The sequence below is a fragment of the Cryobacterium lyxosi genome, assembly GCF_004403345.1.
GTDB lineage: Bacteria > Actinomycetota > Actinomycetes > Actinomycetales > Microbacteriaceae > Cryobacterium > Cryobacterium lyxosi.
Window position 1 is genome coordinate 57,672 of record NZ_SOGT01000006.1, and the last position, 115,343, is coordinate 173,014.

General features: G+C 64.4%; 96 protein-coding genes, 1 tRNA gene and 3 pseudogenes (2 of these 100 cut by a window edge). 60 read left to right on the top strand and 40 right to left on the bottom strand.

From position 1 onward, the window contains the following. The 4 genes from E3T27_RS05210 to E3T27_RS05225 form a co-directional block, all read left to right on the top strand. Nucleotides 1–925: the end of a dipeptide ABC transporter ATP-binding protein gene (locus E3T27_RS05210; protein WP_241992129.1), read on the top strand. It extends 1,253 nt beyond the left edge of the window; the window shows 925 of its 2,178 coding nt (coding positions 1,254–2,178); its start codon lies beyond the left edge, outside the window; the stop codon is at nucleotides 923–925. Nucleotides 926–953: 28 nt separating this feature from the next. Beyond that, nucleotides 954–2,648, top strand: coding sequence for an ABC transporter family substrate-binding protein (locus E3T27_RS05215; RefSeq protein WP_134571828.1), 1,695 nt, complete (start codon nucleotides 954–956; stop codon nucleotides 2,646–2,648). A gap of 196 nt (nucleotides 2,649–2,844) precedes the next feature. Further along, nucleotides 2,845–4,755 (top strand): translational GTPase TypA, encoded by a 1,911-nt coding sequence (gene typA / locus E3T27_RS05220; RefSeq protein WP_104197525.1) that lies wholly within the window; start codon nucleotides 2,845–2,847, stop codon nucleotides 4,753–4,755. A 106-nt stretch (nucleotides 4,756–4,861) separates the two neighbouring features. Continuing rightward, nucleotides 4,862–5,326: a periplasmic substrate-binding domain-containing protein gene (locus E3T27_RS05225; protein WP_134571829.1), complete on the top strand. Its 465-nt coding sequence runs from the start codon at nucleotides 4,862–4,864 to the stop codon at nucleotides 5,324–5,326. A 27-nt stretch (nucleotides 5,327–5,353) separates the two neighbouring features. Here E3T27_RS05225 and E3T27_RS05230 read toward each other — a convergent pair whose 3' ends face one another. From E3T27_RS05230 to efeU, 3 genes are all read right to left on the bottom strand, one after another. Further along, the gene (locus E3T27_RS05230; RefSeq protein ID WP_241992130.1) at nucleotides 5,354–5,596 is read right to left on the bottom strand and encodes a Dyp-type peroxidase; all 243 of its coding nucleotides are present in this window, start codon (nucleotides 5,594–5,596) and stop codon (nucleotides 5,354–5,356) included. A 107-nt stretch (nucleotides 5,597–5,703) separates the two neighbouring features. After that, on the bottom strand, nucleotides 5,704–6,171 hold the full coding sequence (locus E3T27_RS05235; protein ID WP_134571830.1) for a hypothetical protein: 468 nt from the start codon (nucleotides 6,169–6,171) through the stop codon (nucleotides 5,704–5,706). A 28-nt stretch (nucleotides 6,172–6,199) separates the two neighbouring features. Then, on the bottom strand, nucleotides 6,200–7,069 hold the full coding sequence (gene efeU, locus E3T27_RS05240; RefSeq protein ID WP_134571831.1) for an iron uptake transporter permease EfeU: 870 nt from the start codon (nucleotides 7,067–7,069) through the stop codon (nucleotides 6,200–6,202). Between the two features lie 161 nt (nucleotides 7,070–7,230). Here efeU and E3T27_RS05245 point away from each other — a divergent pair, with 161 nt between their 5' ends. The 5 genes from E3T27_RS05245 to E3T27_RS05265 all read left to right on the top strand — a co-directional run bounded on the left by E3T27_RS05245 (nucleotide 7,231) and on the right by E3T27_RS05265 (nucleotide 13,167). Beyond that, entirely contained in the window at nucleotides 7,231–8,199 is a 969-nt protein-coding gene (locus E3T27_RS05245) for a PIG-L deacetylase family protein (protein ID WP_134571832.1), read from the top strand. A gap of 81 nt (nucleotides 8,200–8,280) precedes the next feature. After that, nucleotides 8,281–8,556, top strand: a complete 276-nt coding sequence (fdxA, locus tag E3T27_RS05250) for a ferredoxin (RefSeq protein ID WP_134571833.1) — start codon at nucleotides 8,281–8,283, stop codon at nucleotides 8,554–8,556. Next, nucleotides 8,550–9,650 carry a succinyldiaminopimelate transaminase gene (gene dapC, locus E3T27_RS05255; RefSeq protein ID WP_277612390.1) on the top strand — a complete coding sequence of 367 codons (1,101 nt, stop codon included), beginning with the start codon at nucleotides 8,550–8,552 and terminating at the stop codon, nucleotides 9,648–9,650. Before fdxA (E3T27_RS05250) ends, dapC begins: the two co-directional genes overlap by 7 nt. A gap of 232 nt (nucleotides 9,651–9,882) precedes the next feature. Further along, nucleotides 9,883–11,169: a citrate synthase gene (locus E3T27_RS05260; protein ID WP_104197753.1), complete on the top strand. Its 1,287-nt coding sequence runs from the start codon at nucleotides 9,883–9,885 to the stop codon at nucleotides 11,167–11,169. A 495-nt stretch (nucleotides 11,170–11,664) separates the two neighbouring features. After that, nucleotides 11,665–13,167: a nitronate monooxygenase gene (locus tag E3T27_RS05265; protein ID WP_241992131.1), complete on the top strand. Its 1,503-nt coding sequence runs from the start codon at nucleotides 11,665–11,667 to the stop codon at nucleotides 13,165–13,167. A 188-nt stretch (nucleotides 13,168–13,355) separates the two neighbouring features. Here the strand turns inward: E3T27_RS05265 and E3T27_RS05270 are convergent, their stop codons facing one another. The 4 genes from E3T27_RS05270 to dapD form a co-directional block, all read right to left on the bottom strand. Then, nucleotides 13,356–13,835 carry a hypothetical protein gene (locus E3T27_RS05270; protein WP_134571834.1) on the bottom strand — a complete coding sequence of 160 codons (480 nt, stop codon included), beginning with the start codon at nucleotides 13,833–13,835 and terminating at the stop codon, nucleotides 13,356–13,358. A 377-nt stretch (nucleotides 13,836–14,212) separates the two neighbouring features. Next, nucleotides 14,213–14,725 carry a hypothetical protein gene (locus tag E3T27_RS05275; RefSeq protein WP_166786108.1) on the bottom strand — a complete coding sequence of 171 codons (513 nt, stop codon included), beginning with the start codon at nucleotides 14,723–14,725 and terminating at the stop codon, nucleotides 14,213–14,215. A gap of 230 nt (nucleotides 14,726–14,955) precedes the next feature. Then, the gene (locus E3T27_RS05280; protein WP_134571836.1) at nucleotides 14,956–17,664 is read right to left on the bottom strand and encodes a penicillin acylase family protein; all 2,709 of its coding nucleotides are present in this window, start codon (nucleotides 17,662–17,664) and stop codon (nucleotides 14,956–14,958) included. Between the two features lie 94 nt (nucleotides 17,665–17,758). Then, entirely contained in the window at nucleotides 17,759–18,742 is a 984-nt protein-coding gene (dapD, locus tag E3T27_RS05285; protein ID WP_134571837.1) for a 2,3,4,5-tetrahydropyridine-2,6-dicarboxylate N-succinyltransferase, read from the bottom strand. 26 nt (nucleotides 18,743–18,768) lie between these two features. Between dapD and dapE the strand changes: the two genes are divergently transcribed. The 3 genes from dapE to E3T27_RS05300 all read left to right on the top strand — a co-directional run bounded on the left by dapE (nucleotide 18,769) and on the right by E3T27_RS05300 (nucleotide 21,462). Next, entirely contained in the window at nucleotides 18,769–19,902 is a 1,134-nt protein-coding gene (gene dapE, locus E3T27_RS05290) for a succinyl-diaminopimelate desuccinylase (protein ID WP_174722185.1), read from the top strand. A 15-nt stretch (nucleotides 19,903–19,917) separates the two neighbouring features. Then, nucleotides 19,918–21,180, top strand: coding sequence for a hypothetical protein (locus E3T27_RS05295; RefSeq protein WP_241992132.1), 1,263 nt, complete (start codon nucleotides 19,918–19,920; stop codon nucleotides 21,178–21,180). 105 nt (nucleotides 21,181–21,285) lie between these two features. Further along, nucleotides 21,286–21,462, top strand: coding sequence for a DUF3117 domain-containing protein (locus E3T27_RS05300; RefSeq protein ID WP_092108645.1), 177 nt, complete (start codon nucleotides 21,286–21,288; stop codon nucleotides 21,460–21,462). A 76-nt stretch (nucleotides 21,463–21,538) separates the two neighbouring features. On the opposite strand, the gene E3T27_RS05305 is transcribed toward E3T27_RS05300, so the two are convergent. Then, nucleotides 21,539–22,171, bottom strand: coding sequence for an O-methyltransferase (locus tag E3T27_RS05305; protein WP_104192976.1), 633 nt, complete (start codon nucleotides 22,169–22,171; stop codon nucleotides 21,539–21,541). 86 nt (nucleotides 22,172–22,257) lie between these two features. Here E3T27_RS05305 and E3T27_RS05310 point away from each other — a divergent pair, with 86 nt between their 5' ends. Continuing rightward, nucleotides 22,258–22,647, top strand: a complete 390-nt coding sequence (locus E3T27_RS05310; protein ID WP_104197535.1) for a twin-arginine translocase TatA/TatE family subunit — start codon at nucleotides 22,258–22,260, stop codon at nucleotides 22,645–22,647. A 43-nt stretch (nucleotides 22,648–22,690) separates the two neighbouring features. Next, nucleotides 22,691–23,512 (top strand): polyphosphate kinase 2, encoded by an 822-nt coding sequence (ppk2, locus tag E3T27_RS05315; protein ID WP_104197536.1) that lies wholly within the window; start codon nucleotides 22,691–22,693, stop codon nucleotides 23,510–23,512. Nucleotides 23,513–23,515: 3 nt separating this feature from the next. Here ppk2 and E3T27_RS05320 read toward each other — a convergent pair whose 3' ends face one another. From E3T27_RS05320 to E3T27_RS05330, 3 genes are read right to left on the bottom strand one after another with little or no spacing between them, the layout of a single operon-like run. Continuing rightward, nucleotides 23,516–24,667, bottom strand: a complete 1,152-nt coding sequence (locus tag E3T27_RS05320; RefSeq protein WP_104197537.1) for an Mrp/NBP35 family ATP-binding protein — start codon at nucleotides 24,665–24,667, stop codon at nucleotides 23,516–23,518. Beyond that, complete coding sequence (locus E3T27_RS05325; RefSeq protein WP_104197538.1) at nucleotides 24,664–25,239, bottom strand: DUF1003 domain-containing protein; 576 nt, start codon at nucleotides 25,237–25,239, stop codon at nucleotides 24,664–24,666. Before E3T27_RS05325 ends, E3T27_RS05320 begins: the two co-directional genes overlap by 4 nt. After that, entirely contained in the window at nucleotides 25,226–26,557 is a 1,332-nt protein-coding gene (locus tag E3T27_RS05330) for a magnesium transporter MgtE N-terminal domain-containing protein (RefSeq protein ID WP_104197539.1), read from the bottom strand. The genes E3T27_RS05325 and E3T27_RS05330 overlap by 14 nt, the downstream gene beginning before the upstream one ends. A 135-nt stretch (nucleotides 26,558–26,692) precedes the next feature. Here E3T27_RS05330 and E3T27_RS05335 point away from each other — a divergent pair, with 135 nt between their 5' ends. Further along, nucleotides 26,693–27,250 (top strand): YflT domain-containing protein, encoded by a 558-nt coding sequence (locus E3T27_RS05335; protein ID WP_241992133.1) that lies wholly within the window; start codon nucleotides 26,693–26,695, stop codon nucleotides 27,248–27,250. Between the two features lie 73 nt (nucleotides 27,251–27,323). Here E3T27_RS05335 and E3T27_RS05340 read toward each other — a convergent pair whose 3' ends face one another. Both E3T27_RS05340 and E3T27_RS05345 read right to left on the bottom strand, forming a co-directional pair. Further along, nucleotides 27,324–28,868 (bottom strand): aminopeptidase P family protein, encoded by a 1,545-nt coding sequence (locus tag E3T27_RS05340; protein ID WP_134571838.1) that lies wholly within the window; start codon nucleotides 28,866–28,868, stop codon nucleotides 27,324–27,326. A gap of 86 nt (nucleotides 28,869–28,954) precedes the next feature. Further along, nucleotides 28,955–30,007, bottom strand: coding sequence for an endonuclease/exonuclease/phosphatase family protein (locus tag E3T27_RS05345; RefSeq protein WP_134571839.1), 1,053 nt, complete (start codon nucleotides 30,005–30,007; stop codon nucleotides 28,955–28,957). Between the two features lie 86 nt (nucleotides 30,008–30,093). On the opposite strand from E3T27_RS05345, the gene E3T27_RS05350 reads away from it, so the two are divergent. Then, nucleotides 30,094–30,963 (top strand): PHP domain-containing protein, encoded by an 870-nt coding sequence (locus E3T27_RS05350; protein WP_134571840.1) that lies wholly within the window; start codon nucleotides 30,094–30,096, stop codon nucleotides 30,961–30,963. Nucleotides 30,964–31,071: 108 nt separating this feature from the next. On the opposite strand, the gene E3T27_RS05355 is transcribed toward E3T27_RS05350, so the two are convergent. Then, on the bottom strand, nucleotides 31,072–32,697 hold the full coding sequence (locus E3T27_RS05355; RefSeq protein ID WP_134571841.1) for a DEAD/DEAH box helicase: 1,626 nt from the start codon (nucleotides 32,695–32,697) through the stop codon (nucleotides 31,072–31,074). Nucleotides 32,698–32,842: 145 nt separating this feature from the next. Here E3T27_RS05355 and E3T27_RS05360 point away from each other — a divergent pair, with 145 nt between their 5' ends. Beyond that, nucleotides 32,843–33,583, top strand: a complete 741-nt coding sequence (locus tag E3T27_RS05360; protein ID WP_134571842.1) for a ferritin-like fold-containing protein — start codon at nucleotides 32,843–32,845, stop codon at nucleotides 33,581–33,583. 127 nt (nucleotides 33,584–33,710) lie between these two features. On the opposite strand, the gene E3T27_RS05365 is transcribed toward E3T27_RS05360, so the two are convergent. Together E3T27_RS05365 and E3T27_RS05370 are read right to left on the bottom strand one after the other, a co-directional pair. Further along, entirely contained in the window at nucleotides 33,711–34,019 is a 309-nt protein-coding gene (locus tag E3T27_RS05365) for a hypothetical protein (RefSeq protein ID WP_104197545.1), read from the bottom strand. Between the two features lie 6 nt (nucleotides 34,020–34,025). Next, nucleotides 34,026–34,250 (bottom strand): DUF3107 domain-containing protein, encoded by a 225-nt coding sequence (locus E3T27_RS05370; protein ID WP_092108379.1) that lies wholly within the window; start codon nucleotides 34,248–34,250, stop codon nucleotides 34,026–34,028. 95 nt (nucleotides 34,251–34,345) lie between these two features. On the opposite strand from E3T27_RS05370, the gene E3T27_RS05375 reads away from it, so the two are divergent. Both E3T27_RS05375 and E3T27_RS05380 read left to right on the top strand, forming a co-directional pair. Beyond that, nucleotides 34,346–37,522, top strand: coding sequence for an ATP-dependent helicase (locus E3T27_RS05375; RefSeq protein ID WP_134571843.1), 3,177 nt, complete (start codon nucleotides 34,346–34,348; stop codon nucleotides 37,520–37,522). After that, entirely contained in the window at nucleotides 37,519–40,977 is a 3,459-nt protein-coding gene (locus tag E3T27_RS05380; RefSeq protein WP_134571844.1) for an ATP-dependent DNA helicase, read from the top strand. The genes E3T27_RS05375 and E3T27_RS05380 overlap by 4 nt, the downstream gene beginning before the upstream one ends. Nucleotides 40,978–41,300: 323 nt before the next feature. Here the strand turns inward: E3T27_RS05380 and E3T27_RS05385 are convergent. Further along, nucleotides 41,301–42,008 (bottom strand): annotated as a pseudogene (locus E3T27_RS05385) (phosphotransferase); the annotation flags it as partial. 84 nt (nucleotides 42,009–42,092) lie between these two features. Here E3T27_RS05385 and nudC point away from each other — a divergent pair. Together nudC and E3T27_RS05395 are read left to right on the top strand one after the other, a co-directional pair. Then, a complete protein-coding gene (gene nudC, locus E3T27_RS05390; RefSeq protein WP_134571953.1) occupies nucleotides 42,093–43,076 on the top strand; it encodes an NAD(+) diphosphatase in 984 nt (327 codons plus the stop codon). A gap of 2 nt (nucleotides 43,077–43,078) precedes the next feature. Beyond that, on the top strand, nucleotides 43,079–44,788 hold the full coding sequence (locus E3T27_RS05395) for an ATP-dependent helicase (RefSeq protein ID WP_134571954.1): 1,710 nt from the start codon (nucleotides 43,079–43,081) through the stop codon (nucleotides 44,786–44,788). Here E3T27_RS05395 and E3T27_RS05400 read toward each other — a convergent pair. From E3T27_RS05400 to E3T27_RS05410, 3 genes are all read right to left on the bottom strand, one after another. Next, nucleotides 44,673–45,524: a hypothetical protein gene (locus tag E3T27_RS05400; RefSeq protein WP_134571845.1), complete on the bottom strand. Its 852-nt coding sequence runs from the start codon at nucleotides 45,522–45,524 to the stop codon at nucleotides 44,673–44,675. The genes E3T27_RS05395 and E3T27_RS05400 overlap by 116 nt on opposite strands. Before the next feature lie 121 nt (nucleotides 45,525–45,645). Continuing rightward, complete coding sequence (locus tag E3T27_RS16925; protein ID WP_241992134.1) at nucleotides 45,646–46,116, bottom strand: zinc-binding dehydrogenase; 471 nt, start codon at nucleotides 46,114–46,116, stop codon at nucleotides 45,646–45,648. Further along, complete coding sequence (locus E3T27_RS05410) at nucleotides 46,085–47,386, bottom strand: zinc-dependent metalloprotease (protein ID WP_134571955.1); 1,302 nt, start codon at nucleotides 47,384–47,386, stop codon at nucleotides 46,085–46,087. The genes E3T27_RS16925 and E3T27_RS05410 overlap by 32 nt, the downstream gene beginning before the upstream one ends. Before the next feature lie 225 nt (nucleotides 47,387–47,611). Here E3T27_RS05410 and E3T27_RS05415 point away from each other — a divergent pair, with 225 nt between their 5' ends. The 3 genes from E3T27_RS05415 (at nucleotide 47,612) to E3T27_RS05425 (ending at nucleotide 52,015) form a co-directional block, all read left to right on the top strand. Then, nucleotides 47,612–48,715: a YlbL family protein gene (locus tag E3T27_RS05415; protein WP_134571846.1), complete on the top strand. Its 1,104-nt coding sequence runs from the start codon at nucleotides 47,612–47,614 to the stop codon at nucleotides 48,713–48,715. A 133-nt stretch (nucleotides 48,716–48,848) separates the two neighbouring features. Then, a complete protein-coding gene (locus E3T27_RS05420) occupies nucleotides 48,849–51,773 on the top strand; it encodes a UPF0182 family membrane protein (RefSeq protein WP_233200856.1) in 2,925 nt (974 codons plus the stop codon). Between the two features lie 168 nt (nucleotides 51,774–51,941). Next, nucleotides 51,942–52,015, top strand: a tRNA-Met gene (locus E3T27_RS05425). Nucleotides 52,016–52,118: 103 nt separating this feature from the next. On the opposite strand, the gene E3T27_RS05430 is transcribed toward E3T27_RS05425, so the two are convergent. Further along, nucleotides 52,119–53,501 carry a short-chain fatty acid transporter gene (locus E3T27_RS05430; RefSeq protein ID WP_233200857.1) on the bottom strand — a complete coding sequence of 461 codons (1,383 nt, stop codon included), beginning with the start codon at nucleotides 53,499–53,501 and terminating at the stop codon, nucleotides 52,119–52,121. Nucleotides 53,502–53,835: 334 nt separating this feature from the next. Between E3T27_RS05430 and iolC the strand changes: the two genes are divergently transcribed. The 10 genes and pseudogenes from iolC to E3T27_RS05480 all read left to right on the top strand — a co-directional run bounded on the left by iolC (nucleotide 53,836) and on the right by E3T27_RS05480 (nucleotide 64,983). Further along, nucleotides 53,836–54,798, top strand: a complete 963-nt coding sequence (iolC, locus tag E3T27_RS05435; RefSeq protein WP_104197553.1) for a 5-dehydro-2-deoxygluconokinase — start codon at nucleotides 53,836–53,838, stop codon at nucleotides 54,796–54,798. Next, nucleotides 54,795–55,676, top strand: coding sequence for a class I fructose-bisphosphate aldolase (locus E3T27_RS05440; protein ID WP_134571847.1), 882 nt, complete (start codon nucleotides 54,795–54,797; stop codon nucleotides 55,674–55,676). The genes iolC and E3T27_RS05440 overlap by 4 nt, the downstream gene beginning before the upstream one ends. A gap of 36 nt (nucleotides 55,677–55,712) precedes the next feature. After that, entirely contained in the window at nucleotides 55,713–57,224 is a 1,512-nt protein-coding gene (locus E3T27_RS05445; protein WP_104197555.1) for a CoA-acylating methylmalonate-semialdehyde dehydrogenase, read from the top strand. Between the two features lie 2 nt (nucleotides 57,225–57,226). Further along, nucleotides 57,227–58,131 (top strand): annotated as a pseudogene (gene iolB / locus E3T27_RS05450) (5-deoxy-glucuronate isomerase). A 63-nt stretch (nucleotides 58,132–58,194) separates the two neighbouring features. After that, nucleotides 58,195–60,081 (top strand): 3D-(3,5/4)-trihydroxycyclohexane-1,2-dione acylhydrolase (decyclizing), encoded by a 1,887-nt coding sequence (gene iolD, locus E3T27_RS05455; RefSeq protein WP_134571956.1) that lies wholly within the window; start codon nucleotides 58,195–58,197, stop codon nucleotides 60,079–60,081. A 124-nt stretch (nucleotides 60,082–60,205) separates the two neighbouring features. Continuing rightward, the gene (locus tag E3T27_RS05460; protein WP_134571848.1) at nucleotides 60,206–61,204 is read left to right on the top strand and encodes a Gfo/Idh/MocA family protein; all 999 of its coding nucleotides are present in this window, start codon (nucleotides 60,206–60,208) and stop codon (nucleotides 61,202–61,204) included. 2 nt (nucleotides 61,205–61,206) lie between these two features. After that, a complete protein-coding gene (locus E3T27_RS05465) occupies nucleotides 61,207–62,100 on the top strand; it encodes a TIM barrel protein (protein ID WP_174722182.1) in 894 nt (297 codons plus the stop codon). A 74-nt stretch (nucleotides 62,101–62,174) separates the two neighbouring features. Continuing rightward, a complete protein-coding gene (locus E3T27_RS05470; RefSeq protein ID WP_134571849.1) occupies nucleotides 62,175–63,152 on the top strand; it encodes a sugar ABC transporter substrate-binding protein in 978 nt (325 codons plus the stop codon). Continuing rightward, on the top strand, nucleotides 63,149–64,189 hold the full coding sequence (locus E3T27_RS05475; protein ID WP_134571850.1) for an ABC transporter permease: 1,041 nt from the start codon (nucleotides 63,149–63,151) through the stop codon (nucleotides 64,187–64,189). The genes E3T27_RS05470 and E3T27_RS05475 overlap by 4 nt, the downstream gene beginning before the upstream one ends. Further along, complete coding sequence (locus tag E3T27_RS05480; protein ID WP_104197561.1) at nucleotides 64,186–64,983, top strand: ATP-binding cassette domain-containing protein; 798 nt, start codon at nucleotides 64,186–64,188, stop codon at nucleotides 64,981–64,983. Before E3T27_RS05475 ends, E3T27_RS05480 begins: the two co-directional genes overlap by 4 nt. A 65-nt stretch (nucleotides 64,984–65,048) precedes the next feature. On the opposite strand, the gene E3T27_RS05485 is transcribed toward E3T27_RS05480, so the two are convergent. From E3T27_RS05485 to E3T27_RS05520, 8 genes are all read right to left on the bottom strand, one after another. After that, nucleotides 65,049–65,813 carry a GntR family transcriptional regulator gene (locus tag E3T27_RS05485; RefSeq protein WP_134571851.1) on the bottom strand — a complete coding sequence of 255 codons (765 nt, stop codon included), beginning with the start codon at nucleotides 65,811–65,813 and terminating at the stop codon, nucleotides 65,049–65,051. 86 nt (nucleotides 65,814–65,899) lie between these two features. Then, nucleotides 65,900–67,042, bottom strand: coding sequence for a cysteine desulfurase family protein (locus tag E3T27_RS05490; protein WP_134571852.1), 1,143 nt, complete (start codon nucleotides 67,040–67,042; stop codon nucleotides 65,900–65,902). A 4-nt stretch (nucleotides 67,043–67,046) separates the two neighbouring features. Continuing rightward, nucleotides 67,047–67,925 carry a carboxylating nicotinate-nucleotide diphosphorylase gene (gene nadC, locus E3T27_RS05495; protein WP_104197564.1) on the bottom strand — a complete coding sequence of 293 codons (879 nt, stop codon included), beginning with the start codon at nucleotides 67,923–67,925 and terminating at the stop codon, nucleotides 67,047–67,049. Continuing rightward, nucleotides 67,919–69,538 carry an L-aspartate oxidase gene (gene nadB, locus E3T27_RS05500; RefSeq protein WP_134571853.1) on the bottom strand — a complete coding sequence of 540 codons (1,620 nt, stop codon included), beginning with the start codon at nucleotides 69,536–69,538 and terminating at the stop codon, nucleotides 67,919–67,921. Before nadB ends, nadC begins: the two co-directional genes overlap by 7 nt. Nucleotide 69,539: 1 nt before the next feature. Beyond that, complete coding sequence (gene nadA, locus E3T27_RS05505) at nucleotides 69,540–70,850, bottom strand: quinolinate synthase NadA (RefSeq protein WP_134571854.1); 1,311 nt, start codon at nucleotides 70,848–70,850, stop codon at nucleotides 69,540–69,542. Between the two features lie 47 nt (nucleotides 70,851–70,897). Next, entirely contained in the window at nucleotides 70,898–71,617 is a 720-nt protein-coding gene (locus E3T27_RS05510) for an NUDIX hydrolase (protein WP_241992136.1), read from the bottom strand. Between the two features lie 87 nt (nucleotides 71,618–71,704). Then, a complete protein-coding gene (locus E3T27_RS05515; RefSeq protein ID WP_104197567.1) occupies nucleotides 71,705–72,475 on the bottom strand; it encodes a polyprenol monophosphomannose synthase in 771 nt (256 codons plus the stop codon). Nucleotides 72,476–72,479: 4 nt separating this feature from the next. Next, complete coding sequence (locus E3T27_RS05520; RefSeq protein WP_134571855.1) at nucleotides 72,480–74,024, bottom strand: glycosyltransferase family 39 protein; 1,545 nt, start codon at nucleotides 74,022–74,024, stop codon at nucleotides 72,480–72,482. Between the two features lie 129 nt (nucleotides 74,025–74,153). Here E3T27_RS05520 and E3T27_RS05525 point away from each other — a divergent pair, with 129 nt between their 5' ends. Beyond that, complete coding sequence (locus tag E3T27_RS05525) at nucleotides 74,154–74,999, top strand: carbon-nitrogen hydrolase family protein (RefSeq protein ID WP_198416489.1); 846 nt, start codon at nucleotides 74,154–74,156, stop codon at nucleotides 74,997–74,999. Between the two features lie 4 nt (nucleotides 75,000–75,003). Here the strand turns inward: E3T27_RS05525 and E3T27_RS05530 are convergent, their stop codons facing one another. Then, complete coding sequence (locus E3T27_RS05530) at nucleotides 75,004–75,396, bottom strand: DUF7882 family protein (protein ID WP_241992137.1); 393 nt, start codon at nucleotides 75,394–75,396, stop codon at nucleotides 75,004–75,006. 169 nt (nucleotides 75,397–75,565) lie between these two features. Next, a complete protein-coding gene (locus E3T27_RS05535) occupies nucleotides 75,566–76,660 on the bottom strand; it encodes an alpha/beta fold hydrolase (protein ID WP_134571856.1) in 1,095 nt (364 codons plus the stop codon). A 195-nt stretch (nucleotides 76,661–76,855) separates the two neighbouring features. Here E3T27_RS05535 and E3T27_RS05540 point away from each other — a divergent pair, with 195 nt between their 5' ends. Next, on the top strand, nucleotides 76,856–77,929 hold the full coding sequence (locus tag E3T27_RS05540; protein ID WP_134571857.1) for an alkene reductase: 1,074 nt from the start codon (nucleotides 76,856–76,858) through the stop codon (nucleotides 77,927–77,929). Nucleotides 77,930–78,112: 183 nt separating this feature from the next. Here E3T27_RS05540 and E3T27_RS05545 read toward each other — a convergent pair whose 3' ends face one another. Next, entirely contained in the window at nucleotides 78,113–79,312 is a 1,200-nt protein-coding gene (locus E3T27_RS05545) for an aminotransferase class I/II-fold pyridoxal phosphate-dependent enzyme (RefSeq protein WP_134571858.1), read from the bottom strand. A 145-nt stretch (nucleotides 79,313–79,457) separates the two neighbouring features. Between E3T27_RS05545 and E3T27_RS05550 the strand changes: the two genes are divergently transcribed. The 5 genes from E3T27_RS05550 to E3T27_RS05570 all read left to right on the top strand — a co-directional run bounded on the left by E3T27_RS05550 (nucleotide 79,458) and on the right by E3T27_RS05570 (nucleotide 85,308). Continuing rightward, on the top strand, nucleotides 79,458–81,077 hold the full coding sequence (locus E3T27_RS05550) for a trypsin-like peptidase domain-containing protein (RefSeq protein WP_134571859.1): 1,620 nt from the start codon (nucleotides 79,458–79,460) through the stop codon (nucleotides 81,075–81,077). A gap of 154 nt (nucleotides 81,078–81,231) precedes the next feature. Continuing rightward, nucleotides 81,232–82,275 (top strand): glycosyltransferase family 2 protein, encoded by a 1,044-nt coding sequence (locus E3T27_RS05555; protein WP_134571860.1) that lies wholly within the window; start codon nucleotides 81,232–81,234, stop codon nucleotides 82,273–82,275. Nucleotides 82,276–82,279: 4 nt separating this feature from the next. After that, a complete protein-coding gene (locus tag E3T27_RS05560; protein ID WP_134571861.1) occupies nucleotides 82,280–83,104 on the top strand; it encodes a CDP-alcohol phosphatidyltransferase family protein in 825 nt (274 codons plus the stop codon). 46 nt (nucleotides 83,105–83,150) lie between these two features. Further along, a complete protein-coding gene (locus E3T27_RS05565; RefSeq protein ID WP_134571960.1) occupies nucleotides 83,151–84,014 on the top strand; it encodes a glycosyltransferase family 2 protein in 864 nt (287 codons plus the stop codon). Nucleotides 84,015–84,033: 19 nt separating this feature from the next. Next, nucleotides 84,034–85,308 carry a CDP-glycerol glycerophosphotransferase family protein gene (locus E3T27_RS05570; protein ID WP_241992138.1) on the top strand — a complete coding sequence of 425 codons (1,275 nt, stop codon included), beginning with the start codon at nucleotides 84,034–84,036 and terminating at the stop codon, nucleotides 85,306–85,308. A gap of 34 nt (nucleotides 85,309–85,342) precedes the next feature. Here the strand turns inward: E3T27_RS05570 and E3T27_RS05575 are convergent, their stop codons facing one another. Continuing rightward, the gene (locus tag E3T27_RS05575) at nucleotides 85,343–86,164 is read right to left on the bottom strand and encodes a hypothetical protein (RefSeq protein WP_420898040.1); all 822 of its coding nucleotides are present in this window, start codon (nucleotides 86,162–86,164) and stop codon (nucleotides 85,343–85,345) included. Nucleotides 86,165–86,312: 148 nt separating this feature from the next. On the opposite strand from E3T27_RS05575, the gene E3T27_RS05580 reads away from it, so the two are divergent. Continuing rightward, complete coding sequence (locus E3T27_RS05580) at nucleotides 86,313–86,654, top strand: helix-turn-helix domain-containing protein (RefSeq protein ID WP_104197575.1); 342 nt, start codon at nucleotides 86,313–86,315, stop codon at nucleotides 86,652–86,654. On the opposite strand, the gene E3T27_RS05585 is transcribed toward E3T27_RS05580, so the two are convergent. Together E3T27_RS05585 and E3T27_RS05590 are read right to left on the bottom strand one after the other, a co-directional pair. Further along, entirely contained in the window at nucleotides 86,630–87,403 is a 774-nt protein-coding gene (locus tag E3T27_RS05585; protein WP_233200866.1) for an ABC transporter ATP-binding protein, read from the bottom strand. The two genes, E3T27_RS05580 and E3T27_RS05585, sit on opposite strands and share 25 nt — an antisense overlap. Next, entirely contained in the window at nucleotides 87,403–88,203 is an 801-nt protein-coding gene (locus E3T27_RS05590) for an ABC transporter permease (RefSeq protein WP_241992139.1), read from the bottom strand. Before E3T27_RS05590 ends, E3T27_RS05585 begins: the two co-directional genes overlap by 1 nt. Nucleotides 88,204–88,380: 177 nt before the next feature. Here E3T27_RS05590 and E3T27_RS05595 point away from each other — a divergent pair, with 177 nt between their 5' ends. After that, nucleotides 88,381–90,369, top strand: coding sequence for an aconitate hydratase (locus tag E3T27_RS05595; protein ID WP_134571862.1), 1,989 nt, complete (start codon nucleotides 88,381–88,383; stop codon nucleotides 90,367–90,369). Nucleotides 90,370–90,414: 45 nt separating this feature from the next. On the opposite strand, the gene E3T27_RS05600 is transcribed toward E3T27_RS05595, so the two are convergent. After that, on the bottom strand, nucleotides 90,415–91,890 hold the full coding sequence (locus E3T27_RS05600) for a hydroxymethylglutaryl-CoA synthase family protein (RefSeq protein ID WP_134571863.1): 1,476 nt from the start codon (nucleotides 91,888–91,890) through the stop codon (nucleotides 90,415–90,417). A 163-nt stretch (nucleotides 91,891–92,053) separates the two neighbouring features. Here E3T27_RS05600 and mvaD point away from each other — a divergent pair, with 163 nt between their 5' ends. The 7 genes from mvaD (at nucleotide 92,054) to E3T27_RS05635 (ending at nucleotide 101,453) form a co-directional block, all read left to right on the top strand. Next, nucleotides 92,054–93,046, top strand: a complete 993-nt coding sequence (gene mvaD, locus E3T27_RS05605; RefSeq protein ID WP_134571864.1) for a diphosphomevalonate decarboxylase — start codon at nucleotides 92,054–92,056, stop codon at nucleotides 93,044–93,046. 1 nt (nucleotide 93,047) lies between these two features. Beyond that, nucleotides 93,048–94,046, top strand: coding sequence for a mevalonate kinase family protein (locus E3T27_RS05610; RefSeq protein ID WP_166786110.1), 999 nt, complete (start codon nucleotides 93,048–93,050; stop codon nucleotides 94,044–94,046). Then, complete coding sequence (locus E3T27_RS05615) at nucleotides 94,043–96,325, top strand: hydroxymethylglutaryl-CoA reductase, degradative (RefSeq protein WP_134571866.1); 2,283 nt, start codon at nucleotides 94,043–94,045, stop codon at nucleotides 96,323–96,325. Before E3T27_RS05610 ends, E3T27_RS05615 begins: the two co-directional genes overlap by 4 nt. Before the next feature lie 127 nt (nucleotides 96,326–96,452). Further along, a complete protein-coding gene (locus E3T27_RS05620) occupies nucleotides 96,453–98,105 on the top strand; it encodes an ABC transporter substrate-binding protein (protein WP_134571867.1) in 1,653 nt (550 codons plus the stop codon). Next, nucleotides 98,102–99,070, top strand: coding sequence for an ABC transporter permease (locus tag E3T27_RS05625; protein ID WP_241992140.1), 969 nt, complete (start codon nucleotides 98,102–98,104; stop codon nucleotides 99,068–99,070). Before E3T27_RS05620 ends, E3T27_RS05625 begins: the two co-directional genes overlap by 4 nt. Further along, nucleotides 99,067–99,927 carry an ABC transporter permease gene (locus E3T27_RS05630; RefSeq protein ID WP_241992141.1) on the top strand — a complete coding sequence of 287 codons (861 nt, stop codon included), beginning with the start codon at nucleotides 99,067–99,069 and terminating at the stop codon, nucleotides 99,925–99,927. Before E3T27_RS05625 ends, E3T27_RS05630 begins: the two co-directional genes overlap by 4 nt. Further along, nucleotides 99,924–101,453 (top strand): dipeptide ABC transporter ATP-binding protein, encoded by a 1,530-nt coding sequence (locus tag E3T27_RS05635; protein WP_134571868.1) that lies wholly within the window; start codon nucleotides 99,924–99,926, stop codon nucleotides 101,451–101,453. Before E3T27_RS05630 ends, E3T27_RS05635 begins: the two co-directional genes overlap by 4 nt. Before the next feature lie 43 nt (nucleotides 101,454–101,496). Here the strand turns inward: E3T27_RS05635 and E3T27_RS17305 are convergent, their stop codons facing one another. From E3T27_RS17305 to E3T27_RS05650, 4 genes and pseudogenes are all read right to left on the bottom strand, one after another. Next, a complete protein-coding gene (locus E3T27_RS17305) occupies nucleotides 101,497–101,598 on the bottom strand; it encodes an MFS transporter small subunit (RefSeq protein WP_420898041.1) in 102 nt (33 codons plus the stop codon). 1 nt (nucleotide 101,599) lies between these two features. Continuing rightward, nucleotides 101,600–103,003 (bottom strand): annotated as a pseudogene (locus tag E3T27_RS05640) (OFA family MFS transporter). Between the two features lie 159 nt (nucleotides 103,004–103,162). Further along, nucleotides 103,163–104,350: an NAD-dependent formate dehydrogenase gene (locus E3T27_RS05645; RefSeq protein ID WP_134571869.1), complete on the bottom strand. Its 1,188-nt coding sequence runs from the start codon at nucleotides 104,348–104,350 to the stop codon at nucleotides 103,163–103,165. 121 nt (nucleotides 104,351–104,471) lie between these two features. Next, entirely contained in the window at nucleotides 104,472–105,455 is a 984-nt protein-coding gene (locus tag E3T27_RS05650; protein ID WP_134571870.1) for a LysR family transcriptional regulator, read from the bottom strand. A gap of 117 nt (nucleotides 105,456–105,572) precedes the next feature. Between E3T27_RS05650 and E3T27_RS05655 the strand changes: the two genes are divergently transcribed. The 10 genes from E3T27_RS05655 to E3T27_RS05700 form a co-directional block, all read left to right on the top strand. Further along, a complete protein-coding gene (locus tag E3T27_RS05655; protein ID WP_134571871.1) occupies nucleotides 105,573–106,334 on the top strand; it encodes a helix-turn-helix transcriptional regulator in 762 nt (253 codons plus the stop codon). Further along, nucleotides 106,331–107,710, top strand: coding sequence for a SufS family cysteine desulfurase (locus E3T27_RS05660; protein WP_134571872.1), 1,380 nt, complete (start codon nucleotides 106,331–106,333; stop codon nucleotides 107,708–107,710). Before E3T27_RS05655 ends, E3T27_RS05660 begins: the two co-directional genes overlap by 4 nt. After that, nucleotides 107,707–108,027, top strand: a complete 321-nt coding sequence (fdxA, locus tag E3T27_RS05665; RefSeq protein WP_092341486.1) for a ferredoxin — start codon at nucleotides 107,707–107,709, stop codon at nucleotides 108,025–108,027. Before E3T27_RS05660 ends, fdxA (E3T27_RS05665) begins: the two co-directional genes overlap by 4 nt. Before the next feature lie 50 nt (nucleotides 108,028–108,077). Further along, a complete protein-coding gene (gene sufB / locus E3T27_RS05670) occupies nucleotides 108,078–109,541 on the top strand; it encodes a Fe-S cluster assembly protein SufB (RefSeq protein WP_134571873.1) in 1,464 nt (487 codons plus the stop codon). Then, nucleotides 109,541–110,317, top strand: a complete 777-nt coding sequence (sufC, locus tag E3T27_RS05675) for a Fe-S cluster assembly ATPase SufC (protein WP_134571874.1) — start codon at nucleotides 109,541–109,543, stop codon at nucleotides 110,315–110,317. The genes sufB and sufC overlap by 1 nt, the downstream gene beginning before the upstream one ends. Continuing rightward, nucleotides 110,314–111,639: a Fe-S cluster assembly protein SufD gene (gene sufD, locus E3T27_RS05680; protein ID WP_198416491.1), complete on the top strand. Its 1,326-nt coding sequence runs from the start codon at nucleotides 110,314–110,316 to the stop codon at nucleotides 111,637–111,639. Before sufC ends, sufD begins: the two co-directional genes overlap by 4 nt. Then, on the top strand, nucleotides 111,636–112,136 hold the full coding sequence (gene sufU, locus E3T27_RS05685; RefSeq protein ID WP_105036181.1) for a Fe-S cluster assembly sulfur transfer protein SufU: 501 nt from the start codon (nucleotides 111,636–111,638) through the stop codon (nucleotides 112,134–112,136). Before sufD ends, sufU begins: the two co-directional genes overlap by 4 nt. A 3-nt stretch (nucleotides 112,137–112,139) precedes the next feature. Further along, on the top strand, nucleotides 112,140–112,691 hold the full coding sequence (gene sufT / locus E3T27_RS05690) for a putative Fe-S cluster assembly protein SufT (RefSeq protein WP_134571875.1): 552 nt from the start codon (nucleotides 112,140–112,142) through the stop codon (nucleotides 112,689–112,691). A gap of 64 nt (nucleotides 112,692–112,755) precedes the next feature. Continuing rightward, entirely contained in the window at nucleotides 112,756–113,928 is a 1,173-nt protein-coding gene (gene ygfZ / locus E3T27_RS05695) for a CAF17-like 4Fe-4S cluster assembly/insertion protein YgfZ (RefSeq protein ID WP_134571966.1), read from the top strand. Nucleotides 113,929–114,021: 93 nt separating this feature from the next. Next, nucleotides 114,022–115,343, top strand: the 5' portion of a protein-coding gene (locus tag E3T27_RS05700) for an MFS transporter (RefSeq protein ID WP_241992142.1). 22 nt of this gene lie beyond the right edge of the window; 1,322 of the gene's 1,344 nt are visible here — the first part of the coding sequence; the start codon lies at nucleotides 114,022–114,024; the stop codon falls past the right edge of the window.

Genomic DNA, 115,343 nt, shown 5'->3' on the forward strand with positions numbered 1-115,343 from the left:
CTCAGTCTTACCTGGGCAAACCCTCGGTCTGGTCGGGGAGTCGGGGTGCGGTAAATCCACCACGATTCTCGAAGTTCTCGAGATGACCAAGCCCCAGGGCGGCCAGATTCTGATCGACGGAACCGACGTGGCGAACCTTAATCGCGTCGACAAGCTGCGCCTGCGTCGTGACGTGCAGATCGTCTTTCAAGACCCCATGGCGGCTATTGATCCCCGGCTTCCGATCGGCGACATCATTGGCGAACCGCTGACCGTGCACGGTGTGAAAACCGAAGCCCGGCGGAAGCGCGTGCGCGAGCTACTCGACCTCGTGGGCCTCGACCCGCTCATGGCCGACCGTTACCCACACGAATTCTCGGGGGGGCAACGCCAACGCATTGGCATCGCCCGTGCCTTGGCGACCAATCCTCGCCTGGTCGTGCTCGATGAGCCGGTATCAGCACTGGACGTGTCGATCCAGGCCGGTGTGATCAACCTGCTCGAAGATCTCAAGGAGCAGCTCGGTCTCTCCTACCTGTTCGTGGCTCATGACCTGGCCATTGTGCGACAGATCGCTGACACCGTGGCCGTCATGTACCTGGGCCGTATCGTGGAATACGGGCCGGTAGCCGATGTATTTGCGCATCCGCGGCATCCGTACACTCAGGCACTGATTTCCGCAGCCCCGATTCCTGACCCGGTCATCGAGCGTAGCCGCCAGCGTGTGCTGCTCGCGGGTGACCTGCCGAGCCCCACCGAGCAGATCGACGGGTGCAATTTTCGCAGCCGCTGCCCGCTGTTCACGATTCTCGGCCCTGCGGCGCAGTCGCTTTGCGCCGAATCCGACCCACAACTGACCCCTGACGGCACGGTTGAAGCAGCTTGCCATCACGTGGGCGTTACCAAAACTTATCTGACCGCACAGTCCAGCAATGTACAGAAATAGTCCCACCAAGAATCAAAGGAGAATCCCTATGAGACGGAAAAGTACTGCGTTCGCAGCAGTTGCCGTTCTGAGTGCGTCTGCCCTGTTCCTCACGGCATGCGCGCCCGGCAATACCGCAGAAAATGGTACCGCCGACACCCCGAGTGGTGCGGTGCCGTCTACGGCCTGGGACAGCGCCACGGCCGACCAGGTCACCGATGGGGGAACGCTCAACCTGGCCATCAACGCTATGCCGGCAAACTGGAACCTCGCCCACGTCGATGGCAACGAGGTCGACACGAAGACCACCATCTCGCCCACTGCTGGCAGCATTTACTCCATCGGCGAAGACGGAACACCAGAGCTCAACCCCGACTATGCAACGTCGGTCGAGCTCATCAGCGAAGATCCCCAGGTCGTCGAGATCAAGCTCAACCCGGACGCCGTCTGGCAAGACGGTACTCCCATCACCTACAAGGACTACGAGTCCACCTGGGGTGCCATGAGCGGTGCCGATGAGGCCTACCAGCCGGCCTCGAGCGCGATCTGGGAAGAGATCGAATCGATAGAGCCGATCGAGGGGGACTTCGACTTCACGGTGACGTTCAGCAGCGTCAACGCGGACTGGCAGTCCGTCTTTGCGGACCTGCCTGCCATTCTTCCGGTTGCTGCCACCGCCACGTCGGAGGCCTTCAACACCGGTTACATCACGTCGCCGATACCGTCCAGCGGACCGTTCATGATTTCGGACATCGACACGACCGGCCAGGTCGTCACGCTCACCCGCAACCCGGTGTGGTGGGGTCAGACGCCCAAGCTGGAGACCATTTACGTGAAGGTCGTCAGCGGCGACGCGCAGGCGGCAGCATTCGGCAACTCCGAAACGGACGTGCTCTACATTTCGTCCAACGCCGACGCCTACCAGACCGCCCAGGGACGAACGGATGCCCAGATCCAGTCCTCCGGTGGCCTCACCTGGACGCACGTGACCTTCAACGGTTCCAAGGGGCCGCTCGCCGATGTGAAGATGCGTACAGCGCTTGGTCACGCCATCAACCGGTCCGTTATTTCCGAATCAGCCAACACCCCGGTGGGCGTTCCTGCCACAACGCAGGGAAGCTACATCTTCATGCCCGGTCAGAAGGGGTTCGAAGACAACGTCGGTGACGCGATCGGCTTCGACGTCGACAAGTCCAAGGCACTCCTCGATGAACTCGGTTACACGGAAGGTGACAACGGCGTGCGTGAGAAGGATGGCACCCCTCTCGTTCTCACCATGACGATCCCAGCCGAGACGGCCACGAACAAGCAGCGTGCCGTTCAGGTGCAGGCCGACCTCAAGGATGTCGGCGTGACTGTCGAACTGAACGAGGTTCCCGCGGCTGGATTCTTCTCCGACTACGTCATCACGGGCGACTTTGAAATGACGGGCTTTTCCTGGGCCGGTACCGCCTTCCCGATTTCGTCGTCGGAGGCGTTGTTCTCCCCGGTCGGTTCCGAGTCGAACTTCACCGGGATCACCGATGACTCGCTCACCGGTCTCTTCGACGAAGCAAACACCGAGCTCGATCCCGAGAAGCGCCTGGTGATCGCCGACAAGATCGACAAGGTGCTGGCCGCCTACGTGCCCATCATTCCGATCGCACCGCTCCCCAATGTGTACGCGGTCAAGGACGGTCTCGTGAATTACGGAGCCACGCAGTTCGAAACCGTCGACTGGACCCTCGTCGGTTGGAAGAACTAACCGACTCGCAGCACTGCTACGCGGGGTGAGGCCATCCGGTCTCGCCCCGCTTGTGTCTGCCTTCGGGCTCGCGGTCCGCCGGAGCGTAAAAATCATACGGTAGGATACTACTTTGGGTCACACTATGACCCTTGGTATCCATTCTTCGTCGCGCGCGAGACTCTGCGGCACTCATTCTTCGTAAGGATTTATTTTTATGGCGATTGCTACACGCAATAACCTCCGAAATGTTGCAATCGTTGCTCACGTTGACCACGGTAAGACGACGCTGGTCGACGCGATGCTCAAGCAGACCGACTCTTTCGCGGACCACTCTCACGTTGAAGAGCGCGCGATGGACTCGAACGAGCTCGAGCGCGAAAAGGGCATCACGATTCTCGCCAAGAACACGGCGGTTTCGTACAAGGGCATCCACGCCACCGAGGGTCCCATCACGATCAACGTGATCGACACCCCGGGCCACGCCGACTTCGGTGGCGAGGTCGAGCGCGGACTGTCCATGGTCGACGGCGTCGTGCTCCTCGTCGATGCTTCAGAGGGCCCGCTGCCGCAGACCCGTTTCGTACTCCGCAAGGCGCTCGAAGCCAAGCTTCCCGTCATCCTGCTGGTCAACAAGACCGACCGTCCCGACGCGCGTATCGATGAGGTCGTGGCCGAGAGCCAGGACCTCCTGATCGGCCTCGCGAGCGACATGGCCGACGACTTTCCCGACCTCGACCTCGACGCCGTCCTCGACGTACCCGTCGTCTACGCGTCGGGCCGTAACGGTGCCGCCAGCTGGAACAAGCCCGAAGACGGCACCCTGCCGGACAACGATGACCTCGAGCCGTTGTTCGATGCGATCCTCAAGCACATCCCGGCACCGACCTACGATGACACGCACCCGCTCCAGGCGCACGTCACCAACCTTGACGCGTCGCCGTTCCTCGGCCGTCTCGCACTGCTGCGCATCTTCCAGGGCACCATCAAGAAGGGTCAGACCGTGGCCTGGGTGCAGCAGGACGGCACCGTCAGCAATGTGAAGATCACCGAGCTGCTCATCACCAAGGCTCTCGACCGCTACCCGACCGAGAGCGCTGGCCCCGGCGACATCGTCGCCGTAGCCGGTATCGAGAACATCACCATCGGTGAGACCCTCGCCGACCCCGACGACGTGCGCCCATTGCCGACCATCACGGTCGACGACCCGGCCATCTCGATGACCATCGGCACCAACACCTCGCCGCTCATGGGCAAGGTCAAGGGCCACAAGCTCACCGCCCGCATGGTCAAGGACCGCCTTGACCGCGAACTCGTCGGTAACGTCTCGCTCAAGGTCGTTGACATTGGACGCCCGGACGCGTGGGAGGTTCAGGGCCGTGGTGAACTGGCCCTCGCCATCCTGGTCGAGCAGATGCGTCGCGAAGGCTTCGAACTCACCGTTGGCAAGCCGCAGGTGGTTGTCCGGCGCGTTGACGGCAAGATCCACGAGCCGTACGAGCACCTCACCATTGATGCGCCCGAAGAATACCTCGGTGCTATCACGCAGCTGCTCGCAGCCCGCAAGGGTCGCATGGAGAACATGGCCAACCACGGCACTGGCTGGGTTCGCATGGAATTCATCGTTCCGTCACGTGGATTGATCGGCTTCCGCACCCAGTTCCTCACCGACACGCGTGGTACCGGTATCGCCAACGCGATTCTGCACGGCTACGAGCCTTGGGCCGGCACCATCAACACCCGCACAAACGGTTCCATCGTGGCCGACCGCTCCGGTGCTGTCACGCCGTTCGCGATCATCAACCTGCAGGAGCGCATGTCGTTCTTCGTGCAGCCGACCAGTGAGGTTTATGAAGGCATGGTCATCGGCGAGAACTCGCGCGCCGACGACATGGACGTGAACATCACCAAGGAAAAGAAACTGACCAACATGCGTCAGTCCAGTTCCGACACGTTCGAGTCGATGACGCCGCCCAAGGTGCTTTCGCTCGAGCAGTGCCTCGAATTCGCTCGCGAAGACGAGTGCGTCGAGGTCACCCCCGCTGCCGTGCGTATTCGCAAGGTGGAGCTGACGGCATCCGCTCGCTCACGCCAGGTTTCGCGCGTCAAGAAGATGGACGCGAACTAGCCAGTTTCGCTCCCAAGAGCGTAAAAAGTGCCGCTTTGACCAGGTCAAAGCGGCACTTTGTGCATCCTCGCGGTGTACTCATTCGCATAACGTGAAAGGTTTTTTCATGACAACCAGCAGGCCAACACGACGAGTTGTTCTCGCTCTCGTAGTCGCTGCCGCCGGGTTACCGCTCTTGGCGGGCTGCTCCGTGGGCGAGTCCGTGCGCGATAGCGTGAATGGCGCCGTCAACGGGGCTGTTCAGGATGCGACGGGCGGTGACGTCAGCCTCGGTGGGCAGCTTCCCGCCGACTGGCCGACCGAAATTCCTGTGCTCGACGGAGAGGTTCTCTTCGCGACCGGTGGCCTGGGCGAGAGTGGGGTCGGTGCCTGGGTCGTGACCGTCAGTACCACGTCGACGGCTCCCCTGGACGACGCGCGGGCCCAGCTGTTGGCGGCCGGCTTCACCGAAGTCGTGGCTGGAGTCGACGCTGAGGTGGTCACAATGGCGAATGCGACGTACGGCGTCGTCGTCGCCGGCAATTCCGATGGCGTTCTGTACACCGTCACTCCGGTGCCGGTGCTCGGTTAGGCGAACAGGGCTGCGCCGACGTAATTCTTAGTCGGAGATGCCTCCGGGAACGGCGAAAAGGGCAATGCCGACGTGCCGAATGTACTCGTTGAGCGCGTCGTGCTTGGCCAGGTTCAGCTGCACAGAAAAGAATTGGGCTGGTGAACGCCGGAAGCTGATGCAGAACAACCCGGCTTCCAGTCGCCCCAACTCATCGTTGCCATCGACGAAATTGTAGCTGCGACGCAGTAATTTGGTGCCGTTGTTCTGGGCTGGATGCGCCAGCCGCACGCGTGCCAGGCGGTCCGGTCCTGGTCCTCTTCGAGGTCGGGCTCGCGCAGGTCGAGCGTGGGGTCAAGGTCGCCGAACGATTCGGTGCCCGTGACGAACTGGTTCATCTAATTAGAGACGTACGAGGCGTGTTTGGAGTTGGCGATGTCGATCTGGGCGGCGCGGTTGACGCTGACGGTGGCGGCGGCATCCGTTTTGGTGGCGGTGAATTTGGCCTTGCCGACGCTGTCGCCGGCCATCCCCGGCTTACAAGAGGTGAAGCAGCTACCGGCGTCGAGCTGCACGACGAGGTCGCGACTAAGACCGGGGCCGATGTTCTCGGCCTCGCCGACGATGCGCAGACCGTCGGCGGCGAGCAGGTAGAACTCGGTCACCTGGTCACCGGAATTGGTGACCGAGAAGCGAATGTTGCCAGCCGGCGCCTCGTCGGCTGACACCGCACAATTCGTCGCGTTGCTGTCTACGGCGAGGGCCGTGTGCGAGGCGGCCGGGTTGTTTGCGACGCAGCCGCTGAGCAGAGTGACACCGAGAACACCGACGCCGAGCAGGCGGGCATAACGCAAGACACGAGGCATGAAGATCCTTTGGCAGAGAAATGAGAAGTCAGTGCGCGGCAACCGGAACGGGCGCCGGCGTCTGGGGTGCGGTCTGAACCGGGTGGGTGGTCGTGCGGCCGTGGCGGCTTTTTTTGATGAAGAGGCTCAGTGTCGGCACGGCGTAGGCCAGCCAGGCGAACATCTCCAGCCAGGTGGTGGCGGGGGAGAAGTTCAGGGTGCCCTTGAGCAGCGTGCCATACCAGCTGTCGGGCGGCACGGCGGCGCTCACGTTGAAGGCCAGGGCATGCAGGCCGGGCAGGAATCCGGCTTCCTGCAGGTCGTGCACGCCGTAGGAGAGTACGCCCGCAGCGACGATGATGAGAATCGCGCCGGTATAGGTGAAGAACTTAGACAGGTTGATCTTGAGCATGCCCGCGTAGATCAGTGCGCCGAGGCCGATCGCCGTCGCGATGCCGAGCGCCGCGCCGAGCAGTGGCATGGTCGTCGCCCCGGTGGCCTGCACGGTGGCCCAGAGGAACAGGGCGGTCTCGATGCCCTCACGACCGACCGCGAGAAAGGCGACGAGACCGAGGCCGAGGCCGGTGCCGACAAGGTGCTTGTCGATGTTGCCCTGCAGGTGCCCCTTGAGGTCGCGTGCGGTGCGCAGCATCCAGAACACCATCCAGGTCACCAGGCCGGTCGCGACGATCGACAACACGCCCCCGATAGTCTCCTGTGCGGTGAACGAGAGCCCATAGGTGCCATAGGTGAGCAGGGCGCCGATGCCGAGGGCGAGGAGCACGGCCAGGCTCACGCCGATCCAGATGCGCGCCAGCACGTCACGACGGTTGATTTTCACGATGTAGGCGATGAGAATCGTCACGATCAGCGCGGCCTCAAGGCCTTCGCGCAGGCCGATCAGGTAGTTTGCGAGCACAGGGTCCCTCGAATAGTTCGGGCACGTTTCGGGTGAAAGATTTGGTAAGGCTATCCTTACCGAATCCGACTCTAGTCAGAACGGCGCGAACGTGTCTAGTTATAATTTGACTCGAGCACGGGTGTTACCCAGCAAGATGAATAGCCAGCAGAACAGAAACGGTGCGTACGCCCATGGTCATGTCCGGCAGCAGCGAACGAATCCTGTTCGTGCATGCCCGGCCCGGCGACGAATCCGCACTTACCGGCGGCACGATTGCCCGGCTGCGCGCCGATGGGTCACGGGTGGTTGTGCTCTACGCCGGTGCTCTCATCGAAGCAGACGCCGTGATCTTTGCGGCGTTGGCCGAGCTGGGGGCGCGCAGCTGGCACCGCTTGCCACAGGTCTCCGCGCTCGAATTCGTCTCGACTTTTCGAGAGGCGATTGACGCACTCGGGGCAACCGCAGTGGTCGTTGGCGCCGTCGATGACGGTCTGCGTGTGGTCGCGACGACCGCAGCGCACGAGGCCGGCCTGCCGGTTTTCCTGGCCTGCACGGTGCGGCAGGCAGCCGGCCAGCGTCTCATCGCCATCGACGTCGGCGCTCACCTCGACCAGAAACTGCGCGCCCTCTCTCACTTCCCTGCGCGCTGGACGCTGACCGAGCACACCCGCGTCCTGGCGGACGGGGCTATCGATGTCATCACCGACACCGAAACGTTTCTGAGAGCGGATGCCCCGCGCACAGCGCTGCCCGCGCCCACCCGACGGCCCGCGCGCCCGACCCTGGCGAACCGTTCGTTGGGCGGTCTCGGCGGACTGCTTCTGGGCATCCTCTTCGGTGTGCTGGGAACCATCGCTCACCAGGCCACTCTGACCCTGTTCGGGATGGCGCTGCCGATCGGCCTGACAATCGCGTTCGTCGGCATCGGAGCGCTGCTGCTCGGGCTGCGCCTTGTCGTGGGGGACAGGTTCGTGGTCGGCCTCGCCGCGACGGGATTACTCCTGACCATTTTTGTGCTGTCACTGCGCGGTTCCGGGGGGTCGGTGCTTGTGCCGGCGGGCCTGCCCGGAACCCTGTGGACTGTTGTTCCGGCGCTGATCGCGGCTTTCGTGCTGGCTTGGCCGAAACTGCCGCCGCGCCGGCGCTAGCCGGCGCCGCGTAATACGGAAAGAGGCCTGACCGAGGGGGCGTACAATCAGGTGTCCGCTCTCGAAGGGAACCCCCAGCCTGTGACGTATGTGATCGCTCTTCCGTGCGTTGATGTCAAAGATCGTGCCTGCATCGATGAATGCCCGGTGGACTGCATTTATGAGGGCGAACGATCCCTCTATATCCATCCGGACGAGTGCGTCGACTGCGGCGCCTGCGAACCGGTCTGCCCGGTCGAAGCCATCTACTACGAAGATGACCTGCCCGAACAGTGGTCCGACTACTACAAAGCCAACGTCGAATTCTTCGACGACATCGGCTCCCCCGGNTTCAGCACTAAGCGATTTTCGTGCTGAAGCCGCTTCCGGACTACCCGTGGGACCAGATGGTTCCGTTCGCCGAACAGGCTCGGCAGCATCCAGGCGGGATCGTCGACCTGTCGATCGGTTCGCCGGTCGATGCCACGCCCGACGTCGTGCAGCAGGCGCTGCGCACCGCAACGGATGCCCACGCTTATCCGCAAACCGTCGGTACGCCCGCCCTGCAGCAGGCGATCATCGCCTGGTATGCCCGGCGCCGCGGTGTCACTGGGCTGGAGCCCAAGAACGTGTTGCCCACGATCGGTTCCAAGGAGCTCGTGGCGCTCATGCCGTTCATGCTCGGCCTCGGTGATGGCGACACGATCGTGCACCCGCGGGCGGCCTACCCGACCTACGCGATCGGTGCGGCTATTGCCGGTGCTGTGGCCGTGGCCTCTGATGATCCGGCCGAGTGGCCCGAATCGACCAAGCTGATCTGGCTGAACAGCCCCGGAAACCCGGACGGCCGAGTCTTGTCGGTCGACGACCTGCGCGCTGCCGTTGCCCGCGCCCGCGAACTCGACGCCGTGATCGTGAGCGACGAGTGTTATGCCGAGCTTGGCTGGGACGCCCCGTGGAATGCCGAGGCGATCCCGAGCATCCTCGACCCCCGGGTTATTGACGGCGACCGACGCAAAATCGTCGCTATCTACTCGCTCAGCAAGCAGTCCAATATGGCCGGCTATCGGGCGGCTTTCGCGGCCGGCTGTAGCGCCGTGCTCGAGCGCCTGCTGACCGTACGTAAACACGCCGGCCTCATGCTTCCGGCGCCGCTACAGGCGGCAATGATCGCCGCTCTCGGCGACGACGAGCACGTGAGCGTTCAGAAAGAGCGCTATCGCGCACGCCGCGCTGTGCTGCTTCCCGCGCTGGAGGAGGCCGGCTTTCGCATCGATCGCAGCGAGGCGGGGCTCTACCTGTGGGCGACCGAGGGACGACCGGCATGGCAATCCGTCGAACGGATGGCCGCCCTCGGCATTCTGGCCGGTCCCGGTCCGTTCTATGGTGATGTCTACCCTGAGCACGTGCGATTTTCGCTCACCGCGACCGATGAGCGTATTGCCGCCGCTGCAGCACGCCTGGTGGTTTGAAGCAGCGTTTGTCTGGGCTGAGGGCTTGTGGACTTCTGCCAACGAATCGACCGAAGTCTTAGCTGATGCAACAGCGGGTGGTCAGGCGGATTAGGCTGTAGTCGCGACGGAGTCGACCACAGCATCTTGATCACTGGCCGACTCAGTGACGCGTCGTCACATTTCATCCGGCAGTGATACCCGAGGAGGCTCCGTGACCGACGTCGCGCAGCACACAACATCCGGCGAACCGATCAGCGCTGACCCGAATAAGGTCACCATCACCTTTCCTGGCGGGAGTGCAGAGTTCCCGATCCTGACCAGTGTGGACGGCGTGTCGAGCATCGATATATCCACCCTGACCAAGAAGACCGGCCTCACGACGCTGGACTACGGTTTCGTGAATACTGCGGCAACTCGCTCCGCGATCACCTATATCGACGGTGACGCCGGTATCCTGCGCTATCGCGGGTATCCGATCGAACAGATCGCTCAGAACTCGAACTTTCTCGAGACGGCCTGGCTGTTGATCTACGGTGATCTGCCCAGCGCGAGTGAACTGGCTAACTTTGACGATCGCATCCGCCATCACACGCTGTTGCACGAAGACATGCGTCGGTTCTTTGACTCTCTGCCGCACAAGGCGCACCCGATGAGTGTGCTCGCCTCGGGCGTCTCGGCACTGTCCACGTTCTACCAGGACTCGCTCGACCCGAGGGACCCGGAACAGGTCGAGATTTCGACCATTCGCCTTCTGGCCAAGCTGCCGGTCATGGCCGCCTACGCGCACAAGAAGAGCGTCGGTCAAGCCTTCCTCTACCCCGACAACTCCCTGAGCTTCGTCGACAACTTCCTCAAGCTCAACTTCGGCAACATGGCCGAGCCCTACGAGATCAACCCGGTCGTCAGTAAGGCCCTTGAACGCCTACTCATGCTTCACGAAGATCACGAGCAGAACGCGTCGACCTCGACGGTGCGCCTGGTCGGCTCGACGGAGGCCAACCTATTCGCGTCGGTCTCCTCCGGCATCAACGCGCTGTTCGGACCGCTGCACGGCGGAGCCAATGAAGCCGTATTATCAATGCTCGGTGAGATCCAGGCATCTGGCCAGGGCGTCGAAAAGTACGTCGAACGCGTCAAGAATAAAGAGCAGGGCGTGAAGCTCATGGGCTTCGGGCACCGGGTCTACAAGAACTACGACCCGCGCGCCACCTTGGTCAAGGAGAGCGCCCATGAGGTATTGGCCGCCCTCGGCGTGCAGGACGACCTGCTCGACATTGCGCAGGAACTTGAGCACATTGCGCTCAATGACGATTACTTCAAGGAACGTCGCCTGTACCCCAATGTCGACTTCTACACTGGCGTCATCTACAAGGCGATGGGCTTTCCGACCCGCATGTTCACTGTGCTCTTCGCGATCGGTCGTCTGCCCGGCTGGGTTGCGCACTGGCGTGAGATGAACGAGGATCCGGCCACCAAGATCGGCCGCCCGCAGCAGCTCTATGTGGGCTCCCCGGCCCGCGACTACCCCCGCAGATAGCATCGCGCCTGTACTCTTCCTGCGCAAATGACCCGGTGCTGAAGACCCCGCGCACTACGAACAGGGGCGCAATCACGGGTCGATAGCGCGGGCGCGCGAGCTGCTGGTGGATGCTTGAAGAGCAATAGCTGTGATGTGCTCTGGTGACTGGTGACTGGTGACTGGTGACTGGTGACTGGTGTTTGGTGACTGGTGTCTGGTGACTGGTGTGTGGCGTGATGGGTGCTGACGCGGCGGCCTGCGTCGACGGCCGGCGCAGTAATTATTTATGGATACATCCGCACGGTCGAGCGTGCGGACCGACGCCCCAAATCACTCGGACGTCGGCTGTCCCTCGTTGATCGCGCCTTCCGCCGTCTGCCCTCCGCTTCTAGCTTTTCGCTTTTAGCCGGAGCTGGCATGGACCTGCGGAACGTATTCGTGGGACGGAATATGCACGGGAATAGTCTGTGAAAGGGCGCCCACCCGTGGTGTCCGTCACTGAAAGGTTCGCTTATGACTCTGCTCCAGATGACTGCGTCCGTGATACTTGCGACGGCCACATCCACGACTCTGCGCCCAACGCAGGCGCTGCCAACCATCATTCAGGGCGGCATGGGAGTTGCCGTGTCATCGTGGCAACTCGCCCGCGCGGTGTCCAAGGCGGGGCAGCTCGGTGTCGTCAGCGGTACCGCTCTCGACACGGTCATAGCAAGGCGCTTGCAGGACGGCGACGCGGGTGGCCACGTGCGCCGCGCGTTGGCTCATTTTCCGGTGCCGGCCCTGGCCGATCGGGTACTGCGGAGATACTTTCGGGCCGGTGGCCGTCGCTCTGGAATTCCGTACCTTCCCATCGCGAAGGTCAGCCAGCATCCGCTTGTGAAATCGCTAGAGCTGAGTGTCGTCGCGAACTTCGTCGAAGTCTGGCTGGCCAAGGAGGGCCACGAGGGTCTGGTCGGCATCAATTTTCTTGAGAAGGTGCAATTGGCCACCCCGAGCGCGGCCTACGGAGCAATGTTGGCTGGCGTCGACTATGTGCTGATGGGAGCTGGAATCCCGGCCGAGATACCCGCGCTGCTCACCGGACTTGCCCGGCACGAGACCCGGGCGCTCGACCTGCACGTCGAGAACTCCACCACCAGATACTCCGTCGAATTCGATCCGGAAGCCCTGACCGGTGGAGGACTGCCGCCGTTACACCGCCCCCGTTTTCTGGCGATCATCGCTGCCCATGTGCTCGCTGTGTACCTGACCCGGGAGGAGTCGACGCGTCCCGACGGCTTCATCATCGAAGGGCCGCGGGCCGGCGGGCACAATGCGCCTCCGCGCGGACGCGGTTCCCTCGATGACGACGGCCAACCCGTCTACGGCCCCCGGGATGACGCCGATCTGGCGAAGGTCGCAGCGGTCGGCCTGCCGTTTTGGGTCGCTGGCGGTTACGGCACCCCCGAACGGGTCAACGAAGCCCTTGCGATTGGTGCTGCTGGCGTTCAGGTGGGGACACTGTTCGCCCTCGCGGCCGAATCCGGCCTCGACGATACCCTGCGGGAGCAGCTACTCCGCCAAATCGACAGCCAGGAGCTGGAGATTCGTACCGATCCGCTGGCCTCCTCGACAGGATTCCCGTTCAAAGTCGCGACGCTTCCGGGAACTTTGTCGGACGCCACCCTGTATGAAGAGCGCCCACGCCTATGCGATCTCGGTTATCTCCGAGTGCCGTACGAACGTTCCCCCGGAGTGCTCGGCTACCGGTGCCCAGCCGAACCGGTCGCGACGTTTGTGCGCAAGGGCGGTTCCAGCGCGGAGGCCGCCGGCCGCAAATGCCTGTGCAACGCCCTCACGGCCAACGTCGGACTCAGCCAGACCCGACGAGACGGATACGAGGAGTTGCCGCTGGTCACTCTCGGTACTGACCTCGACGGGGTCACAGCCTTGCGTGCCGCGTACCCCCAGGGCTGGTCCGCCACCGAAGCCGTAGCCTATCTCGAGTCTAAATCTCGATGGCAGCCCACGGACTGAACCGGCGCAGTGCGGGTTTCAGCCGTGCGGGTACACCCGGAAAGCTGAGCAGGGGAGAGTCTTATCGGTCGGGTTATGGGCGAGGTAGCGGTAGCGGTGATTTGAGGCCGGGACGTTGTCGCCACGACGAGCGCGCACACGGAGTTGCGGTGAATCTCTCGATGTCGAGCGTGTGGTGGTTGTGTCGGTCAGCAGCCGGGTCCGCGGGGGTTGGTGTTGCAGTCTTGGGCGACGAGCACGGTTGATTCTTTGGCAGCCATAACGGTGAAGGGGGCTGACGGCACGGTGACGATGCCTTCGACGGGCCGCCAGCCTTGGTCGCCGAAGCTGTAGTCGGCGCGGTAGTCGATGGTGAGGACGACGGTGTAGGTGCCTTTTGTGGCGTACGTGTGGCTGGTGGTGGTGTTGGAGAATTCGGCGAGGTTGAGGTTTTTCCAGTTCGAGCCGCTTGTTGGGGTTGAGGTGGTGTTGCTGTCTCCGTAGTCCCAGTGGTAGCCGATTGGGGTGAACATGACGTGGGCGGGTTGGCCGAGGAGTAGTCCTTCTTGGATTTGTGCGGATGGGTCGGCCCAGAAATTTGTGGGCAGTCCGACGATGGTCCAGCCGTTGGGTTCCATGTTTGTGGGGGCGGCGTAGGCGGGGAAGTTTTGCAGGTCGGAGACGCTCACGATGGTTGAGGGGGAGCATACGGTGCAGGGAGTTGCGGGTGTGTTGGGTCGGGCGAAGGGTAAGAAGGAGCCGTTGCCGCAGGGGATGGTGTCGATGCCGGGCTTTGCCGGGTCGCCGTTTGCGCACACTCGCGGTGGCGCCAGGGTGTCTGTTCCCCCGCGTCCTCGTCGTGGGTGACTTGAGGTTCCGGTACCGCTGGAGCCCGTGGTGGTATCTGCCGTCAGATCAACGCCGCTGCCGATAGCCTTCCCGCCCGTTTCCGGAGGGTCGGGACAGGCATAGAGAGCGCCGGCTATTGCAGTGCAGGCAATAGTGCGTGCGCCAGCGAATGCGACTTCAGTGGGATAGAGCAGTGCAATCGATGTGGCTGTAACAATTAGCAGAAATTTGAGCCGGACCATGAGTCTGATTTCTCGACGAAGAGTCGGTTGGCGGAGGAATCATGAAGAAGAGAAACTTGTAGCGGGTAGCGATCGGGGCGCCCTGCCGGAATAACCGATGCCCCCGCAGCGTCGATCACGTCCGTCTGCGTAACGTCAAGGCAGACATAGGCGATGACGTCGCCTGACGACAAATCTGCACTCTGCAGCGTGAATGAATCGAACGCAAGATCACCGACGAGGTGGATTTTGTCCGTCGACATTCGTTCGTAAGTTGCCAGTTCCGATTCGAGGACTTCGCCGACTGTGTACTCGGAAATTCTCTGCGCTTCCGCTCCACCTTCATGGGCGATCTTGTTGGACATCACCTGATATTCGGAATAGGCATCTTCCGCAGCAGCCAACGCCTCGTCGTTCGAGGCGAAGACCGGGGGAGTGTCGGTCGGCGTGGCCGTTGCTTCGGCGACGGGTGCCGCCGAAGTAACGGGAGCGGAGTCGGGAGCGGCCATGCATCCACTCAGCGCGCCCATGACGAGAGTCGAGAGAACACTAAAAAGCACAGCGCTGTGCACGCGTCGTGGCCGCATCGAGTTTTGCATGGGGTCACCATAGACCGAATTGCTACAACCGCGCTTGAACTTTCCACAGGCCGGTGTTTAACCTAAAACCCCACTGAGCCAGGCCTGCCGAGCGCTCTCCGAGCGTGATCATTCAGACATGCAACCGCTTGGGAACCTACCTACGACGCGGGCTCGAGGGTCAGTGTGTTGGTCGCGTTGCCGTTGATGGCAGCGGGGGTGAACAGCCAGGGGCGGGTTTCGTGGTCGCGCCAGAGCGGCGCCTGGTCGGTGTAGTTGGGGTGGAAAGCGTGCCCGGATGCCCCGGTGAGGTTGATCCAGCTGGAGTCGTCGAAGTTCTCCAGGCTGACGACCTGTCGCATCGACGGTACCCAGTCCACTTGGTAGCCCGAGGTGGCATCCCAGCCGACCGCATTAACGACGGCTGAACCTCCGGCGAGCTCGTACGGCCCGCGGTTGAACAACCATTCCAGCGGGCCGATCCCGGACCTGCCGAAGCTCTGGTTGGTGAGCTCAAGGGTGTGGATGCTGCCCCACTGCCAGTCCGTCGGGTTCGATCCCATGAGGTCGGCAGCCTCCACTGCGGCATCCGTCATTACTCGGCGCAGCATACTGTCCTGCCCGATGGTTCCGTAGGCGGCGTTGGACCACCACGGGGAGTTCGGCTCAGCGAGGAGGCTCGTGACCACGGAGAAGGCACGATCACCGCCGGTGAGGGCAGCGCCGGCGTCGATCTTGCCGGCAAATATGTCGTGCACAAGCGTGCGCCAGATCACGTTGAAGTACGCGGCGGCGGCACTGTCGGCGTCCATTTGGTAGTCCCAGCCGTCGAGCAACTTCTGTGCTTCAATGGCGTCACCGGTGAGTCGCACCTGCTGCAGGGCCGGCACCAGTGCCGCCGCGATGGCGCTGTAGTTGTCACCCTGAATCTCGCTCATCAGCTCTGCGGTCAGCGGGGTTTTCGCGGCAACGAGTTCCTGCAGCCGGGCCGTGATCTGGTTTGCCCGATAGCCCAAATCCCAATCGGCGGTGAGTAGGTAGGGGTAGCTCTGGTCGGCGGCCGCGTTATTGGCCGTGACGATGTATCCACTCGGCGGATTGAACGTGCTGGGCAAGGCGTCAAAGGGGATGTATCCGGTCCAGCCGTACTGACTGGTATAGCCCGGCACCGGCAGGGTACCGTTGCCGCTGGCCCGAATGGGGATAAGCCCGGGCGCTTGATAGCCGATATTTCCGTCGACGTCGGCATAGGTCAGGTTCTGCGCCGGTACCTCGAACAGGGCGGCCGCGGCGCGAAAACTGGTCCAGTCGGTCGCCTGGTTCAGGGCGAAAATAGCGGATGCTGTATGCCCCGGCGTGAGCGCCGTCCACTGTAACGACAGCTCATACGTGGTTGAGTCCGCGCCGGTTGGGTCAGCGCCGGTCTGGTCAGCACCCGCCTCGGCGATCGGGGTTGGAGGCAGCCCTGCCGCCTCCGGAAAGTCACTGGCGATCTGGGGGTAGGCGGTGCCCTCGAAACCGCTCAGCAGCGGACCGTGTCCGGTCGAGCGGATCTCGATCTTGACGTCGCCACCGCCGGCGACGGAGATCTTTTCGTCGCGCAGCAGCAGGGGCCTGAGAACGCCGTCCACCTCGTAGCTGTCGCCGGTGACCTTCTCGATATAGAGATCAGCGACGTCAGGGCCGAGGTTGGTGAAGCCCCAGGCGATGCGCTCGTTGTGCCCGATGATCACGCCGGGCATTCCCGAAAAGCTGTACCCGGCAACGTCGAACGGGCAGTCGACCGTGATCGACTGGCAGCGTAACCCCACCTGGTACCAGACCGAGGGCAGCGCCGGGCCGAGGTGCGGATCGTTGGCGAGCAGGGGCTTGCCGGTGTCGGTGAGGGCCCCGGCGACGACCCAGGAATTGGAACCGATCTCCCCGCCGGCCGGTCCGAGTAATTCAGGCACCGTTCCGAGGTGCGAGCGCAACTCGGTGAGAGCCCGCGCGTACGAATCGACGGAACCGGAACCGGAACCGGCACCGGAACCGGAACCGGGTGCGTCGGTCTCGGTGCCCGGGGTGGCGCCGCGGTCGGCGGCGGGGATATCCGTCGAGTCAATGTTCGGCCGAGCGGCCAGCGCCCCGGGTGACGGCTTGGTGATGGCCTGGCTGCCGGTGATGGTGGGGTGCTGGTCGGACGGAAAGTCCGGGTGCAGTTGGCTCACCTCGGTGGGGGTGAGCGTCGTTGACAGCAAGGCGCGGTCGATCTCGTCGTCGAGGTTGGAACGCAGGTCCCAGGCCATGGCTTTCAGCCACGCGACGGAGTCGGCCGGGGTCCACGGTTCCACCTCGTATCCGGGGTTCTGGAGGCCCAAGACGGCATACTCGAGCGACAGGTCGGCTCCGTGGTGGGTGCCCAGGTAGGCATTCACGCCATCGGCGTAAGCCTGGTAGTAGCCGAGGTTGACCGGGTCGAGAAGGGCAACCTCCTGCTCGGCGACGGCTCGCCAGCCGAGCGTGCGCACGAATGTGTCGGTACCGACCTGGCTTTCTCCGAACAGTTCCGACAGTCGCCCGCTCGTGATGTGCCGGCGAAAGTCCATCTCCCAAAACCGGTCCTGCGCATGCACGTAGCCCTCGGCGAGAAACAGGTCGGCAGCGGTCTTCGCGGTGATCTGGGGAATTCCGGCGTCATCGCGGGTGACCGTGACCGTGTCGGTGAGCCCCGGAATGTCGACGGTGCCAGCCAGCGTCGGAAACGACCGCGTGACCGTCCAGACCCCGAGACCCGCGGTGACCACAACCAGGCTGACCACGATACCGAGCGCGATCAACGCACGCCGAACGCGACGGTGCCCCTTGCTGCGCGGTGCGTCGGTGCCCACATCACTCCCTCGTGAATCGAGCGATCCCCACCCGAGCGGATGCCGCTACCCGGATGGTATCGGAACCCGCCGACATCCGCTTGGCGGCCGCTGTCTAGGCGTGCAGCGCGGCGTTCAGCGTGATGCCGCTGCCACTGCGAGCGAGCACCTCGACGGCGCCGGAGATGGAGTTGCGGCGAAACAACAGGTTCGGCATGCCGGAAAGCTCGACCGCTTTCACCGTGGACGGGGCGCCGTCTGCGGTGACCGCTTCTCCGACCAGGACGACCTTGGTGCCGGCCGTGACGTAGAGCCCGGCCTCCACAACACTGTCGTCGCCGATAGCGATACCGACACCGGAGTTAGCACCGAGCAGGGCGCGGGCGCCGATCGAGATGCGCTGCGTTCCACCGCCGGACAGGGTTCCCATGATGGATGCCCCGCCACCGATGTCGGCGCCGTCACCGACCACGACACCCTGCGAGATACGGCCCTCGACCATGGAGGAGCCGAGGGTGCCGGCATTGAAATTCACAAAGCCCTCGTGCATCACGGTCGTGCCGGGTGCGAGGTGGGCGCCGAGCCGCACGCGGGAGGCATCCGCTATTCTCACGCCGACCGGCACGACGTAGTCGAGCAGCGGCGGAAATTTGTCGACGCCGCTGGCCTGGATGCCGGCGCGCTGCAGGGTAGGGCGTAACCGGGCGAAGTCGGCCGGCAGCATCGGGCCGGCATTGGTCCAGACCACCGTGGGCAGGTGCGCGAAGATGCCGTCGAGGTTGATGGTGTTCGGTCTGACGAGCAGGTGGGAGAGCAGGTGCAGCCGCAGATAGGCATCCGAGGTGCTTGCCGGCGCCGCATCGAGAGTGATTTCCACCGTGATGGCCTCGAGACGCACCGCGCGGCGAGCGTCGTCACCGGCTGCTTCGCACAGTTCGGCCGAAACGATCCAGCGGTCACGGCCGGTCGGCAATGCTCCGAGCGCCGGGGACGGAAACCAGGTGTCGAGCACGGTGCCATCCGAGGCGACGGTGGCGAGACCATACCCCCAGGCCTGAGTCGGTGCGGATGTGGCGTTTTCGGTAACAGCAGAGGGCATACCTCTAGATTAGTAGAGTGACTTCTTTGACTCCGGCCCCGGCCGCTCCCGCCAGCGCCGCCGCAAGGCCGGCACAGCTCGCCGTGCTCGACCTGACGGCGACCTCGATCGACCTGACCCGGCAAATCTGCGACATGGAGTCGGTGTCGGGCAACGAGACCGCCCTCGCTGACGCGATCGTGGCTGCCCTCGCCGGTTTCGATCACCTCGAGATCATTCGCGACGGCGACACCGTCGTCGCCCGCACCAACCTCGGCCGCGGCCAGCGCGTCGTCATCGCCGGCCACATCGATACGGTTCCGCTCAACGACAACCTGCCCACCCGTTACGAGACCATCGACGGCACCGAGTATCTCTGGGGTCGGGGCACCGTCGACATGAAAGCCGGCGTGGCCGTACAGCTCAAGCTCGCCGCCGAACTGACCGACCCCGCAGTCGACGTGACCTGGATGTGGTATGACCACGAAGAAGTCTCCGATGAGCTCAACGGCCTCGGACGCCTCGCCCGCAACCGTCCCGACCTCTTCGCCGGTGACTTCGCGATCCTTGGCGAGCCGACCCGGAGCCAGGTCGAGGGCGGCTGCAACGGCAACCTGCGCGTGGAGATTCGCACCTTCGGGCTGCGCTCGCACTCAGCGCGCAGCTGGGTCGGTGAGAACGCCATCCACAAAGCCGCTCCTATTCTCAACATTCTGGCCGGGTACGAGGCCCGTGAGGTCGAGGTGGAGGGCCTCGTCTACCGCGAAGGCCTCAACGCGGTCGGCATCACCGGCGGCGTCGCCGGCAACATCATCCCCGACGAGTGCATGGTGCATGTCAACTATCGTTTTGCGCCGAGCCGCAGCGGCGACGAAGCCGTCGCCCATCTGCGCGAGCTCTTCGCCGGCTATGATCTCATCGTCGTCGACCGGGCCGAGGGTGCCCGCCCCGGTCTCGACGCCCCGCTCGCCCGCGAGTTCCTCGCCGCCGTCGGTGGCGTGGCCACGCCGAAATATGGCTGGACCGATGTCGCTCGCTTCTCGGCCCTCGGAGTTCCGGCCGTCAACTACGGGCCCGGTGACCCGCTCAAGGCTCATGCCGACGACGAACGCGTCGCCGTGGCCGAGATCACGGCCTGCGAGAAGGGTCTGCGCGACTGGCTGAGCGCATCCGTTCGGTAGCGCAGCGACAGCACAATGACTGAACGGATGCTCGGCCCCCGCAGCTCGGCCGCCCGCAGTCAGCGCGCCCGCAGTCAGCGCGCCCGCCGGCTGCCAACCGTCTGGCACGTCCGCTACCGGCTGACCCCGTGGTGGGGCAAAGTGTTCGTGGTTTGGGCACTATCGCGACTGGTCACAACGAGCCTCATCCTCGTGCTGGCGAGCGTTCAGGGCCCCAACGCCTGGACCGGTGCCAGCCCGAAATACACCGACTTCGCGACCATGTGGGACGGGCGCTGGTACAACATCGTCGCGATGCTCGGCTACCCGAGCGTGCTGCCGATCACCGACACCGGCGAGGTGGGCGAAAATGCCTGGGCATTCATGCCTGGCTATCCGGTCGTGGCCCGGCTACTCATGGAGCTGACTAACTTTCCGTGGGCGCCCGTGGCCGTATTCGTGTCGGTGGTGTTCAGCTTGGGTACCGCCCTGCTGTTCTACCGCCTGATGGCTCGGGTGCAACCGCCGAACACGGCACTGTTCGCGGTCGTGCTGTTCTGCGCCGCCCCGCTATCGCCGATTCTGCAGTTTGCCTACGCCGAGTCGATGTACCTGTTTTTTCTGACCCTCGCCCTCTACCTGCTGCTGGAGCGCCGCTACTGGTTGCTCTACCCCGTCATCGCGGTCATGGCCCTGACCCGGCCGAGCGGGCTCGCCTTCGCCCTCGCCCTTGGCCTGCATGTCATCCATCGCTTCGTCACCCGCGCCCGCGACCCGTTTCCCCGTCACGAGTGGATGTTGGCGGCATCCGTGGCCCTGTTCAGCGCGCTGATGGGATTGGTCTGGCCGATCACGGCCTGGGCAGCCACCGGCGACCTGATGGCCTACACCGACACCGAACTGGCCTGGCGAGCGCCGTACATCGGCTACGTGGAGCTGGTCCCGTTCACCGCGTGGTTCCAGGGCGGGGTCTGGTGGCTCGGCAACCCGTGGGGCATTGTCGTGGTGACCGCCCTTATCCTGACCTTCGCCGTGCTGCTGTTCACTCCCGCCGTCCGGCATCTTGGCGTGGATTTGAGGCTCTGGCTGGCCAGTTACGGCCTCTACCTGCTCGCGGTGTTCTTTCCGCAGTCGAGCACGTTTCGGCTGCTCATGCCGATGCTTCCCCTACTCGGGGCGGCCGCGTTGCCGCGCAGCCGGGTCTACCGCGTGGCCATGGTTGCACTGTTCGTGGCCGGCCAGTGGGGGTGGCTGCTGATCTGCTGGGGCGTCGACGGGTACGACTGGACACCGCCTTGACGGGCGGCTGCAACCCTCGAATCTGACGCTGTGTCTGACCCGAATTTACGTCTCAGGCTGAGATAGTCGATAATGGAGGTACAAAGACGAATGGAAGGGGAGTTCATGGCGGCCATGAAGCCACGGACCGGAGACGGGCCAATGGAGGCTGTAAAAGAGGGACGCCTGATCATCGTGCGTGTGCCGCTCGAAGGTGGGGGGCGGCTCGTTGTGTCAGTCAACGACGCCGAGGCCAAGGAACTTCACGATGCACTCGCCGGGGTTGTCGCAGCGGCGAAGTAGCCTCGTGTTCCTGTAGGTGACACACCAGAACGGCCGCGCAGTAACTGTGCGGCCGTTCTGGTGTTTTCGGGGCGTGTCAGGCGCGCAGCTTGGTGATCTGCAGCAGGCCATCGCCGACGGGGGAGAGCGCACTGATGACAGCGCTCGACGCGGCAATCTCGGTCAGCAATGTGCGAAAGCCGGTCGCGACATCGTCGCGCTGGGCTGGGTCGGCCACCCGGCCGCGCCAGAGAGCGTGCGCGACGAGCACGGTGCCACCCGGACGAGCCAGACGCAGTCCGTGTTCGACGTATTCGATGACCGATTGCGGGTCGGCGTCAATGAACACAATGTCGTAAGAATTCTCGTTCATGCGTGGCAGGACTTCGCTGGCCTTGCCCGTGATCAGGCGCACCCGATTGGCGGGAACCTTCGCCTCGGCGAAATTCGCCTTGGCGTGCTGCAGATGGTCGACCTCGGTGTCGATCGACGTGAGAGTGGCGCCAGGAGCCCCAGTCAGCAGCCAGATGCCCGAAACTCCGGCCCCCGTGCCGACCTCGAGGATACTGCGCGCCCCGGTCGCAGCGGCCAGAACGGCCGATTGCGCCCCGACCGCAGGCGTTATCGCGTCGATTCCCAGCTCGAGGGATTGCTGGCGCGCTCGGATGATGGCTTCGGATTCCACGACACAGTCGTCGGAGAATTTCCAGTTCAGTTCAATGTCAGACACAAATAACTCCAGTAGATGATTAGGTCAAGACTAGGGCCGTGGCGCGTGTGGTCTGTGGATGCCTCGCCGGGCGCTAATCTAAGGACATGTTTGGGCTGACGTTCGAAAAGATTCTGCTGATCGGGATCATCGCTGTTTTCTTGCTCGGCCCCGATAAATTACCGCACTATGCCGCCCAGCTGGGTCGTCTCGTGCGGCAGCTGCGCGACATGGCCAACGGTGCCAAAGATCGTATGCGCGATGAAATGGGCCCGGAGTTCGACGATCTGGACTGGAAAAAACTGGACCCGCGCCAGTATGACCCGCGCCGCATCATCCGGGAAGCCCTTGCCGACGAAGACCCGTTCAAGGAACAGTCTGCGACGATTTCTCGCGCCGAGCCCAACCCTGAAGGCGCCTACCTAAAACGTAAACGTGCCAGAGATGCTGCCCGAACCGCGCTCGGGCCGGCCCCGTTCGATTCCGAATCCACGTAGACAGCATGCGTTTGCGAGTAGTGAAGAGCGGAAAGAGAGGTTGATGTCTGCTGTCAAGAAACCCAAACGCGTTACAAAGACCGTCTATGAGGCCGAGCTCGCCCGGCTGCAGGCCGAATTGGTCACGATGCAGCAATGGGTGAAGTCATCCGGCGCCCGGGTCGTGGTGATCTTCGAGGGCCGCGACGCCGCTGGCAAAGGGTCGGCGATCAAGCGCATCACCCAGTATCTCAATCCGCGTGTTGCGCGCGTGGTGGCCCTGCCGATGCCCACCGAACGCCAGCGCGGCCAGTGGTATTTTCAGCGCTACATCGAGCACCTGCCGTCGACCGGTGAGATCGTGCTGATGGACCGCTCGTGGTACAACCGGGCCGGCGTCGAGCGGGTCATGGGCTATTGCACCAGTGATGAATACCGTCGGTTTCTGCATCAGGCCCCTCTGTTCGAACGGATGCTGGTCGAAGATGGAATTTTGCTGGTCAAGTATTGGTTTTCGGTGTCTGACCTGGAGCAGGAACGACGGTTTCGTTCGCGTCTGAAAGATCCCATGCGTCGGTGGAAGTTGTCCGAGACCGATGTGCTGTCGATTACCAAGTGGGTGGATTACTCCAAGGCGAAAGACGAGATGTTCGTGCACACCGACATTGCCGAAGCGCCCTGGTGGGTGGTGGAGAGTGAAGACAAGCGAGCTAGCCGCCTGAACGCAATCAGCCATCTGCTCTCCCTCGTGCCCTACGAGAAGACCGACCCACCCAAGGTACACATTCCGCCACGCCCGCCGGCTTCTGACTATGAGCGGCCGCCGCGCGAGAGCAACCATCAGGTTCCCGACCACGCGGCGACGCTGGTCAAGCCCGAGGAGTAGGCGTCAGCGGGGCGTGAGTTTCAGGCTGAGCCCAGCCAGGCTTCGAGTGCGTGTCTTCATAGTGTGGGCGAGTGCGAGAATAGCGCGGGCTGAGGGGTCATCCGGTGCGCCGAGTACGACCGGCAGGCCGGCATCCCCGCCGGTGCGCAGCGCCAGGCTCAGCGGGACCTGCGCGAGCACCGGAACCGGTGCTGTCTGGCCGGCGGAGAGTCGCCTGGCCACTTCGGTGCCCCCGCCCGAACCGAACAGTTCGAGCAGGCTACCGTCGGGCTGCACCATCGCCGACATGTTCTCGATCACGCCGTACACGCTTTGTCCGGTCTGCCGGGCCACGATTCCGCTGCGCTCGGCCACATCGGCGGCCGCGGCCTGAGGGGTGGTCACGACGATGACCTCGGCGTGTGGCAAAAGCTGGCCCACCGTGATGGCGACGTCTCCGGTACCGGGCGGCAGGTCGAGCAGCAGCACGTCGAGGTCGCCGAAATACACGTCGGTCAGAAACTGTTTGATCGTGCGGTGCAGCATCGGGCCGCGCCAGGCGACCGCCGCCGACGCATCGTCGATGAACATACCGATCGAGATGACCTTCACGTTGTGCGCGATCGGCGGCAGGATCATGTCGCCCACCTGGGTCGGTTTGACCGCGAGACCGTCGTGCACCAGGCCGAGCAGGCCAGGAATGCTGAAGCCGTGCACATCGGCGTCGACGATACCCACCCGCAGTCCCTCTCCGGCCAGGGCCACGGCCAGGTTGGCAGTGACGGTGGATTTGCCGACGCCGCCCTTGCCGCTCGTGATCGCGTAGACCCGGGTGAGTGACTCCGGGCCGAACTGCACGCTGCGTTCCGCCTGGCCACCGCGCAGTTTCTCGGTGAGCGCGGTGCGTTGTTCGCGAGTCATGACGGCGACCTCGACGCTCGCCCGGCCCGGCCCGGACACCGACTCGGCGGCGGCGAGAACGTCGCTCTCGATGCGTGCAGCGGCCGGACAACCGGCAATGGTCAAGCGGATGCCGACGCTCACCCGCCCGGTGTCGCTCACCGTCACCCCCGATACCATGTCGAGATCGGTGATGGGCTTGCGAATCTCCGGGTCGGTCACCCCGGCCAGGGCGGTGAGAACACGGGAGCGGATGGCGTCGGGGGCAGAATTCATGCGGTGGGGCGGCTTTCCGTGGTGCTGTTTGGGGCAGGAGGTTCATCTACGGGATTGCGCTCGTCTGCGCGACTGCGCTCATCCAGGTGCTCGAGCAACGTGCGCAGTTCCGCGCGAATGAAATCCTTCGAGGCCATGTCCTTGATCGCGATGCGCAGGGCCACGACCTCCCTGGCCAGGTATTCGGTATCGGCGAGGGTGCGTTCTGCGCGCTGCCGGTCTTGTTCGAACTGCACCCGGTCGCGATCGTCCTGCCGGTTCTGGGCGAGCAGAATCATCGGAGCAGCATACGATGCCTGCATCGACAAGACGAGGGTCAGCGCGATGAACCCGAGCGCAACCGAGTCGAACCGCCACGCCTCCGGGGCGAGGGTGTTCCAGGAGATCCAGGCGACGGCGAACAGGGTGAGCCCGAGCAAAAACCAGGGGGTCCCCATACCGCGGGCGATGGCCTCGGTGAAGCGGCCGAAGCTGTCCCGGCTGTGACCAGTGCGACCCAGACCTACGAGGTTGCCGGTGCGCAGGCCCTTGGGCGCATCCAGGCGCAGGTCGGCGCGGTTATTGCGGGCCACGAGGCGTCCTCTGCACTCCGGGCAGCGGGATGCTGCCGGTTCTCAATTCGCTGCGGGCAGCGGCCCGGCGGCGCACATCGTCGTTGCCGTCGTGGCTGCGCCAGTCGTCGGGCAGCAGATAGTCGAGCACGTCATCAATCGTCACCACCCCGACCAGTCGGTAATTCTCATCAACCACCGGCACCGAAACCAGGTCGTAGCTCGCCAGAATTCGGCTGACTTCAGCGGCCGAGGTGTCGGCGGTCACCGGGTCGAGGCCGGCGTCGAGCAGCGTGCCGAGACGTTCGTGGGGTGGGTAGCGCAGCATCCGCTGAAAATGCACCATGCCCAGAAAACGACCGGTAGGAGCTTCGTAGGGGGGCAGGGTAACGCAGATCGCTGCGCCGAGCGCTGGGGCCAGGTCGTGACGACGGATGCGGGCGAGCCCCTCAGCGACGGTGGCGTCCGCCGAGACGATGATCGGCTCGGTCGTCATGAGCCCACCGGCGGTGTCGGGGGCGTAGGAGAGCAGAAAACGTACATCTTCGGCTTCTTCGGGTTCCATCAGGTCGAGCAGCTGCTCGCCGCGCTCTTCCGGCAGCTGGGCGATGAGGTCGGCCGCGTCGTCTGGCTGCATCTGGTCGAGCACATCGGCGGCGCGCGCATCGCCGAGGCTGGTCAGAATACCGACCTGGTCGGTTTCGGGCATCTCCTCGAGTACATCGGCGAGGCGATCGTCTGGCAGTTCGCCCGCTACCTCGAACATGCGCTCCCGCGGCAGGTCCAGCAGGGTATTGGCGAGGTCGGCGGGCTTGAGATCGGAGTAGGTCGCGATGAGGTGCTCGGCGGATTGCGCCTGGCCCTTGGTCTCTTTTTCGCGCACTTCGGCCCAGGTCGCGAATGACGTGACGCCCTTGACGAAAGGCGAGGCGCTGGTCTTGGGGCGGCGCACGAACAGTTGGCTGATGGCCCAGTCGGCCTCCGTGCCTTCTTTGATCGCGACGTCTTCAATGGTCGCTTCGCCGGAACCGTCGGTGAAGAGCACTTTGCGCCCGAGCAGTTCGGCGATAACGCGCACTTCGCCGCCGCGCTGCTCGTAACGGCGCACGTTGATCAGGCCGGTCGTGATGATCTGGCCGCTGCCGATGCTGGTGACCCGATTGATCGACACGAACACGCGCCGTTTGCCGGGGATCTCCACGATCAGGCCGACGACGCTGGGCGGGTCGTTTTTTCGATACACCACGAGAACATCGCGCACCTTGCCCACGCGGTCGCCCGCGGGGTCGAAAACGGTGCACCCGGCCAATCGGGCAACAAAAACTCTGGTGGCACTCACATAACAAATCTAGGCCACCCGCGCGGTAATACGGCCACTCTCAGTGACCCAGCGAAAATGTCAGAGTGCGATCCGACATCGAAGATCGCTGATCAGGCACATTTCACGATCAGCACGGCGTGGAAGAATGGCGTGATGAGTAACCAGAGCCTTTTCTCCCGACGCCGCCCGGTGCTTCCTCCCGTGTTGCCCCGCGGGGAGGTGCTATCCACCTACGGCACCTATGCCGATGCGCAAGCCGCGGTCGATACGCTCGCAAAGGCCGACTTTCCGGTGAAACAACTTTCGATCGTGGGCAACGACCTCAAGAGTGTCGAGCGGGTGACCGGCAAACTCACCTACGGCCGGGTCGCGCTCGCGGGGGCGGCATCCGGTGCCTGGCTCGGAATCTTCTTCGGCATTCTGTTCTTTCTGTTCTCGCCCACCGGGTCGAGCCTGCCGTTCGTTTTTGCCGCACTCATCATGGGTGCCGGTTTTGGAATGCTGCTGGGTATCGCGAGCTATGCCATCAACCGGCGTCGACGCGACTTCACCTCGACCATGCAGGTCATTGCGACCAGCTATCAGATTATTGTCGACGTCGAATTGGTCAACCGGGCGCGAAACTTACTTGGTGGCAGTTCGACTGAACCGGCAGCTGCTGCACGCTCGGAGGTCCCTGTTGACCCGGCAACCCCCGTGGAGCACGAGTAAAAATTCGCGATAAAGCGAAAGAGCACCGGGCCTGCCGCGCTGAACGGGTGCTCTTGTCGCTTCCGCGATGAAGTCAGCGCTGTGCGGCAGCGATCCAGGCCTCGACCTCTGTCGCGGTGCGGGGGATGGCAGCTGAGAGGTTCTCGGCACCGGTGGGAGTCACCAGGATATCGTCCTCGATCCGCACGCCGATACCTCGGAACTCCGCCGGAACGGTGAGGTCGTCTGGCTGAAAGTACAGTCCGGGTTCGATGGTGAAGACCATGCCCGGTTCGAGCACGCCATCCAGGTACATGTCGCGGCGCGCTTGCGCGCAGTCGTGCACGTCGATGCCGAGGTGGTGGCTGGTGCCGTGGACCATATAACGGCGGTGGTGCCCGTTTTCCGGCTGCAGGGCTTCGTCGGCGGTGACCGGCAGCATGCCCCACTCGGCGGTGCGCCGGGCGATCACGGCCATCGCCGCGGCGTGTACGTCACGAAACACAGCGCCGGGGTGAACGACGGCGAAGGCGGCATCCGCTGCCTCACGCACGGTCTCGTACACCAGGCGCTGCACGTCGGTGTACACGCCGTTGACCGGCAGGGTGCGGGTGATGTCGGCGGTGTAGTAGCTGTCGAGTTCAACGCCGGCGTCGATCAGGATGAGATCGCCGGGGGCGACGACGCCGTCGTTGCGGGTCCAGTGCAGGATGCACGCGTGTGGTCCGGAGGCTGCGATGGTGTCATAGCCGACCGTGTTGCCGTCGGTGCGGGCGCGGGTATTGAAGACGCCCTCCACCAGCCGCTCGCCGCGGGCGTGCTGGCTTGAGCGGGGCAGATCGGCGATGACATCGTCGAAGCCGCGGGCTGTTGCAGCGACGGCGAGGCGCATCTGCGCGATTTCAAAGGCGTCCTTCACCAGGCGCAGCTCGGAGAGGTCGCGGGTGAGACCGGCGTCAGGCTCGTGCTCGGCGTTTATCTCGATGCTGAACGGTGAGTCAGTGGCGTTGCTGCCGAGTACGCGCTCGGCGGCGAAACGCAGGCGGGCTTCATCGACCTGCTCGGTGAAGGTCGGGTCTGCCGCGCGAAGTACGAGCGTTTCGCTGTCGACGGTGCTCAGCACGCCAGCGAGCTCGGCGATGCCGCGCACGTGGAGGGCGAGGTCGCTCGCGACCTGGGCGACCGATGGGCGCGGACCGATCCAGAATTCACCGATGTCGGGATTGGCGTAGAACTCGTCCGAGTCGCGGCCGGCTCGTTCTCGAAAGTACAGGGTCGCGTCGTGGCCGCCGGCTGCTGCCGGTTCGAGCACGAGTACGGCGCCGGGTTCGCTGTCACTGCCCCAACCGGTCAGGTAGGCGAAGGCGGAATGCGCGCGGAACGCGTAGTCGGTGTCGTTGGAGCGCTGTTTCAACCGGCCAGCCGGAATGATCAGGCGGTGCCCCGGGTACTGAGCCGAGAGACGTGCGCGGCGCGCGGCGGCGAAGGGCGCCTGCTCGCGGGCACCAGGCAGGGCATCCGCACGGTCAGCCCAGCCGCTCGCGATGAACGATTTGAAACCGGTGGATCCGGGAGTCGTCGAACGGTTCTCGTTCGAGCGGGCAGCGGGAATGAGAGGAGGAGCAGTGGTATCAGCCATCTCACTAGTCTGGCACCGGACTCTGGGCGGTGGCCGATCATGCTGGTGTGGATGCCGGGCTAAGCGGATGCAGGACCCGGCAGAAACTATCTGGCCGGTGTGAGAGTGGCGACGATCGGGCGGTGATCGCTGCCGGCGTCGTCGAGCGACTCGATCACCTGCAGTGTGGTCACCTGCCAGTTCACGGTCGCCATCACATGATCGATCGGGGTGCCGAGGAGCGCCGGAATGCTTGTGGGCCAGGTGCCGACGGCTGCCGCACCGGCCGAAAGAGCGGAATCCGCGCAGTTGCCGAGAACAGCAGTCACGCCCTTGTTGGCCCGGCCGGCCATGTGGTCGAGCGTTGAGTTGAAATCGCCCGCCAGGATCACGTTGTCGCCCTGGCACTGGCTGGCGAGCCAGTCGAGGTCGCTGCGCCAATTCGACATCTCGTACTGAATCGGGGCGACGGCGTGCACGGCAACAATAGTCGGGCCACTCCCGTCGACCGGTTCGGCCACGACGGTGGGCAGTACGTTGGTGTTGCCGGGCGGGCCGGAACCCGCAGCGTTGGTCACGGCGTAGTCACCGAGGTCGGGGCTGATCAGCAGCGTCGTTGAACGAGCCTTGGAAATCAGATCGAACGAGAGCGTGTGCACCCACATGGGGCGGCCGGCCGCGCGCATCATTTCGGCGATCTGAATCCCGGTCGCCTCCGTTGTCTCGGGCAGGGTCAGAACGTCGGCTTTCTCGGCGAGCGCCAGTTCTGCGATGACCGCAGCGCCGGAAGCGTCGCCGAGCGTGTTCCAGCTGAGTACCGTGACGGTGGCGGCATCCGTTTTGGCGTCGGCTGGACCCGTGTTTTCCCGGGCGGTAACCGCGGTAAAACCGCGAGATGCAAGAATGCCGGCATTCGCCACGGCGAATAACACCAGCAGCACCATGGCCATGCTGAGGATTGGGCGGAGTGGCCGTATGAATCGGAGCAATCCAAGCACAATGAGGCCAACGATCGCGCCGATCACGGCGATCGCACGAAACGAGACGAGATGCGCAACGACCCAGGTGGTGTGCAGGCCGAATGCCTGCGGCCAGGTCAGGACCAGCAGAAGAACGGCGGCGGCAAGGAGAATCAGTGCCCGGAGGACTCGCGTGAACATTATTCTGAACCCTAGATCAGAATTCTGGGGAATCCCCAGCGCTGCACCGCGGGGAAGAGGCGGGGGCGTCCAACTAGCATGGGGTTATGGCAGTCGTGCGGCAATTTCAGGGTCCGATTGATCTGCACGCGCACTCGAGCGTGTCAGACGGCACCGAAACGCCGGCCGAACTGGTTCGTGCGGCGGCCGGTGCGGGGCTCGGAACGGTTGCCCTGACCGACCACGACTCTACCGCCGGCTGGGCTGCGGCATCCACTGCCGCGCGCGCCGCGCGAATCACGCTTATTCCCGGAATGGAATTCAGTACGCGGGTGCAGTACGCCAGTGTTCATCTGTTGGCATATCTTTTCGATCCGGCCGACTCTGCACTACTGGCCGAAGTGACGCGGGTGCGGGCCGCTCGCCTGAGCCGCGCGGAGCAGATGGTGGCCCGCATCGGTATGGACTACGACCTCAGCTGGGACGATGTACTCGCCCAGACCACGCCCGGTGCGACTGTCGGCCGGCCGCACATCGCCGACGCGCTCGTCGCGCGCGGTCACGCGCTCAACCGCAGCGCGGCTTTCGCCGACATTTTGCATTGGAAGGCCGGCTACTTTCAACCTCACTACGCGCCAGATCCGTTACACGCGATCGAACTCGTGCGTGCCGCCGGGGGAGTGCCGGTTATCGCCCATCCCGCCACGCGGGGTATCGCCGACGTGGTCTCGGAATCCCGGCTGAAGACGATGGTGGGAGCGGGGCTGTTCGGCCTCGAACTCGAGCATCGCGAGAACAACCCGGAACCCACAGCGCGCCTGTACGAACTCGCCACCAGATTCGGTCTGTATGTCACCGGTTCGAGCGACTACCACGGCACCGGCAAACCCAATCGGTTCGGCGAGAACACGACCGCCCCCGAGGTGCTCGACCGCATCATCGCTGAGGGCCACGGCTCCGCGCCCGTCTACGGCTGACCTTCTCAGTAAGTGCCGTGGCCGTGCTCGACAAAGCCCGGCACGAAAGCTGCCACGGCCGAAACGGTGGCAGCCCGCATGCCGGGCGTTGACAGAGCTGATCAGGGACTAGATGGTGTTGCCGGTCTGCGGCGAGCGACGACGCGTGCGGCTGCGGCGCAGCGGTGCGTTGTTGCCGTCGTGGTGCTCGGTTCCGCCGCCGTCATGTGTGCCGGCTGCCGGGGTTGCGGCGGGGGCGTCGGGGTTGGTGCTGGAACTTACGCGGGTACGTGACCGCGTCGGTCGACCCGTGTCGTCCCCACCGTCGCGTACCGGGCTCGTTGCCGGTCGGTCGGAGCCGCGCGGTGAATCGCCACGCCGGTCGCTGTGGGTACCTTCGGAGCGGCCGCCTTCGGAGCGAGCGCCTTCCGAGCGGCCGCCTGCAGAGCGGCCGCCGCGAGCCGCACCGGTGCGACCAGTGTCTGAGCGGCTGCCGGCTGCGGAGCGTGCACCTCCGGAGCGACCGGCGCCGCCGGTGCGAGCCTCGCCAGCAGTGACGTCCTTCACCGGGGTCGCGCGCAGGCGTCCTTTGGATCCGGCCGGAATATTGAGGTCGGTGTAGAGGTGCGGTGACGACGAGTAGGTTTCCATCGGTTCCGGCTGGCCGAATTCCAGTGCCTTGTTGATGAGGGACCACTTGTGCAGGTCATCCCAGTCGACGAAGGTCACGGCGATGCCGTTCTTGCCGGCGCGACCGGTGCGGCCGACGCGGTGCAGGTACGCCTTCTCGTCCTCGGGAATGGTGTGGTTGATGACGTGGGTGACATCTTCAACGTCGATGCCGCGAGCAGCGACATCCGTTGCGATCAGGATTTCTTTCTTGCCGCTTTTGAAGCTGGCCATGGCGCGTTCGCGCTGTTCCTGGTTCAGGTCGCCGTGCACGGCTGTGGCGTTGAAGCCGCGGTCGCCGAGTTCTTCAACGAGCTTCGCGGCGGCGCGCTTGGTACGGGTGAAGATGATGGTCTTGCCGCGGCCCTCCGCCATGAGGATGCGGCCGATGACCTCGTCCTTGTCCATGTTGTGCGCACGGTAGACGAGGTGCTCGATGTTGGCCTGCATCAGGCCCTCATCGGGGTCGGTCGCGCGAATGTGAATCGGGCGGTTCATGAAGCGCCGGGCCAGGGCCACGATAGGTCCGGGCATCGTCGCCGAGAACAGCATGGTGTGGCGGGTCGACGGAGTTTGCGCGAACAGTTTCTCGATGTCGGAAAGAAAACCGAGGTCGAGCATCTTGTCGGCTTCGTCGAGCACCATTTCGCGCACGTTGGCGAGGGTGAGCAGGCGCTGGCTGGCCAAATCGAGCAGGCGTCCGGGGGTTCCGACCACGATTTGTGCGCCGGCCTTGAGCTGTTCGATCTGACCCTCATAGGCCTTGCCGCCGTAGATGGAGACGATCTTGGTGTTACGGCCGGTTGCGGCGAGCTCGAGATCTTCCGAGACCTGCACGCAGAGTTCACGCGTCGGAACGACGATGAGGGCCTGCACGCCGGGCTCGGGATCGAGGCCGAGGCGTTGAATGACCGGAAGGCCGAAGCCGAAGGTTTTGCCGGTGCCGGTCTTGGCCTGGCCGATGATGTCCTGGCCGGCGAGCGCGAGCGGAATGGTCTGGGTCTGAATGGGGAACGGTTCGAGGATGCCCTTGGCGGCAAGGGAGTCGACCATGTCCTGGTCAATATTAAGTTCGGAGAAAGTCACGAATGTTTGCCTGTCATTAACTGGAAGCGAAGTGCGCCCGTTTTTGCGTCTCGGGCAGCGGCCGCCGATCCTTGTCGGCGACGTAATTCCAGCTTACTGCCCCGTCTGTACCGCGGCCACAGGCGCGCTGTCCTAAGCTGAGCCAGTGGTCACGTGGTTCGGTCGGCGCCCGCAGCGCAATGAAGCCCCGCGGCTTTCCGCCCGCGGGGCGCTCCAGCCGACCGAAAAAGTGGACATCAGTTCGCTGGCCCCCGGCGTGCAGCATTTTCTGGGCCAAGCCGCCTACTGCGAGCTCGGGGAGTTCGAAAGTCTGGCCCGCGCCGTGGCCACCGCGCCGAATCTTGCCGTGAAGGAAGGCCTCAGCGCCGCCGCAGGTCGAACCTTGAGCAAGCATCACGGTCTGATCACCGAGATTCGACGCCGCGGGCACGATCCGGCCACCGAGATGGCCCCGTTTGTCGCGAGTCTTGACGAGTTTCGCCGCAACACCAGCGGCGCCGACTGGCATGAGCTGCTCCTGAGCTGCTATCTCGCGGGCGGCCTCCTCGAGGACTTCTTCATCCGGCTATCGGACGGCCTGCCGCGCGATATCGGACCGAGGGTGGCGCAGCTCCTCGGCGAAAATTCCGGCACCGACGTGCTCGTGCACGAACTGCAGACCGCCATTGAAAACGACGTCGAGCTCGGCTCCCGGCTGGCTATGTGGGGCCGTCGGCTCGTCGGCGATACCCTGCTTGTGGCTCGCTCGGCGATGCCGGCAACGGACCCAGGCACCGACTCGACCGCTGGCCCTGGCGCCGCGGCCGAGGCGCGAATCGAACCGGTCTTCACCGAACTCATTGCCGCGCACACCCGCCGCATGGACGGTCTCGGCCTGACGGCCTGACGCCTGGGGTATCGGTCAGGCGCTTGGGTAGGTGGCCAACCAGTTTTTTCGATGCCTCCGTACGACCAATCATCGCGACCCCTCATACGCCGAGGCGGGCCGGACGGCTAGAGGGGTCGCGAGGGATTTACGCGGTGGCGGCGGACCCGGTGTTGGCGAGGCGTTGCAGCAGCCGATGGTCGGCATGAATGCGTCGCCGACTGATCACCAGATTCAGCACGACGGATGACACGGCGGCGCCGCCAAGGGACATCCACCAGATCCAGCCACCGGCCCAGTTCCAGCCGAGCCAGGTCAGGGCGACCCAGACAGCAGATGCAGCAGCCGTTCCGATCGCTGGAACCAGCACCGAACCCTGCGTCGACCGACCGGGCAGAAAATACCGTGCGCCGAGGCCGATGAGAGCTCCGAACAGTGCGACGAACAGGAGTTCCATGGTGCTTTAGGCGACGAAACCGACGCGACGCGATTCTTCGCTGCCGAGTTCGACGTAGGCCAGGCCGACGGTCGGAACGATATAGACGCGACCCTTGCTGTCGCTGAGCTTCAGATAGCCGGTCTGACCGGAAAGAGCCGCCGCAACGGTCTCCTCAATCTCGGTCGCTGGCTGCGATGTCTCGAAACCGATCTCCCGGGGGGAGTTGAAAATACCAATGCGAATGTCCATAGAACTGCCTTTCGTAGCCTTGCGCCCAGAGTACGACAGAACGCGTCACCGTCCGGACAGAGTTCACTGTCGGCGCAACCCGTTACCGTTGAAATGTGACCAACCACACCCTTGATTCCGCCCAGACGGCCGTTCTCGAGCTCCCCGACGGGGTCAGTGCCGCGGTGATCGGCGCGCCCGGCTCGGGCAAGACGACCACGCTCGTCGAACTCGTCGCTGACAGGGTGCTCAACCGGGGGTATTCTCCGAGCGAGGTATTGGTACTGGTACCGACCCGCGCCGGAGCCACGGAGCTGCGCGACCGGCTCGCGCTGCGCCTTGGCGTACCGACGAACGGCCCGCTGGCTCGCAGCGCCAACTCGGTGGCCTTCCAGATTGTGCGTTCGGCCGTCGCGCAGGCCGGCGGTCCGACTCCCACTCTGCTCACCGGTGGTGAGCAAGACCAGATCATTGCCGAGCTGTTGCAGGGCCACATTGACGATGAGACCGGCCCGGCCTGGCCGACTACCCTCGGTCCCGATGTGCGCCGCTTGCGGGGCTTTCGCACCGAACTTCGCGATCTCATGATGCGCGCGGTCGAATACGGTGTCTCGCCGGGGCAGCTCGAGCGTTTCGCAGTCGGACGTGCAGAGTGGGTGGCGGCGGCCGAGTTCATTCGCGGTTATGAAGAGGCCAAAGACCAGGCCCGTCCCGGCCAATACGACTCGACCGAGCTGGCTCGCTATGCTGCCGCTGTCGTCGCGGGCGCCCAGATTGGACCGGCCGGCGTTGCAACGCTCGGCTCCCTCGCCCAACTGCGCCTGATCGTGCTTGACGATGCCCAGGAAGTCACGCAGGCCACGATCACGCTGTTGGCCCAGTTTCAGACGCGCGGGGTGGCGATCATCGCCGTAGGTGACCCCGACATCAGCACCGGCTCGTTTCACGGTGCGCATCCGGATGCCCTTGGTCGCCTCGGCTCGTATCTCAGCGAGGGCCGGGCCGTACCGGAAGGCCGTGTGGCCGCGCCGATCGTGCTGCAGACGGTGTATCGGCACGGCGCGAACATCCGTCGAGTCGTTGCGCAGGTCACCGGCCGGATCGGCGCCGCCGCGGCTGGCACCCAGCGTGCTGCGGCCGGTCACGATTCGACAGAAGCGAGTGAGCGTTCAGTGCAGACCGTGGTTGGGACCAGCCCGGCCGATCAGCTCGCGGTGATCGCCCGGCTGCTGCGCGAACGCCACGTGATCGATGCAATTCCCTGGTCGCGTATGGCCGTGATCGTGCGCACCGGAGCGCTCGTGCCGTCGATTTCCAAGGGGCTCGCCGCACTCGAGGTGCCGACTCAGATTTCCACCGCGAGCACAGCCCTGCGTGACGAATACGCGGTGAGGGCGTTCATCTTGGCACTCGAGGTGACCCTGGGGCGCAAACCGCTCGACCCCGAAGCGGCGATCCAGTTGCTGCGCGGTCCGCTCGGTGGGCTCGACCCGATCACGCTGCGCCGGCTACGTGCTGCGTTGCGCCAGCACGAACTGGCCACTGACACCCCCACACCGCGCAGCGCTGACGAGCTGCTCGTCGTCGCACTGCAGACCCCCGACCTGCTCGCCACCATCGATAACCGCACCGCTCGCCGCGCAGCCGGCTGCGGAGCGAGTCTGCGCGACGCGAAAATCGAATATGAAGCCGGTGCCACCATCGAGGAACTGCTCTGGGGTCTCTGGCAGCGCAGCGGACTTGATCGCGAGTGGAAAGAACAGTCCACCGGCACCGGAATCGTCGCCGACGAAGCCAATCACAACCTTGACGCCGTCGTCGCCCTGTTCTCGGCGGCGCAGCGCTACGTCGAACGCACCCCGTCAGCCCCGCCGGTACTTTTCCTGGAACACCTCGTCGATACCGATGTGCCCGAAGATACGCTCGCGCCGCGTGCCCTGGGCGCGGCCGTTACCGTGTCTACCCCAAGCGGCACCGTCGGGCGCGATTTCGACATTGTCGTGGTGGCGGGCGTGCAGGCCAATGTCTGGCCCGACCTGCGCATCCGTGGCTCCCTGCTCGGCGCTGGCGACCTGGCCGTGGTCGCCACGGGCCAGGACGGCACCGGGCACGACGCTGCCGGCACCGACGCGCGCACCGCGGTTCTCCACGACGAATTGCGCATGTTCGCCCAGGCCGTCAGTCGTGCCACGACTGAACTGCTCGTCACCGCCGTGAGCAATGAAGAAAACGAGCCGTCGGTCTTCCTTCGTCTGCTGCCAGACCCCGAGCCTGAGCGGGCTGTCGACGATTTTGCCCGTTATCCCCTGTCGTTGCGCGGCCTGGCCGGGCGGATGCGCCGTGACCTGACCCGGGCTATCCGCTCACCGGCCCGCATCGACTCCGAGACGGTCGCCCGCGCAGCGGATGCCGCGGCCACTCTGTCCCGCCTGGCTAGCGAAAACGTGCCCGGCGCCGCACCGGATCAGTGGTACGGCCTGACCGATCCGAGTACCGTGCGCCCGCTCAACGACTCCGTGGCCGGTGATGATCCGGTGCGTGTCTCGCCGTCGCGAATGGCCGCCTTCGAAACCTGTCCGTTGCACTGGCTGATCGGGCAGGTCGGCGGCGGCAGCTCGAGTACCGCCGCCAACCTCGGCACGATCATTCACAAGGTCATGGAAGACTGCGTCGACCGTCGGCCAGAGGCGCTCTGGCAGGGCGTGGAGTCCCGCTGGAACGAACTCGACTTCGACGCCGACTGGCAGTCACGCGTGCAGAAAGTCGCCGCCAGAGCGCTCACCGACCGGCTCGCCTCGTACCTGCTCGATTTCGAGAACGGGGGCGGTGAGCTGCTGAGCGCCGAGGGGACCTTTCAACTGGAAGTGAGCGGTGCCGTGCTGTCGGGCACCATCGACCGAGTGGAACGCCAGGCCGACGGACGGGCCGTGATCGTCGACCTGAAAACCGGCAAGGGCGACGCGACAAGCGATGTAGGCGTCGCGGAGCATCCACAGCTCGGCGCCTACCAGCTGGCGTTTCAGGAGGGCGTCATCGAGGGCGTTTCCGGCGACATGGCGCTGGCCGGTGCCCGTCTCGTCATCATCTCCTCCGGAACGGTCAAACAGAACTACCGCAATCCCACCCAGCCCACCTTCACCCCGGAGCAGCTCGACGCTTTTCGCACCCGGGTAAGCGACGACGCGGCCGGCATGGGCGGCAGCACTTTCATCGCCGAAATAACCGCGCACTGCCTCGACCCGCGAAGTCACGGGTCCTGCCGCATCCACATCATCAAGCAGGTCAGCTCATGAGTCTCACGACAACGGTCACCACATCAGTCACCACGGTCTCCGCCCTCGACATTGCCTCGGAGCTCAGGCTTCCTCCGCCCACCGATGAGCAGCAGGAGGTCATCGAGGCGCCGCTCAGGCCGACCCTGGTGGTCGCCGGCGCTGGAAGCGGCAAGACCGAGACGATGGCCAACCGGGTGCTGTGGCTACTGGCCAACGGCCACGTTCGCCCCGACCAGATTCTCGGCCTCACCTTCACCCGCAAGGCCGCCGGCGAGCTGAGCGATCGCATCAATAAGCGCATCGCCGACCTCGATGCCGCCGGACTGATGCCGATCATCGCCAACTCAGACGCCAGCTCAGGCGCCGGGTCGGCGGCTGAGCCTTCCGACCTCTTCAACACGCCGAGCGTCTCCACGTACAACTCTTTTGCCAGCCGGCTGTTCACCGACAATGCCCTGTTGCTCGGCCGGGAGCCGGAATCTGTCCTGCTCAGTGAAACGAGCGCCTGGCTGCTCGCTCGGCGCGTGGTCATCGATCACGGCGACGGTCGCCTGGTGCCCTACGGCAAGAGCGTCGACCAGGTCACCGACGCCGTGCTGCAACTCAGTCGTGCCGTCGCTGAGAACCCGCCGCCCTGGCACAACGGCGCGCCGGGAACCCCGCACGACCTCGCGGGCCTGGCCGAAAGTTTCGTTTACCTGGGTGATTTGCCCTACGGCAACCCGCGTAAGAAAAAGCCGTACGACTCGGTGGTCGATGCCTTGGCCGCAGTAGCGCCATTGCCGGTGCTCGCCGAACTCGCTGCGCAGTACAGCAGTGAGAAGCGCCGTCTCGGCCTCATCGAATTCTCCGACCAAGTGGCCCTCGCGCTTCAGGTCTGCCAGAAAGTCGATGCGGTCGTCGACCGCTATCGCGAGCAGTACCGTGTCGTGCTGCTCGACGAATACCAGGACACCTCCGTACTGCAGACCGAGCTGTTGCATACGCTCTTTCACAACCACCCGGTAATGGCCGTCGGTGACCCGCACCAGTCGATTTACGGATGGCGCGGCGCCAGCTCGGCAAATTTGCTCGGCTTCGAGCGAGACTTCAACACCAGCGACGCCAGTCCGGCGTCCGCAGCGCCGACCATGTCACTGTCCTTCACCTGGCGGAACCCCTCCCTCGTTCTCGACGCTGCGAATGCCGTCGTCGATCCGCTGAGTCAAACGCTGCGCGCCCAACCTGGCGGAATCCAGGTCGAAACACTCAAGGTGCCAGCCGGCACCAGGGCCGGCGGCATTGACGCGCTTATGGCGGAGACCATTGCCGATGAGGCCGATGCGGTAGCCGACTGGTTCGCCGCCCGGCTCGTCGGTGATCACACCGGTGCCATGCTTTTTCGGGCGCGCCGGGAAATGGACTACTTCGCCGAGGTGCTGCGCTCCCATGGCGTGCGCGCGCACGTGCTGGGCCTTGGTGGATTGCTTTCCACACCAGAGGTCGCCGACGTCGTGAGCGTCCTACGGGTGGTGCACGATCCTGCTGCCGGCAGCGAGCTCGTGCGCCTCCTCAGCGGCGCTCGCTACCGCGTCGGCGCACGCGACCTGCAGGCTCTCGCCAATGTGGCACGCTGGCTGGCCCGGCACGATTGGGCCCAGAAAGCCATTTCGGCCGATCTGCGGGGCAAGCTGCGGGCATCCGTCGCCGGTGATGAGGGCAGCTCCTTGGTTGATGCGCTCGACTTTCTGGGCACAGCCCCTGACTCTCACGGCCAATTCGCGGAGTTCAGCGAGCTGGGGCGCGCCCGCGTGCAGTCGGCCGGCCGGCAACTGGCGTGGCTGCGCTCCCGCGCCAGCCTGCCGCTGCTCGACTTCGTGCGGCTGATCGAACAGGAATTTCGGCTCGACATCGAACTGACCGCGAATGAGGACAACGACCTCGGACTCGCCAACCTGTATTCCTTCCACGACACGGTGGCCGCATTCCTCGACAGCGACGAGCAGGGCACCCTGGCCAGTTTTCTGCGCTGGCTGAAGCGGGCAGAGCTGCAAGACGACCTTGGCCCGCGCGCTGAAATATCGGAACAGGGCACCGTGCAGTTGCTGACGATTCACGGCGCCAAGGGCCTCGAATGGGATTTTGTCGCCATTCCCAACCTCACCGAGAAAAGCCTGCCCGCGTTGGCTCACGATTCCAGCGGGTGGCTGCGCTTCGGCGAGCTGCCCTACGGCTTTCGGGGCGATCGCTCCGAGCTACCCGAGCTCGAAGTCGCCGGTCACGACACCCAGCTCGATTATGACCTGGCTTTCCAGACCTACAAGGAGCAGTTGGCGACGCGGCACGACGACGAAGAACGCCGACTCATCTATGTCGCCATCACCCGTGCCAAGCAAGATCTCCTGCTGACCGGCTCCTTCTGGGGCCCGGGAGTGACGGTTCGAAAGCCCAGCCGCTACCTGGTAGAACTCGCCGAAGCCGGGCTCATCCGGGCCATCCCCGACACGAGCACCGAGGTCGACAAACCTGGCTCCGCCTCCAGCGGCACGGAGCTGTGGCCGTTCGACCCGCTTGGCACCCGCCGCGCTCTCGTCGAAGCCGCCGCGACCCGCGTCTTGAGCAGTACTGCGGATGCTCCCACCCGCTGGTCCCACGCGGTTACCCTGCTGCTTGAAGAACGTGCCCTGCGGTTGGCCGGTGGCGCTGTCACCCCGGTTCCCACCCGCATCCCCGCATCCCGGTTCAAAGACTACGTCGACGACCCTGCCGGAGTTGCTGCCGAACTGCGCCGCCCCATGCCGCAGCGCCCCTACCGAGCCACACGGCTCGGCACCCTGTTTCACTCCTGGGTGGAGCAGCGTGCCGGCGGTGCGACCGGTACCGATCGCGTCGATGCCGCGCTGAACGAACTGGACTTCGGCGATGACGATGCGGGCGACGGCGGTGCTGGCGACGACGGCGGTGCCGGCGCACTGAACGACCTCGCCGTGCCCGAGCAGGAACAGTTTGCGGTTCTGCAGGCCACCTTTGAACGGTCCGAATGGGCCGATCGAGCGCCGGTCGACGTCGAGATTGAAATTCACCACGTGCTAGCGGGCCAGGTCTTCGTCTGCAAGCTCGACGCCGTCTATCGCACCGAAGCGGGGTATCAGGTCGTCGACTGGAAAACCGGGCGGGCTCCCAAGAATGCCGCTGACCTCGAACTGAAGCAAACCCAACTCGCGCTCTACCGGTTGGCCTACGCCCGGTGGAAGGGAATCGATCCGAGCATTGTCGACGCCGTGTTCTATTTCGTCGCCGACGACACCGTCATTGCCCCCGAGCGCCTCTACTCGGAGGCGGACCTTCTTGCTGCCTGGTCGGGGGCGATGACCCCGGTGCGCGAGTCGCCGGACACAGAGTCGTCGGTGGACCCATTATCGGAGTCGGAGTCGGAGTCGGAGTCGGAGTCGGAGTCGGTATCCGAGTCCATGCTGAGCCCCGAGAAGTTGTAGCTGTCGGTGTGCATGGCTGCATGCTGATCGTAGTCGCGGGCGGCGCGCGGCATATGGTCGAGCATGTTCTCCACGTCACCGACGGTCATGATCGGGCCGGTTTCGGGGGAGAGCGGCTGCTGGGTGTGGCTGTGCACCGTGTCGACGAGTCCGTCGAGCATCGCGACGGCGTCATCGACTATGGACTGGTCGTGGCTGCTGACGCCGTGCAGCAACCAGCGGGCCAGTTCGAGCTCGGCGTAGAGCATGGCACGCTGGGTGATATGAGTGTCGCTGCCCTGACGAGCGGTCGAGTACGTGGTGATGGCCAGTTCAGCGGCATCTCCGCGCGCGGCGAGCAACCAGTGGAGGTCGCGGGCCGGGTCTCCGACAGCCAGGCCAGACCAGCCGAGAATACCCGATACGGCGTCGTCGGTGATCAAAATGGAATCGGAGGACATCGACCCGTGCACCACCGCCGGCGCGAACTGCCACAGGGCCTCGTCGTCGGTGGCCTGTTCCCAGCGGCGCAGCAGTGCCGCGGGCAGGTAGCCGGTATTGGCGGCACGGTCGATTAGGTCGATGGCATCCTTGCGGCACTGTTCGGCGCTCTGCTGGGAAAGTCCGGCTGTGCCGATGAAAGCGCTCGGTAGTGAGTGGATCGCGGCGATGGCCCGGCCGATTGACCCCGAGACGCCCTCGTGTCCGGTGAGGGCATCCGCATCGAAACTGTCACCGGCCAGCAGCTCGTAGACGACAGCGCGGGTTCCCTGAATTGGCGTTTGACCGACATATTCGGGCACGTCGAACGGAAGCCGGCTGCGATTGCCGGTGGTGAGCGCACGCAGCGCCACGAGGTCGGCGGACTGTTCGGTTTCGGCTGACTGGCTGGTGGGAACGCGAATGATCAGCGCCCGCCCGTCTGTGTCGATGACGAGCGCTGAGTCGAACAGTCCGTGCGCGCCGGCACTGTGCTTGCGGGCGTAGGCCACGTCGAGCCCCGGAACTGCGGAGGTGGCTAACGCGGCTAGAGTGAGTTGAGTTCTGGCCATGCTTACTAGGTTAGATCGACTTCCGGTTGCGTGGCTGTTCGCCACGCCTCCACACCCACGTTCTCGCAGAGCTCGGAGATGACCATGTCGTTCACTTTCACGACTCGGTTGCCGCTGTCTCGCCACGCGGTTGACCGCGACCACCTGAGCCGCGCAATTCCCGGGCTGTTCGACCAGCTCTGGGCGGATGCCGCCACCCGCGTTCTGCCGGTTTGGCACGGCAAGATACTGCTCGCGCCAAACGACTCGACCAGCGCCGCACACCTCGTCCTGCTGCCTCCGACGAGCGTGGCGATGAGTCGGGAGAATCCCGGCTTGTGCGTCTACCTCGGCCGGTCCCTGCCGACCGACCTGCCTGAGCCGACCGGCACCCGAATTGTCGCCGCGCAACTCGACGACGACGCTGCGGCCCGGCTGGAGCCCGACGAGAGCCGTTGGGTGAACCTTCGAATGGTCGCGACCGTGCTCAATGACCGTGACGCCGGTCTGTTCACCGAGGCCCTCGGTGTGCTCAACTGGCACGCCTCGCACGCGCACTGCCCGCGCTGCGGCGCCGCAACAGTGGTCGAGGAGGCCGGTTGGGTGCGTCGCTGCCCGGTGGACAACAGCCAGGTGTTCCCACGTACCGACCCCGCCGTGATCGTGCTCATCACCGACGCCGACGACCGCATCCTGCTCGGCTCCAATGCGATGTGGGAGAACAACCGTTACTCGCTACTTGCCGGATTCGTCGAACCCGGCGAAAGCCTCGAAGCGGCCGTGATTCGCGAAATGTTCGAGGAGTCCGGCCTGCGTGTGACCGATCCGGCCTACGTCGGCTCTCAGCCGTGGCCGTTCCCGGCCTCGGTCATGTGTGGGTTCACCGCTCGCCTCGCCGACGGCCAGCGGGCCCGTGATCTGCTGCCCGACGGTGCTGAGATTCTGGCGCTGCGCTGGTTCACCCGGCAAGAGCTGGTCGATGCAGGCGAGTGGCTGCTGCTGCCCGGTCGCTCGTCAATAGCGCACGCCATGATCGAACGCTGGCTCGGCGCCCCGTTGCCGGCCTCGACGGAACTGATTCGCCCGTGACGGTGACCGCCGACTCGCTGCTGGAGGGCCTCGATGAACAACAGCGCATTGCCGCCGAAGCGCTGATCGGCCCGGTCTGCATGCTCGCCGGCGCCGGCACCGGCAAGACCCGCGCCATCACCCACCGCATCGCGCTCGGCGTGTTGACCGGCGCGTACGCTCCCAACCGGGTCATGGCGCTCACGTTCACGAGCCGGTCGGCAGCGGAACTGCGTGGGCGCCTGCGGCAGCTCGGTGCCGGGGGAGTGGCCGCGCGCACGTTCCACGCTGCAGCGTTATCTCAACTGAACTACTTCTGGCCACACGTGGTCGGCGGGCAGGCACCGCGCATCCTCGACGGAAAGGGTCGCATCCTCGGGCACGCCGCCGAGGCACTGCACCTCAAAATCGATACGGCCACCCTGCGTGACCTTGCGGCCGAGGTGGAGTGGCGCAAGACCAGCGGCCTGAGCATCGAGCAGTATGCGGCCGGCATCGCCCGCCGCAGCCTGCCAGGACGGCTCGACATCGACCAGGTCGTCGCCCTGCAACAGACCTATGAGAAGCTCAAAGACGATCGCAAGCAGATCGACTTTGAAGACGTGCTGCTCGCCATGGCCGGCATGATCGAGGCCGAACCGTCGGTGGCACTGCAGGTTCGTGAGCAGTACCGGTTCTTCGTCGTCGACGAATATCAGGACGTCTCGCCACTGCAGCACGACTTGCTCGCCCTGTGGCTCGGCGACCGCCGCGATCTCTGCGTCGTCGGCGACGCCAGCCAGACCATCTACTCCTTCGCCGGTGCCCGCAGCGACTACCTGCTCGACTTTCCCAAACACTACGAGGATGCCACCGTGGTGCGGCTCGAGCAGAACTACCGGTCGACCGCGCCCATCGTTGCTACCGCGAACCAGCTCATGCGCGGCCGCTCCGGCGCACTGACCCTGCACGCCGCACAATCCGACACCGGCTCCGATCCGAACGTGCGCGGCTACGCCTCGGATATGGCCGAGGCCCGCGGTGTCGCGGAGCAGATTCTGCAGCTCATCGGCACCGGTACCAAACCCGAAGACATGGCCGTATTGTTCCGGGTCAACGTGCAGGCGGCACTACTTGAAACAGCGCTGACCGAGGTCGGGGTGAGCTACCAGATTCGCGGCGCCAAACGGTTCTTCGACCTGCCGGAAGTGAAGCAGGCCGTGATGAGCCTGCGCGCGGCATCCGTTTCGATCATCGGAGAACCGCTGTTCAAGTCGGTCAGCGACGTGCTGCGGTCCCTCGGCTGGAGCCAGACCGCCCCGGAGACGCGCGGCGCAGTGCAAGCTCGGTGGGAATCGCTCAATGCCCTGATGGGCCTGGTCGACCAGGCCACCGCCGGCACCACCTTTCGCCAGTTCACCGACGACCTGATGGAACGCCAGGCCGGCCAGCACGAACCGACCGTCTCGGCGGTGACACTCGCCACCATGCATTCGGCCAAGGGTCTCGAGTGGGATGTCGTGTTCGTGGTCGGCCTGAGTGAAGGACTGGTCCCGATCAGCTATGCAAGTACCTTCGAGCAGATAGACGAGGAGCGCCGACTGCTCTACGTCGGCATCACGCGGGCCCGTAGGCGGCTCACGCTGAGCTGGTCGTCCTCGGGAGTGCAGGCTCGTGCGCCTCGGGAACGATCTCGTTTTCTGCAAGAGCTTGACAGCCGCACCGCTCGTGGAGCCGGTGCACGCTCCGCGTAACGGTGCCGGAGACGGCGTCAATGCGCAACGACCGGGCGAACACCGCTGACCGTCCGGTCTCGAGGCGATCCTGTACGAGCCCGGCTACCCGGGCGGCCACCTCAAAGCTCAGCCGGGGTGTTTCGCTCGGAGCCTGCCGCGGGGCCAGCTGGCAGGCCATGGCCGGCCACGCGGGATCGTCATCGACGTGCGCGAGTTCGAGACAGGTCAGGCAGGGCCCAAGGCCCGGTTCGACCAGCGGTCCGACCCGGGCGGCGCTGTCGCTGAACACCACCGGCAGGTGGGGAATGTCGCGGCGTAGCCAGCGCCCGTGACGCGCCGGTGAGAAGACGTACTGTCCGACCAACACTGCCAGTTCTGGTTCAGTGCCGGGTAGCGGCTCCTCGATTCCGAGGTTGGCCAGCAGGGTGCGCACGCGAAAAGCGGTCGTTCCGATACCATCAACGAGCACGGTGCGGGGCAACGGCGCGACCGGAGGTTCCGCATCGTCTGATATGTACAGCAGCGCCGGCTCGAGCAGTTCGAGCAGATGCGTCACCTCGGCAGCGGATGCTCCGGCCAGCGTTCCCAGCAGCATCGCACCTGATCGATGTACCCCGGCGGCGAGGGCTGACAGCACGGCCTCGTGGGCGGCAGTGAGCCCATCGATCCGCACAACGGCGTGGTCGATGCCGAGTTGTACGCAATCCGGTGTGCGCCACACCAGGGGGTATCGAGGATTCAGTCGGAGGGCCATGCCGACATGATGACGCACATGGCCCCGGCTAATCGAGTTCTCCACAGGCTGGTTATCAAGGGGGTGCGGGCGGTCACGCAGGAATATTGGGATTCGACGGTAACGCCGCCCGCACCGGATATCAGTAGCGGATGACCACGCGACCGTCAATCTTGCCGTGCTTCATCTCGTCGAGCACTTCATTGACTTCGTCGAGGCGACGCTCGGAGACCGTGGGGTGAATCTGGCCGCGAGCGTAGAACTGCAGGGCTTCTTCCATGTCCTGACGGGTACCCACGATGGAGCCGCGGATGGTGAGGCCCTTCAGCACGATGTTGAAGATCGGGGCGGGAAAGTCTCCGGGCGGCAGGCCATTGAAGACGATGGTGCCGCCCCGACGGGTCATTCCGATGGCCTGGCCGAAGGCGGCGTGCACGACGGCCGCGTGCATGGTCGTCGGCACCCGGGTGGATGTTCTCGTATTGCTCTCGGTTACTGTCATTGCCGAACTCCTTCGTTTGGGAGATCTCGTCCGTTGAACGACGGTATCCCAGCAAAGGTTGCGGCAACGTTGCGCGCGTCTATGCCTCGTGTGGGCGCTCGGCACCGTCATCGCGCAGCAGGTCTTCGAGGGCCTGATCGACGTCGTCGAGCACCTCGGGCTCGCCGCGTGCTGCGCTCGTCAGGCGGGCGATCAACTGCTTTGGATCGTCGATGTCCTGCTCAGTGGGCAGCAGGTCGGGGTGCGACCAGAGGGCGTCGCGCGCTTCGTTGCCGACGGCATCCGTCACGGCTTGCCACATCGCTGCGGCCTCCCGCAGTCGGCGCGGGCGCAGTTCGAGACCGACGAGGGTCGCGAAAGCGGATTCGGCCGGACCGCCGGAAGCCCGGCGGCGTTTGACGGTCTCGGCGATGGCATCGGCTTTGGGCAGCCGGATCGTGGCGCGGGCGGTGACGACATCAACCCAGCCTTCGACCAGGGCGAGCATCGTTTCGAGGCGCGACAGCGCCAGAAGTTGCGACTCGGACTTCTGTTGGATGAGCGAACCGTCCACCATGGCCTGACGCAGGTCTTCCGGGTTGGAGGGGTCGAAGCTTCCGGCGAGTTCTTCAAGACGGCTGGAGTCGATGCTGATACCGCGCGCATACGCCGTGACTGCGCTGGTCAGGTGCAGGCGCAGCCAGCGGGCGTGCCGAAACAGTCGGGCGTGGGCAATCTCACGCACAGCCAAATAGATCTGCACCTGGTCGGTGGGAACGTCGAGGCCGGCGCCGAAATCGGAAACGTTCTGGGGGAGCAGGGCAGCCTGCTGCTCGCCGAGCAGCGGAATGCCGACGTCGCCGCCACTGACGACCTCGCTGGCCAGCTGGCCGACGACCTGGCCGAGCTGCATTGCAAAGAGGGTGCCGCCGATACTGCGTACGAGCTGGCTCGCGTTGGCCACCATGCCCTGCATCTCTTCGGGCACCTGTTCGGCGAAGACCCGGGTGAGCGAGTCGGAAATACTCGTTGCCACGGGTTCGGCCAGCTGGGTCCACAACGGCATGGTCGCAGTGACCCACTCGCGACGGGTCATCATCCGGGGTTCAACGGTCAGTTCGGCCACGGAGATGACGTCGTCAAGCCAGAGGGCCGCGATGTGAAAAGCCTGGCGCAGCTGGGTCTGCTGCTCGTCGGTCGCCGTGAGCTGGCCGTTAGCCGCTCGCTGCTGGCCCTGGGTGAGCGCAATCTGCCAGTCCACACCGGTGCCTTGGGAGTTCATAGCGCCCTGGAGCTGTTGCATAAGAGCCGCCACACTGGCCGGGTCGCTGGGCAGACCGGCCGCGTTGGCGAGCTGGCCCGGGTCGATACCGCTCTTGCCGCTCAGAATGTCGCGCAGCATGTCACGGAACTCGTCACTGGGCGTGTTATCGCCGGGCTCGCTCGGGTTCTGGTCGTTCGGGGGTAGGGAGTCGTCGGCCACTTCAGGCCCCTCTCAGTTGCATTCTTCTACGCTAGTGCGAGTAGCCCGCTCGGGGCTGGGAAATATCCTAGGCTGAAGGGCTTGCAGTGCGCCCGTCGCGAACACGACCCGGAACCTGGCAGGAACCAATACGGAAGGAGCACGGTGGCTCTCTTCACCGATGACCCACCGGCACCCCAGGGTGCACGGCGTCGCCGCCCCTCGATCGGTTGGACGGCGTTATTGATCGCCCTCGTCGCCGGAGTGATTCTCGGCGTCATGCCGGCCCCTTACGTCATCGAAAAGCCCGGACCGGTCTACAACACTCTCGGCTCCGCCACCGATGCCGACGACGTCGAGACCGCCCTCATCACCATCCCGGGTGAGACGGTCTACCCGACCAAGGGCACGCTCGACCTGCTCACGGTATCCCTGCTCGGCAACCGGGAGAACCGCCCGAACTGGCTTAGCGTCGCCGGAGCATGGCTCGATCCGAGTGAAGCCGTCCTCCCCATCGACCAGGTGTTTCCCGCCAATGTCAGCACCGAACAACGGGATGCGCGCTCCAGCGCCGACATGATCAATTCCCAACAGGATGCCATCGCCGCGGCCCTCACTCATCTCGGCTACGACTACCCAACGACAGTCACGGTGGTCAGCGTGCCCGATGGCTCCCCGGCGGCAGGCGTGATCGAACCCGAGGATCAGATCTCCGCGGTGAACGGAACGCCGGTCGTCAACGTCGCGGAACTGCGCGCCGCGTTGCAGACCAACGGCGCCGAGACGGCGGCCAGCCTCGACATCAGGCGAGGCGGCGTAGCGCGCACCGTCGAGGTCACCCCGATCGATAGCGACGGCACGGTCGTGGCCGGGGTCAACGTCTCAGTCGCTTACGATTTTCCGTTCGAGGTGCAGATTCAACTCGACAAGGTGGGCGGACCGAGCGCCGGCATGATGTTCGCGCTTGGAATCATCGACAAACTCACCCCCGGAGAGCTGCAAGGCGGCGAGAACGTAGCCGGTACCGGCACGATTGACCAGTCCGGTGCGGTCGGCCCGATCGGCGGCATCCAGCAGAAGCTGTACGGCGCCGTCGAGAATGACGCGAGCTGGTTTCTGGCTCCGGCAGGCAACTGCGACGAGGTGACCGGCAATATCCCCGACGGCCTGACCGTGTTCTCCATTGCCACCCTCGATGAGGCCCTGGCCGCCCTGGATGCGATCAAGACCGGCGACACGAGCGGGGTCCCGACCTGTCCAACGAGTTAGCGTCGCAGGAAAAACTTACGACAGCTCGGTAATGGTGACTCTCTCAGGGGTGCTTAAGTAAGATAGACCGCGACCCTGATCACGCGGTTAATGATCACCCTGTACCTAATGACTGAGCGCAAGAGGCCAATTCGTGAGTTCATCAGCAGCCGACAACGCCCCCCGGCGCGGCCGAGCCCCGCTAGCAATTTCCGCAGCAATTATCGCGGGGTTGGTGATCCTGTTCTTTATCTTCGCCGGACTATATACCGATGTCTTGTGGTTCGACCAACTCGGGTTCCTCAATGTGCTGACCACCCAGTGGATCGCCGGCACCGTGCTGTTCCTGATCGGGTTCGTCGCCATGGCCGTGCCGGTCTGGGTGAGCATCCAGCTGGCTTACCGGCTGCGCCCGGTGTATGCGAAGCTCAACTCGCAGCTTGACCGCTACCAGCAGGTCATCGAGCCGCTGCGTCGCCTCGCGATGTATGGCATCCCCGCCCTTCTCGGCCTGTTCGCCGGCGTGGCAGCCGCCACTCGCTGGCAGACGGTGCTCATATGGCTCAACCGCACCGAGACCGGGCGCGTTGACCCGCAGTTCAACTTCGACATCTCCTTCTACCTGATGGACCTGCCGTTGTACCAGGCCGTGCTCGCCTTCGCATCCGCTGTCGTGCTCATCTCCGCCCTCGTCACGGTAGCGACCAGCTACCTGTACGGGTCCATCCGGGTATCCGGCCGTGAGGTGCTCATCTCCAAGGCTGCGCGCGTGCAGATCGCCGTCACGGCGGGCGTGTACCTGCTGCTGCAGGCCGTGAGTATCTGGTTCGACCAGTACTCCACTCTCACCAGCCAGGGTTCGCTCATCACCGGCGCCGGCTACACCGACGTGAACGCCACTATCCCCGGCCGAGCCATTCTTGCCGGAATCGCCGCCGTCGTCGCCCTGCTTTTCATTCTCACGGCCATCATTGGCCGCTGGCGCCTGCCGGTCATCGGCACGGCCCTGCTCATCGTGTCGAGCCTGCTGATCGGCTCGCTCTACCCCTGGGTCGTTGAGCGTTTCCAGGTGGAGCCGAACGCGAAGGCGCTCGAAGCTCAATACATCGAGCGCAATATCGATCTCACCCGGGATGCCTATGGTGTGGCCGACATCGAGGAGATTCCGTACAACGCGAAGACCACCGCCGAACCTGGCGCCCTGCGCGCGGACGCCGCGACGACGGCGAACATTCGTATCCTCGACCCGGCCCTGGTCAGCGACTCATTCCGCCAGCTCGAGCAGTTCCGCCAGTACTATCAGTTCCCCGACAACCTGAACGTCGACCGATACATGATCGACGGAGTGTCCCAGGACACTGTCGTCGCCGTGCGAGACCTCAATATCGACGGTCTGAATACCGGCAACACCTGGGTCAACTCGAAGACGGTCTACACCCACGGCTATGGTGTCGTGGCTGCCTACGGCAACCAGCGCTCGGTCGACGGCCAGCCGGTGTTCCTCGAATCCGGCATTCCCACCAGTGGCGCCCTCGGCGACTTCGAACCGCGCATCTACTTCGGCGAAACCTCGCCCGAGTACTCCATCGTCGGAGCCGAAGAGGGTGCCAACCCGATCGAACTCGACTATCCGTCGGGGGCAGAGGGTGCTGGACAGACCTACTCGACGTTCTCCGGAGACGGCGGACCGAAACTCGACAACGCGTTCAAGAAGCTCATTTACGCGCTCAAGTTCCAGTCTGAGCAGATCTTCCTGGCCTCATCGGTCAACGACAAGTCGGAGATTCTCTACGATCGTGACCCGGTCACTCGCGTGCAAAAGGTTGCACCGTACCTGACGCTCGATTCCGACGCCTACCCCTCGGTCGTTGATGGTCGAGTCAAGTGGATAATCGACGGCTATACAACCTCGGCGAACTACCCCTACTCGACGCCGGTGAGCCTGAGTGAGGCTATCGCCGACACGCAGACTCCACCGCAGCCGTACGCCCTCGACAGCATCAATTACATGCGAAACTCAGTCAAAGCCACCGTCGACGCCTACAGTGGCGAAGTCACCCTCTACGCGTGGGACGACAAGGAGCCCCTGCTGCAGACCTGGCAGAAGATCTTCCCCTCGACGCTCAAGCCCATGAGCGAAATGACCGGCGACCTGATGAGTCACGTGCGCTACCCGGCCGACCTATTCAAAGTGCAGCGCGCCATTCTCGGCCAGTACCACGTCACCGACCCCGGCTCGTTCTACTCCAAGGACGACGCCTGGATCTCACCGAACGACCCGGATTCTCCGCCGACCAACCCCACCTTGCAGCCGCCGTACTACCTCACCATGCAGGTGCCCGGATCGGACAAGCCGTCATTCTCGCTGTACACGACCTTCCAGCCGGAAGCCACCGGCGAATCCAGTCGTAACGTGCTCTATGGCTACCTCGCCGTAGATGCCGATGCTGGATCCGCGGACGGTGTGCGTGCCGACGGATACGGCAAGCTGAGGCTGCTCAACCTGCCCAAGGACGGCACTGTGCCCGGCCCCGGCCAGGTGCAAAACGTCTTCAACGCCGACCCGACGGTCTCGACTGAGCTCAACCTGCTGCGGCAGGGATCCTCGACGGTACTGAACGGAAACCTGCTGACCCTCCCGGTCGGTGGCGGCCTGCTCTATGTGCAGCCGGTCTATGTGAAGTCAACCGGTGAGACCAGTTACCCCCTGCTACAGAAGGTGCTCGTGGCCTTCGGCGATCAGATCGCGTTCGAAGACACCCTCAACGGTGCCCTCGATGTACTGTTTGGTGGCGATTCGGGTGCGACAGCCGGTGACACGGCCGTGCCGGACCCGGCTGCCACGGACGGCGCAACGGGCGGCACGACCGATGGTGCTACCGGCGGCGCGGACGTGCCGACCGAGTCGACCGGCGATGCGGCAACGGATGCCCAACTCAAGTCGCTTCTCGCCGTCGCCAAGACGGCGCTCGCCGACAAGGCAACCGCACTCGCCGCCGGCAACTTCGCTGACTACGGCACCGCTGACGCCAAGCTCGCCGAGACGATCGCGAGCATGCTCGCCCTGCTCGGCGAATAGTCCCACCGCAAGACCGGCCGCAAGCCCTCACCCGTTTCGGGTGGGGGCTTGCGCTCGTTGAGCCGATGGTATTCGATACCAAATGAGGTCAAATTTGAGTAGTTTCTTGCGATACCAACCCAAAGTGGTCAACCGTGCTTTGAGGGTGTGCTAAATTTGTACTTGTAGCGCGGGGTGGAGCAGTTCGGTAGCTCGCTGGGCTCATAACCCAGAGGTCGTAGGTTCAAATCCTGCCCCCGCAACAGATGCCCCCGGAACCCTTGGTTCCGGGGGCTTTTTCGTGCCCGAATGTAGTCAGGCAACGAGGAGCCGATCAGGAACTCTCCTCGCTTTTTCGCCGGCGCCCTAGGGGATGACCGGTGCCACGAACTCGAAGGTTCGTCCGAGCAGCCAGACCAGAAGCAATACCACCGGCAGGTGGAACATGAACTGCAGGAAGGTGAATCCCACCAAATCTCGTGCTTTGAGGCCAAGGACCGCGAGCAGGGGCAGCATGAAGAACGGGTTGATGAGGTTGGGCAATGCCTCGGCCACGTTGTACACCTGCACCGTCCAGCCCAGGTTCATCTGAACATCGGTGGCCGATTGCATGACATACGGTGCTTCCACCAACCATTTACCACCGCCCGAAGGAACGAAGATTCCCAGGATGACCGTGTACAGCGCGACGATCACTGTGAAGCCGCCGCCCCCGCCCACGCTGGTAAAGAATTCGGCCAGGTGCTCCGAGACGGTCATGCCCCCATTTCCGACTGCCCGGGTCAGAATTGCTGCCATGGCCGCGTAAAGCGGAAACTGAACCAAGATTCCGGCAGTGGCAGGAACGGCCTTGGACACGGCCTGCAGAAACTTGCGCGGTGTTCCGTGGAGCACGAGCCCGAGCATCAGGAAAACCAGAAGGTACCCATTCAGGCTGCTGACCACCGACAAGACGGGACTCGTCACGAACTGCGACACGAGCCAACCCAACGTCAAGAGCGCCATCAGGAAGGGAAGGATGCGGCTGTACTCAAGCCATTCGCCGGGTCGTGAGCGTGGCGCGGCCGGCTCCGGCTCGTCGTTGAGGTCCACGCCAAGATCCTGTGCTGTTCGAATGGCGTCGCCACGCGGAGCGGAGAAATGCGCGATCAGTACTGTCAGGGCAATGATGATCGCGCACATGGTGAGCGACTGCCAGGTGAAAATCGTCGTGCCGAAGTCGAGTACGCCGGTGACCTGCAGAAGGGCCGGCGGCAGGGACGTTGCCGTGGCCTGGAGTTGTGCGGCGGATGAGGACATGCCCAGCGCCCAGACTGCTCCCAGGCCCATGAACGCGGCGGCCCCCAGCGCGCGGTAGTCCACACGAAGATCGGTTCGGCGGGCAATGGCTCGCGCCAACAGGCCGCCGAAGACCAGGCTCAGGCCCCAATTGACAAAAGAAACGGACATAGACAGGAACGCGACAAAGCTGACCGCGGTTGCGGCTGACTGGGGCACAGCCGCAAGCGTATCGATCAGCCGAGCCACGGGTCGGGATGTCGCCACGACGTACCCGGTCAGGACGACCATAGCCATTTGCAGGGTGAACGCCGTCAGGTCCCAAAAGCCGTTGCCGAAAGAATCGACGATGGTCTGCGGGCTTGAACCATTAGCCAGGGCGGCGACGGCGACGAGGAGTACACCGACCAGGGCGAAGATATACGCATCCGGAAACCATTTCTGAGTCCAGCCTGCGAGAGACTGGGCCACACGCGCCAGCCCTTTCTCCGTGCGAATTTGTGGGGCGGTAGCCGTCACGGTGGGTCTCTCTTCTTTGAGGCGAGTGTGCACGCGCGCTGGCGCGATCGGGGGATGGCCGCACCCCGATGGGGATGAACAGCCATTTGCAGGCTAGATGCGGCGCGATGGGCATGTCAATGTGGTCAGATTCGGCGCACCGTCAAGCCAGAAGGCGTTATGACCTGCTCACACCGGCTTGAAAAACTTTTTGTCAATATGTCATGACATTAAGCGCTGAGGCGGCTACTGTGGAGGGACGGCGCTAAGCCGACCACTCCTAGTACAGAAAGTTGTACATCGACGTATGACGACTTCACCGCGAACCCCCCACGATGTACTGACCATAGGCCGCGTCGGCGTCGATATTTATCCGTTGCAGGATGGTGTCGGCCTCGAAGACGTGTCAACGTTCGGCAAGTATCTCGGTGGCAGCGCGACCAACGTTGCCGTCGCCGCTGCACGCCACGGATTGAACTCGGCGGTCATAACCCGCACCGGTAACGACCCCTTCGGCAACTACGTGCACCAGGAGCTCGTGCGCCTGGGCGTCAGCGACGAATTCGTCTCGGGGGTCGCCAACCTCAACACCCCCGTCGTGTTCTGCGAGATATTTCCGCCCGACGACTTTCCCCTCTACTTCTATCGGGCGCCGAAAGCTCCCGACCTGGTCATCAACCCCGACGAACTCGACCTCGACGCCATCAGGAACGCCCGCGTTTACTGGTCGACCGTGACCGGCCTCAGCGAAGAGCCGAGCCGATCCGCTCATTTCGCAGCCTGGCAGGCCCGCGGCCGAAGCCCGCTGACGATTCTCGATCTCGACTACCGGCCCATGTTCTGGGCATCGCCCGAAGAGGCGAGCGCTCAGGTTGCCCACGCGCTCAGCCAGGTCACGGTCGCCGTCGGTAACAAAGATGAGTGTGAGGTCGCCGTCGGCGAGACGGAACCGCTGCGGGCCGCTGATGCCCTCCTGGAACGCGGCATCGAACTGGCCATCGTCAAACAAGGTCCAAAGGGCGTGCTCGCGAAGACTCGTACCGAAACCGTTGAGGTGCCGCCGTACTTCGTCGACGTCGTCAACGGCCTCGGCGCCGGCGACAGTTTCGGTGGGGCCCTCTGCTACGGACTGCTGCAGGACTGGCCGCTGCGCCGTATTCTGCAATTCGCCAATGTGGCCGGCGCCATTGTCGCCGGCCGCCGGGAATGTTCTACCGCCATGCCCACGACCACTGAGGTTGAAGAAATCTTGAAGGGATTGTCAGCATGACCAGGCTTGACTTCGACGCGCTGCGGCATGCCCGCGCGGCGCACCCTGAGCGCATCGGCGAGATTCTAGCGAGCCGCGCCCGGCGCGACCTGATTCAGGGCGATGGCCGACTGTTCATCGTGGCCGCCGATCATCGTGCACGGGGCGCCCTCGGCGTGCGTAAAGATGCCACCGCCATGGCCAACCGTTATGCGCTGCTCGAAAGCCTCGCGACCGCACTCTCCCGCCCGGGCGTTGACGGCGTGCTGGGTACCCCCGACATCATCGACGACCTTGCCCTGCTCGGTCTGCTCGACGATAAGATCGTGGTCGGGTCGATGAACCGCGGTGGCTTGTGGGGTTCGTCCTTCGAGATGGATGACCGCTACACTGCCTACGACATCGACAACATCAAGCGCGACCGCCTCGACTTCGCAAAGAATCTCGTGCGCATCAACCTCGAAGATGCCGGCTCGCTCGCCACCCTCGAGGCCACAGCTATCGCCGTGAGCGAAGCGGCTGCGGCCGGCATCCCGATCATGCTGGAGCCGTTCATGAGCTCCTGGGTCGACGGTCGCGTCAAGAACGACCTCACGGCGGATGCCGTCATCCTCTCGATTGCCATCGCCGAAGGCCTCGGCAACTCCAGCGCCTACTCGTGGCTGAAGCTGCCGGTCGTTTCCGACATGGCGCGCGTGATGGCGGCGACCACCCTGCCGACCCTGCTCCTCGGCGGTGACCCGGTGGGCGACCAGGACGAAACCTTCGAATCCTGGCGCAACGCCCTCGAGCTTCCCGGCGTGCGCGGCCTCGTCGTGGGTCGCAGCTTGCTCTACCCGAGCGATGGCAACGTCGAAGCAGCCATCGACACCGCCGCCGCACTCGTTCACGGCGCCTAAAAACTCTCATCCACTCTCGTCCAGAAGGAAGCACCCATGCCCGCAATCGTCACGGATTTAGCCCTCGTCGCGCACTGGATCGACGGAAAGGAACAGCCGGGAACCTCCGGCCGCACCGCGCCGGTCTTTGACCCGGCGCTGGGAACGGTGAGTAAGAATGTTTCGCTCGCCGACCAGGCCGAGATTGCGGCCGCCATCACCAGCGCCAAGGCCGCCTTTCCAGCCTGGCGCGACCTGTCCATGGCCAAGCGCCAGCAGGTTCTGTTCAGCTTTCGCGAACTGCTGAACGCCCGCAAGGGCGAGATGGCCGAGATCATCACGAGCGAGCACGGCAAGGTACTCTCCGACGCGCTCGGTGAGATCTCCCGCGGCCAGGAGGTCGTGGAATTTGCCTGCGGCATTCCGCACCTGCTCAAGGGCGACTACTCCGAAAACGTCTCGACTGGCGTCGACGTGTACTCCACCCGCCAGGCGCTCGGCGTCGTTGCCGTGATCAGCCCGTTCAACTTTCCGGCCATGGTGCCCATGTGGTTCTTTCCGCTCGCTCTCGCGGCCGGAAACTCGGTGATCCTCAAGCCGAGCGAGAAAGACCCGAGTGCGGCCATCTGGATGGCCAAGCTGCTCCAGGAAGCCGGCCTCCCCGACGGTGTATTCACCGTGCTGCAGGGTGACAAGGAATCCGTCGATGGCCTGCTCGAGCACCCGGACGTGAAGGCCATCTCCTTCGTGGGGTCGACCCCGATCGCCCAGTATGTCTACGAAACCGGCACCCGCCACGGCAAGCGTATCCAGGCCCTCGGTGGTGCCAAGAACCACATGCTGGTGCTGCCCGACGCCGACCTCGACCTCGTGGCCGACTCCGCTATCAACGCCGGCTTCGGTAGCGCAGGGGAGCGTTGCATGGCCATCAGCGTGATCGTCGCGGTCGAGCCCGTCGCCGACGTGCTGATCGAGAAGATCGTCACCCGCATGAATACCCTCACCGTGGGCGACGGACGTCGTTCCTGCGATATGGGTCCACTCGTTACCGAGGTGCATCGAGACAAGGTCGCGAGCTACATCGAGATCGCGAAGGAAGACGGCGCCAACATCGTCGTCGACGGCCGCGGCATCGAGGTGGACGGCGACCCGAACGGGTTCTGGCTCGGCCCGACCCTGATCGATGCCCTGCCGGTGACGTCCAAGGCGTACACCGAAGAGATCTTTGGACCGGTACTATCGGTGGTACGGGTGGCGAGCTTCGAGGAGGGCGTCGACCTGATCAATTCCGGCGCCTTCGGCAACGGAACCGCCATCTTCACCAACGACGGTGGCGCTGCCCGCCGTTTTCAGAACGAGATCGAGGTGGGCATGATCGGCATCAACGTGCCGATCCCGGTGCCCGTGTCGTACTTCTCCTTCGGCGGTTGGAAGAACTCGCTGTTCGGCGACACCAAAGCGCACGGCGTCGAGGGCGTGCACTTCTTCACCCGCGGCAAGGCCATCACCAGCCGCTGGCTCGACCCGAGCCACGGCGGCATCAACCTCGGCTTCCCCGAGAACAACTAACGATGACAACCCCATCCGCTGACTGGTTCTACGCCCTGGGCTCCCTCGAACGCGACGGCTGGGAAACCGTCGTCGACAGGGCCATCAGCGGATGGCGGTACACCGGTATCCGCGTCGCGGCCCTCGCCGGGGGCGACGCCCGGACGCTGGCTGCGGAGGCCGTGGAGCGCATCGTGGTTCCTCTCGCAGGGTCGTTCACGGTGCGCTACACCCTCGCGGGCGAGACCGAGGAACGCTCTCAGGTGCTCGCGGGGCGGGCATCCGCTTTTCACGGCCCCACTGACACGCTCTACCTGCCCACCGGCACCGCGCTCTCGATCGAAGGTGCTGGCCGGGTGGCGGTGGCCGAGGCGCCGACCGACCAGGCGCTTCCGGTGGCCTACCTTCCGGTAGCGGATGTCCCGATCGAGCTGCGCGGGGCTGGTCGCTCGAGCCGCCAAGTGCACAACTTCGGCACCCCGGCCAGCCTCGCGGCCGACCGGTTGATCGTGTGTGAGGTGATCACCCCGGCCGAGAACTGGTCAAGTTACCCGCCGCACAAGCACGATGAATATGCGCCCGGTGTGGAGTCGAGCCTCGAGGAGATCTACTACTTCGAGACCGCAGTCACCCGTGGCCAGGTCGCGCCGGAGACGGCGAGCCGGTCGGCCTCATGCGCACGTATTCCTCCGAGGCCGGAGACATCGACATCATGGCGGAGGTGCACACCGGCGACGTCGCCCTCGTGCCATTCGGCTGGCACGGCCCGTGCGTCGCAGCCCCCGGCTACGACCTCTACTACCTTAACGTGATGGCCGGGCCGGATCCCGACCGCTCGTGGCGCATCCGCGATGATCCGGCGCACGGCTGGATCCGCGACACCTGGGTGGGCCAGGAATTTGATTCCCGTCTTCCGTACACGTCATAATCCGATTTCTCCGGCAGCGACCGGCAGTACCCGAAAGGACACAACGCAGTGACTACTCGTCGTATGACAGTCAGCCAGGCGCTCATTGAGTTTCTAGCCCACCAGTACACGGTCGACGGCGATGTGCGCGAGCGCACCATCGTGGGCACCTTCGGCATCTTCGGCCACGGAAACGTCGCCGGCATCGGCCAAGCCCTCAAACAGCTCTCCGTCGAGGACCCCTCGCTGATGCCGTATCACCAGGCGCGCAACGAGCAGGGGATGGTACACGAATCTGTGGCTTTCGCCAGGATGCGTCGGCGTCGGTCGACCTTCGCTTGCACTGCCTCGGTGGGGCCGGGTGCCACCAATATGCTCACCGGTGCCGCCCTCGCGACAATTAACCGTTTGCCCGTTCTGCTCCTTCCCTCTGACACGTTCGCTACCCGGGCGGCTGACCCGGTGCTGCAGCAGCTAGAACTTCCGAACGACGCGAGCATCAGCGTGAACGATGCCTTCAAGCCCCTGTCGCGGTTCTTCGACCGGGTGCAGCGCCCTGAACAGCTGTTTTCGGCGGCCATCGGCGCCCTGCGGGTGCTCACTGATCCGATCGAAACCGGCGCGGTCACGCTATGCCTCCCCGAGGACGTGCAGGCGCAGGCGTTGGACGTGCCGGTGGAGTTTCTCGCCGATCGGGAGTGGCCGATCCGTCGCCCCAGGCCGGATCGCGGCATCATCGACCAGGTCGTGCGCGCTATTCTTGAGGCTAAACGCCCCATGATCGTCGCCGGTGGCGGCGTCATCTACTCCGATGCGGCTGCGGCGCTCGCCGCGTTCGTCGAGCTGACCGGGATTCCTGTCGGAACCTCACAGGCTGGCGTCGGATCCCTGGTTTGGGACCACCCACAGTGCCTCGGCGCGGTGGGTGCTACCGGCACCACGGCCGCCAACCGCATCGCCCGTGACGCCGACCTAGTCATCGGGATCGGCACGCGGTACAGCGACTTCACGACCGCCAGCCGCACCGCCTTCCAGCACCCCGGCGTGCGCTTCGTCAACATCAACGTCGCGTCCTTCGACGCGATCAAGCATGGCGCGGCAATTTCGGTGGTAGCGGATGCCCGGGAAGCACTCCTTGAGCTCACCGTGGGTCTCGATCGGTACCGGGTCGACGCTGAATTCGCCGATCGCATCCGCTTGGAGAAGGTGGAGTGGAATTCGGTCGTCGATGCGGCCATCGCCCCGAGTAGGCGGCCGTTGCCGGCCCAGTCCGAGATCATTGGTGCGGTGCAACAGGCCTCCGACCCGCGCGATGTCGTCGTGTGCGCGGCCGGTTCGCTGCCTGGCGACCTGCACAAGCTTTGGCGGGTACGCGACGAACTCGGCTACCACGTGGAATACGGCTTCTCCTGCATGGGGTACGAGATCGCCGGAGGCATCGGTGTGCGGCGGGCTGCCCCGGATCGCGACTCGATCGTCATGGTCGGCGACGGTTCTTATCTCATGATGCACACGGAGATCGTGTCGGCTGTGGCGGAGGGCCTAAAATTCATCATCGTGCTCGTGCAAAATCACGGCTACGCGTCCATCGGCCATCTGAGCGACACAGTCGGCTCGCAGCGCTATGGCACGCAATACCGTTTTCAGGACAAGTCCCACAACAATTTTGAAACGGAGGTAACGCTGCCGATCGACCTGGCTGCCAACGCGGCAAGTCTCGGGATAGCCGTGATCAGGGTAGAGCCCGGGCCAGACGCCATCGCTGAACTGGTCGTGGCTGTGGCAACGGCGAAGGCTTCCACAACGGCGACCCTGATTCATATCAATAGCGACCCCCTCCTGTTTTCGCCCGATACGGAGAGTTGGTGGGACGTGCCGGTGGCCGAAGCCTCTGTCCTCGAGAGCACGACACAAGCACGAGCGGAATACGTAGCGCAGCGTGAAAATCAGCGCCCCTATCTAGGGGCCTAGCCCATGTCGAAAAGATTTGTTCGTATGTCAAGACAAACACTTGACGGCGGTTTGGCAACCGTATACCGTGGTCAAAAGCGACAACATTAGGACAATAAAACAAATTTTATGTGGAGGCAATAAAGTGCGATTCGTAGTTCTGGGTGCCGGCAGGATCGGGCTCTCCCACGTCGGCACGTTGAAGGCACAGTCCGGTGTCACCGACCTCCTGATCGCCGACCTCGACCCAGCCCGCGCCGCTGCCGCTGCCGCTTCGGTCGGCTCAGAATCCGCCACGATCGACGATGCATTCGCCTCGAAGCCGGACGGCATTGTGATTGCCGCCCCGACCTCGGCCCACGCCGAGCTCATCGTGCGGGCCGTGCGCGCCGGTATCCCCACCTTTTGTGAGAAGCCACTCGCCGAAAGCCTCGCTTCGAGCATCGCGCTCGTTGAAGAGGTCGAGCGTCGCGACGTTCCGGTGCAGATCGGATTCCAGCGCCGATTCGACGCTGGTTATGTGGAAGCCAAGCGTGCCCTGCAGGCGGGTGACATCGGCGAATTGCGTCGGATGCATCTGTTGACCTGCGACCCGACTCCACCGCCGGCGCAGTACGTTCCCACCAGCGGTGGAATCTACCGCGACTGCCACATCCATGACTTCGACATTCTGCGCTGGGTCACCGGCCGCGAGGTTGCTACGGTATTCGCGACCGGCGCCAACCGCGGTGCCCCCTTCTTCGCCGACGCCGGCGACGTCGACGAGTCCGCCGCCCTGCTCACCCTCGACGATGGCACGCTGGTCACGGTGCAGGGCTCGCGCTACAACGGCGCGGGCTACGACGTGCGCATGGAACTCGCCGGAAGCCTCGGAAACCGATCGGTCGGACTCGACGAGCGCGTTCCACTGACCAGCGCTGAGCCGGGCGTTAGCTTTCCCACTGAGTCGGCCTGGCCGAACTTTCAGGAACGATTCGCTCCCGCCTATGCAGCAGAGCTCGCCCGATTCGTCGCTGTCGCTGCGGGTGAAACCGCAAGTCCGTGCACCCCGCGGGACGCCCTCGAAGCGCTCTTCATCGCCGAGGCCGCCGAACTGTCCCGTGCCGAAGGTCGCCCGGTGCGCCTCGATGAAGTCAAGCGCTGAACGTGGTCGAGGCATCCGCTAATCTCCTAAGCCGCATCGCTGCCGCACCGATTTCCTGGGGCGTGTGCGAAGTTCCCGGTTGGGGATTTCAGCTCACCCCCGAGCGCGTTCTCGGCGAGATGCGAGACCTCGGTGTCGTGGCCACGGAATTCGGCCCCGAAGGATTTCTTCCGGCTAGTCCCAGCGACAAATCGGCGACTCTCTCCGATGCCGGGCTGAAGGCCGTCGGCGGATTCGTGCCGATTGTGCTGCACGACGTGGATATCGATCCCGTTCCGGCTATCGAAGCTGAACTCGACTCGTTCGTCGCGGCCGGGGCAACCCGGCTCGTTCTCTCGGCCGACACCGGCCAGGTCGGTTACGACTCGAGGCCGGCGCTGAGCGAGCAGGAATGGGTCACACTGCTCGTCAACCTCGATCGTCTGGTGCAAACGGCAGCCGCACGTGGCGTGGTGGCATCGATCCACCCGCACGTCGGAACGATGATCGAATCGAGCGACGATGTTGCGCGGGTGTTGAACGGCTCCCAGATCGGGCTCTGCCTCGACACCGGGCACCTTCTCATCGGTGGAACCGACCCGGTTGAGCTGGCTCGCAGCAACGCCGCCAGGATCAGCCACGTACACCTCAAGGACGTGCGCCGGGAACTGGCCGAGCGGGTACAGCGCAAGGACCTGAGCTACACCGACGCAGTGCGCCTGGGCCTGTACGCGCCGCTCGGATCCGGCGATATCGACATCGCATCGATCGTTCGTTCGCTGGAGGCGGCCGGTTATGCGGGCTACTACGTGCTCGAGCAGGACACCATCCTGACCGAAAACCCACCCGTCGGCCAGGGCCCGCTCTCTGATGTGCGCACCAGCATCGATTTTATCGCCGGTTTGGCGACTCCCTAAAACATCTCAGTCCCGACAGCACCACCCGCACCACACACAGCACTATTCACATGCATCCAATGGAGGATTCACTCATGAAGCTCAAATATCGCTGGATGACGGCGCTCGTCGTCCTGCCCCTCGCCCTTACCGGTTGCACGGCCACCACCAACACTGCGGCCACCACGACCACCGACGCCGCGGCATCCGGCGACAAGATCACGATCGCGGTCGTCACCCACGGCTCCCCGGGAGATACCTTCTGGGACGTCGTTAAGAGCGGTGCGGAGCAGGCCGGCACCGATTTGGGGGTCACCGTCACGTACCAAGGCGATGGCGACCCGGTGAAGCAGAGCCAGCTGATCGACGCAGCTATCGCCACGAACCCAGACGGTCTCATCGTCTCTATGGCCAACCCCGACGGTGTCCAGAACGCGGTTGACAAGGCGGTCGCCGCCGGCATCCCGGTGATCACCATCAACTCCGGCCTCGACCAGTCCAGGGAATTCGGTGCTCAGACCCACATCGGTCAGAGTGAATTCATCGCCGGCCAGGGTGCGGGCGAGCAGCTTGCCAATGCCGGTGTCAGCAATGTCATCTGCGTCATTCACGAGGCCGGCAACACCGGACTGGAAGAACGCTGCGATGGAGCAGCTGACACCCTCGGCGGCACGGTCACCAACGTTCAGGTCGACGTCGCGAACGTCGCGGACGCTCAGAACACCATCAAGAGCAGCCTTCTGGCGGACGCGTCCATTGATGGCGTGCTCACCCTGAACCCGGGCATCGCCGTCGCGGCCAGCCAGGCGCTTGAGGAAGCCGCCAGCACAGCCGTACTGGCGACCTTTGACGTGTCCTCCGACGTCACCCAGTTGATCCTCGACGACAAGATCCTGTTTGCCGTCGACCAGCAGCCCTACTCCCAGGGCTACCTCCCGGTGACGTTCCTCACCCTGCAGGCGCGCAACGGCGATGTTGTCGGTGGCGGTCTGCCGGTCTACTCCGGCCCCGGCTTCGTCACGAAGGACAACGCCGATCAGGTCGCGAAGTTCGCGAAGAATGGAACGCGATGACTCTCACCGCATCCGCGGTGACCGATGAACGGATCAAGCCCGCCGGCCTGATCATCACGCTGCTGCGCCGACCCGAGGTCGGCGCAGCGGTTGCCGCCCTCGCCATTTTCATCTTCTTCTCGGTCTCAACGCAGGCGTTTCTGACACCGGCGGGCGTGGCCACCTGGCTCTACTCCGCATCCCTGTTCGGTATCATGGCCGTCGCGGTGGCCCTGCTCATGATCGGCGGAGAGTTCGACCTCTCCGCCGGTGCCATGGTCGGTACAACGGGACTGATCGTTGGGATCGTCACGACCGAGTGGGGCGTCAATATCTGGCTCGCCCTCGTCATCGCCCTGGCTATCGCCCTGGCCATCGGTGCGGCAAACGCCTTCGTAGTGATGAAGACCGGCCTGCCGAGCTTCATCGTGACGCTCGCCACCTTTTTCATTCTGCAGGGAGTGAACCTTGCCGTCACGAAGATCATCACCGGCACCGTATCAATTCAGGGCATGAGCGCCGTGCCCGGCTTCGATGCCGTCAGGGTGTTCTTTGGCTCTTCCTTCAGCCTGTTCGGCATGGACGTAAAGATCTCCATCGTCTGGTGGCTCGCTATTACAGCCCTCGCCACCTGGATTCTGCTGCGTACCCGCGCAGGCAACTGGATCTTTGCGGTCGGTGGACAGATCACCAGCTCCCGCCAGGTCGGCGTGCCGGTCATGAAGGTTAAAATGGGCCTGTTCATGACCACGGCCGGTGCCGGGTGGCTGGTCGGAATGCTGCAGCTGTTCGATGTATCCACGGTGCAGGCCACCACCGGCATCGGCCAGGAGTTCATCTACATCATCTGTGCCGTCGTCGGTGGTTGCCTGCTGACCGGCGGCTACGGTTCGGCCATCGGTGCGGCGCTCGGTGCCCTCATCTACGGCATGACCCTGCAGGGCATCGTGTTTGCCCAGTGGGACAACAACTGGCTCAAGGCTTTCCTCGGTGGGATGCTGCTGCTGGCCGTGCTCGTCAACCTCTATGTACGCCGCCAGGCAGGAGTTCGCTCATGACGCACGCAGAAGCATCCGCTGCCCCGCCCATTCTCGAAGTTCGGGACATCGGCAAGACCTACGGTTCCATTTTGGCGCTGCAGGGTGTGTCGGCCTCGGTCGGGGTCGGTGAAGTCCTCTGTGTGCTGGGGGACAACGGTGCCGGAAAGTCGACGTTCATCAAGATTCTGTCCGGGGCGCACGCCCACACCCAGGGCAAACTGCTCGCCTACGGGATTGAGCGCATCTTCGGCAGCCCGCGTGAGGCCCTGGATCTGGGGATCGCGACGGTCTACCAGGATCTCGCCGTGGTTCCGCTGATGCCGGTCTGGCGAAACTTCTTTCTGGGCTCGGAGGTGACTCGCGGGTTCGGCCCGTTCAGCCAGCTGGACGTCAAGGGCATGCGCCGGATCACCAAGGAAGAGCTCGCCAAGATGGGCATCGACCTGCGCGATGTCGACCAGCCGATCGGCACCCTGTCGGGCGGTGAACGCCAGTCGGTGGCCATCGCACGCGCCGTGTACTTCGGCGCGAAGGTCGTCATCCTCGACGAGCCGACCTCCGCTCTGGGCGTCAAGCAGGCCGGTGTGGTGCTCAAATACATCGCGCAGGCCCGCGACCGCGGCCTCGGCGTGGTTTTCATCACGCACAACCCGCACCACGCCTATCCCGTCGGCGACCGGTTTCTGCTGCTCAAACGCGGAACCAGCCTCGGCGATTTCAAGAAGAGCGAGATCACCATCGAGGAAATGACCAAGCTCATGGCAGGCGGAGCAGAACTCGACGCGCTGGCGCACGAGCTCGCTCGCGCCTAGCTCGCCTCAGGAAAAAATCTGGCCGTCTGACCCTGTGGGGGTTCAGGCGGCCAGACGTCGTTGCGCTACTTCTCGACCAGCGTCACCTCGAAGGAGTACAGGTCGGGGCGGTAGCAGTGCTGACCGAACTCAACCGCGCGGCCCGAATTGTCAAACGCCGTGCGGTCCATCGTAAGCAGGGCCGAGTTCTTCTCGATCTCCAGCAGCACGGCCTCCTCGTTGGTGGACTTGCGGGCGCCAATGTGCTGGCGGGCTACCCGCATCGTGACACCTCGTGAACGCAACACCTGGTACAGGCCGTGCGCGACGAGATCACCCGGTTCGATGCCGATGAACTCCTCGGGGAGCCAGTTTTCCATCACGGCAACGGGCACGTCGTCAGCCAGCCGCACGCGGCGCAGGTGCAACGTTTGACTACCCTCGTCGACGCCGAGGCGCTCGGCTGTTTTCGCATCCGCTGCCTGCGATTCGAGGGTCAGCAGGTGGGTCGAGGGCACCTTGTGCGTGCTGGTGAGGTCGTCGTAGAGGCTGGTCAACTCGACCTTGCGCGTCACCTGGCCGTGCACGACCTGGGTGCCGATGCCGCGACGGCGGACCAGCAGGCCCTTGTCAACGATTTCCTGGATGGCGCGGCGCACGGTTGGGCGGCTGAGGCCCAGGCGCTGGCCGAGGGCGACCTCGTTCTCGAGGCGTGAACCCGCAGGCAGCTCACCGCTGAGAATGGCCTTTTCGATGCGCTGGGAAACCTGAAAGTACAGCGGAATCGGGCCGGACCGTTCCAGGTCCATGAACATTCCCATGGGGAGGGTGTTTTCTTCCTGCGCGCTCATGTGGCCCCTTCACTGACATGCCAAGAGCTTTGGTTAGTTGTCCTGACAATATCAGGTCATGCTGTGGGCTACCGGGGAAAAATTTGCTACCCACCGAGCCGGGCCACCGCAGCGACAGCAGCACGAACGGATGCCGCGGCCGCGGCCGCTTCCTCCGCCGTCGTACCAGCGCCCAGCGTGAACCGCACCGCCGTCTGAGCCACGTCGGCCGACAAGCCCATCGCCGTGAGCACGTGCGACGGTTCGCTGCTTCCGGCCGCGCAGGCGGAGCCACTCGAACACACGATGCCACGTTGTTCAAGCTCAAGTAGCACCGCCTCGCCGCTCGTGCCCGGAAACACGAACGACGCTGTGCCCGGCAGGCGTTCGGTGCGGTGTCCGGTGAGGCGGGCCGATGGGGTCTCGCCCAGCACGGTGGCGATAAATTCATCGCGCAGAGCGCCGGTTCGACTGGCGACCAGAGCGCGTTCGGCGACGGCCAGGCGGAGCGCCACGGCCAGAGCCACCGCCCCGGCGACGTTCTCGGTACCGCTGCGTTTGCCTCGTTCCTGCCCGCCACCGTGCACCAACGGTTCGATCGCCAGACGCCCGCGCAGAAAGACGGCACCGATGCCGGGGGGAGCGCCGAGTTTGTGGCCGGACAGGCTCAGCGCATCCACGCCGAGCCTCGTCACATCGAGGTCGAGCCAGCCGCCGGCTTGCACCGCATCGGTATGGAACGAAACTCCAGCGGCGTGAGCTACAGCGGCCAGTTCGGCCAGGGGCTGCACCGTGCCGACCTCATTGTTGGCATAGTGCACGGAGATCAGGGTCGTATCGGGCCGAAGCGCACGGGCCAGGCCGGCGGGGTCGACGCGGCCGGCGGCATCCACCGGCAGCAGTGTGATCTCGAAACCGTGCAGGCGGTGCAGGTAGTCGCAGGATTCCAGTACGGCTTCGTGCTCGATCGCGGTGGTGACCACGTGGCGGCCGAGCGGGGTGCCCAGCGCTATGCCTTTGATCGCGAGGTTGTCGCTCTCGGTGCCGCCGCTCGTGAACACGACCTCGCCGGGACGACACCCGAGCGACTGCGCCACGCTGCGCCGTGCCTCCAGCAGCGCGGCCGCCGCAGCTTCGCCGACCTGATGGTGGCTCGACGGGTTACCGAAACTGCCGGTCAGATGCGGCCACAGGGCCTCGAGTGCTTCGCGGCGCACCGGGGTCGTCGCGGCGTTGTCCAGGTAGATCATGGGTCTAAAGCGCGAACCCGGCCGGCGTGTTCACTCGTATGGCGATATCGAGGCCGAGGTCGAGAGAGTGCACGCTGTGCGTGAGCGCTCCCACCGAGATGACATCGACACCGGATGCCGCGATCTCGCGCACCGTCGCCAGCGACACACCGCCGCTCGCCTCGACGATCGCGCGCCCGGCGACCTGAGCGACGCCCGCGAGCAGGTCGTCGGGGCTGAAATTGTCGAGCATGATCGTGTCGATGCCGGCGGCGATTACGTCTTCGATCTGGTCGAGGCGGTCGACCTCCACCTCGAAGTGGGTGGTGTGAGAGAGGCGGGCGCGCACGGCCAGCAGCGCCTCGGTCAGGCTGAGTGGCCCGGCCGCGAGCACAGCGAGGTGGTTGTCCTTGGCCATGACGGTGTCGGAGAGGCTGAACCGGTGGTTGTGGCCGCCGCCATCGCGAACGGCCTGCCGCTCCAGGGCGCGCAGCCCGGGGGTGGTCTTACGGGTGTCCACGATGCGGGCCTGGGTGCCAGCCGTCTCGGCCACGTACCGGGCGGTCAGGGTGGCGATTCCGCTCATCCGCTGCACGAAGTTCAGGCCGATGCGCTCCGCCTGCAGGATGCCGCGGGCCGGGCCGGTCACCTCGGCGAGCGTTGCACCCGCGGCGAACGAGTCGCCGTCGGCGACGAACTGGCGCACGTCGATGCGGGCGTCGGTCAGGGCGAAGGCGGCGGCGAACACGGCGCCTCCGCTGAATACGCCCGGTTCGCGTGCTTCGAGCCGGGCCGTCGCGACGGCGTCGTCGGGAATGAGCACGGCCGAGGTGAGATCGCCCCACGGGGCGTCCTCGTCGAGGGCGGCCTGCACAACAATGGTGATGGAATGGTCGGTCAGCATGCGATGGCCTCCTGGGCCGCAACGGGTGGGAGTGGTTGGTCGTGTCGTGTCTGCGAGACTGAGCGGGCCAGTTCGGGCCGGGGTTCGGGAAAGTCCGAGCGGTAGTGCGCGCCGCGGGACTCTTTGCGGGCCAGGGCGGCGGCCACGAGCAGCCGGCCGAGACCGAGCAGGTTGCGGTCTTCGAGGGCGGCGACCGAGGTGCTGGTGTGTTCCGGTGCGGTCCACTCGGCGAGGAGGGCTGCGGCGGTAGCCAGGCCGCCACCCGAACGGTGCACCCCGGCGAGGTCCCAGAGGAGCTGTTGGAGCGCGGGGCGATCAACCAGCGTGTTGGCGTCAGCCGACGGTAACTTTATGGCGGTCTCGTCGGGCAGGCCATGGATCGAGCTGGCCGAGAATTCAACCGGCGGATGGGGGCGATTTGCGGTGCGGGTCGCGCCGGCCGGCCACGGCTGGCCGAGCGCGCGCACTGCGCGGTCGGCGAAAACCGCCGCTTCGAGCAAAGAATTGGAGGCGAGCCGGTTGGCGCCGTGCGCTCCGGTGCGAGCGACCTCGCCGACGGCGAAGAGCCCGGGCAGGCTGGTGCGGGCCCAGGTATCCGTTGCGACGCCGCCCATCCAGTAGTGCGCGGCCGGCGCCACCGGGATGGCCTCGATCGCCCAGTCGAGACCTGCCGCCCGGCACGCTGTCGTGATGGTGGGGAACCGGGTTTCGAGCAGCTCGCGTCCGAGCGCGGTCGCGTCGAGCCGTACCGGGGCGCCGCCCTGGCGTTCCATCTGGCGGGCGATGGCGCGGGCGACGACATCGCGTGGCGCGAGTTCGGCGTCGGGGTGTTCGGCGAGCATGAAGCGATCGGCGAGGAGATTGCGCAGAACGGCGCCTTCACCCCGCACCGCCTCGGACACGAGCGGGGTGCCGGGTACAGCCAGGGCGGTCGGGTGAAACTGGTAGAACTCCAGATCGGCAACGTCTGCGCCGGCACGGTACGCCGCCGCTACTCCATCACCGGTCGCGACCGAGGGATTGGTGGTGTGGGTGTAGAGGGCGCCGGCACCGCCGGTGGCGAGGATCACGGCGTCGGCTTCGACGCTTCGCTGCACGTTGTCCGGGCCGAGAACGCGGGCGCCGCCCACGATACCGCCGTCGACCACCAGGTCGACGAGCATCGTATGTTCGCGCACGTCGATCGAGGCCCGGCGTCGCACGGTCGCCACGAGGGCAGCCTCGACGGCGGCCCCGGTCGCGTCGCCGCCGGCGTGCACGACCCGCGAGCGTGAGTGTGCCGCTTCCAATCCGCGGGCCACGCCCGACTCGTCCCGGTCGAAGTCCACGCCGAAGCGGATGAGGTCGCGCACCCGGGCCGGGCCTTCTTCGCAGAGCACCCGTACCGCGGCCGGCTCGCACAGTCCGGCGCCGGCGCGCAGGGTGTCGAGCACGTGCGCGTCGACCGAGTCGTCCCGAAATAGGGCAGCGGCAATGCCACCCTGCGCGTAGCGGGTATTGCTTTCTGGCAGTACCGACTTGGTGACGAGGACCACATGGTGTCCGGCATCCGCCGCGCGCACGGCGGCCAGCAAGCCACCGAGGCCGCTGCCGATGACGAGGATCGACGCCATGTCAGGCGCCGACCAGAACCGGTGGCCGGGCTGCGAGCATCCGCTCGAGGGCAAGTCGGGCGTGACCGGCAACATCGGCCGAGACCGTGATCTGGTTGAGAACCTGACCTGGCGCTTCGCCACCGCCCACGAGTGCCTCGAGCACCCAGGCCAGGTAGCCGGCGTGGATGCGGTACATGGTCGAGCAGGGGCAGATCACCGGGTCGAGGCAGAAGATCTCATGCTCGGGATGCTCGGCGGCGAGACGGTTCACGAGGTTGATCTCGGTTCCGATCGCAAAGGTCGTGCCGGCCGGAGCGGCGGCGATCGTCTTGGCGATGAAGTCGGTGGATCCGGCCGAGTCGGCGGCGTCAACGACCTCCATCGGGCATTCCGGGTGCACCAAGACCCGCACGCCCGGGTGTTCAGCGCGGGCGGCCTGGATCTGCGGCACGGTGAAGCGGCGGTGCACGCTGCAGAAGCCGTGCCAGAGCACGACCCGGGCGTCATCGAGTTGGGCAGCCGTATTGCCGCCGAGGGGCTTGGTCGGGTTCCACATCGGCATCTGCGCCAGCGGAACGCCCATGGCTTTGGCGGTGTTGCGGCCGAGGTGCTGGTCGGGAAAGAACAGAACCCGCTGGCCACGTTCGAACGCCCACTCGAGCACGGCCTGGGCGTTCGAGGAGGTGCAGACGATGCCGCCGTGCTCGCCGCAAAAGCCTTTGAGCGCCGCGGAGGAGTTCATGTAGGTGACGGGGATCACCGGAACCCGGCCGGAAGCATCCGGAGCCGTGCCGTAGAGTTCCTCGAGCTGCTCCCAGCACTCGGTGACGGAGTCGATGTCGGCCATGTCGGCCATGGAACAGCCGGCGGCGAGGTTGGGCAGAATCACGGCCTGGTCGCCGCCGGAGAGCAGATCGGCGGTTTCTGCCATGAAGTGCACGCCGCAGAACACGATCGCGGCTGCGTCGGGACGGCTCTGCGTGGCCTGGGCCAGCTGAAAGGAATCGCCGACGAAATCCGCGTGGCGCAGCACCTCATCGCGCTGATAGAAGTGACCGAGGATGACCACCGAATCGCCGAGCACGTTTTTGGCTTCGACGATACGTGCGCTGAGTTCCTCCGGTGAGGCGGTGCGGTAGCGCTCCGGCAGCGCGCCCTGACGGGGCGACCCGGCCGGTATCACGTCGCCCATCGACGAACCGGGTCCGTAGCCGGGCGTGCCGGCGTCGAACTCCCACGGAGGGGTCGCCAGGTCGGTGCTGCACGTGCTGCCGGCGACTTTGCCGGTGCTGATGAGACGAATGGTGGTCTCGACCGAGGGAATAGTCATGGCCGTGCTCCTTGAAAGTGGTGGGGTGGAAAGTGCGACACAGTGGTTCAGACAGCCGGTCCGGGTGGGTCGTGCGCGGCGGCCCGATCGTCATAGCGGTAGAGCCGTGCTGGGCGATGCCGCGCCCCGGCCACATATTGGTCGGTGCTGATCAGGCTGCCGCTCGCCTCGATCGACCGGCGAAAATTTGCCGGGTCGAGTGCTTTCTGCAGCACGGCCTCGTGTACCCCGCGCAGTTGGGCGAGGGTGAACGTGTCGCCGAGGAACGCGTGGGCGATGCGGGCATATTCCACCTTGGTACGTAGCCGCCAGAGCGCGTATTCCACGATGCGGTTGTGGTCGAAGGCGAGTGGAGGAAGTCTGTCCGCCGCGAACCAGCGCACGTTCTCTCCAACAAATGCCCGCTCCGCGACTTCGGAACGCACGAGCGCCCAGTAGACGACGGATACCACGCGCAGCCCGGGGGAGCGGTCTATATCACCGAAGGTGTACAACTGCTCGAGGTACCGCGGCGAGAGATCGGTTGTCTCACGCAGGGTGCGGGCAGCGGCCGCGGCGAGTTCCTCGTCGGCCGGCAGCCAGCCGCCGGGCAGCGCCCAGAGGCCGAGATGTGGCTCGCGGGTGCGGCGCACGAGGGGCAGCCACAAAGTCTTGCGTCCCGACGTGTCGTCCCGGCGCAGGGTGAAGATCACCGTTGAGACGGCCAGGGTTGCTCGGGCGCTTCCATGCTCGAGCGGGCTCTGCTCGGTCAGATGATGCTCCAGCACGGGGATCCAGTCGTAAAGGTCGAAGTGACTTTAACTGCTGAGATCATCATATAGTCAAATCGACTCAAACACCGAAATACGTCAAATTCAGGCTTGACGTGCGGCCGCAGCGGCCTCGCGTGCGCCCGTTCGGCTGATACCCATACCCATCACGCCCCACAGTGTTACGCGGGCCATCGCCTCCACGGCGATGCGTGGACTCATCTTCGACGCTCCTCGTACCCGCTCGACGAATGTGATCGGTACCTCGACCACGCGCAGGTCGGCCCGCACGGCGTGCAGAAGCATTTCGATCTGAAAGCAATAGCCGAGGCTGTCCACGCTGGAAAGGTCCATCCGTTCGAGGGCCTGGGCCGAGTAAACCCGGTAGCCACCGGTAGCGTCTCGTTGCGGCAGTCGCAACAGCAAGCGGGAATAGAATGATCCTCCACGGGAGAGCGCACGCCGGTGCCAGGGCCAATTTTCGATGGCTCCGCCGGGCACCCAGCGTGACCCCATCACTACGTCGGCCGTGTCGGCCGCCGCCAGCAGACTCGTGAGCTGCTCTGGCAGGTGGGAGCCGTCGGCATCGATCTGCACCAGTTGGGTATAACCGCGGGAAAGGCCCCAGCCGAAGCCGTCGAGATACGCTGCACCGAGCCCGGTCTTTTCGGTGCGATGCAGCACGTGAACGTTCGGATCCCGGGCCGCCAGGCCGTCGGCGAGTGCGCCCGTGCCATCGGGGGACGAATCATCGACGACCAGGATGTGCACGTCGGGCACACTGAAACGCAGCCGATCCACGATCGAGGCAATATTTTCTGCCTCGTTGTAGGTCGGTACAAGTACCAGGGTGGTAGGTACAGAGTTGGTAGGCACGACGTTACCTCGTCATTTCAATGATGCGGGTGCGGTTTACCAGTGTCGACTGGGCGACGTGGAATCCTTGAACGGTGAGCGTGCGGACATCCGTTTCTCTTCGCGAATCTCCACTTCCCGAGTATTGCAGGAGCCAGACGCGGTCGAGGGCTGTCACGGCCGGCAGCGCGTCGGTCAGCGGTTCCACCTCGTCCCACAGCCAGGTCGTGGCGTCGTAGGGGCGGGTGAGGGTCACATCATGCAGGCCGGCGAAGGCCTCGGGGTAGAGATGCATAGCCAGCCGCGGGACCCGTGACGGGCGCACGCTTTGGTCGAAGACAACGCCATCACCGGGCGTCGCTTCGGTGGCGATGATGTCGGCGGCCTGGCGCCAGTCGCTTCCCTCGTTCTTGCCGAAGTCACCGCGTTGCGCGGCGTAAGCAGGCACGATCACGGCCACCAGCGCCAGCACGCTCGCTGCCCGCAACCAGTTGTTGGCGAGCGCTGCAACGCCGACGGCAATGACGATGCCCACCGCCGGGGCACAGAGCGACAGGTAGCGCAACGAATACATCGGTACCAGTTGGGTGCCGATGAGCAGAATGGCACTGGGTATCACCATCCACGCCACAAAGACTGCCAGCCCAGCGCGTCCGGGCAATCCGGTGGACCGATGGGTAACGGGACCGCGCAGGAACACCGCGAGCACTGCCACGAGGATGAGCGCCCATGCCACGATCGCCACCGGAATGGTGTCGAACCACTGCATCACCGCTGCCTCTGAGACCGTCACCTGTGGCCGTCGGCCGATGAACGCGATCTGTTCCCGCTGCGCGGAACCCGCCAGAAATATCGGGGCGGCCAGCAGCAGCCCGAGTGCGCTCGCGCTCACCCAGGCGACGACGCTGCGCCACAGGAGATGCGAGCGCGCCAGCACCAGAACCACCACCGCGTGCACCGGCAGCAGCAAAGCCAAAAATAGAAAGACGTAGATGCCGAGCGCGAGCAGCAGGGAATATCCGCCCCACAGCAGGATCTGGTGGCTTCGACGCGCGCCTTCGCTGCGCACCGCGTGCACGAGCAGCACGGTGAGCCAGACCCCGATAGCCGTCGCGATAGCGGTGGATCGCGCTTCGGAGCCCATATAGGTGACCCGGGGAATCAGAGCGAAGACCAGGCCACCGCCGATCGCCACTCGCGACCCCATGAAGAACCGAGCCAGAACGACAGTCCCCGACGCGGCAACACCGATCGCGATCGCACTCGGCAGCCGGGTGGAGAGCTCCGAACTGCCGAAGAGATCGATCCAGCCGTGTAGAAACAGGTAATACACGCCGTGCACGGCATCCACGTTGTCGAGCATGCCGAACAGCGAGGGCAGCGATCGTTCAGCCGACATAATGCTCGCAGCCTCATCGCCCCAATACGACGGCTGCCAGGACCAGGCGAACGAGATCAGACAAGCCACCAGGCCTACGAGACCTGCCGACCAGCCGGGTGAGCGCCGCATCCACAGGGATCGTCCGGGTAGCGGGGATGCCGTGAGGCGCGAAGCGAGAACGGAAGTCACCCTATGAACCTACCCAGCAATTGTTAACGAAAGCCTTCGAAACCCCCCGAGTTGCCTGCCAAGAGCAATCCTTTCACTGGTCGGCCTCGGCAGGGGTGCCGGTATCGAGCCAACAGCTAGGCTTTCGCCATGACTTCAGGCGCCGCAAGTGATCAAGCCAGCATTGCCGAAGCGAGCATGGTCGGCGTGGCAGTCGCCCAATTCGCGCCGGGTCCTGATCGGGCGCACAATCGCGCCGTGCTGCGACAGCTCGCGACCACGGCCGCCGGGCGCGGCGCCCACCTCGTGGTCTTTCCCGAGTACTCCGCCTTCTTTGAGCCGAAACTCGGGCCGTCGTTTGTGGCGGCAGCCGAACCACTCGATGGAGAATTCGTTACGGCGTTGGCCGCGCTCGCCGCAGAACTGAGCGTTCATATTGTCGCTGGCATGCTCGAAACGACCGCAGACCCGGCCCGGTTTTCCAACACCCTTGTCGCCATCGACCCAACCGGACGCCTCGTAGCGACCTACCGCAAACTGCACCTCTACGACGCGTTCGGCGATCGCGAATCACAGTGGGTGCTGCCGGGCACAGTGACTGATCCGGAGATCTTTGACGTCGGCGGGCTGCGAGTGGCCCTGCAAACCTGCTACGACGTGCGTTTTCCCGAGGTCACACGTCGGCTCGTCGATGCTGGGGCCACCCTCGTGCTTGTGCCGTCTGAGTGGGTGCGGGGTCCGCTCAAAGAACACCATTGGCGCACCCTGCTCACGGCTCGGGCACTGGAGAATACCGTTTTTCTGGCCGCGGCCGATCACACACCGCCGATCGGCGTCGGCACGAGCCTCATCATCGACCCGATGGGCGTTGCCCTGGTCAGTCTTGGTGAAAGCGCGGATGTCGCCGTCGCGTTCTTGGCACCAGAGCGGGTCGCCGCCATACGGGCGATCAATCCGGCCCTCGCACTGCGTCGCTTCGCCGTCGTTCCGCGCTGAATACTCAGCCTTTGGTGACGCTGGCCTTGGTTGCGCGGGTCTGTGCGGCCACTCGAATGCCGAGGGACGGTTCGATTTTGGCAGCCGCGTCGGTGTCGACGGCGGCGCTTTCTTCGGCGGTGACGATTAATCCCTGCGCGCTGTTGGCCGAACGGGTCAGCTGGGCAACCCAGTTCGGGTTGATGGTCGGTGCGTGGCCGCCGGAAAATTTGAAATACAGCGGAATCGCCGGGTGCAGCCAGGCTGAGCTGCGGCCGTCACCGACCACGGCGGCGTCCCGCCAGGACAGCAGAAAGCTTTCGCCGCGGCGCAGCTTTTGAATGATCACGAGCTGCAGGTGTGCCAGCATTCGGTCTTCGAATTCCACGACGACACGGTCGTACGTGAGGGAACCCACGATCGCCACTTCCACTTCGATTATCGGTTACGCGTTGCCCGGTAGCGCTTTGCCCGGTAGCGCTTTGCTCGGCTGCGCCGACCGGGAGTCGGAAACGAATAAAAGCGCGGCCTGCCCAGCTGCGAAGAACTGAGGACGTCTTCTACTGTCCTCCATTTGGGGGGTAAGTTCAAGGTTTAGAGAAAGTGTTCGGCTGACTCGCGGGTGCCGGGATCGGCCGGGGATCGGCGAATTCGAGCCGGAGCAAGACCTCGAGCGGGCGTTCGATCTGGCCGAAATGCCCGGCTCCTGCGATGGTGCTGATCACGCAGTTCGGTACCGCGGCGCGCAGTCGCTCGTCATCGTCAGCTGTCACGAACACATCGTGGTCACCGTGCACTGAACGCACTGGGCAGCAGATATGCGCCCACCGGGCGGCTGTGTCGTAGGCGCCGGCCCGCACGGCCGCGCGAACGAACCGGGCTGGCCTGACCTCGGTGCCGAGCGCAGCGACGACCGTCGAGGCGACAGCCCCTGGCCGGCTGAACAACGGGGCTACGAGGGCGCGTAGCAGGCCAAGGCGCGCGACAGCCCGCACCAGGCCGCGGCCGAGGGGGCCGGCGAGTTGCAGCATCCGCATGGTCAGGAGCAGCGCCGTGAACGCAGGCAGCATCGAAAACTGGCGTATCGGGTGACGAACGCTGTTCTGGATCGAGAATGTGGTGGCCGAGACCAGTCCAACGGATGTCGTTGCGCGCTTTTCGCTCGCCGCCAGCTGCAGCGCGATGAAGCCACCCATGGAGTGACCGACGACGTTCCAGTGTTCGTAGCCGAGGGAGCGGGCTGCGTCGGCGACCAGCTCGGCCATCGACTCGACACCGGATGGCGTTTCGTCGGAGGCCACGGGAGAGTCGCCCCATCCTGGCAGATCGGGAATGATGAGATCGATCAGGTCGCGGCCTGTCGCATCGGCGGCCTGCAGCAGGGGCGTCCACGTCGTCCACGAGCCGGCGGCGCCGTGCAGCAGAATGGTTGCCGTGTCGCTCGCGGTGCGGCGTCCGTGCCGAACCACGACCGTTCCGCCCCGAAGACGCATGGTACTCGTGGTGAGGCCGAAGTGATGAGCATCGGCGTCGAGGGGAAAGGGACTGTACCCCAACGCTGTGGCCGGTGGGGCTGGCTGCGGCCGAACGCGCACCTGTGGGCCGGACGCGGAAGCATCCGGGGCCCCGAGCGGTGCCACGGGGTGGTTGCGGTTCGCTGGTGGGGACATCAAGGTGCTCATGGGGGTAGTTCGGTGCCGCAGTCAAACCGGATTGCCGATTCGAATGATTCGGGAACCCGAATTTACAGTTGATTGGCAGGCAGGAATATCGTGCCGCTGCGTTCCGTTCTGCTTACGGATGCACAGGACTTCCCTGGAGCCTCCCAGAAGAACATGTCCGGTCTGACTGACCGGATGATTTAGAAAGAAGTGTCCGTGAAACTCTTTTCTCCGCTGAACGTTGGCGACCTCGAACTTCCCAACCGCCTCGTCATGGCGCCGCTGACCCGCGTCCGCTCCGGCCAGTCGGGTGTTCCCGGTGAACTCGTTGCCCGGTACTACGCGCAGCGCGCCACCCTCGGCCTGATCGTGAGTGAAGGTACCTACCCGAGCCACGCGGGCCAGGGTTTCACCGGCCAGCCAGGGCTCGTCGAACCGGAACAGCTTGCCGGCTGGAAAGCGGTCACCGACTCAGTGCACGCTGCTGGAGGCCGTATCGTCGCCCAGGTCATGCACGCCGGCCGGGTCACCCACGAAGCGACCACCGGTGGCTACCCGGTCGTCGCGCCGAGTGCCATCGCCGTCAACGGCCGTACACGCACCTATGACGGCAAGAAGGACTACCCGGTGCCGCACGCTCTGACTATCGACGAGCTGGGCGGCATCCTGGATGAATTCGTGCTGGCCTCGAAGAACGCCATCGCGGCCGGATTCGACGGCGTCGAACTGCACGGCGCCAACGGTTACCTGCTGCATGAGTTCCTGTCGCCGGCCTCCAACGTGCGTGACGATTCCTTTGGCGGCTCGCCCGAAAAGCGCGCCCAGTTCGTCATCGACGTGGTCACCGCAGTCGCTCAGGCGATCGGCGCTGACCGGGTGGGCCTGCGTATCTCACCCGAACACAACATTCAAGACGCGCTCGAAACGGATGCCGCCGACGTCACGGCTACCTACGGTGTTCTCCTCGACGGGATCGCCTCGCTCGACTTGGCGTACCTGAGCGTGCTTCATGCGGACCCGCGCGGTGAATTCGTACAGAATCTGCGGTCCCGTTTCGGCGGTGTCTTCCTGATCAACAGTGGATTTGGCACCATCACCGAGCGCGACGAGGCTCTGGCCATCGTTCACGACGGTGTCGCCGACGCCGTCGTCGTTGGTCGTGCGGCCATCGCCAATCCTGACCTCGTGCGCCGCTGGCGTGACGACCTGCCGGTGAATGAGCCCAACCCGCTCACGTACTATGCCGACGGCGCAGAGGGTTACACCGACTACCCCGCCCTCGCCTCCTAGCCCCTCGCGGAGCCCACCCCACTCGGGTCGGGCGCATAACTCCTGCAATTCGTGGGCCGTCGGCGAGAATTCCGCGTCATTTCGGGGTTCAAACCACGCTGCCACAGAAATTGCAGGAGTTATGCACGCTGGGGTGTGCGGTGAGCGTTGGGTTGCAGGAGTTATGCACGCGGGGGTGTGCGGTTAGCGCCGCGACAGGTTCGCGAGCTGCTTCGACGCCTGCTCCAGGAGTTCTATCTTCTTGCAGAAGGCAAATCGAACAAGCGGCGCATAATCGGCCCGGTTCGCCGGGGAGCAGAACGCGGTGATCGGCACCGCGACCACACCAGCCAGCTCCGGCAGGCGACGGCACAGCTCTGCACCGTCCGTGAACCCGAGCGGTGTCGCATCCGCAACGATGAAGTATGAGCCCTGCGGCAGCGTGATTTCGAAGCCGGCCGCGCGCAGCCCGGTAGCAAGCACATCGCGTTTGTGCTCCAACTCGGCGGCAATGTGGGTGAAGTACGAATCGGGAAGGTCGAGCCCCGCTGCGATCGCGGGTTGGAACGGCGCCGCACTCACGTAGGTGAGAAACTGTTTGACCGCGAGGATCGCCGTGATGATCGAAGAAGGGGCAGAGACCCAGCCCACCTTCCACCCGGTGAGACTGAACGTCTTGCCGCCCGAAGAAATGGTGACCGTTCGATCCCACGCTCCCGGCAGGGTGGTGATTGGAATGTGCGGCGCCTGGAACGTGAGGTGCTCATACACCTCGTCGGTGACGATGAGCGCGTCGTGCCGTTGCGCGAGCTCGACGATCAACTCCAGCGTCTGCCGGGCAAAAACCGCGCCCGTGGGATTGTGCGGATCGTTCACGATAATCAGCCGGGTGCGGTCGGTGACGGTTGCCCGCAGCGCGTCGAGGTCTGGTTGATAGTCGGGTGCCCGCAGCGGCACTGGTCGATGGATGCCGCCACCGAGGCCGATCAGACCGCCGTAGGCGTCGTAGAACGGCTCAAAGGTGACGACCTCGTCACCCGGCTCAATCAACGCCAGAATGGTGGCAGCGAGAGCTTCTGTGGCCCCCGCAGTGACGAGGATTTCGTTGCCCGGGTCGAGTTCCAACGCATAGAACCGGTACTGGTGCCGGGCGATCGCCTCCAGCAGCACCGGCTGGCCCCGGCCGGGCGGATACTGGTTGACTCCGTCGCTGATGGCTTGGCGGGCCGCCTCGAGCACTACGGCTGGCCCGTCTTCATCGGGAAAACCCTGCCCGAGGTTGATCGCACCGGTGCGCATCGCAAGCGCGCTCATCTCGGCGAAGATGCTCGCTGCAACGGTACCGTCAGCGGCGAGAAGTCCGGCCCCGCGCGCCGTGCGTCGCCACGCGCCGGACATGGTCATCGCTGGCGTGCCTGAGTGAAGTTCTGCATGGTTTCCAAACTATCGCTTGGGCAACGTCTGGGCATGATCATTGACTGCTCTCAGCTTGTACATATTGAACGTTCAGGTTTGGGCGCAAAGCTTGCAAAGCTTGGAAGGAGCACCGATGACTGACAACACCAAGGATTTTGGCACCACCCCTGATCCTGCTGATGACACTGCCGCTTTTGCTGTGAATGAGTCCGGCGAGGCTACCCCACCCACTGCCCCACCGTCGACCCCACCCACCGATGCCCCGGCCGTGCCCACGTCCCCGACCGCGCCGCCGGCGAGTGTCGAGTCCGCTGTCCCGGTCGTCAACGCACCGACCCTGCCGACTCACGATGTCCCCGACACCGCCCAAACCGTCGCCTACCCGACGGATGCTTTCGGTCGCCCGGTCGAGACCCCGGTAGCCTCGAGCTTCACTGGCGCTCCGAGCGCTTCGTCGCAGGCGTATGCGACCGCTGATTCTTATCCCACGGATGCTTTCCCCGGCCAGCCCTTCGCGTCGAATAAGACGAAGGAACCCGGTCGCCGCAAGGGCAGTGTCGCGTTGATCGCAGCGCTCGCCATTGGTGCTCTCGTCGGTGGATCGTCCGGTGCCGGGATTACCGCGCTCATAATGAATGGCCAAAACGACGGCGTACCGGTCAGCCAGGTCTCCGGCCCCAGCAATGTCGTGGTGAACGACACCAAGAGCGTCAACCAGATCACCGCCGTCGCGGCCAAAGCCTCGCCGAGCGTCGTGACCATTGACGTTTCCAGCAGTTCCTCGGGCGGAACCGGATCCGGTGTGATCCTCACCGACGATGGCTACGTGCTCACCAATACCCACGTCGTCACCCTCGACGGGGCCGTCTCCGACGTGAAAATCGAAGTCAAAAGCAGTGATGGCAAGCTGTACGCCGCCACGCTCGTGGGTACCGACCCGGTCTCCGACCTCGCCGTGATCAAACTGACCGACGCCAGTGGACTCACCCCGATTACCTGGGGCGATTCCTCCGAACTCAACGTCGGTGACAGCGCCATCGCCATCGGTGCCCCGCTAGGCCTCTCCGGCACGGTCACTGACGGCATCGTCAGTGCCCTCAATCGCAGCATTACCGTCGCGAGTTCGGCAGCGCCGAGCTCACCCGACACCACAGCGCCCGACGAAGGACAGAGTCAGAACCCCTTCTTCTTCGACTTTCCGAACCAGGACGGCACGCCGTCGAAGGGCACCCAGGCCGCCACGGCGAACATTGCCCTCCCAGTGATTCAAACGGATGCCGCCATCAACCCGGGCAACTCCGGAGGCGCCCTGCTCAATGGCAGCGGTGAACTGATCGGCATCAACGTGGCCATCGCCAGCGCCGGCAGCGCCACCTCGTCGTCCGCTGCCGGGAGCATCGGCGTCGGATTCTCCATTCCGTCGAACTTCGCCAAGCGCATCTCCGAGGAGATCATCGCCAACGGAACGGCCACCCACGGCCTGCTCGGTGCGGGCGTCAAGGATGCGTCCAGCTCGACCAGCAGCACTGTGGGCGCCCTCATAAGCAAGCTAACCTCGGGCGGTGCCGCCGACAAGGCCGGTCTGGCCGAGGGCGACGTCGTCACCAACTTCAACGGCGTGCCGATCACAGACTCGATCGACCTCACCGCCCAGGTGCGGGTGCTCCCCGCTGGCGGAACCGCCGACCTCACCTATGTGCGAGACGGCAAGTCGACCACCGTATCGGTCACGGTGGGCGAGTACACCAGCTAACCGCACTCTGTTCCTCCCTTCTCATCGCGTCGCCGGCTCGCCGGCGACGCGATTACGGTGAGCGGTGCTGTTTGACACGTTCCGCGATGATTGGCATTTCGTGGGCTGGTAGGCTCGATCGTCTTACCCATCAACCGGAAAGCTGGCCAGCCAGGTGCACCAACGTGGTGAGGGATTTCTTCCCGGGGTGTCGTACGTGATGCCGGTGCTCAACGAGGCGACGCACGTGCGAGCCGCCGTCGAGAGCCTGCTGGCACAAGACTTCGAGGGCCCGTTTGAGGTCACCCTGGCGCTCGGACCGAGCATCGACGGCACGACCGAACTGGTCGAAGAAATGGCCGCGGTCGACTCGCGAATTCGGGTCGTGCCCAACGACATCGGCTCGACTCCGGCGGGCCTGAACATCGCCATCCGTGCGTCGCAGTACGCGGTGGTCATTCGCGTCGACGCCCACTCGGTGCTACCACCCGAATACGCCCGCATCGCCGTGGAGACGCTTGAGCGCACCGGTGCCGACAACGTCGGTGGCATCATGGATGCCCGTGGTATCAGCGCGTTCGAGCGCGCAGTGGCCCGTGCGTACGGTACCCGCATCGGCCTCGGCGGTACCCCGCACCATGTCGGCGGGGCTGAGGGTGCTGCCGAAACCGTCTACCTCGGTTGTTTTCGCACTGCGAGCATCCTGGCTGTCGGATTGTTCGACGAGGGCGTCAAACGCGGTCAGGACTGGGACCTCAATCGGCGCCTCCGTGAGGCCGGTGGACTTGTCTGGTTCACCCCCGAACTGCGCGTGCTGTATCGTCCGCGGCCGACCCTGCCCCAACTCGCCCGGCAGATGCTCTCGACCGGGCTCTGGCGCGGCGAACTGGCCCGTCGGTATCCGGCGGCCAACGGCATCCGCTATTTTGTGCCGCCGGCCATGGTTCTGGCGGTAGCTCTCGGGCTGCTCCTCGGAGTGGCCGGAATCGTGCAGGTGGCCTTCGGCGCGGCGCCGTGGTTGTTCCTCGGTCTCATAGTTCCCATCGGGTATCTGGTCATCGTGGTGGCCGCGACGCTCACGGTGGCCAGGCCGGACGGAATTCGTACCTCCCTGAATTTTCTCGTAGTCTTGCCCTGCATTCACTTCTGCTGGGGGGTCGGGTTTGTGCTCGGGTATCTCAAACTCACCAGCAACATCACGGCACACACGGGAAGGTGAGCAGATGACCAGTTCGTCCGAGACCTCACATCGGCGCTTGGCTCGACCGGAATCGATCGCTCAGCTGCGCGCGGTGGCCCAGCCGCCCGAAGTGCGCCTGCGTGCCAACGCCGAGCACTGGACGGCGAGTCTGTACCTGCGCGACCTATCGCCGTACCTGACCTGGGTGCTGCTGAAGACCCGCATCTCCGCCAACGGCGTGACCGCGCTGATGATCCTCGCCGGCTGGTCGACTGCCGCCGCCCTGCTGATCCCCGGAATCTGGGGGGCACTGCTCGCCCTCGCGTTCAGCCAGGTGCAGATGCTCATCGACTGCTGCGACGGCGAAGTGGCGCGATGGCGCGGCACGTCCTCGCCCGCCGGCGTGTTCCTCGACAAGGTCGGACACTACTCCACCGAGTCACTCATTCCCATCGCCCTCGGAATTCGGGCGGCTGCGTACCCATTCGACTCACCCGACGACTTTTTGTGGAGCACTCTGGCGTTGCTGCTCGCTCTGATCATCGTGCTGAACAAGGCGCTCAACGATATGGTGCACGTCGCACGGGCCAATGCCGGATTGACGAAGCTCGCCGACACCCACGGCGAGAAGACTCCGACCTCGAGCGTGATCGCCCGGGTGCGCCGACTCGCCCGTTTCGTACCCTTCCATCGCCTGTACCACTCGGTCGAACTGACCATGGTCATCTTCGCTGCCGCCGTCGTCGGACTGTTTCTCGAGCAGCCGCTCGTTGACCGGACCGTGCTGATCGTACTGGTACCGCTCGCGTTCCTATCGCTCATCGGCCATTTTGTGGCCATCATGGCGTCCAAGCGTGTCCGTTCCTGACGCAGCTGCCGGCGCTGCACCGGCCGGCGCTGCACCGGCCGGCGCTGTGACGGTCGGTGTGGTGGTGCTCACTCAGGGCACCCGTCCGGCTGATCTCGAGCGGGGCATCCGCTCGGTGCTGGCCCAGCAGGGAGTGACCCTCGACGTGGTCTGCGTCGGCAACGGTTGGCAACCGACCGGCCTGCCGGTCGGCGTGCAGTCCCTCGGACTTCCGACCAACCTGGGCATTCCAGCCGGCCGTAACCGCGGCGTGTCGCGTGTCACCGGGGAATACCTGTTCTTCCTCGACGACGATGCAAGCATTCCCGACCCGAATTTCTTGATCGACGCGATCGGCAAGATGCGCGCCGACCCGACAATCGGGCTGCTTCAGCCTCGGGTCGAAGACCCGGCGGGAATCGAATCGCCGCGTCGGTGGATTCCCCGCATCCGCAAGGGCGAGGCCAGTACGCCCGGACCGGTATTCTCCGTCTGGGAGGGCGCCGTTCTGCTGCCGCGCAGCGTCTTCGACGCGACCGGAGGCTGGGCCGAACCATTCTTCTACGCGCACGAAGGCATCGAACTGGCGTGGCGGGTCTGGGACCAGGACCGGGTCGTCTGGTATGCCGGCGACCTCGTGGCCAATCATCCGGTCATTCTGCCCACCCGACACGCCGACTACTACCGGCTGAACGCTCGCAACCGGGTGTGGCTGGCTCGTCGCAACCTGCCAATGCTCTTGGTGCCGCTGTACGTGGGCGCCTGGACGGCGATTCAGGTGCTGCGCTGGGGCCTGAGCAACCGGCCGGCACTGCACGCCTGGTTTGACGGCTGGCGCGAAGGGTGGCGTCATGACCCGGGACCACGGCATCCGCTTCGAGCACGCACGGTCTGGCGAATGACCCGCGCAGGGCGCCCTCCGATCATCTAACGAAAGGTAGTCTTAGCCGGTGGCAATTCGGGAAGACGTCAGGCGTGCAGTCAAGCTGGTCAGGGATGTTATGGCCTCCCGCAAGGCCCAACACGAGCTGCGTGGGCCGCTGCAAGAACGGGAGCTGCGCGAAGACAATCATTTCAAGATTGCCGTGTACTTCGCTGACGGACCCGTCAACATGTACCAAGTACGGCAGTGGTACCAGCCGCTCGCAACGCTCGCCAAGACGTGGCCGGTACTCGTGATCAGTCGTACCGGCGGCGGCACCCTCAAACTCATGAACGAGGCGCCCATTCCCGTCGCCTACGCCCGTACGGTTCCGCAGCTCGAGCAGATCGTTGCCGAGCAGGATATTCGTATCGTGTTTTACGTCAACCAGAACCCGCGCAACTTTCAGATGATGCGCTACGGGCGGTGCTGGCACGTTTTCATCAACCACGGTGAGAGCGACAAGATGTACATGATCACCAACCAGTTCAAGGCCTACGACTACTCGTTCGTTGCGGGGGACGCTGCACTCGCCCGGCTCAACCGGGTGCTCTGGGACTACGACTTCGATAAGCGCGCCTTCAAGATCGGGCGCCCCCAGGCCGACTACTTCAGCGGTCAACTGCCTTACCTGCCCGATGAACGCCAGGTTGTGCTCTATGCGCCCACCTGGGAGGGGGACAGGGCCGCCGCGGCCTACGGGTCTGTCGCCAGCCACGGTGTTGCGCTCGTCACTGCTCTGTTGGCCACCGGTACCCACCGCGTCATCTATCGACCACATCCGCGCAGCGGCGTCGTCGACCACAACTACGGGGCCGCCAACAAGGCCATCATCGGCGCCATTGCCGCGGCCAACGATCGTGACCCGCGCGCGCAGCACGTCTACGACTCTGGTCCTGATCTCGGCTGGCAATTAGCCGCAGCGGATGTGGCCATCGTCGACATCTCCGCCATGGTCTACGACCGGCTCGCCACCGGCAAGCCGCTCATCATCACCCGGCCCGTCAACCCAACGGCCGTGATCGACACGAGCGGCTATCTCTCCGACTGTGAGTGGCTCCCTGCCGATCACGCCGCCGATATTGTGATCGCCGTCGACCGACTCACCCACGATGAGGCGGCGGTCGATCGCCTGCAGGGCTGGGTGCACCGCTATTTCGGTGACACCGCCCCTGGCGTCGCGACGGGCCTCTTCCACGGGGCCGTGCAGCACCTGATGGATGAGTGGGACCGATTCGCGGCTGTGCACGATGCCGATCGTGCGATCGTGCCCGATTCTGCACAGAGTCCCGGTACGGAGTAGTACACCGACGCCCCGTCGCTCCGGGCGTGGTCGGCTACGAAGCGGATGCCGTTGGCTCGGCCGATATGGCCGCCACCGACTTACCGCGTCGCTTTTCGCGAACCGTGATGGCACGCACTTGCGGGTCCAGATCCGGCCGAAAACCGGCGGGGGCCGGACCGAATGCGAGGCGTGACGCGCGCATCACCTTGGTGCCCAGAATGTGGTTTCCCGCACCGCCGATCACCGCTCCGATGCCAAACGGCAAGGCCTTGCCGAGCAGGCTCGCCCCGCCGCGGGTGGCGAACTGGCGCAGAAATGTACTTTTGAGTCGGTCGGTGAGTGGGCCGAGAACGGCGCGGGGGAGACTGTTGGTGATGAGTTCACCCCAGTAGGTGTTTCTCGCGGTTCCCGAGCCGGTCACCTGACCGGCGAGCTGTCGCACCAGATCGCTGCCCTCCCGGCCGAGCATCATCGTCAGGACGAGGGCGCGGGCGCGATCGGGGTCTTCCACCGCGATTCCATGCACTTCGCTCACCGATTGGGTGAACAAAGCCGTTGCCTCGAGAAAACCGGCGGTTTCCACTCCCGATAGTGCGAGGGTGATTCCGGTGCCGACGCCGGGAATAACCGCGGTGGCGCCCACCGCGGCACCGCCGGCTGTGACCGCAGCGAGGTAGCGTTTTTCCAGAATGCGCACGATTTGTTCGGGGGCGGCTTGGGGATTGCGCCGTCGGATGCTGCGAATATGTGCAAGCACGACGGGTCGATGGATGGCCAGCACCCGATCAAAGCCCTTGACAAGCCCGGTAGGCAGTGCACCACCTTGGGGAGTGCCGCCGGTCGATGACAGCATCGGTATGCTCTTCCTCGCCATGGCTCGCCTTTCTCGGTGCCTCTGGTCGAGTGTAAGGGGTGCACCGTGACGCGCGCTGGGTTACTTGGGCGCACCCGGATACAAATACTGTCTTTCGTTAAAAGTCCACCCGCTAGTCAAGACTCGGCTGTGCCGCTACAACTGAAGAATGCTTGAGCCCAAATCAGAAGCCTCGCGACTGCTCGGCCTACGCCTGCGAGAGCGCCGTTTGGCGCTCGGGTTCAATCAGGAGTCTGTTGCGCTCCTCGCCGGACTCAATGTCTCGAATTACGCCCGCATCGACCGCGGGCACGGAAACCCAACGATGTACACGCTCATTCGCCTGGCGGCCGTGCTGCAACTCGAGTTGAGTGAGCTCGTGACCGGACTCGCTCTCGAGCAGCTGCCGCCGACTCGCGACTCGTACATCGCGATCGAGTTTCGACGCTCCCAGAACGCCACGGCGAATCGGCGGCCAGGCTTGGGTCAGGCTGCTGGTTTGACGCCGTAGTCGGTGTTGTACCGAGCAAGCACGTCCGTGATCGGCCCGTCGAGCACCAGGTCGCCCTTGTCGAGGTACAGACCGCGGGTGCAGAAGCGTCGCAGATCGCGCTCATTGTGCGAGACGATGAACAGGGTACGCCCGCCCGCCAGGAGTTCCTCGATGCGGCGATAGCACTTTTCCCGGAAAGCTTTATCGCCCACGGCCAAAACCTCATCGACCAGCAGAATCGGCTCCTCCAGCCGAGATATCACCGCAAAGGCGATTCGTACTTTCATACCGCTCGACAGGTGTTTGTATGGCGTGTCAATGAAGTCGGCGATCTCGGCGAATTCGATGATCTCGTCGAAGCGTTCCGTGATCTGCTTGCGTGTCATGCCGTGCAGGCCGGCCGTCAGATAGACGTTGTCGCGCACACTGAGGTCGTCCACGAACCCGCCGGTGATCTCGATCAGTGGTGCCACGCCCTCCGTGACGCGTACCGACCCCTCGTCGGGCAGCACGACTCCGGTCACGAGTTTGAGCAGGGTCGACTTGCCTTGACCATTGCGCCCGACGACACCGATGGCTTCGCCCGGTTGCACGGTGAAGGAAACGTGCTGCAGGGCCCAGAACTCACTTGGCCGACTGCGCCGTTTATTGGCACCGAAAAGATCCTTAAAATTTCGACGCCCACGCCGATTCCGGCGAAAGCGGATGCCGACGTTCTGCAGGGAGATCACAGGCGTTCCCGTGGTGGATGCTCTCACCTGGGCCACTAGATCTCCTTCAGAACGGCACGTTCGGTGCGTCGAAAGACCAGCAATCCGAGCGCGAGAAAGAGGAGGGACAGACCTGCGCTGATCGCGACCGCGAACCAGTCGAGTTGCTCGGGAAAGAACGCTGCCCGGTAGAGGCTGAAGATGCCGTTCAACGGGTTGAAGGCGGCCCAGAAGTGCAGTTCGGGCGGCAGGTCCGTGGTGCTGTAGATGATGGGGGAGGCGTAGAACAGAAAACGCAAAATGAGTTTGACGGCCCGCTCCAGGTCGCGAAAGAACACCACGAGCGGGGCGACCAGCAGGCCGACACCCGCGGTCAGGGCGGCCTGAATCAGAATGGCGAGGGGAAAGAACAGCGCGTCGGCGTTCAGCTCGGCGCCGTACAGAACGGCAAACAGGGCAAGCACCGGAATCGAGGCGAGAAACTCGATGCCTTTGGAGAGTACGAGGCGGTTCACCCAGATGGTGCGGGGGATGCGGGTGGAACGGATGAGCTTTGCCTCGCGCAGAAAAGCGCGGGTGCAGTCCGAGACGGCGCCGTTGAACCACATCCAGGGCAGCAGGGCTGCCAGCAGGAACACGATGTACGGGTCGGTGCCGACGTTTTTGTCAAACACCTGAGTGAAGACGAACCAGTAGATGCCGGCCATCACGAGCGGATCGAGAATGGACCAGAAGTAGCCGAGCACCGAGGTGGAGTAGCGTACGCGCAGGTCGCGCCCGGTCAGCAACCACAGCGAATGCCGATACCGGGCGAGCGGCGTGCGCTGTTCGGGGCGCACCTGGGCGTAACTACTCACGTGGTCTATCGTATGGGAGCCTGACTTGGTCCCTTGCCAGCCGGCCCTTACTGTTCTCTTGCTCACACGCCCTCAAACGCTGGTCGTTAATCCCGCATTCGCGTAGATTCAGACTCTGCGCACAACGTCGATGCGTGATTGTCGACACCGGACCCGCACACGAGTAAGGGAGTCAATATGGCCTACAACGTCGCTCAGAAACTGATCGCCTCGCACTTGGTAGTGGGGGAGATGGTTCCCGGTACCGAAATCGGCCTGCGAATCGACCAGACCCTGACCCAGGATGCGACCGGTACTCTGGTCATGCTCGAACTGGAGGCACTCGGTCTCGACTATGCCCGCACGGAAGTGTCGGTGCAATACGTGGACCACAACCTGCTGCAGGCCGACAGCAAAAATGCCGAAGACCACGACTTTCTGCGATCCGCCTGCCAACGCTTCGGCATCTGGTTCTCCAAAGCCGGTAACGGGGTATCGCACCCGACGCACATGCAGCGCTTCGGCATCCCCGGCAAGACCATGGTCGGCTCGGACAGCCACACCCCGGCGGCCGGCTCGCTCGGCATGCTCGCCATCGGCGTCGGCGGCACCGAAGTGGCGCTCGCCATCGCCGGCGAACCGCTCTACATTCGCATGCCCCAAATTTGGGGCGTGCGCCTGACCGGGCAGCTGCCGCCGTGGACGAGCGCCAAGGACGTCATTCTCGAAATGCTCCGTCGCCACGGTGTGAAGGGCGGCGTCAACCGCATCGTCGAGTATTACGGACCGGGGCTGGTCACCCTGACCGCCATGGATCGGCACGTGATCGCGAACATGGGTGCCGAACTCGGCGCGACCTCGACAGTGTTCCCGGCCGATGACCAGGTGCGCACATTCTTACGCGCCGAGGCGCGCGAGGACGACTTCGTGGAATTACTCGCCGATGCTGATGCGACCTACGACGTGACCGAGGAGATAGACCTGGCCTCGATCGTTCCCCTGATCGCCCTGCCCAGTTCGCCGGGCAACGTCGTTCCGGTCAGCGAAGTCGCTGGCCGACCGGTCGAGCAAGTGGTGATCGGGTCATCAGCTAACCCAGGTCTGCGAGACTTCGCGATCGTCGCGGCGATCACCAAGGGGCGGCAGTCGTTCCCCGGGCTGTCCCTCGACGTCAACCCAAGCTCCCGCCAGATTTTGCAGGACTTGACCAAGATGGGCGCCACCCTCGATCTCATCGGGGCCGGTGCGCGGTTGCACCAGTCTGGCTGCATGGGGTGCATCGGAATGGGACAGGCCCCCGCCAACGGCAGCATCAGCCTGCGCACCATGCCGCGCAACTTCCCAGGCCGCTCGGGCACGCAAGAAGACTCGGTTTACCTCTGCTCCCCAGAGACCGGGGCTGCAGCCGCGCTGACCGGAAAAATCACCGACCCGAGAGATCTCGCTGACCTATTTAACATGGACTATCCCGCGATCACCCTGCCGGAGTTCTCCAGCGTCAACCTGACTATGCTCGAGGCGCCGCTGGCCGCTGCGGAATCGCTCACCGTCGCGCTCGTCAAGGGCGAAAACATTTCGTCGCTGCCCGTCTTCGGTCCGCTCGCCGAACGCATCGAGGCTCCCGTTGCCCTGATCGTCGGCGATGATATTTCAACGGATGAGATTCTTCCGGCCGGTGCGCGCGTCTTGCCGTTTCGCAGCAACGTTCCCAAGCTCGCCGAATTCACCTTTGATCAGGTCGACCCTACCTACCCAACCCGCGCCGCACTCACCCGAGACACGACCGGTCACATGATCGTCGCTGGGGCGAACTACGGGCAAGGGTCTTCTCGCGAGCACGCAGCGATCACCCCGCGATTCCTCGGGCTGCGGGTTGTGCTGGCGGTTTCGTTTGCGCGCATCCACTGGCAGAATCTGGCGAACTTCGGCGCGCTCGCGCTGCAATTCACGGATGCCGCCGATCACGACCGCATTGGCCAGGGCGACGTGCTGGTGCTCGACGGTATTCGCGAGGCGTTCACCAACGACACCGAGATTATCGTTCGCAACACCACCCGCGATGAGACTTATTCCGTGCGGCACGAGCTTTCGACCCGCCAGATTGAGATGCTCCTGGTCGGCGGCCTCATTCCGTGGCTGCGTGCCCGGCACGCGCAGGGCGAGCCCGCGATCGGCACGGCCGAGTAGCAGCGAGTGGCAGAACGCGGTCGGCGTAGGTCTGCCCCGTTTGGTTTATTCGGCGCTGCCGACGACGTAGCGGTAGTACTCGACCCCCTCATCGAAGAAGTCCGGCCCATTCGACGTGCCGACGTGATCGATCACGAACTCATCGCGGGCGGGCGGGGCGATATTTTCGATGCGGCGTCCCTCGTGCACATCGATGTATTGCGCTTCGTTCAGATCGATCGCGCCAACCAAGGCTGACTCAAAATTGATTCGCCTGGCCGCTTCTTGCCAGCCGGCGACAACGCGCAGTGGCAGCGCCTCCGCAGCGTCGCCACTGCCGTAGCCGAGGGCCAACCAATTCTGATCGGTCAGCTCGATGCGATCGGTCAGGGCCTGCTGCAGGCCAGCGGCGAGCCAGGCCGGAAGGGCAGCGGTGTAGAGATTGCCGAGGTCGCGCATTGCTTCGGAGCCCAGCTTGAGCTTGTCCTCGACGAGCGTGTCCCAGAGCGGGGTTTTGCGCAGCTGGTTGCGCACCTTGCGGGCCAGGGGAAAAACGTCGCCGGTGTTTTCGGCGAGATCGGCGCCGTTACCGTGAAACGGTGATGGCGCGAGCAGCTCATCGAGGAGCAGATCGGCATCGACACCGGCATCGGCAGCGAGTGCGCGCAACTGGTCATGGCCGCCGTCATCATGAGCCAGAGCGAACAGGTAGGCCATGACCCACCCGGTCGTCGGCATCTGGTGGTACGGGCGGTGCATGAAAACCGCGTCGATGTCGTGAAAATAGTCGAGGCTTCGGCCGGGGCGTTTCTCCAGCATGGCCGTCATGGCGTGGTGGGTGGCATCGATGTAGCAACTGGTGGAATAGTGCCCGTTGAACATGGGCAAATCCTGCACCTGGCCGTCATCGCGCGCCGGCTGATTGCGAAAACGGGCAAACGGCTTGCGAAAATCGGCCACGCGGTAGTCGGAGTCGCTGCCGGCTGCGGCGAGGTCCACTTCGAGCAGGCGCGCGTCGCTCTCCAGCAGCATCGCGACCGCGCCGGCACCCTGCGTGGGCTCTCCGCTGCCGCCGCGAGCGTACTCCGCAATATCGGCGCACACCACGATGGCCTGGCGACCGCGGCCATCCGTTGCGAGATAGCGCAGCGCAGCTTTCACGCCGTAGACGCCACCCAAGCAGGCCTGTTTGAATTCGGGCACTTCGCAGTCCCGAGCCAATTGAGGCAAGCCAGCCGCGGCCAGGGCCTCATTGACCATGCCCTTGACGATGACCGCGCCGGCGGAATTGTCGGTGCTCGACTCGGTGCCGAGCGCGAGCAGCCCAACCTGGGACGGGTCGATGTCGTAGTCCCGAATCAGGCGCCACACCGCATTGGCGGCAAAGGTGTACACGCTCTGCGCGGGGGCGCGCATGCGAAAACTTCGGCCGACCACCGAGCGGAATTTCTCCCACGGCTGGTCATTCCAGGCACACCACGCTTCGAGCTGCACGCGATACGGCGGGAGATAGAGGGAAAAGCCACTTATTCCAGGAGCCAACTGTGTCTACTTAACTTCTCAGGTGCTTGCTTGACCGCACCGGGTCGTGAACACACCGACATTTTAGTCGGTGAAGCTGCGAGTAGTCCGGCGCGGGCTGGTTCGGCCGGATGCCGTCGGGGCTCCCGGCTAAAATAGGGGCAGAACCGATCGGAGCAGCCCTGTGTCACAGACCCTCGAGGCCGGCGCTACGGCGCGCGCCCGCGCACATAGCAATATCGCGTTGGTCAAATATTGGGGCAAGAACGATGTCGTTCTCAATACCCCCGCCGTCGGATCGATTTCCGTCACCCTCGATGCCCTCTTCACCGATACCCGGGTGACCTTTCGTTCGGGTCTCGCTGCCGATGAATTCTGGCTGAGCGGATGCCGGCAGGAGGCCACGAAGGTCGCCCGCGTTCTCGATCTGGTGCGTCAGGCCCGAGGAACGCACCTGTTCGCCGTCGTGGAGTCCGCGAACAATTTTCCGACCGGAGCCGGGCTGGCCTCGTCGGCATCTGGTTTCGCCGCCCTCGCCGTCGCTGCCAGTGGCGCTGCCGGGCTCACGCTCACCGACCGGCAACTGTCGATTCTGGCCAGGCACGGCTCCGGTTCGGCCGCCCGTTCCATCTTCGGCGGCTACGCCCAGATGCACGCCGGCAGCGCCGCTGACGGCTCGGATTCCTACGCCGTGCAGCTGCTGAGCGGCGCGGACTGGCCGCTCGCCGTGGTTGTCGTCATTACCGAGTTGGGTGCGAAAACGATCACCTCCACCGTCGGAATGGGGGCTAGCGCTGCCAGTTCACCGTTCTACCCGGCCTGGCTGGCGACGGCCCCCGGTGATCTCGCTGATATGCGGGCCGCGATCGCCGCCCGCGACTTCGTGCGGCTGGGCGAACTCACTGAGTACAACTGCCTCAAGCTGCACGCCCTGATGCTGACCACCCGGCCGGCGCTGATCTATTGGAACGCCGCGACGGTCGCGGCGATGCACGCCGTTCGGGATCTGCGCGCGTCCGGCGTGCCGGCCTACTTCACCATCGACGCCGGGCCGCAGCTGAAGGTGCTCTGCCTACCCGGCGATGTGCCATTTGTTCAGGAGGCGCTGTCGAACGTTGCCGGAGTGCACGAGATACGCCCGAGTGCTCTCGGCCCGAGCGCCTTCCGGTTGGACTGACGTGGCATCCTTTTCGTCGTCGGCACCCGGAAAATTGTTTCTGCTTGGGGAGTATGCCGTCTTGCACGGGGCGCCGGCGCTGCTGGCAGCCGTTGATCGTCGGGTGACCGTTACCGTCACACCTGCCGGGTCGTGGCGGCTGCACGCCCCCAGCGTGGGCATCCAGCATCTCGACCTCGATGAGGAAGGTCGCCTTCCCGCCACCCTCGACGCGCATACCCGTTCGACCCTGCGCCTGTTCGACGCGGTGCGTGCGGCGGTGCGGGCGGGTACAGCCGGCTCTGGCCCGTTTGAGATCAGCATGGACAGCTCGTCATTCGTGCGCGATGGCCATAAATTGGGGCTCGGATCAAGCGCCGCGGTGGCCAGCGCGCTCACTGCGGCCCTGGCAGAGGCCTCCGGGCTTCACCTCGATCGGGAGGCGCTGTTCACTCTGGCTCATTCGGCCCATCGGGCCGCGCAACACGGCACGGGCAGCGGCGGGGATGTCGCCGCGAGCGTGTACGGCGGTCTGCTCTCCTACACCGTTGAGACTCCGCCCGTGCAGATGCAGTGGCCCAGCGACCTCAGCCTTGTGGCCGTGGTTACCGGTGCTGGCTCGGCGACGACCGATCTGGTCGGTCGGGTCAACGATTTTGCCGTGCAGAATCCGGCGCAGCACGACCAGGACCTGGCGCGCCTGATCCGCCTCGCCCACTCGGCGCACTCAGCGCTCGCCGACCGCGACGGTTTTCTGCGCCTGGTCGATGACTACTTCACGGCGCTGGCCCTGCTCGACGCCCACGCCCAGGCCGGCATCGTGACCGAGCGCCACCTTGAGCTACGCGCGGTGGCCGAGCGTGCTGGCGGCGTGTTCAAGACCTCCGGCGCCGGCGGCGGCGACGTCGGGCTCGCCTTCAGCGCGAGCGGCGCGCCCGCCGAACGCCTCGAAAGTGCGCTGGCCGACGCCGGGGCGTCCGTTGTGCCGTTGGAATTCGGCGCGCCAGGGGCCCGGTCATGACCGGCTTCCGCATCGCGAAGTTCTATCAGCTGTCGGTGCAGAAACGACTGGATTTGTTACACAAACGCGGCATGTTGAACGATGCCGACTATGCCATGTTGCAGCCGGGTACCGGGCTGCTCGACGCCGAAACCGCTGACCGACTGACCGAAAACGTGATCGGCGTGTTTTCCCTGCCAATGGGGCTCGGGCTCAATTTTCAGATCAACGGTCGCGACTACCTGATTCCCATGGTGGTGGAGGAACCGTCCATCGTGGCGGCGGTCAGTTCCACCGCACTTCTGGTGCGCCAAAACGGCGGTTTTACCAGCACGGCCGATGAGCCGCTACTAATCGGCCAGGTGCAGGTCGTTGACGTCGCCGACCCGGCGTTGGCGCGTCTAGCTCTGCTCGCGCAGACGGAACAAATTCTGCGGCTCGCCAACAGCGGCCACGCGAAGATGGTCGCCCGCGGCGGTGGCGCGCGCGGTGTCGAGGTGTATTTGCGGGGAGCGACGGCGCAGAACGGTGAGCTGCTGGTCGTGCACCTGCTGGTCGACACCCGCGATGCGATGGGGGCGAATCTCGTCAACTCAATGTGCGAGAGCATTGCGCCCCTGGTCGAGCAAATCAGCACGGGGCGGGTGTTCCTGCGCATTCTCTCGAACCTGACTGATCGTGCCCTCGTGCGTGCTCGCGCGGTCATCCCGCAGGCAGCGCTGGCCACCGGGGAGTATTCCGGTGACCGCGTTCGTGACGGTATCATTCTGGCTGCCGAATTCGCCGAGCTGGATCCCTACCGGGCTACCACCCACAACAAAGGCATCATGAACGGCATCGACGCCGTCGCGATCGCGACCGGCAACGACTGGCGAGCCATCGAAGCGGCCGCCCACGCCTATGCCGCTCGCGGTGAGCACTACGCGCCGTTGTCGACCTGGCGGGCGAACTCGGCTGGTGACCTGGTCGGCGAGCTGACGATGCCGCTCAAGGTGGGCACGGTCGGCGGGCAGGTGGAATCAAACCCGGCCGTGCGAATCGCCCACAGCATCCTGAGAATCGGGTCGGCGCGCGAACTGGCCGAGGTCATGGCGGCGGCGGGGCTGGCCCAAAACCTGGCCGCGCTCAAAGCGCTCTCCACCACGGGAATCCAACACGGGCACATGCGCTTGCACGCCCGGGCGGTCGCGGTGGCCGCCGGCACCAGCCCGGCGCGCTTCGATGAGGTTGTGGAGCAGCTCGTCGTCGGCGGCGAGATCAAGGTGTGGAAGGCGCGGCAAATTCTGGCAGACCTTGAAGCCCCGCCGCTGGCCGCCAGCGCCCCCGCCGCCGTAGTCACAGCCATGCCCCCCACGCGTGCACCGCAGGGTGCGGGCGGGCACGTCGGTTACGGCAAGATCATCCTGCTCGGGGAACACTCCGTGGTGTACGGTCGGCGGGCCATCGCGGCGCCCATCGGCCTCACGGTGCGCGCCGAGGTCGGGCGCGGTACGCCTGGGCAGGCGCCGATCATCACCGACTGGGACGCGGATGGTTCGGTGCAGGAACCGATCAGCGCCGACGTCTCACACCGGGTCGCCACGTTGATCGCCGCACGTCTGGGTTTGCCGCAATCCGGCGTGCGGGTCGACGTGTTTTCTGAGCTGCCGCGAGCGAGCGGTTTAGGGGCGTCGGCCGCGTTCGCCGTCGCTCTCATCCGGGCGACCGCCGAGTGCTTCTCCATTCGGCTCAGCGACGAGCAAGTGTCGAGTCTGGCATTTGAGTGCGAAAAGATCGTGCACGGCACACCGTCCGGCATCGACAACACCGTTGCCACGTTCGGCCGGCCGATTCTTTTTAAAAAAACGGATGCTCCGAGTGGTCACGAAATCCGCGACATTGTCACACCGAATCCGATCCCGATCGTGATCGGTCTCACCGGTATGCACGCCCTGACCTCGCACACCGTGGCCGCCGTGCGCGCGGCGTGGCAGCAGCGCCCCGCGCGCTACGATGCGATCTTCGATCAGATCGACTCCCTGGTCGGGGAGGGGGCCGACGCCCTGCGCCGGGGCGACACTGTCGAACTGGGCGAGCTGATGAACATCAACCAGGGCCTGCTCAATGCCCTGCAAGTCTCGAGTCCCGAGCTCGAGCAGATGGTCGCCATCGCTCGCCGGGCCGGTGCCCTCGGTGCCAAGCTGACCGGCGGAGGCGGAGGCGGCGCGATGATCGCCGTGGCTGGGTCCGCTGGCGCCGAACCGATCCGTGCCGCCTTGCGCGGGGCCGGTTACACCACCTACCTGACCGAGATTCGGTAGATAGTTGGTGACGGTCATTTGCTCTCGCTGTTAAATTAGGACATGCTTACGTCATGTTAATAGCCCACTGCTAGGCGGAGTCAACATGCGTCACCGTTCGACCAGTATCTGAGAAGAGACCCCACCTATGCGCACTCGCGCACATTCAACATCCCGGCTTCGCGCCGCCGCCGCAGTCATTGCCGCCATCGCTCTGGTTTCCGGATGCGCTGCCACCTTCCCGAATGCCCCCGCCAACGCGAACACGCTGACCTACGCCATCAACGGCGGCACGCTCAGCGGCGGCAAGATGGACATCCACTCGTCGGCGTTCCAGGCCACCGCCCTCGTGATGCGCAACTCCTTCGACTCCCTCGTCTATGAGAAAGCCGACGGCTCGTTCGTGCCATGGCTCGCCACGTCCTGGCAGATCTCGGACGACGGCCTGCACTACACGTTCGATCTGCGGGGCGATGTCACGTTCCACGACGGCGAACCCTTCAACGCCGAGGCCGTTAAGGCTAATTTCGAGCACATCGTCGCCCCAGAGACGGCGTCAGCGGATGCTGCCAGTCTGATCGGGTACGCCGAAACCGGCGGCTTCTACGCTGGCACCGAGGTCATCGACGAATTCACCGTCCGGGTGAACTTCAGCCAGCCATACGCGCCATTCCTGCAGGCGGTGAGCACCGCCAAGCTTGGCTTCTACTCGCCGGCCACTCTGCGGGACAACGCGGCGCAGCTTTCGGCCGGTGGACCGGGCATTTCGGTGGGAACCGGACCTTACGTGCTGAGCGAATATACGCCAGACCAGAGCATCGTCTTCACCGCAAATGAAAACTACGACTGGGCGCCGGAGGGCAGCTCCCATCAGGGCGCGCCCGCCATCGACACGCTCGAGTTCCGCATCCTTCCCGAATCCTCGGTGCGCACGGGCGCCCTCACGAGCGGCCAGGCGCAGATCGCCAGCGACATCACTCCGAACACAGTCAGCCAGATCGGCGACGACTTCTCCATCCAGAACGTGACGATGCCTGGCCTGCCGTACACCCTGTTCCTGAACGAGGCGCACGGCGTCTTCGCCGACGAGAACGTGCGCCGTGCTTTCGCGCTCGGGGTCGACATCGGTCCGGCCGTCGAGACCATCTACCAGGGACAAGCGGAGCGTGCCTGGAGCATCCTCTCCCCGGCCACGCCCAACTCCTACGACCCGAGCCTCGAAGACAGCTGGGCGTTCGACCCAGACCAGGCCAATGCGCTGCTTGATGCGTCCGGCTGGACCGAGCGCGACTCCGAGGGCTACCGCACCAAAGGTGGAGCCCGACTGAGCGCCCAGTGGCTCGCCTACACCCCGGTCTCCGACGCCAACGCAAGCCTCGGCGACGTGGTGCAGTCTGACCTGCGCGACATCGGGTTCGAAATCGTGCGCGACAACCGCGAGATCGCCCAATACTACGAGGCCTTCGACGCACGCGACTATGACCTGTCCGACTGGAGTTTCCCCAGCGTCGACGCCGACGTCCTGCGAGCCCACCTGCACAGCGGCGGCTATAAGAACGGCTCGTCTACGGCCGACCCGGTCGCCGACCAGCTGCTCGACGACGCCATCGCCACGAGCGATCCGACCGAACGCGAAGCGCTCTACCAGCAGCTGCAGCAGTGGAACGCGACCCATGTGGTCATGGTGCCGATCACGGTACCCACCGCCATCACCGCCTACAGCAAGACCATCGAGAACCTGAGCTTCGATCTGTACGGGCAGCCGCTCTTCTACGAGGCGTCCCTCACGACCGCGCCGTGACCGCGCACCGCGAGGGCCGTGCGCGTCGATCCGGCCGACCGGGCGCTCGCCTGGCCGGCCGGATCGGCGGCATGATCCTCGTGGTGTGGGGCGCCGCCACCGTGGGCTTCTTCTCGCTGCGGTTGATCCCCGGCGACCCGGTGAACGTGCTCGTGGGGCTCGGCAACGTGTCGCAGCGAGTGCGCGACCAGATCCGAGCAGACTGGGGCCTCGTCGACCCGCTTCTCCTGCAGTATTTCCACTACCTCGGCCGCCTGCTGCAGGGTGACTTCGGCACGTCGTATCGCATGCAGCAACCCGTCGCCGCGGTGATCGGCCAGCAACTCGCGCCGACGATGCAACTGATGGGCCTCGCCATCTCGTTCGCCGTGCTGCTCGCGTTCGGGTCGGCGCTGCTCGGCCGCGGCAGGCGCACCGGCCCGGTGGCTGGCTTGCTCGAGCTCGTGGCGGTGTCCTCGCCCACGTTTTGGATCGGCCTGGTGCTGATTGGTGTTTTCGGCTTTGGACTGGGTTGGTTCCCCGTGGTCGCCACCGCCGGGTTCGGCGCGCTCGTGCTGCCCGCCGTGACCCTCGCCATTCCAGTGGCCGGCATTCTCAGCCAGGTGTTGCGCCAGGGCCTCGACGACGCGGCCGCTCTGCCCTTCGTCGAGACTGTGCGCGCCCGTGGAGCGGGCCAGACCCGCCTCGTGCTGCGGCATACCCTGCGCCACGCCGCAGCGAGCAGCGTCACCCTCACGGGTTACATCGTCGGTTCCTTGCTCGGCGGTTCGGTGCTGGTAGAGACCGTCTTCGCCCGTCCCGGACTCGGACGCGTGGCCCTGAACGCCATCGTCAATCGGGATGTGCCTGTGGTGCTGGGCATTATTGTGCTCGCCGCAGTGTCGTTCTCGTTGGTCAACCTGCTGGTCGACGTCGTGGCCGACCGTCTCGACCCGCGCCTGGCGACCGAGCAGGCCTACGCGTGAGCATTCTCGCCGCCGCGCGCTCCCGAACCGCCCGCACCCGACGCGTGACCCGGATGCCCACACCGGCCCTCTGGGTGGCCGCCGGCTTCCTACTGCTCCTCTTGCTGTCCGCATTGTTTCCTCGGTTGTTCACCGGGGCTGATCCCTTGCGCACGGACATCGGCGTTGCTCTGCTGGCGCCCGGCCCTGGGCATCCGTTTGGAACCGACCAGGCCGGCCGCGACGTGTTCGCACGTGTCATCTATGGCTCGCGCTACTCGCTCGCGATCGGCTTCGGGGCTACCCTGATTGCCCTCCTGGCGGGCCTGGTGATCGGCTCTCTGGCCGGGCTGATGCGCCGGGTCGGCGACGGTGTATTGAGCCGGGCGATCGAGATCGTGATGGCGTTTCCGGAGTTTCTGCTAGCGCTGATTGTGATAGCGATCATCGGGCCGGGGGAGGCGAGTCTGCTGATCGCGGTCGCCATCGCGGTGATTCCGTCGTATGCCCGCGTTGCCCGGGTACAGACCCTGGTGGTGAAGCGGGCCGGCTACGTGGAGGCCGCCCGCACACTCGGGGTATCGCCGGCGGTCACCGTGCTGCGGCACGTGGTGCCGAACACGCTCGGGCCGTTGCTCGTGATGGCCACAATGGGAATCGGCACGGCCATCACGGCCGCCGCCGGCCTCAGTTTTCTCGGCCTCGGACCGAAGCCGCCCACACCGGAGTGGGGGCTCATTCTCTCCGAGGGACGCAACTTTCTCGCTACAGCCTGGTGGATCGCTGTGTTCCCTGGACTCGTGATCACCGCGACCGTGGTCTCGACGAGCGTTCTCGGACGGCATCTGCAAGCCAGCGCGGCGGGGCGGCAACGATGAGCGTCGTGAGTGTGCGCAACCTGCGCGTCGTCGTGCCGGGCGGGGCCGCCGTGGTCGATGGGGTGTCGTTTCGCATCGAGGCTGGGCAGTGCCTCGGCATCATGGGGGAGTCCGGTGCCGGTAAGACCCTGACCGCGCGTAGCCTGATCGGGCTCGCCGGCACCGGGGTCACCGCCGACGAACTGACGGTGGCCGGCGTCGACGCCCGAGCCCTCTCCCCTCAAGGATGGCGGGGCCTCCGCGGGGCGCGGGTCGGGCTCGTGAGCCAGGACGCTCTGGTCTCTCTCGACCCGCTGCGCCGAGTGGGCGCCGAGGTGGCCGAACCGCTCGAGGTGCACGAACCGCAGCTCGGCCGTGTCGACCGTTCTCGCCGCGTGCTGCAGCTGCTCCGGCAGGTTGCCATGCCCGATCCGGCCCGGCGCGCCCGGCAGTACCCGCACGAGCTCTCCGGCGGGCTGCGCCAGCGCGCGCTTATCGCCGCGGCACTGGCGGCATCGCCGTCGCTGCTGATCGCCGACGAACCCACGACAGCTCTCGACGCGACGGTGCAGGCGCAGGTCGTGCAACTGCTGCGTGAGCTGAAGGCATCTGGCCTCGCCCTGTTGCTGATCAGCCATGACCTGTCGATCATCTGCCAGCTGGCCGACCAGGTGGCGGTCATGAAGGACGGCCGATTCGTGGAAGTGCAGGCCGCGGACGCGCTGTTTGCCGCGCCGCAGCATCCGTATACTCGTCAGTTGCTGGCCGCTGCCGCGCTGGGCACGGCCACGGCACCGAAGCCGGGCCCCGTGGTGATCGCCGCACACGACCTCGCCAAGGCATACGGAACGCTGACGGCCGTCGACGGGGTCTCGTTCGAACTGCGAGCCGGCCACACCGTGGGCATCGTGGGCGAGTCAGGCTCGGGAAAGAGCACCGTGGCACGGATACTGCTGGGCACGCAGCCGCCCGACCACGGTTCGGTGCTGCTGCACGGCGAGCCCTGGAGCGGCCTGCCGGAATCCCAGCGCCGGGCCCGGCGGGGACGTCTCCAGATCATTCACCAGGACTCGCTGAGCGCCTTCGACCCGCGGGCGACGGTGCTGCAGATTCTGTCGGAGGCTATCGCTCTCGACGGGATTTCGCGCCGGTGGCGCACGGCTCGGGCGGTGGAATTGCTCGCGCAGGTGGCGCTGGCGACCGGGCTGCTTGGCCGGCGCGCGCACGAACTCTCCGGCGGGCAGCGGCAGCGCGTGGCGATCGCCAGGGCGCTCGCCCGGCGGCCGAGCATCCTGGTGTGCGACGAGCCGGTCTCGGCGCTCGACGCGCAGGTTCAATCCCAGGTGCTCGCGCTGCTGGCCTCTCTCCAGGAATTCACCGGACTCGCCATGGTGTTCATCTCGCACGACCTCGCCGTGGTTCGGGCACTGAGCCACGAGATCCTCGTGATGAAGGAGGGCGTTGTTGTGGAGCAGGGGCCGGCGGTCGATCTCTTTGCGGCGCCGCAGCATCCGTTCACCCGCGAGTTGCTCGCCGCCCACCGGTAAAACCGGCGTTTCTGCGGTGGAATACTCGGTCGGCCCGGTGGCGCTAGCCAAAGAGCGCCGCAACTTTGGTGAGGGCTTGGTAAACGCCGTAGAGCAGCGGAATCGCGACGATGATCCAGCCGAGCGCAAGTCGTGCCTGCTTCATGTCAGGCCTCCTGAACGAGTTCGTGAACCGGTGTTCGATGCGCGTCGGATTCGTGGAATTTGGGATCGACGGGCCGCACCAGCAGGTTGGCGATAAAGCCGACGACCAACAACCCCACCATGGTCAACAGTCCCGGTCGATAGGCGGCGGCAGTGAGCTCGCCTGGCGTGCCCTGGGTGTCCAGGAAGGAATTGACGATCAGCGGGCCCGCGATAGCGGCCGCAGACCAGGCTGTCAGAAGGTGTCCGTGGATGGCACCGACCTGGAACGTGCCGAACAAATCGCGCAGATACGCGGGGGCTGCCGAGAACCCACCACCGTAGAAAGAAATGATGATCAACCCCAGAACGACATACAGTGCCGTCGTACTGGAGCCCAGCAGCGCCAGCAGCACATACAGTGCGGTCCCGATTCCCAGATAGACCACGTAGATGTTCTTGCGTCCGGTTAAATCCGATGCTGCCGACCAGACGAACCGGCCACCCATTTTGGCGATGGAAAGCAGGCCAACGAAACCGCTGGCAACGGCGGCCGATACGAGGGACACTCCATCGTTCTGGCGGAAGAAGTCCTGGATCATCGGTGCGGCCCGTTCCAAAATCCCAATCCCGGCCGTGACGTTGCAGAAGAGCACAATCCAGACCAGCCAGAACTGCCTGGACTTGATCGCGTTCGACGCCGACACCTGATGGGTGGTGACCAATGCCTTCCTTGTGAGCACGGAGGGGTCGAACCCCGCAGGTTTCCAGGTAGCAGCCGGTACCTTGATCGTGAAGGCGCCGAACATCATGTAGGCCAGGTAAATGACGGCGAGACTGAGGAAAAGCTTGCCCACGGCGTCACCGCTGGCGACCCAGCCGACGGCACTGGAAGTGGGATCGTACCAGGCGAGTAAGGCCGTGGAGACCGGGCTGGCGATGAGGGCGCCACCGCCGAATCCCATGATGGCCATGCCCGTGGCGAGGCCCGGCCGATCAGGGAACTATTTTACCAGCGTCGAAACGGGAGAAATGTAACCGACACCGAGGCCAATCCCCCCGATAAAGCCGTAACCGAGGTACACGAGCCACAGTCGGTGGCTGAAAATGCCCACAGATCCGATCATGAACCCGCCAGACCAGAAGAATGCCGCCACGAACATTGCCTTGCGCGGACCGTTCGTGTCGACCCAGGTGCCCATGAAGGCGGCCGACAGTCCGAGCATAACTATGGCGATGGAGAAAATCACGCCGATTTGGGTTCAGGCTGGCGTCAAAATGCTCCACTGAAGCGGTCTTGTATACGCTGGATGCATACACCTAGCCAATGCACAGGTGCTCAGGTGCACAGCGGGGGCCGCTGGCGGGATCAACCACCGGTTGAATCCAGGACGAGCAATGGTACGTTCTCGATCGAGCCAGCTCATTGATAACTTCCTTGTTATAGTTGCGACGTTGGGGCAGCCGGGGCTGCCTGGTCCGGCTGGGTGACGTGGCGCGGCGTGATGTTGCGGACGTAAGAAGGCCGCCAGCGACAGGGCAGTCACCGCGGCCTTCCCCAGGACTACATCGGTGCTCTCGCTGTCTTACTTACCGCCACTGCCGGGGCTCGACTCACCGCCGGCCGTGTAGGAGGCAGCACCAACGCCAGCAAGTTGACCGCCGTCGACGATGAGATATTCCTCCCGAATAGGTCGATCGGCGAACCAGTCTTCGAGAATCTCCCGGGTACCTGCGGCGTAGCGAGCCTGAGCGGACAGAGTCGACCCGGACACGTGGGGGGTCATGCCGTTGTGCGGCATCGTGCGCCAGGGGTGGTCGGCCGCTGGCGGCTGCGGATACCAGACGTCGCCGGCATATCCAGCGAGTTGCCCGGACTCCAACGCGCGAACGATCGCGTCACGGTCGGTGATCTCGGCTCGGGCCGTGTTCACGATGTAGGAGCCTCGTTTCATTGACGAGATCAGGGCATCGTCGAAGAGGTGATACGTCTCCGGATGCAGCGGTGCATGGATCGATACAACGTCGACGGCCCTCACGAGCGAGGCCGCATCCGGGTGGAAGGTCAGCCCAAGTTCGCGCTCGATTTCGGGGGACAGCCTGTTCTTGTCGGTGTAGTGCAGGCGAACATCAAAGGGTGCGAGTCGGCGCAGAACGGCACGACCGATGCGGCCGGCGGCGATGACACCGACGTTCATGCCTTCGAGGTCATAGGCGCGCTCGACGCTGTCGGCTATGTTCCAGCCACCATTGACGACCCATTCGTGCGAGGGAAGGTAGTTGCGAACGAGAGCGAGGACTTGCATGACAGCGTGCTCGGCGACACTGATGCTGTTGCTATAGGTCTCTTCGACCACGGTGATACCGTGGCTGATTGCTGCGTCGAGATCAACGTGATCCGAACCGATGCCGGCCGTGATCGCGAGCTTCAATTTTGGCGCCTTCGCGATCCTTTCTGCGGTCAAATAGGCGGGCCAGAATGGTTGGGAAATCACGATGTCAGCGCTCGCGAGCTCGCGTTCGAATACCGAATTCGGACCGTCCTTGTCCGAGGTGACCACCAATTCGTGTCCGGCAGCTTCCAGGAACCTGCGCAGACCGAGTTCGCCGGAAACCGATCCCAGGAGTGCACCCGGGGTGAAGTCGATGACGGAAGGGCTCGGCAGTGTCTGACCATCTGGGTAGCTATCAAGTACAGGGATGCTGTCGCGTGCGTACTTCGGGGGGTACCCGGTGACGGAATCTGGGTAGAGGACGAGAAGAATCTTGGCCATGTGGCCTCTTTCTGTGACGCCGGTTTGGCAGGTGCCCGCCCGGCTGATGCGCTGTACCCAGTGTCTGACTCACTTTGCTGGCCTGTCCAAGACCAGAAATCGACCGGCCGATAACTGGCGGCTATCGAAGCGTCGGCGCCGTCGGCGCGGTCGTAGCGGAAAAGCCAGCTGAAAGCTCTTGGTTGAAGAGCTCGCCTAGCCTCTGGTCGAACAATTCGCCGAGCGAGAGTTTCGCGGCGACTGCCGCGAAGGCACGGGCAATAACCGAACCGGGCGAGGCCGCACTGATCGCCACGACAACGCGAGCCGTTGCGACGGGATCGACCAGCGGTACGATCCGTGTCCGCGCCGGAGGGGTGATGGTTTGCACCCAGGTGTGCGGGACAATGCTGGCCCACCGGCCTGTCCTCATATGGGCGTGGAGGGACGCGATCGAGTCCGTCTCTACCTGAGGCACCAGCTGCACATGGTTCCGTTCGAACGCTGCGTCGATCACTTGTCTGCTGCGCATTTTCGTCGTAAGCACGGCAAGTGGTAATCGGGATGCCTGCACCCACGACATGGAGGTGGAAATGTCCGGTATGAGCATTTCAGAGGCAATCAGCACGTAGCGCTCCTCGTAGAGGGGCACGACATCGAGCCCCGGGTCGTCGCTAGCGTCAACGTACGTCACGCCAGCATCCAACTCGAAGTCATGCAATCGGCGTGCGATTTCGGTCGACGACAGGCCCGACTTGATCTGTACCTTGACCAGCGGATGCGCGGCACAGAACGCCGCAACCGGTAGCGCGACCGTTGTCGATGCGCTGGGCACGACGCCAAGACGCAGTACACCGGTCACGCCGGATTTGAGAGCGTGAACCTCCGCCTTGAGCGCGTCACGCTCCGCCACAATCCGTTTGGCCCACATCACCAACAGTTCGCCCTCCGGGGTCAACCCCTCAAAAGCATGACCACGGTTGATCAGTGAGACATTGAGCTCCTGCTCCAGCTTGCTGATTCCCGCGGAAAGGGCGGGCTGGGAAACGTGACAGGCCGCAGAGGCGTGCGCGAAGTGTCGTTCCCGTGCGACAGCGACAAAATATTCCAGTTGGCGAAAAAGCACGCGTTCTCCTTTGATTCGAGGGTAATGACCCAACCGCCTGCTCGACTCTAGTTGCTGCCAGACCGTGGACCGGCGCGTTGACTTGCCAGCCGAGCTGAATTAGGACATGCTTATGTCATGTTAATAGCTCACCGTCGTGGAACCGCTGGCACAGACGGGTCGAACCCTGGAGCGAATGGTCTGGAGGAACGCACCTGGGACCGCGTGCGGCAGATGCTCGCCGAGGATGGCCCACTGACCGCAGCCGATCTGGCCGCGCGCTTGGGACTGACGCCCGCCGCCGTTCGCCGCCACCTCGACCAGCTCGCCGAGGAAGGGGCCGTCGAAGAACACGTGCCCGCTACGTCAGGTGGCCGCGGCCGGCCGGCCCGCGCCTATGTCCTCTCCGCGTCCGGTCATGCCGGTCTGGGGGCTGACTACGCCGATGTGGCGACCTCGGCGTTACGCTTTCTCGCCGAACGCGCCGGAGCGGATGCCGTTGGCGAGTTCGCCCGTGAACGCAGCGCACAACTCGAGCGAGGCTACGCCGCACAACTGCCCTCGACCGACGGAGATGTCCGTGCCCGTGCAGAGGCGCTGGCGTCGGTACTGAGCGATGAAGGTTTTGCGGCGACGATCCGGCCGGTCGGAGCTGACCTGCCAGCGAATGGTGTGCAGCTGTGTCAGGGGCACTGCCCCGTTCTGCATGTCGCGGCCGAGTTTCCGGAGTTCTGCGAGGCTGAGACCGAGGCATTCTCCCGGCTGCTCGGAGTTCCGGTTCAACGACGCACGACTCTGGCTGGGGGCGCACACAGCTGCGCGACGTTCATCCCCCTTGACGCTCTGGCCACGACTACCAGCTCCGACACGAACAATTGTAACGACGGGACAAATGCATGAGTACCAGTGCAGGACTAATCACGGGAGTGCATCCGATCACCCGCCCCGAGGCCACCAATTCTGACGTCGGCGCGAACGCGGCATTCAGCATCGAGGAGTCGGCCGCCATCCGTAGCGATTTCCCGATTCTCTCGCGTCTCGTGCGTGGCGGAAAACCATTGGTGTACCTCGACTCCGGGGCCACGTCACACAAACCGCACCAGGTACTCGATGCCGAACGCACCTTCTATGAGCAACACAACTCCGCGGTTCACCGTGGTGCTCATCAGCTGGCCGAGGAAGCCACCGAAGCATTTGAATCGGCGCGCGCGACCGTTGCACGGTTCATCGGCGCACAAACTAACGAGGTGGTGTTCACCAAGAACGCTACCGAAGCCCTGAATCTCGTGGCGTATTCGTTCAGCAACGCGGCCGCTGCCGGGGCCATGGACGGCGTCGAAGCGGATGTCGCGGCGCGCTTCAAGCTCGGCGTGGGCGACGAGATCGTGATCACCGAGATGGAGCATCATGCCAATCTCATTCCCTGGCAGGAACTTGCCCGGCGCAGCGGCGCTACCCTGCGGTGGATCGGTGTCACCGATGACGGTCGCTTAAACCTGAACGATCTGGAGACGGTCATCAGCGACCGTACCAAGGTGGTCGCCTTCACGCACGTGTCCAACGTTTTGGGTACCATCAATCCGGTTTCGGCCATTGTGGCTCGGGCCCGGAAGGTCGGGGCTCTGACCGTGCTCGACGCCAGCCAGTCGGTGCCGCACCTGGGGATCGACGTCGTCGATCTCGACGTCGATTTTCTGGCCTTCAGTGGCCACAAGATGTTCGGCCCCCTCGGGGTCGGCGTGCTCTGGGGCCGCTCTGGCCTCCTGGAAGCCATGCCCCCCTTTCTCACCGGAGGCTCGATGATCCACACCGTGCACATGGAGGGCTCAACCTACGCCGCACCGCCGCAACGTTTTGAGGCGGGTGTCCCGGTGGCCGCGCAGGCCGTCGGCCTGGCTGCGGCCTGTGATTACCTGACCCGGTTGGGGATGCCGCGGGTGAGCGCCCATGAGCAGGCCCTCACCGAAGTCCTGCTGGCCGGCCTGGCCCAACGCCCCTGGATCCGTGTCATCGGACCGGCCGATGGTGCGGACCGTACCGGTGTGGTGTCTTTCGTGGTCGACGGCGTGCACGCGCACGACGTTGGCCAAATCCTCGACGATGCCGGAGTCGCGGTGCGAGTCGGCCACCACTGCGCCTGGCCATTGCACCAGCGTCTGGACGTGGCCGCGACCACGCGAGTGACCTTCGCGGCCTACAACACGGCGGCCGAGATCACCGTGTTGCTCAACGCTCTCGACCAGGTCCCCGCGGTGTTCGGGGTGGAGGCACTGTGACCTACGTCATCGCCTTGCCCTGCGTGGACGTCAAGGACAGGGCCTGTATTGATGAATGCCCCGTCGATTGCATTTATGAGGGTGACCGGGCGCTCTACATCCACCCCGATGAGTGCATCGACTGCGGAGCCTGTGAACCAGTCTGCCCGGTCGAGGCGATCTTCTACGAAGATGACGTGCCGGAGCAGTGGGCCGACTATTACAAGGCCAACGTTGAGTTCTTCGACGACATCGGCTCCCCGGGTGGAGCGGCCAAGGTCGGCCCATACGCCAAGGATCACCCGCTGATCGCGGCACTTCCCTCACAGCGTCGCTGACCGAAACGATCGGGCTGCTCGCAGCCAACAACAACTGACATGGAGACGAAATGAGTGCACCCACAACCTCGACTGGTATCTCTGACGAGGTCCGCGAATTAGCGAACCAAGAATATCAGTATGGATTTGTGACCGATCTCGAAACTGACGTCGCACCCCGCGGGCTGAACGAAGACATCATCCGACTGATTTCGAGCAAGAAAAATGAGCCGGATTGGCTGTTGGAATGGCGGCTCCGTGCCTACCGGCACTGGACCACGCTCACGGCACCGACCTGGCAGCACGTCACCTATGGGCCGGTCGACTACCAGGACATCATTTACTACGCCGCTCCCAAGCCGAAAAAACGCGTGGAGAGCATGGACGAGGTCGACCCGGAGCTGCGGGAGATGTTTGACAAGCTCGGCATTTCGCTCGGTGAGCAGGAGCGTCTCAGTGGCGTGGCGGTCGACGCGATCGTCGATTCGGTCTCGGTTGCGACGACGTTCAAAGACAAGTTGGCCGAGGTTGGAGTGATCTTCTGCTCCTTCTCGGAAGCCGTTCAGGAGCATCCGGATCTGGTGCGTCAGTACCTCGGCTCCGTGGTTCCGTACAACGACAACTTCTTCGCCTGCCTGAACGCGGCGGTGTTCACCGACGGTTCGTTCTGTTACATCCCCAAGGGCGTGCGCTGCCCGATGGAGCTGTCCACCTACTTCCGCATCAACGCCGCCGACACCGGCCAGTTCGAGCGAACCCTGATCATTGCCGAAGAGGGCGCTTATGTCAGCTACCTCGAGGGCTGCACGGCGCCTGTTCGTGATACGAACCAGCTGCACGCCGCCGTGGTTGAGCTGGTGGCACTGGACGATGCCCAGATCAAGTACTCGACGGTGCAGAACTGGTATCCCGGAGATGCCGACGGCAAGGGCGGCGTGTACAACTTCGTCACCAAACGGGGCATGGCTTCCGGCCGCAACGCAAAGATTTCCTGGACCCAGGTGGAAACCGGCTCCTCGATCACCTGGAAGTACCCCGGCGTGGTTCTTAAGGGTGACAACTCGGTCGGCGAGTTCTACTCGGTGGCATTGACGGCCAGACGTCAGCAAGCGGATACCGGCAGCAAGATGGTGCACATCGGCAAGAACACCAAGAGCACCATCATCTCGAAGGCTATTTCAGCCGGTCACGGGCAGAACACCTACCGCGGTCTGGTGAACATGCGACATTCGGCCGTCGGAGCCCGCAACTTCACCCAGTGCGATTCGCTGTTGATCGGCAAGGACAGCGGTGCACACACGCTTCCGTACATCGAGGTGAAGAACCAGACCGGGCAGGTTGAGCACGAGGCATCGACCTCCAAAATCGGCGAGGAACAACTCCTGTACTGCCGGCAGAGGGGTATCCCGGAAGAAGAGGCGGTGTCGATGATTGTGAACGGTTTCTGCCGTGAAGTCTTCAAGATGCTGCCCATGGAATTCGCTGTTGAGGCGCAAAAACTGTTAACCGTAAGCCTGGAAGGAAGCGTTGGCTAATGCTGAAAATCGAAGAACTGCACGCCAGTATCGAGGACAAAGAAATATTGCGAGGGGTGAACCTGCAACTGAAGCCGGGTGAGGTGCACGCGATCATGGGCCCGAACGGTTCGGGGAAAAGCACCTTGGCCAGTGTATTGATCGGCCGCGAGGGGTACCAGGTCTCTGGCAGCGTCGCGTATGAAGGTCAGGACCTGCTGACCTTGTCACCGGAAGAGCGCGCTGCCGCCGGTGTATTCCTGGCCTTCCAACATCCGGTCGAGATTCCCGGCGTCGGAAACATGTACTTCATGCGCACCGCCTTGAACTCCCTGCGCCGCCAGCGTGGAGAAGAAGAACTGGATCCGGTGGACTTTCTGGCGCTGGCTCAGGAGAAGATGAAGCTTGTTGAGATGGACCCGACCTTCATGAATCGCTCGGTCAACGAAGGATTCTCCGGCGGTGAAAAGAAACGCAACGAGATCCTGCAAATGGCGATCCTGGAACCCAAACTCGCGATTCTGGATGAGACCGACTCCGGTTTAGACATCGACGCTCTGAGGGTGGTCGCCAGCGGGGTGAACGCCCTCCGGAGCGAAGGCCGCAGCATGCTCGTCATCACGCACCACCAGCGCCTTCTTGACTACATCGTGCCCGACCAGGTGCACGTGATGACCGCCGGCCGGATCGTGCGTTCCGGGGACAAGGACCTGGCCGTCGAGCTCGAAGCGCACGGCTACACCGGTACGCAGGAAGCTGACGCAGATCGATTGAGCACGGCCGGGATATTGCGATGACCGTTCTGAGCGCGGCCAGCGGAGTGCTCGCTGGCTTCGAACCTCGGCTCGGCGCGCGTGATCCCGCCTGGCTCGCCGAGGCGCGGGTAGCCGCCCTCCAGTGGGTGGGTGAGCACGGCTTCCCGACCCACAAGGATGAGGACTGGAAATACACCGGGTTGGCCCCGATCCTCGCCGTACCGTTCGATGCCGCCACCGTGGCATCCGGCAGCCGGGTGACGGCAGAAATGATCGACGAGGCAGCGGTCGATCTCGGTGGTCCACGGTTGGTCTTCGTCAACGGCCATTTCTCGTCCGAATTCTCGCGAGTGACCGGGGTGCCGGCCGGTGCAGTCGTCACGACCCTGGCCGCGGTGCTGGCAGCCGGGCCTGACCGCCTCGAACCCTTTTTCGCGCATGCACCGGGAGTGCGTCACGCCTTCGCAGCATTCAATGACGCTCTGGCTGAGGATGGCGCATTCATTCATTTTCCCAGTGGCACCACCGTGGACGAGCCGATTCAGCTGGTCTACTTCTCCGACACCGGTGGAGTCCCGCTGATATCCAGTCCACGTTCGGTGATAATCGCCGATTCGCACTCTCGTGCCACGATCGTCGAGACCTACGCCGGGGTCGATTCCGACGTGTATTGCACCAACGCCGTCACCGAACTCCTCCTCGCCGAAGACGCCCACATTGAGCACTACAAGGTGCAAAACGAGCCGACGAGTGCTTTCCATGTGGCGCTGCTGTCCGTGCGGCAAGGGCGGGGCAGCCGATTCTCTTCCCGTTCCATCATGCTCGGCGCCAGCATCGCCCGGCACGAGGTGCGAGTTCAACTGGATGGCGTCGGCGCCGAGGTCAGCCTCGACGGCGTCTACCTGCCCCAGGGCGACCAACTCCACGACAACACGATCTTCGTCGATCACGCCGCGACAGACTGCACCAGCCACCAGCTGTATAAGGGAGTGTTGGACGGCCGGGCACACGGTGTGTTCAACGGCCACATTATGGTTCGTCATGGCGCTGACGGTACCGATGCGAACCAGAAGAACAAGAACTTACTGCTCTCCGACCGCGCCGAAGTCGACACCAGGCCCCGGCTGGAAATCTATACCGATGATGTGAAGTGCACGCACGGTGCTGCGGTGGGCCAAATGGATGAGGAGGCTCTGCTCTACCTTCAGACGCGTGCCATCCCGCTGGAAGCGGCCAGGGGCCTGCTCATCTACGCGTTTGTACACGAAATGGTGGACCGGATCGAGTTGGATCCACTGCGCGCCCAGTTGGAACGCGTGGTCGCCACCCGGTTCGGGAGTGACGCCACTGTGGTCGCTCCATGACGGCCGGCCCAGGGATCGCTTCGGTCAGTGCGGGAATCGCGGGTCTATACCAGGAAATGATCATCGACCATGGCCGCCGGCCACGGAATTTTCGTACAATCGACCGTGCGACGTGCTCGATCGAGGCCGTTAACCCGCTATGCGGCGATCAGTTGACTCTCGCCATTCAACTCACCGACGGTGTCATCACCGACGTTGCCTTCACGGGGAGCGGATGCACCATTTCCCAGGCATCCGCTTCGCTGATGACCATGGCCGTCAAGGGTCTGGCAGAGGAGGAAGCCCTGACGCTGTTCGCTCGCGTGCACACCATGCTCACCAGCGAATCCGAGGGGGAAGCGGCATTGGCCGAGGTGGGCAAGCTCGCGGTGCTCTCTGGCGTATGGGAGTACCCGACCCGGGTCAAGTGCGCCTCCCTGGCTTGGCAGGCGTTGCGCAATGCGCTGGAAGGTGACGACCGCGCGGACGGCAGCCGTGTCGTCGGAACGGAGAAGTAGCCGATGGACTCAGGCCAATACAAGATCGTCGAACTCGAACACAGCTGCCAGGCGACGGTGATTCCGGGCGGGCAGCCGATGCTGCTTCAGGCCGGCGAGCAGGTTGTCATAACGCAAACCCTCGGTGCGAGCGTCACCGTCCAAACCGCAATGGGCTACCTCGTTCGGATCAGTGCCGAAGACTCGGCCGCGCTCGGTCTGAGCCGACCGGTCGCCGAAACCGTGAACATGAATGACGGGCCGTTTGACCTGGACCAGGTGCTCGATGCGCTCAAGAACGTGTTCGACCCGGAAATTCCGATCAATGTTGTCGATCTGGGTCTGATCTATCTGTGCCAGGCGGAGCCGCTGCCCGATGGCACCCACCGGATCGAAGTCAACATGTCAATGACCGCTCCGGGCTGCGGCATGGGCGATGTGCTCAAAGAGGATGCCCGCACCGCAATTCAGGCGGTTCCGGGCGTCGGCGAGATCGATATCGAACTGGTCTGGGACCCACCGTGGGGCCAGGACAGGATGTCGGAAGCCGCTCGGCTCCAACTCGGAATGTACTAAACAGGCACGACAATATCGGGCAGTTGATGGCGCCCAATGGAGACAGATGAATTCAACGCAGGGAATGCTCGCTCCGCAGATCTCCGTCGGGAACGCGCCGGTCGTGTTCAACGAATTTCTGAACCGGCCCGGCGCGGTCGGTGCCGATCAGGCGGTCGATTCCGGAGTGGCCGCCCACTATGGGGACCCGTTCGCCGAGCAGCGCGCACTGGCTGCAGGAACCGCGATCGTGGACCTCTCACACCGGGCCGTGATTACCATCAGCGGTCCAGATCGCCTCAGCTGGATAAATTCATTGACCAGCCAGAGTGTCGCCGGTTTGGCGCCGGGCGAATCCTCGGAGACCCTTCTACTCAATATGACCGGGCGGATCGACTATGCGGTGCGCCTGTTTGATGACGGAACCGATCTGTGGCTGCTGCTGGAGCGAAACGAAGTAGCAGGGCTGCTCACATGGTTGGGCAGCATGAAATTCGCGCTGCGGGTAGAACTGATGGATCGTTCCATCGAATTCGCGACCATCGGCACCCTCGGCCAGCCGACGCTTCCGGTGACGGCCCCTCATGGGCTTCCCGTCGTCTGGCGGGACCGGTGGATGAGCGTTGGCCCGGGTGGATTTCAGTACGCGAAGGCGACCAGGCATCCGGCGGCGGGCTGGACCTACAGCGAGGTATTGGTGCCGCGAAGCGCCCTGGCGGGGATCGTCGCCTCCGATATTCCTGTCGCTGGACTGGACGCCCTCGAGGCCTTGCGCATAGCAGCCTGGCGGCCGCATTTTTCCTCGGAGGTTGATGAAAAGACGATTCCCCATGAACTTGATTGGTTGCGCACAGCCGTGCACCTGAACAAGGGCGGTTATCGCGGCCAGCAGACGGTGGCCAAGGTGCACAACATCGGTCATCCCCCGCGCCGGCTCGTGATGCTCTACCCGGAAGGTGCGCACAGTATTGATAAACACAGTGTGCGGCCCTCGCGCGGCGATGAAGTTGTGGCACCGAACAAAGACGGTGCGGACCAGATCGTCGGGCGGGTGACTTCGGTCGCCCGGCATTTCGAATTAGGTACGGTCGCGCTCGCGGTCATCAAACGCGGCACCGATCCAACGGCCGAACTTCTGGTGCGAACGGCCGGCTGCGATATTCCGGCCAGGCAAGTCGTCATCGTCCCGCCGGACGCGGGCGCCGCAGCTACAGTAACCGTTTCTCGGCTGCCGCGCCGGGGCTCGGTGCCACGGTAATCACGCGCGTAAAATATTGGTTGATTGTTCTGGTCCAAGTGAAGTGGAAACCGTGTGGCCGAAGTTCCCGCAAATGTCAATCGAGCAGTGCCCGTGAACGTCCCGGCACGATTGACGCGTACCGCCCGATTGGATGCCCTGCCGTTTACGCGGGAACATCGACGTCTTCTGGTCGGCTCCGGCTTGGGCTGGGCGTTGGATGCCATGGATGTAGGGCTCATCTCCTTCGTGCTGGCCCAATTAGCGGTGCAATGGAACACGACCGGCATGGAATTATCCTGGATCGCGTCCGCCGGTTTCGTCGGCATGGCAGTGGGCGCCGTTCTCGGTGGACTATTGGCCGACCGCATCGGACGCCGCCAGGTATTTGCGCTAACCCTCCTCGTTTACGGCGTGGCGACGGGAGCATCCGCTCTTTCCGGATCGGTGGCCGTGCTGATCGCCTGGCGATTTCTCGTGGGGCTCGGCCTGGGAGCCGAGCTTCCGGTCGCCTCGACCCTCGTTAGCGAGTTCGCGCCGCCACGGATTCGCGGTCGCATCATCGTGCTGCTGGAATCGTTCTGGGCGATTGGCTGGACCATAGCGGCCGTGATCGGATTTCTCGTCGTGCCGTCATCAGAGAACGGATGGCGCTGGGCCTTGGCTGTCGGTGCGGCCCCGGCACTCTACGCCGTGTTCGTGCGCCTGCGACTTCCGGAGTCGGTTCGTTTTCTCGAGTCGCGTGGGCGGTTTGTAAAGGCAGAGTCGACCGTTTGCCGATTCGAACTCTCAGCCAAAGTAACGGTTCCACCCCCAGAATCGGACCCGGCCGTTCAGGGCGGAGTCAAACGAAAAGATTCCACAGGGAGCTTCGCCGCGCTGTGGTCGCCGAGCCTGCGTGGCCGCACGGCCGCCCTGTGGTTGGTCTGGTTCTGCGTTAACTTCTCCTATTACGGTGCTTTCATCTGGTTGCCTACCGTGCTGGTCGCCTCCGGCTTCTCGCTGGTGCGTTCCTTCGCGTATACGTTGATCATCACCGTGGCGCAGCTTCCGGGCTATGCCGCATCGGCGTATCTGATCGAACGGTGGGGCCGACGTAGCACCCTCGCCGTGTTCCTGATCGGCTCCGCCAGTTCGGCTGCCCTGTTTGGCATCGCAACGGATACCAGCCAAGTGATCGCAGCGGGCATGTTGCTCTCGTTCTTCAACCTTGGAGCGTGGGGAGCGCTTTACGCGGTGACACCGGAGGTTTATCCCACTCGCATTCGGGCCACTGGCGCGGGGTGGGCGGCCGGCAGTGGCCGAATTGCGGCTATCCTTGCACCACTGGCCGTGCCCCTACTGCGCGAGGCCGGCGGGACGGGGCTGCTTTTCGCAGTTTTCGCGGGGTTCTTCGTGGTTGCCGCGCTCGGCACCTTCGGACTCCCTGAGAAACG

Excerpts from the sequence above, each read along its gene's own strand:
- E3T27_RS05215 (WP_134571828.1), top strand. The coding sequence starts at position 954 with ATGAGACGGAAAAGTACTGCGTTCGCAGCAGTTGCCGTTCTGAGTGCG.
- typA (WP_104197525.1), top strand. The coding sequence starts at position 2,845 with ATGGCGATTGCTACACGCAATAACCTCCGAAATGTTGCAATCGTTGCT.
- E3T27_RS05225 (WP_134571829.1), top strand. The coding sequence starts at position 4,862 with ATGACAACCAGCAGGCCAACACGACGAGTTGTTCTCGCTCTCGTAGTC.
- E3T27_RS05235 (WP_134571830.1), bottom strand. The coding sequence starts at position 6,171 with ATGCCTCGTGTCTTGCGTTATGCCCGCCTGCTCGGCGTCGGTGTTCTC.
- E3T27_RS05265 (WP_241992131.1), top strand. The coding sequence starts at position 11,665 with ATGACTCTGCTCCAGATGACTGCGTCCGTGATACTTGCGACGGCCACA.
- E3T27_RS05275 (WP_166786108.1), bottom strand. The coding sequence starts at position 14,725 with ATGGCCGCTCCCGACTCCGCTCCCGTTACTTCGGCGGCACCCGTCGCC.
- dapD (WP_134571837.1), bottom strand. The coding sequence starts at position 18,742 with ATGCCCTCTGCTGTTACCGAAAACGCCACATCCGCACCGACTCAGGCC.
- E3T27_RS05295 (WP_241992132.1), top strand. The coding sequence starts at position 19,918 with ATGACTGAACGGATGCTCGGCCCCCGCAGCTCGGCCGCCCGCAGTCAG.
- E3T27_RS05300 (WP_092108645.1), top strand. The coding sequence starts at position 21,286 with ATGGCGGCCATGAAGCCACGGACCGGAGACGGGCCAATGGAGGCTGTA.
- E3T27_RS05310 (WP_104197535.1), top strand. The coding sequence starts at position 22,258 with ATGTTTGGGCTGACGTTCGAAAAGATTCTGCTGATCGGGATCATCGCT.
- ppk2 (WP_104197536.1), top strand. The coding sequence starts at position 22,691 with ATGTCTGCTGTCAAGAAACCCAAACGCGTTACAAAGACCGTCTATGAG.
- E3T27_RS05320 (WP_104197537.1), bottom strand. The coding sequence starts at position 24,667 with ATGAATTCTGCCCCCGACGCCATCCGCTCCCGTGTTCTCACCGCCCTG.
- E3T27_RS05335 (WP_241992133.1), top strand. The coding sequence starts at position 26,693 with ATGAGTAACCAGAGCCTTTTCTCCCGACGCCGCCCGGTGCTTCCTCCC.
- E3T27_RS05340 (WP_134571838.1), bottom strand. The coding sequence starts at position 28,868 with ATGGCTGATACCACTGCTCCTCCTCTCATTCCCGCTGCCCGCTCGAAC.
- E3T27_RS05345 (WP_134571839.1), bottom strand. The coding sequence starts at position 30,007 with ATGTTCACGCGAGTCCTCCGGGCACTGATTCTCCTTGCCGCCGCCGTT.
- E3T27_RS05350 (WP_134571840.1), top strand. The coding sequence starts at position 30,094 with ATGGCAGTCGTGCGGCAATTTCAGGGTCCGATTGATCTGCACGCGCAC.
- E3T27_RS05365 (WP_104197545.1), bottom strand. The coding sequence starts at position 34,019 with ATGGAACTCCTGTTCGTCGCACTGTTCGGAGCTCTCATCGGCCTCGGC.
- E3T27_RS05370 (WP_092108379.1), bottom strand. The coding sequence starts at position 34,250 with ATGGACATTCGCATTGGTATTTTCAACTCCCCCCGGGAGATCGGTTTC.
- E3T27_RS05380 (WP_134571844.1), top strand. The coding sequence starts at position 37,519 with ATGAGTCTCACGACAACGGTCACCACATCAGTCACCACGGTCTCCGCC.
- nudC (WP_134571953.1), top strand. The coding sequence starts at position 42,093 with ATGTCGTTCACTTTCACGACTCGGTTGCCGCTGTCTCGCCACGCGGTT.
- E3T27_RS05400 (WP_134571845.1), bottom strand. The coding sequence starts at position 45,524 with ATGGCCCTCCGACTGAATCCTCGATACCCCCTGGTGTGGCGCACACCG.
- E3T27_RS16925 (WP_241992134.1), bottom strand. The coding sequence starts at position 46,116 with ATGACGGTGCCGAGCGCCCACACGAGGCATAGACGCGCGCAACGTTGC.
- E3T27_RS05410 (WP_134571955.1), bottom strand. The coding sequence starts at position 47,386 with ATGCTGCGCGACATTCTGAGCGGCAAGAGCGGTATCGACCCGGGCCAG.
- iolC (WP_104197553.1), top strand. The coding sequence starts at position 53,836 with ATGACGACTTCACCGCGAACCCCCCACGATGTACTGACCATAGGCCGC.
- E3T27_RS05440 (WP_134571847.1), top strand. The coding sequence starts at position 54,795 with ATGACCAGGCTTGACTTCGACGCGCTGCGGCATGCCCGCGCGGCGCAC.
- E3T27_RS05445 (WP_104197555.1), top strand. The coding sequence starts at position 55,713 with ATGCCCGCAATCGTCACGGATTTAGCCCTCGTCGCGCACTGGATCGAC.
- iolD (WP_134571956.1), top strand. The coding sequence starts at position 58,195 with ATGACAGTCAGCCAGGCGCTCATTGAGTTTCTAGCCCACCAGTACACG.
- E3T27_RS05470 (WP_134571849.1), top strand. The coding sequence starts at position 62,175 with ATGAAGCTCAAATATCGCTGGATGACGGCGCTCGTCGTCCTGCCCCTC.
- E3T27_RS05475 (WP_134571850.1), top strand. The coding sequence starts at position 63,149 with ATGACTCTCACCGCATCCGCGGTGACCGATGAACGGATCAAGCCCGCC.
- E3T27_RS05480 (WP_104197561.1), top strand. The coding sequence starts at position 64,186 with ATGACGCACGCAGAAGCATCCGCTGCCCCGCCCATTCTCGAAGTTCGG.
- E3T27_RS05485 (WP_134571851.1), bottom strand. The coding sequence starts at position 65,813 with ATGAGCGCGCAGGAAGAAAACACCCTCCCCATGGGAATGTTCATGGAC.
- E3T27_RS05490 (WP_134571852.1), bottom strand. The coding sequence starts at position 67,042 with ATGATCTACCTGGACAACGCCGCGACGACCCCGGTGCGCCGCGAAGCA.
- nadC (WP_104197564.1), bottom strand. The coding sequence starts at position 67,925 with ATGCTGACCGACCATTCCATCACCATTGTTGTGCAGGCCGCCCTCGAC.
- nadB (WP_134571853.1), bottom strand. The coding sequence starts at position 69,538 with ATGGCGTCGATCCTCGTCATCGGCAGCGGCCTCGGTGGCTTGCTGGCC.
- nadA (WP_134571854.1), bottom strand. The coding sequence starts at position 70,850 with ATGACTATTCCCTCGGTCGAGACCACCATTCGTCTCATCAGCACCGGC.
- E3T27_RS05525 (WP_198416489.1), top strand. The coding sequence starts at position 74,154 with ATGACTTCAGGCGCCGCAAGTGATCAAGCCAGCATTGCCGAAGCGAGC.
- E3T27_RS05535 (WP_134571856.1), bottom strand. The coding sequence starts at position 76,660 with ATGAGCACCTTGATGTCCCCACCAGCGAACCGCAACCACCCCGTGGCA.
- E3T27_RS05545 (WP_134571858.1), bottom strand. The coding sequence starts at position 79,312 with ATGACCATGTCCGGCGCGTGGCGACGCACGGCGCGCGGGGCCGGACTT.
- E3T27_RS05550 (WP_134571859.1), top strand. The coding sequence starts at position 79,458 with ATGACTGACAACACCAAGGATTTTGGCACCACCCCTGATCCTGCTGAT.
- E3T27_RS05560 (WP_134571861.1), top strand. The coding sequence starts at position 82,280 with ATGACCAGTTCGTCCGAGACCTCACATCGGCGCTTGGCTCGACCGGAA.
- E3T27_RS05575 (WP_420898040.1), bottom strand. The coding sequence starts at position 86,164 with ATGGCGAGGAAGAGCATACCGATGCTGTCATCGACCGGCGGCACTCCC.
- E3T27_RS05580 (WP_104197575.1), top strand. The coding sequence starts at position 86,313 with ATGCTTGAGCCCAAATCAGAAGCCTCGCGACTGCTCGGCCTACGCCTG.
- E3T27_RS05595 (WP_134571862.1), top strand. The coding sequence starts at position 88,381 with ATGGCCTACAACGTCGCTCAGAAACTGATCGCCTCGCACTTGGTAGTG.
- E3T27_RS05615 (WP_134571866.1), top strand. The coding sequence starts at position 94,043 with ATGACCGGCTTCCGCATCGCGAAGTTCTATCAGCTGTCGGTGCAGAAA.
- E3T27_RS05620 (WP_134571867.1), top strand. The coding sequence starts at position 96,453 with ATGCGCACTCGCGCACATTCAACATCCCGGCTTCGCGCCGCCGCCGCA.
- E3T27_RS05635 (WP_134571868.1), top strand. The coding sequence starts at position 99,924 with ATGAGCGTCGTGAGTGTGCGCAACCTGCGCGTCGTCGTGCCGGGCGGG.
- E3T27_RS17305 (WP_420898041.1), bottom strand. The coding sequence starts at position 101,598 with ATGAAGCAGGCACGACTTGCGCTCGGCTGGATCATCGTCGCGATTCCG.
- E3T27_RS05645 (WP_134571869.1), bottom strand. The coding sequence starts at position 104,350 with ATGGCCAAGATTCTTCTCGTCCTCTACCCAGATTCCGTCACCGGGTAC.
- E3T27_RS05655 (WP_134571871.1), top strand. The coding sequence starts at position 105,573 with ATGTTAATAGCTCACCGTCGTGGAACCGCTGGCACAGACGGGTCGAAC.
- E3T27_RS05660 (WP_134571872.1), top strand. The coding sequence starts at position 106,331 with ATGAGTACCAGTGCAGGACTAATCACGGGAGTGCATCCGATCACCCGC.
- sufB (WP_134571873.1), top strand. The coding sequence starts at position 108,078 with ATGAGTGCACCCACAACCTCGACTGGTATCTCTGACGAGGTCCGCGAA.
- sufC (WP_134571874.1), top strand. The coding sequence starts at position 109,541 with ATGCTGAAAATCGAAGAACTGCACGCCAGTATCGAGGACAAAGAAATA.
- sufD (WP_198416491.1), top strand. The coding sequence starts at position 110,314 with ATGACCGTTCTGAGCGCGGCCAGCGGAGTGCTCGCTGGCTTCGAACCT.
- sufU (WP_105036181.1), top strand. The coding sequence starts at position 111,636 with ATGACGGCCGGCCCAGGGATCGCTTCGGTCAGTGCGGGAATCGCGGGT.
- sufT (WP_134571875.1), top strand. The coding sequence starts at position 112,140 with ATGGACTCAGGCCAATACAAGATCGTCGAACTCGAACACAGCTGCCAG.
- ygfZ (WP_134571966.1), top strand. The coding sequence starts at position 112,756 with ATGCTCGCTCCGCAGATCTCCGTCGGGAACGCGCCGGTCGTGTTCAAC.